Consider the following 112,815-nt stretch of genomic DNA (forward strand, 5'->3'; position numbering starts at 1 on the left):
TCGGGTGCTTCACGGTAGTGTTGCCCTGGTCATCCCTTCCGACCACCACCCGCTCTGTCAGCGGCAGGGTTAGGCTGAGGTCCACTTTGTTCTTGTCGAGTATGTCGGCTTCGAACTGGATGCCGTTCTTGACCTTGTCGAGGTTCTCCAGCAGCTCGGATTGGTTGACGCTGAGCCAGCCTAGGATCGGCAGTATCACGCTGTCAGGATGGCCGGCGAATTCGGTGAGGATGATCTGAAGGTCAAAGCTGTATTCAAACGACAGGGTGTGGGCAGCAGTGCAGCGGACCTTGCCGTTGTCGATGAAAATCAACAGGCGGTCGGGGTTGTGTTTGAACTCGGTGACGGTGGCCAGGAGATGGGCGCGCAGGCTTTCCGGCTTATTCATGGGTTGGCCTGCTGGTGTTTGTAGACCATGTCGACCTGAGCCGCGCAGTCCGCCCAGGCGGCTTCGGTGCGGTCTTCGTTGGTCAGTAGATCACCGTTGTTGAGGGGGCTGGTTGCTGGCAGGTGGCACGGTACCACGCCCGGACAGCCAGTCACGATAAGCGGCGGCGCCGGTGAGGGTGGGGCGCTCGCGCAGCCGGCGAGCAGCGTCAGGCAAAGGCTGGTCAGCCCAGTTGCGTAGTTCGTCGTTCTCACGTTTCAGCTCCTCTATGGTCCGTTCACGTTTCGCCAGGCTTTGGCGCAGCTGATCCTGCTGCGCGCGAAGATGGCTCTGTGCATCGCGTTCATGTTTTAGGGTGTCGGCGAGAGTGCTTGCGGTCGCCAGATTGCGGTCGGCGTCTTCGCGGGCTGTCTTGGCCGCATCATTTGCGCGGTCGGCTTTGCCTACAGCGACATCTATGCGCTGTTGCTGGGCCCAGATCAGCAATGTCAAGGCGCCAAGCAGGGCGAGACCGAACAAGGCCTGGCGCAGTGTGCTCATGCGCGGTACCAACCGAGTTCATTCATGGCTGCCGTGTCGAGTCGCTTGATTGGGCCGCGAACGATCACGGCCCTGGCGCCGTTCATCAACTGGATGGCTTCGGCCAACAGCTTCATATCGTCCTGTTCGGTCGACTCTGGCACCACCAGCAGATCACCATCTCGAACCCGCAATTTCTTCACCGCGTTGAAGTCGATCATGCCGGCACCCCTTGTCCGCACTCGCAACCGGCGTGCCGTTCGTAGGCGCGCTGGAGCTTGGTGTCGTAGAGATTTCGCAGATAGTCCGGCCCGTTGTAGAGCTTGGCGAATTCGGCCCATTTGCGGGCTTTGAGGGCCTTGTGTAGCGCCGGGTCGGTCTCGATGAAGCGAGTGAAGGCGTCGAACTGCTGCGATTCGCCGGCACTCATCGCGGCCACGAATGTCTGCACACTGGCATAGCCGAGGCGCTTCCAGTGGAAGCCCATGATCTGGAAAGCGCCCCAGGAAGCCGACTCCAGCGCGGCGGTGTCGTCGATCAAGCGGGCCATGGCCAGGCGCTGATGTTCGGCGGTACCGCCGATGTATCCGCCGGGCTTTGGGTTGACCAGGGCAGGGTTGGCCGTGGCGAGCTGGTCGGCGTGACGCTTGAGTTCGGCGGTGTCCTCGCCTGCGTTTCGGGCCGTGGCGAGCTGGCGGTACATTATGTGCCGTTCGAACAGGATCACCGGCTTGCCGTTGTCGAGAAAGCCCTTGCCTTTGGATTCCACTTCGTTGACCGCGTAGATGGCCGCAAGCGGTACGCCGAGGCGTTCGGCAGCGGCCACCAGATCGTGGTTGCGCAACAGAGCGGCGCAGTCGCCACCGGCCAGGCTGGTCTGGGTCTTGGTGCCGGCGATGCCATCGGCTACCAGGCCGACTTTGACCTGATAGGCGCGGACAGCGGCTTCGGTGGTGTCGCCGTAATCACCGTCCGGCACGAGGTTGGCGCCGTGCCGGTTGAGGTTCTTTTGCAGGATAAGCACCGCTTGCGAGCGCTCGCCGTGGCGAAGAGTGGTCATAGCTGCTCCACCTTACGGTTGAAAAACCTCTTGGCCGCCGCGCGGGTGCCTTCAACGCCGAGTAGCCCGATGACCCCGCCAAAGAATGGCGCGGTGGACGTCGGAATGCCGAGCAGCGCTAGGCCATGGCTCGCGGCCAAGGCCAGCGTGCCGCACAGCGGGGCCTCGATCAGCATGCGACGGAGGGTACCGCCGCCGTACATGATCCGCAGAGCCGCGATGATCAGGGCGAGGACTCCGGCGTAAAGAGTCGGCCAGTTCTGTTCGAGCCAGGCAGCGAGCCAGGCCCAGGTGTCGGGACGTTCAGGCATGCGCTTCATTCCGTTGTCCAGGGTTGGTGGGTTCAAGGGCTTGGTGCTGCAGTGTCAGTCCCATAGGTTCACCATCTGCCGCTGAGGCGCGCTGGTTTGGGCTTCGGGCATGTTGACGACAAGGCCTTGCGGCAAGATGGGGCCGTGGTCGGCCAGGCCGTGGTTGGCTTCAAGCACGGCCTCGGTGACGCCAGCGGTGCGGCCGTAGTGCCGCCAGCAGAGGGCGTCGACGGTGTCGTTTTGATTGGCGCGGACGGCGACGGGCATCAGATCAGCTCCACGGTGGTGCGGGTGCGGCCGAGGAAGTCGCGCACCGTCCAGCGCAGGTCGCGGCGGTAGTCGTCGATGTTCGGGGTGAGTGCTTCCGCTTTGTCGCTGCCGGTGTTGGTGGCGCTGTAGTCGCGGTAGCGCTCGCAGACTTCGGCACCGGTTCCGGCCTCGATCGCGCGGCGGTAGAGGTGGACCTTTACCGACACGTCCTTGATGCGATCACCCGGCACCTCGGCCAGGGCGGTGTAGCCTTCGGCTTGTTGCGCGGCTCGCCATTCGCTCAGTTCGTTGTTCAGGTTGATTGCGGCGGCGATCACGGCGGTTTCCAGACGGGCCGGGGTGACGCTGGCGTCGATGCGCAGGGTGGCGCGCAAGCCGTCCAGGTCAATCGACGGCCAGAACGGGTCGGTGTTGATATGGCCGCTGTCAACGGTGCCGCTGGCTACAAATGCGCTCATGACTGCACTCGAAAATAGGTCGCCGGTGGTCGGGGCTTCACGTTCAGGAGGAGCGGCCTGGCCGATCCGCCCCGAGCCGGCGGGGTGCGTGGGGACGCTCGGTTAGCTGCTGGGGGCAGCCTGTTTTTTCAGGAGGCGTTCGGCGCCGTCCAAATCCTTCTTGCCGCCGCAGCCGTCGTGCAGCTCGATGGCGCGTCTGAGCAGATCGATACCGGCTTGAATTTGCCCGGGCTGGCCTGGCTCTTCGGCGGTGATGCCATGCAAGGTCGCGCGGCCCGTTGCCAGGAACAGCTTGGCGCGGGCCTGATCGGGCATGTCTTCGGCTTCGGTCAGTTCGACGGTGCGGTGCAAGATGCTCAAGTCGAAACTGCCGTTGGCCTTCTGGGCTTTCAGCGCGGCGGTGGCAATTTCCTCCGCCACCAGGCAACCGGTGGTGCGCTCAAAACGGTCAGGCATGATTAGCTTGTGCTTGAGCACGTAGTCCGCAATATCCAGGGCGCCGCTGTAGTCCTCAACGTCAATGCGCCAGACCATGACGGTGGTCATGACGTCGTCTTGGGCGCCGTTGCCGGCTTCAAGCACACCCTCGACATACGGGATGTACTCGGGCAGCAGTTGCAGCTTGAGCGCGGCCTTGCCTTCGTTGGACTGGATGGCTTTCAAGCGCAACCGGTCCTGCAGCAACTGATTCAACTGATGCTCGTAGGCGGTCGCACCGGCCATAGACTGCTGCGGCGCCGTTTTGGCTGCCTCCATTGCCGCGCGAGCGCGGCGTTGGTGGGCTTGGGCGATGCTGAGTGCCATGGGTTAACCCTCGACCGGAGTGATGTTTTCCAGCAGGCAACCCAGGCCGTATTCCTCAACCACATAGGCCTCATTCGACGATTCGAAGTTGGAGACGCGGTTCCACTCCGGCTCTTCCTTGAGGTAGCGGCGACGGGCGCCGATCTGCCAGTACACCGACAGGTTTGCGAAGGTGGTGATGAGGATCGTGCCTTCGGGGATGTACGGCACCTCGTACAGCGGCAGGCCACCGACGCGGCGTTGCGAGATGATCAGGTCGCTTGCCAGGGTGTTGACGGAGTCCTGGTCCTTGTTGACCAGAGCCAGGAACTTGTCGTGGACCAGCTCGCGGCCGGTCAGTACCACCAGGCCGGGGTTGCGGCGATACCACGGGTCCAGCAACTGGATGGCGTCGTAGACCAGGGCGTCGATGTTTTTGAAGTCGCCGGTTTTACCAATGGTGATCTTGCCGGCGACCGCGCCTTCCTTCAGCACGCGGTCAGGTGCGTGGGTGCGGTACTGCTGGAGCCAGCCGATGTTGACGTCTTCCAGCAGCGGGTGCGCCGTGCGGTCGGTTTGCTCTGCCGCCGAGATACCGTAGAAACCGATCTGGATACGGTCGAGTGCCTGACGTTGCGCAATGGCGCCAGACAGCCGGGTTTGGAAGTCCGGGAACTTGGCCCAGGCGTCGAGTTGTTTGTAGCTGACGAAGGTGTCGAAGTCGGTTTGTTCGGCCTTGTACTTGTCGCTCGACAGGGTGCCGATGCTGCGCGGCTCACGTTTTTTGACGTTGGTGTTGGTGCGGCTGGCAACGGTGCCACCCACGCCCAGGCCGACCTTTTCGCCTTCCTGCTCGTCGACGCCGATGACGTTAATTTTGGTCAGGAACTCGCTCGACTCCTGGATCTTGGTTTCCAGGCGCTGCTGGATGGTTGGGTCAACGCTGAACGTGGCGATGGTCGATTCCACGCCGTTGAGTTGTGCGACCTGGCTGAGGTAGCCGGTATAGAGTTTTCGAGTGTCGTTACGCATGGGTATCTCCGATAGTGGGCTGGGCGGTGAAGGCCGCAGGTCAGAACTCAGCCAGGGCTTGTTTGCCGCCTCCGGTTACCGGTGGGCGCTGGATTTGGGAGTGGTCTTGGGTCTTGCCGAGGGTGGTTTTCAGATCGACCAAGTCTTTGCTGAGCTGCTCAACCTTGGTATTCAGATCGCCGGAGAATTTCTTCTCAGCGGCCAGTTGGTCGGGCAGGTCTTTGACGTGGTCGGCAATCGCCTCCACGGCCTGGCCCATCTGAGCGAATTCGGCATCGTCCTTCGCCTGTTTGCCGCCCAAGAGCGCCTGCACCTTGCTGAAAAGCTGGGCGCCGAGGCTGGGCTTGTCTTCGATTTCTTCAAACTGCAGCTCGGTCTCCACCGCCTCGGTAAACATCGACGTTGCTGAGTAGTGACGGTCTTTGAAAGGGCTGGATTCGGGCTTCTGCGCAGAGAAGGACAGTACGTCGGTGCCCAGGCTGGCCGGGGAGTCGGTCACCGCCAGGCCGACGATGTAGGCCTCGCCGGTGTCCGAGAAGCTGTCGTCGATTTCGATCGAGGTGTAAATCTTCTGCTTGGCCTTGTTCATGGCGATCAGATCGGGCGTCGGTTCGACCTGGGCGAACAGGGCCAGTTTTCTCGCACCGTTGATTTCCACTTCTTCGGTCTTGACCGCGAGCACGTCGCCATAGGCTTTGAATGGGCTGTCGGGCAGTAGGCTGCGGAAATGCTCCAGCCAGATACGGGCGCCGTAGGTGGACGGGTTGAAGTTCTTCGCGGCCTGTTCCAGCCAGCTGCGTTTGATGGTGCGCTTGTCGGAGGTAGCGCCCTCGACGGCGACGCGGAACCAATTGCTGCGAAATTTCTTCATGCCGGGAATCCTCAATGCGTTGGGCGCTAAGTGCGTTGCAATGAGGGGCATGGTCGTGACGCGCGCGAGTTGCGGCAACGGGACGGGATTGTATAGGGAGGGGCTACAAGGGGCAGAGCTACTGACTCGCAGGCCAGAGCGGCAGCATCGCGGCCATGACTACGACCGAACTACTCCCAATCGATCCCCGACGCCAATCCAAGTTTCTGTATTGGATGGGTTGGCGCATCTGTGAGATTGCCGAGGCTACGGGCGAAAAGGAAAAAACGCTACACAGCTGGAAGGCCCGCGACGAGTGGGACCGGGCGGATAACGTCGAGCGAATCGGCGGGGCGCTGGAAGCGCGGCTGGTGCAACTGATCCTCAAGGAAGGCAAGAGCGGCGGTGATTTCAAAGAGATCGACCTGTTGCACCGGCAGTTGGAGCGCCAGGCCAGAATCCAGCGCTTTCAAGGCGGCGGTACCGAAACCGAACTCAACCCCAACCTCGCCAAGCGCAACGAGGGGCCGAAGAAGAAAGCGCTGAAAAACGACATCAGCGAAGACCAGATCGAGCTGCTGCGCGAAGCGTTTATCGACGGGTGCTTCGACTACCAGAAAGACTGGTACCGGGCGGGCAATCAACGCACCCGCGTCATCCTCAAGAGCCGGCAGATCGGCGCCACATACTATTTTGCCCGGGAGGCGTTTATTGATGCGCTGGAGACCGGGCGCAATCAGATCTTCCTGTCGGCGTCGAAGAACCAGGCTTATCTGTTTCGTGGGTACATCCAGGCGTTTGCCCGCGAGGTCATCGGCGTCGAGCTGACCGGTGATCCCATCGTCTTGCCGAACGGCGCCGAGCTGTTTTTCCTTGGGACCAATGCGCGCACCGCCCAGGGCTACCACGGCAATTTCTACTTCGACGAGTTCTTCTGGACGTTCAAGTTTGAGGAGCTGAACAAGGTTGCGTCGGGGATGGCGATGCACAAGAAGTGGCGCAAGACCTACTTCTCGACGCCCTCGACCATGGCTCACGAAGCCTACACATTCTGGACGGGCGAGCGCTTCAACAAGGGCAAACCAGCGGCGCAGCACACCAAGGTCGACGTTTCCCATGGAGCGCTCCAGCAAGGGCGGTTTTGCGAGGACCGGTTGTGGCGCCAGATCGTCACCATCCTCGACGCGGAGCAGGGCGGTTGCGACCTGTTCGACATTGATGAGCTGCGCCGGGAGTACAGCCCTGAGGCATTCGCCAACCTGCTGATGTGCGAGTTCGTCGACGACGGCGCGAGCATCTTCCCGCTGACGGTGTTGCAGCCTTGCATGGTCGACAGCTGGGTTGAGTGGGCCGAGGACTACAAGCCGTTTGCCATGCGTCCTTTTGGCGACCGCCAGGTGTGGGTGGGTTATGACCCTGCGGAAACCGGCGACTGCTCGGGCCTGGTGGTGGTCGCGCCGCCGCTGGTGCCAGGGAGCAAGTTCCGAGTGTTGGAACGTCACCAGTTCCGAGGCATGGACTTCGCGGCGCAGGCCAGCGTGATCAAGGCCGTCTGCGACCGCTACTGGGTGACGTACATCGGGATCGACGTCACCGGCCTGGGCAGCGGCGTGGCGCAGCTGGTGCGCCAATTTTTCCCCAACGTCACCACGTTCAGCTACTCGCCTGAGGTTAAGACCCGCCTGGTACTGAAGGCCTACGACGTGATCCACCGGGGCCGGCTGGAGTTCGACGCCGGCTGGACCGACATGGCGCAGTCGCTGATGGCGATCCGCAAAACCATCACCGCAGGCGGTCGCCAATTCACCTACACCGCCGGCCGCAACGACAACACCGGCCACGCCGACCTGGCATGGGCGCTCTTTCACGCATTGCACAACGAACCGCTGGAGGGGCAGACCTCTGCCAACACCGGGCGGATGGAGATTTTTTGATGTCGAACCGCCGCAAAAGTACCAAGCAGTTGGCCCAGGCGCCCGCCGTGGCAACGCAGGAATTTATCCCGCGCAGTGACACCAAGATGGAGGCGTTCAGTTTTGGCGACCCGTCACCGGTGCTGAGTGGCCGGGAGGTGTTCGATTATCTCGAGTGCTGGTTTAACGGGCGCTGGTACGAACCGCCGCTGTCGTTGGACGGTTTGGCGCGCTCGGTCGGGTCCAGCGTGCATCTGCATTCGGGGCTGATGTTCAAACGCAACCTGTTGAGCAAGACGTTTATCCCGCACCGGCTGTTGTCGCGCGCGGCGTTCGAACAGTTCGCCCTGGACTTCCTGTGCCTGGGCAACGGCTATCTGGAAGGGCGACGCTCGATGCTCGGCCCGGTGCGCGAGCTGGTACCGCCTTTGGCGAAGTACATGCGCTCGGGCAAGGATGGTCGGCAGTTCATGGTGCAGGGCTGGAAGGAAGAGCACGAATTTGAACCAGGCACCGTTTTCCACCTGCGGGAGGCGGATCTGCACCAGGAAGTGTACGGCCTGCCTGAGTGGATCAGCGCCTTGCAGTCGGCATTGCTGAACGAGTCGGCCACGCTCTTTCGGCGCAAGTATTACGAGAACGGCAGTCACGCCGGCTTCATCCTCTACATGACCGACGCCGCGCAGAACGAAGCGGACGTCGACTCCCTGCGAAAAGCGCTCAAGGATTCCAAGGGGCCTGGCAACTTCCGCAACCTATTCGTGTACTCGCCGAACGGCAAAAAGGACGGGTTGCAGATCATCCCGGTCAGCGAAGTGACGGCCAAGGACGAATTCAACTCGATCAAAAACCAGACCCGCGACGACGTGCTGGCCAGCTTGCGCATTCCGCCGCAACTGATGGGCATCGTGCCGCAGAACGCGGGCGGGTTTGGGTCGATCAGGGAGGCGGCGCAGATCTATGCGGCCAATGAGCTGGAGCCGATTCAGGCGCGTATGGCGCAGGTGAATGAGTGGCTCGGGGAGGAGATCGTGCGTTTCAAACCCTATGAAATTCCCGTAGGGGCCTAAAACCCCCTGCGCAGCAAACGAGGCGACGAACCGGTGCGTCAACACCGGTTCGACGCTGAAACACTCGAACCAACCGAGTGCTCCAACCAAGGCCTCGCCCCACTGCGCAGGGGGTGCGAAGCCTAAGCGAATCCAATTGTCGAAACAAGGATCACTTATGAGCACACCGATAATCCCGTGGATGGGTGGCAAGCGTCGCCTGGCAGATCGTCTTATCCCGCTGTTCCCGCCGCATGAATGTTACGTCGAGGTTTTTGCCGGCGGCGCCGCGCTTTACTTCATGCGGCCCCAGGCCGCGCCGGTTGAAGTCCTCAACGATATCAACGGCGACTTGGTGACGTTGTACCGCGTGGTGCAGAACCACCTGGAAGAGTTCGTGCGCCAGTTCAAGTGGGCACTCAGCTCCCGCCAGGTGTTCGAATGGCAGAAGATGACCAGGCCGGAAACACTCACCGACATTCAGCGGGCAGCGCGGTTTTTCTACCTGCAACATCACGCATTCGCGGGGAAGGTCAGCGGACAGACATTTGGTACTGCCACTACTGGACCGGCGATCAACCTGCTACGGATCGAAGAGAACCTATCTGCCGCTTGGCAGCGCCTTTCCGGGACCTATGTTGAGAACCTGGGCTGGCTTGAATGCGCTGAGCGTTACGACCGGCCACACACCTTCCATTACATGGACCCGCCTTACTGGCAGACCGCTGGCTATGGCGTGGACTTCCCCTTTGAAAACTATGAGCGGATGGCCGACTTCATGCGGCGGTGCAAGGGCAAGGTGATGGTGAGCATTAACGACCACCCAGATATTCGGCGTGTGTTTGACGGGTTTCACTTCGAAATGGTGGACATCCGATACAGCACGGCGAATCAGCGGCAGGGGAAAGCTGAGGTCAGCGGAGAGCTGGTGATCATGAATTGGGAACCTGCTGCCTTGGGAGGGCTGTTCTGATCTTACAGAACTAGGTATACGAAAAGCCGCCTGTCAGGCGGCTTTTCTTTGAGCGGTTGCTGCTATTTCACACCCCGGTCAGGAAAACGTCTATGGGCGGTTCTTCGGGGGGGGTATCTGCGTCGAGCACCAGCTTGTTTAGATCCAAAAACATCACAGGCTCTTTACGTGCACGATTTTCTTCAGTGTCCAGAAGCGTCAGGCCTACTCTTTCGTAAAATTTCACTGAGCGCGCCTTTGAGTCTGTAACGAGGAACCTGCATCCCACATGTTGAGCAATAAAGTCCGCCGCCATGGCGATGGCGAACTCCATTAGTACCTCGCCAATCCTATGGCCTGCGTATTCTGAGTGACGTGCGAGTCGAGCAACCTTCAGCGCAGGCATAGTCTTGTAGCGATTTGCGTGCTCGCAGTCTTCCAGTACGTACGCGTCGTGCAGCTCTATCTCGCTACAGGTCAGCGTGATGTAACCAATCACCCGAGGACGCGCTTTAGGCTCGGCGGGAGGGAGAATGGCCACATACGTAACGGCTACGTTGGCCACCTGGTATTGGAGTGCGTTTGCTTGGATGAAGGACTTCAAGGGCCGCAGATCTTCATCTGGGCCCATTGAGAACTTATTCGGTTGGTGAAACGGATCTAGCTTTTCGATGAAGTAATCAACACCTGGCTGCATGTGCGCCCACTTTGGTTAGCGAACGCGTGCAGCTTGGCTGTTGAAAACCTGGCTCAGAAGGTTGCGACCACGCGCATACGAAGCTTTGGCTTTCGCATTGGGTTTGTCTTCACGCATGTGTTGAACAAAGCGCACTGCGTCGCTATCACTCAGCTCAACGCGGCTGAAGGTATCGCTCTTGATTGCCATTGGCATTTCCTTGCAGCGACATCCGCTGCTACAGATCGGCTGTGCCGAACCTTTCGCCGACTCATGTCTAGCGAATAGACCGTTATTAACGGTCGTTGCTCATTTTCGAGTACGCATAGTTGTTATGTCAACTATTCGTTGAATACAGATTTTGGCGTTCGGTCATGAATTCGGCATAAGCTTCGGTGGTCGCTCCTTTGATATTCGCTGATTTAGCACCAGGTGGAGCATCGGATGATGTCCATTCGGTGCAGCATATCTGGTCAGTGCCGGTATTAGGAAAGGTGGTAGGTGAACTGATGGGAACTAGCAGTATTCAGCGCAAAGGTTCAATCAAACTGGCTTCCTTGTTTCTCACATTGCCCACGGCGGTGCTGACCTTGAACCATTCAAAGGTCTCGGCCGGCTCGCCCTGTTGCAACACCATCTGCTCGGCGCGCTCTTTTGGCGTTGCCGGATCCAGCCATTCGCGGGCGAGGTCCGGGGCAAGTGCCACAGGCCTTCTGTCGTGGATGTCCACCATGCCACCAGCGCTATCGGCGGTGATGATCACAAAGCCGTCATGCTCGCCTGGTCCTTCATCGGCGTCTGGTAGTTGGCCGATAGCTGCACATAGGATCGGCGCGCCATCCCGTCTGCGGATCAGATAAGGCTGTTTCTTCGGACCGCCTTCATCCACCCATTCAAACCAGTTGTCTACGGGCGTTATTGCCCGGTGCGGCCAAATCTCTCGGAAGAAGGGGCCGTGGGCGACCTTCTCGACGCGTGCATTGATGGGCGCGGCTCGGTCTTTTGCCCAATACGGACGCCACCCCCACCGCACCGGATCGGCGTGTAGCAGCTCGCCCTGCAGGTGTAGTAATGCCACGTGGGTCGTTGGGGCGACGTTGTATCGCTCGATCGGCTGATCACCCACCGAGTTTGCCAGGGCGTTGGGCATGCTCAGTGCCGCAACAAAGTCGTGGATTCCCCGGTACTGCGACAGTCTTCCGCACATGGCAAACCCTCTTTCCGATTGATCTTAGACAATCGTGGTCGGTCGAGGTCTCATTTCATTGACGATCCGTCGCAAATCGACCGCTTCCCGCCTGCTCACATTGGCCGAGGTGGTGAGGTCGGAGATTTGCTTACGTATTGCTGCTGCTTCGGCGCCGCGCTCGCGGAGATACCCCGCAGACTCAATGTTCTTCGCTTGGGTTTCCAGCAGCATCTGACTGATACCGAAAACGTCTGCCCGCGCTTTGCGTAATTGCAGGTTCAGCTCTTGGATCTCGTTCTCCAGTAGGCGGCAATGCTGTCGGTACATCTGCAATGGGGTGGGGAGGCCAAGCCATCCGAGGGTGTCTTCATCATCGTTCATGGGTGCGAATCCAATACTGTATGTGCATACAGTAGATGGCGTTTGGTCATGACGCGATTTGAGGCGACGAGCTGTAAGGGGGAGGCGGAGATTGGCCCGGAAAAGTCAGCTGGGATAGATGAAAGTTTGCCCTTCAACAGCATGAAAAAACCCATCTCAACATAGCATTTGCAGCCTGTCACGGCAAGCGTAGGGGGCTGCGCGGACCAATAAACACGGGGCTTTCAGCATGTTTCGGCCTGCCGGGCAGTCGCAGAGGACAGGTCCAGGCTCGCCGCTGGCAGGCCGGGGAGTTGGCGTGCCACGTGTGAGCCACTGACGTGCCACACTCGGGGCAGTGGCGTGCTTCAGAACTCGGCGCGCGCCGTCGTCCCCCCACCTCGCCTGCGGGCTAAATGGGTCGTTTTTTCTGCACTTCTGTGCCCCCCTCGCGGCGGCCCAGGCTGGGCACTTGCTTGGCGTTTTGTAGGGGGCAGAAACCTGCGGAACCCTGCGAAGGTGGATGTTTTTCGCAACGCTTATAAGCACGCACGGACAGCTGAAATCAGTAGGTGCCTCGGGAAAAAGGTTAGTTTTTTTTGAGAGGCGGTGTGTGAGTTGGAAGGCCCGTGTTTGTTGGGCTTGAGACCTAACTTTGATGGGTTAGGTTGGGTTAGGTTAAAAGTTAGGAATCCATAACTGCTTGTTTTTAAAAGAATTAATAGATTGAATATTTAACATTAATAAAGGTTAGGAAATAACCAGACCTAACCGAAAAGCTAACCTTGCCAGACCTTCGAAAAGCCATAACAGACAAGGCTTTCAGGGCACCCAACAAAAAACTAACCCACCTAACCTCTTTCCCATGGGGCAACATGAAAACGCTGAGCGTGCCTAGGATGGGGCATCTGCTGAAGCTGCGCGCAGGATTGCGCAGTCCTCACTTCCTTTACGTTCACGCAATTGCGCTCTCCTGCACACAGCCTCAGATTTGGTCTTCGCAAGTGTTGTGGGCTCTTGTGCACATGAAACGAAGCCACTCTGCGAGGCCTCCCGGCAATAGGAAGCCCCGTGTTTTACGTCTTAGATTCTCGACGGAGGTTTTTTTAGAATCGTGGGCATGGCACATTGCCCCAAAGAATGTGCAATGGAGGCAAAAAAGATGAGAGATATCGGTAAGGCGGGTGAAAAATTTTTTGGTGCTTGGTGCGCTGCGGCAGGTATGACCGCGAATAGTTCAGAAACCGATAATAATGGATGGGATGTCTTAGTTGAGATTGATGAAGATTCAACGGATTTTGACCCTTTGTCAATGCATGAGGGGATTATCGAGACCAAGGTTCAAATTAAATCAACAGATGGGACAAAGCGAGCGGTAGACGTAGAGTTGTCCAATCTAAAAAAGATGGCCACTTCAGCTCTTGCATCTTTTTACGTATTGTTAGAATTCGGTGGCGGAGAATCCCCAACAAAAGCGTATTTACGCCACGTCGATGTAAATTTGTCAGAGAAAATACTGAAAAGAATTTCTGAGCTGAAAAATGAGAATAAGAATGTAGAACTCAACAAAAAAAAGATGCGGTTAAATTTTAAAGATGAAATACTTCCTTTGTCTGCTCTAAATCTAAAGGCAATGATGCTAAGTTATATCGGTCCCTCGAAGACTTTATATGCAGAGAGCAAGCTTGAACACTTAAAGTCTGTAGGGTTTGAAGGCGGGAGGTACCGACTTGAGTTTTCTATCAGAGGTGATGAACAGCTTCGAAAGTTAATTGATATTTCACTTGGCAAAAAAGAGAACATTGAAGTCGAAAACGTAAAAAGCTTTACAATTCGATTTGGTGCTATTTCGGAAAGGACTGAGCTGAAAAGCGACACGGCTGTGTTGTCTATGTCCGACATAGCGCCTAGTGATGCAGGTTCGTTAGTTTTTCGAGACAGGTTAACCGGTCGCACGATGACTTTTCCTACGGAGCTCTACCGCAGTCCGCTAAATTCATGGGTTTCGAAGGAGTTTAGGAAGGTCAGAATAGTTGCTAAAAATTTTGAACTCCACATGGGTGTTCTGGATAAAACATTTAGTTTAACTATCAATACCCATCTTCTAGATGGCTTCTCTGTGGAAGACGCTTTGAGAACGTATAAATTGACGCAAATGTTTTCGTCTCCTGAAAATATACGAATAACGTTCAACTTTGATAGTTTTACGTCTGCAGTTAACTTGCAGTCTGGAGAGTCCTTTCCTGATTGTGCGGCGGAAGTTGAACTGCTGGAGAAGGCTGTAAGAATAAAGAATTATTTTGAGTTGGATGCCCCACTAATATTGACTAACTCAGAGTTTGGAAAAATTCCTGTCCAGCTTCAGGCGCTTGATTTTGTAATAAGCAACAAGCTAGATGCGCTCCGAATTTCGTTTTTGTCAAACGATAGTATTGAGCCTGGAACAAGCATGGATTGTTTTTGTGTTTGTCACTTTCAGATGGGTGGGTACGTGTTTGTGGAGCTGATGCTTTTCTCAGGAGATATTTTTATTGTCGAGAGTGGGAAGTTTGCAATCATACCCTATGAAAAAAAATCCATCTACAAAACAGCGGAAGGCGTAGATCAAATTGATTATGTAGTGTTGGGTGATGAGATTGCATCTTCAATAGAGCATCACGAGTCGTCTCGCCCAACAGTGAATCTAGCGTTCGAATTTCTTGAGAAAATTCGTCAAAAACAACAAATAAAACCTATTGTCATTGCGGAAATTTGAGCTGTGCCGACTGAGTTTGAGAACTTCGTCTCGGCGTCGATAGTTTCAGGTTGTCCGCTATTGGCCGAACTCTGTGGCGCGAACTGATAGTTTTTGGCTGATGACTGTCGGTTAAGTGAGGTCAGCCCCTTTCAATCGAGCAAGGCCTTGTTTGATATGGCCCGCGTTTTCACCAATTGTGTGAAGTGCCCCCCGGACATTCTCGCCCACCTCCAAAGCGTTTTGCTGCTCAGCCCACAGAGTCAGCTCCATCAAAGCCGCTTCCAGGGCCATTTGATTTTGATAAAACCGTTCCAGGACGTCCTTCAGTGAGTACTCGCTTGTCATGCTGGTCGACTCGTTTCAAAAGAAATTAAGCATAGCAGTGACGATGGTGGGGATTGCTACAACCAGTAAGAAAGAGTCGGGGCTTCAGTATTTGGGAATGGTGTTGGTACGAAAGTGGTACGAGTGGTTGGGGATGGTGCTGTAGTGCCCGTGCTGTGTGCTCTGTAGATTTAGGCGTTCCAATCCATCATGGGGGCGACGGAGAAGCGGCGGGAGAAGGGGGTGGTTTGTAGGGGCATGGGGGGATCTGAGTTTGCGGGGCGAATGGGGCGTAGTTTATCAGGGATGGATCTTGGGTGTGCTGGAGGTGTGTTCCGCGGCATTCACCACTTCGAACGGGGACGTTGCCGTGTGTGGAATACGCCGAGGATCTGCAGACGATCACCGCGTATGCGATAGGGGATCAGATAAGACCAATTGGGTACTGCCCATTCGCGCGTGTTTGTGACCCGACCTTCACGGCCCATAGAGGGAAACTGCGCCAGTTTGTCGACGCTGGCGAAAATGGCATCGGAGAAGTCGTCAGCTGCTTTTGGGTTTTCGAGAGCTATATAGTTTGCTTCGTCTTCCAGATTTTTGAGTGCTTTTTCAAGCCACTCAACCCGCATTCCGGCTCCAGCGCCTGGCGCGCATGGCTGCTACCTGGTCATCGGTGGCAAATTTGCCCTGGTCGGCTTCTTTCACCGCCAGCTCGATTTGAGCGGTTAGCGTTTTTTCGTGCTCGATGTAGTCGCGGAGGACGTCCATCGCCAGGTAGGTTGCAGTCTGGCCGTTGGTTTTGGCCAGGTCGGCGAGAGAGTTGGACAGGTCTTCCGGCAGGTTTAGGGATATCCCGGTCATGACAGCCTCGAAGGTGGAAGGTTATGGAGCATCTTACACCGTGGAACGCTGGGTTGAATCAGCAGGTCGTCGTGAGGTGTGGCTGGGCTTTTACTCTGCCAGCTCGAAGCCGGGTGCCGGGTATCGTAGTCTGACTTCGATATCAGCAAAATAATTAGCAGGTGATGAGGCGGCTTTTTGCTGTCTGGTGATTAGCTTTTTTTCAGCGATGTTATAAATAAATCTGTCCTCTTTTCGCCAGTGGTTATCAAGAAGGGTGAACGGATTACTGTTTATCTGGGAAAGGAAGGCCCTCGAGTCAACTGAGATACATAAAACCGATCAGACGTGCTGGTAAGCCAGTCCTGCAGAAGGTGATGTTCACGCCTACAAAAAGAGGCCCCCGCACCTAGTCCAGGTGTGGGGGCTTTTTTTACATAAGCAGCGTTATTCGCAGGCGCTAGTGGCATTAATCCTGAGCAGGTAGAAGTGAAAGGAAATCACCGCCACCGGTAATGGCTATATGATATCTTCTGGCTATATTCATACATTCACAGCTGTGTCTTTAACACAGCGTCAGCAGATGAAAGGAGACGTCATTATGGGTTTTTGGAGCGATATGGATGAATTGGTCTTCGGTCCCCCAGGCGTGGCTGGTGGCTTATTCGGGGACGCTATAGACGCAATTTGTGAGAATCCTCTGACCACAATCGGTGTGGTAGCTGCAACAGTTGCAACAGGCGGTATTGCCTTTGTGGCCGCACCTGCCATCGCCACTGCTGTTGGCGGTGCCGGCCTTTTAGGGGCAGCCAGTACTGGCACAGCTATCAGTACCCTCTCCGGGGCGGCACTCACTAACGCATCACTAGCCGCGCTAGGTGGCGGGGCGGTTGCTGCAGGCGGCGGCGGAATAGCTGCTGGTACTGCGGTAGTAGCTGGCACGGGCGCATTGACGGGCGCGGCCGTGTCAGGTGGCGTAGCTGCAGCTACCAGTTGAATACATCAAGGAGCACTTTACGTGCTGGCGTCCCTACCGTTGTCGGTAGCCCGCTCTATTCGACGGACGCTTAAAAAAATCCCGCTAATCAGCGGGATTTTTGTTTATGGAGCCTGAGGATATTCCGTCCTTAACGACACCAGCGCGAAGACAAAGTGCTTGTTAAAGAACTGGAATCCCCAAAAGCTACCGCCATCGTCTTCCAGCAAATATTTGTATACAAAAGTAGTTCCATTGAGCTCCGCGCGCTCAATATCGACATGGTTCGTAAAGCTTGCGTCTCTTGATGGCGCTGGAGGCCAGGTGTTTCGAGGTCTGTAGAATTAGCCGTGCCAATCCATCATCGGCGCGACAGAGAAACGGCGGGAAAGTGGAGCTGTCTGTAGGGACATTGGCAATCTGAGTCAACGAGGCGAATGGCGCAGTTTATCAGGGATGTCTCTTAGGTGTCGGGGAGGTGTATTCCGTGACCTTCACCACTTCGAGCGGGGGCGTTGCCGGGAAATATCCCACACTTTTCTCAGCTTGCCCCTCAGACCTCTCATAACTAACCTCTTCAAGCCGCTGCCAACTCAGCGGCCGGATGTGGAAGTCCGATCAAGCTGAAGGCGCTCAATCGTCCATAAACACCTACCGGCGTTTTTTTACGTCTGTATGATTGCGTTATGGCGGCTGTGCGCGGGGCACTTCGGTGCGCCGGGTCCTTTAGCCCTGGTCTTCCACACCTGCGTACAGCTGCCACCCTCATGTGGAAGTGAGATGGGCAGTTCCTGAAACGCTAAAGGAGCTTCACCATGTACAAGGTCACACCCAATCCGCCAAACGCTTTACCCGCTGACGCCAAGCTTCATGCTGCGGCTCAACGAGCGATTCCTCATTACTTGCCACCCTCTGAAGACGAATCACCGGTCGAACACCCAACCCACAACCTATTCCTCGTCAGCCCCGACATAGACACCGAAACCCTCCTGGCCAACGCTTCCGAAAATCTCGCGTCCGCCAGCGAAATGGCCGCTACCGTGGCTTTCAACCTCGACGAGTCCCAGCGCTCCATTGTCTTGGGCATTCAGCAACTGATCGACCTGAGCGCTCTACTCGTTGACCGGGCCCATGACCAAGTCGCTCGTGTCATCAGCCCGGCTACAGCCTGACAATCGACCTCCGCCGCCTTACCCCAAGGCGGCAACCTGAACCCATTCTGTCTTCTGGCGAAGTTTCATCATTCCCTGTGCCGTTGAGGCCTACGATCATCTCTATGGGAAACCCCCGAACCCACAGGGAACTGAAAAAATGATCTCGAACCTTGTCAAAGTCGTGATGATCGCCGGCGCGTTGCTGTTGAGCGCTTGTTCGTCGGATTCGTCGGGCGTGAGTCGCGACCCTTGTTTTGCAGGGGGATGCCAGGCGTTTGGTGACCACAGCCCGAACAAGGCCGCCAAGATGAATTTTGGCGGCAGTGGGCTGGGTAGTAGTTATGGTGAGTATGGTTCTGGGTTGTTGCAGGATGACTGATGGGGTGGTGGGGCAGTCAGGGATGTGTTGATTGAACCGCCGCTATCGGGAGCATGCCCCCTCCCACATGAGGGGCCCCGGCGCGTGAGGCTGCACGCTATCAAATAGCCATGTCTGTGACGTCACGTCGCGTCTGTCAGGCTTGACACTCACCCCGATCAGCCTTGCCAAAACGCCTATTTTAGAGCTGTCAATTAGCCAAACAGCGCATGATCGCCGGTTGGCGTGATATTCTGCGCGCCATCTCGGTCTAGTCTTTCTCCGGAACGTACACCCGTATACGTCCCGGCGGCTGGCTGTCGCCCAGGTAGCTGAAGCCAATAATGATAAGAAGTCAGCGCAGAAGGGACATAAAAGTGAGGTCGATACGTCGGCCTTGTGTGCCCACCCTGCGGTCCTTGAGTGAATGTGCAAACCCGGCGCTGCGTTGCCTGACGCCGCGTGATCGAGGGTTGCCCGGGCTCAGGGGCGGTGGGGCGGATGGCGTTTTATCATAGGTGCTACTGATGTTTAAGAAAGTAAACACGGCCCTGCTGGGGCTGGCTTTGTCGATGGGGATCACGTCCGTTCATGCGGAAGAGGCAAAGAAAGTCGATGTGCTGCTGATCGGCGGCGGCATCATGAGTGCGACCCTGGGTGTCTGGCTCAACGAGCTGGAGCCGGGCTGGTCGATGGAAATGGTCGAGCGCCTCGACGGCGTCGCCGAAGAAAGCTCCAACGGCTGGAACAACGCCGGTACCGGTCACTCGGCCCTCGCCGAGCTGAACTACACCCCGGAAGACAAGAACGGCAACGTTGAGATCCCGAAAGCGGTCGAAATCAACGAAGCGTTCCAGATCTCCCGCCAGTTCTGGTCCTGGCAGGTCCAGCAGGGCGTGCTGAAGAACCCGCGTTCGTTCATCAACTCCACTCCGCACATGAGCTTTGTGTGGGGCGATGACAACATCAAGTTCCTGAAAAAGCGTTACGAAGCCTTGCAAGCGAGCCCGCTGTTCGCTGGCATGCAGTATTCCGAAGACCCGGCGCAGATCGCCAAGTGGGTTCCGCTGATGATGGAAGGGCGTGACCCGAACCAGAAAATCGCGGCCACCTGGAGCCCGCTGGGTACGGACATGAACTTCGGCGAGATCACCCGCCAGTTCGTCGCTCACCTGCAAACCACGCCTAAGTTCGACCTGAAACTGTCGAGCGAAGTGCAGGACATCACCAAGAACGCCGACGGTTCGTGGCGTGTCAGCTACAAAAACCTGAAAGATGGCAGCAAGACCGAAACCGATGCCAAGTTCGTGTTCATCGGTGCCGGCGGCGGTGCCCTGCACCTGCTGCAAAAGTCGGGCATTCCTGAAGCCAAGGAATACGCGGGCTTCCCGGTGGGTGGTTCGTTCCTGGTGACCGATAACCCAACCATCGCCGAGCAGCACCTGGCCAAGGCCTACGGTAAAGCTTCGGTGGGCGCGCCGCCGATGTCGGTGCCGCACCTGGACACCCGCGTGCTGGATGGCAAGCGCGTGATTCTGTTTGGCCCGTTCGCGACCTTCTCCACCAAGTTCCTGAAAGAAGGCTCGTACCTGGACCTGCTGACCAGCACCACCACCCACAACATCTGGCCGATGACCAAAGTCGGTATTCGCGAATACCCGCTGGTCGAGTACCTCGCCGGGCAACTGATGCTGTCGGATGACGACCGCTTCAAGGCGCTGCAAGAGTACTTCCCGAACGCCAAGCAGTCCGACTGGCGCCTGTGGCAAGCCGGCCAGCGTGTGCAGATCATCAAGCGTGACGAAGAGCAGGGCGGCGTGCTGAAACTCGGCACCGAAGTGGTCAGCTCCGCCGACAACACCATCGCCGGCCTGTTGGGTGCATCGCCAGGCGCGTCGACCGCGGCACCGATCATGCTGACCGTGCTGCAGAAAGTGTTCAAGGACAAGGTGGCGACCCCGGCCTGGCAGGAAAAACTGCATCAGATCGTGCCAAGCTACGGCACCAAGCTGAACGACAGTCCTGAGGCTGTTGCCAAGGAATGGGCCTACACCGCCGGTATCCTGCAACTGACTCCACCACCAGCGATTCCGCAGATGACCGCTCCCAAGGCCACCGAGGCTGCCAAGCCTGCGGTTGAGCCGAGCAAACCGGCGTCTGATCTGGCGCTGTAAGACCAGGCCCTGAGACTGGGGCCGATCGATCAAAAAAAGCCCGCTGAGCCGATAACGCTCAGCGGGCTTTTTGTGGGCGCGTGTTTATGCGCGGGGGTGGGTGCGTTCCACCGCAGGCAGTTCAACCGTTCGTTCGGCTGCCGCCAGCGCCGCCGTCAAGCCGGCTCGGTCCAGCACAACGCAATAGGCCGGTTTGGCCCGCTCGAAGCGCCAGCTTTCATCCAGCCCACCGGCATCCACGGCGTCGAAACCGAGTTCGTCGAGTAACTGGATCACTTGCGCTTTCGCCGCGGCGTCATCCGCCGCCACCGGCAGTGCGCGGCGGTCGGGTGCGCCGTGAGGGCGGGCGTCCCGCGTCAGGTCCGGTGCAAAGATTGCGTTGAATACTTTCACCACATGGGAATGCGGCAAATGCTCGGCGAGCAGCCGGCTGGTGGTAGTTTCAAAACGGTCCAACTCAGGGATATGCCCGTCGCGCTCGGGGTAGTAATTGTTGGCGTCCATCACTGTTTTGCCTTCCAGCCACTGCGCGGGCACGCTGCGGTAATGTTCCAGGGGGATCGCCACGAGGACCACGTCGCCAAATCTGGCTGCGTCTTGCGCGCTGCCCACTTTAACGCCCCAGATGCCGCTGAGTACGCTGCTCATGGACTGCGGGCCGCGGGAGTTGCTCAACATCACTTCGTGACCGGCCGCCAGCGCCAGTTGGGCCACCGCGCGTCCGATGAAACCTGCTCCAATCACGCCAATCTTCATGGCCTTGCTCCTGCAAAGTAGGGGAGCGGTTATGATGATTAACAATCACTGGGTGATAAACGAGCGTATTGGCGTGGGTGTCGTTACTGGGAGTTGAGAATGATGGACCGTCTTTCGAGCATGAATGCCTTTGTGGTCGCCGCCGAGTTGGGCTCGTATGCGCGAGCCGCCGAGCGTTTGAATATGTCGGCGCAGATGGTGGCCAAGCATGTCACGGCGCTGGAGCAGCGCCTGGGCGCGCGCTTGCTCAATCGCACCACGCGCCGACAAAGCCTGACGGAGTTGGGTAGCGCGTACTACGAGCGCTGCAAACACATCCTGACGGAGGCTGAGGCCGCCGATTCCCTGGCGCAGATCATGAATGACACCCCACGCGGCACGCTGAAAATCACCGCCCCGGTGACCTTCGGCTCCTACAGCCTGATGCCCTTGGTGACCGCGTTTTTGCGTGACAACCCCGATGTGAACATCGACCTGCACCTCACCGATCGTTTCGTCGACCTGGTGGAGGAAGGCTACGAAGCCGCCTTCCGCATTGGCCCCCCGGCGATCACTGGGCTGACCGCCAGGCCATTGGCGCCGTACCGTCTGGTGGTCTGTGCGGCGCCGGCCTACCTGGCGGCACGAGGCACACCGCTGTGGCCGGCGGACCTTCAACAGCATGAATGCCTGGGCTACGCCTTCTGGTCACGTCCGGCGGATCGCGAATGGGTGTTCTACCAGGGCTCGGTCCCGCACACCGTGCAGGTTGCCAGCCGTTTGCAGATCAACGAAAGCAGGGCGTTGATGTCGGCCGCGCTGGATGGGTTTGGCATTGTGCTCGGCCCGGAAGATTTTCTGCGCCCGGCCCTGGCCTGGGGCGAGTTGGTGCGAGTGCTGCCGGACTTTGACGCGCCGAGCCGGCCCATGCATTTGGTCTACACCGCCAACCGTCAGCGTACCGCCAAGTTGCGGCGTTTTGTCGAGGCTGTGCTGGAGCGCTTTGGCCCGGTTTGAGCGTTCAAATCGCGACCCGGCCTTCCGTCTGTTCCTCGGGATGCACTGTCGGCAGGTTCAGCAACCCGACAGACACCACCTGTTAAAAAGTACCCAGGCCTTGCAGGAGCGCGGCTGGAACAAGGGGGCATTTTTTACTGAGGCAGGTGTGGGGCGTTAGCGCCCGAGGGGTTTGTATGTTGCTACGTTATGCAGCATTGGCGGCTATGGTCGTCGCGGCGTCCGGGTGTGTGCAAGAGCGTGTCGTGCATGAGCGGCGACCGGTGCAACGTGAGTACGTCGAAGTGGTCGCGCCACAACCGCCGCCGATGCAAGTGATCGAAGTCGAGCCGGCGGTGCGTGAAGGTTATGTATGGTCACGCGGGTACTGGCGTTGGGACGGTGGACGTTATGTGGCGGTACACGGCCATTGGGAGCCGGTGCGCGAGGGCTACCGTTATGTGCATCCGCATTGGGTGCAACGAAATGACGGTTACCACTGGCAGCATGGTGGCTGGGTTCGCTGAACCCCGCTCAGGCCAGTCGCTTCATGCCCGCAGCCTTGGCCGCATCGAGGTCAAAGGTGGCGGTGTACTCGCAGCCGGCTGCGTGGGCGCAGCGCGCTATCAAACAGTCGGCGAAATCGGCTTTGTTCGCCGAAAACCGCCGGAGTGCCTGCCAGATGATCTCGGCATGCTCGACGATCAATTCACGGGTTCGCAGCAGCGTTTCCAGCACCGCCACCACATCGCTCTTGGCTGACTGGTAGCAACTTTGTAGCACCCATACCAACTCCACCACCGACACCAGGCTGACAAAGCCTGGCGACAGGGTGGTGAGGGATTCGATCAGCTCGGATGCCTTGGCGGATTGGACCGGATCATCCTGGGTGACATAGCGTACCAGCACATTGGTATCCAGGCCGATCATCGGGCTTTCGCTCCCTGTGCCGCAATCGCGCGGTTCATGTCCTCGATGGAAATGGCCTGGGCAGGCTTGCGGATCAGCCCCTTGAGGTCGTGAACGGTTTTGCTCGCGGCAATAATGGAAAATTTGCCGTCTTCCATTTCGACGAATTCAACCCGGTCTCCCGTTTCCAGGCCCAGGGCTGTCCTGACCTGGACGGGGATGGTGATTTGTCCTTTTGAAGTCAGCGTGGCGGTCGCCATATTGAAGGTCTCCATCGTGATGCTCCTTACCTTAGGGTAAGGCGTCTGGGAGAACAAGATCCGTTGGTCCATAGGTCGCTCCTCGGTGTGGGTCAGTCGGGCTTCGTAAAAACGATAGCCCGACGTCTCCCGCCGACAAGCCTGAACACAAGGTTAAAGCGCTACAGCATGTGTGCTGACTTATTGCACCACGCGGTAGCACGGCACATATGCCGCGCCACCCGGCAACTTCATGCGGTGCTGGGCGACGAACGCCTGCAGCAGTTCATCCAGCGGCTTCATGATGGCCGGGTCGCCATGGATCTGGTAAGGGCCGTTCTGCTCGATCAGGCGAATGCCCTTGTCCTTGACGTTGCCCGCCACAATCCCCGAGAACGCGCGACGCAGGTTGGCCGCGAGTTCATGGGGTGGCAGCGCGTGGCTCAGTTGCAGGCTGGCCATGTTTTCGTGGGTCGGGTCGAACGGGCGCTGGAAGCCTTCGTCGATCTTCAACAGCCAGTTGAAGTGGAACGCATCGTTACGCTCGCGGCGGAACTGCTTGACGGCCTTGAGCCCGGCGGTCATCTGGCGGGCCACTTCGGCCGGATCGTCGATGATGATCTGGTAGTGCGCCTGCGCGGCCTCGCCGAGGGTGGCGCCGACGAATGCGTGCAACTGTTGCAGGTACGGTGCGGCGTGCTTTGGCCCGGTGAGGATGACCGGGAACGGCAGGCCGCGGTTGTCCGGGTGCATCAGGATGCCCAGCAGGTAGAGGAACTCTTCCGCCGTGCCGGCGCCGCCCGGGAAGATGATGATGCCGTGGCCGACGCGCACGAAGGCTTCCAGGCGCTTCTCGATGTCCGGCAGGATCACCAGCTCATTGACGATCGGGTTCGGTGCTTCCGCAGCGATGATGCCCGGCTCGGTCAGGCCCAGGTAGCGCCCGCCGTTGATGCGTTGCTTGGCGTGGGAAATGGTCGCGCCCTTCATCGGGCCTTTCATCACGCCGGGGCCGCAACCGGTGCAGACGTCGAGGCTGCGCAGGCCCAGTTCGTGGCCGACTTTCTTGGTGTATTTGTATTCTTCGGTGTTGATCGAGTGCCCGCCCCAGCACACCACGATCTTCGGCTCGACACCCGGGCGCAGCGTGCGCGCGTTGCGCAACAGGTGGAACACGTAGTCGGTGATGCCCTGGGAGTTGCTCAGGTCGATGCGCTGGCTGTCCAGTTCGTTCTCGGTGTAGACGATGTCGCGCAGGGCGCTGAACAGCATTTCGCGGGTACTGGCGATCATTTCGCCATCGACGAAGGCGTCGGCCGGGGCGTTCAGCAGTTCCAGGCGCACGCCGCGATCCTGCTGGTGGATACGCACTTCAAAGTCTTTATAGGCGTCGAGGATGGTCTTGGCGTTGTCGATGTGCGCGCCGGTGTTGAGGATGGCCAGGGCGCACTGGCGGAACAGGGTATAGATGCTGCCGGAGCCGGCTTCGCTCAGTTGCTGGACTTCACGCTGGGAGAGTGTTTCGAGGCTGCCCTTGGGGCTGACGGAGGCATTGATGACTTGACGTTGGGGCATTCTGATTCCTTGAAAGCACAGCCACCGCGCCCGTCATGGGGGCGATGGCTTGAGAAGAATGGGCGCCGGATACGGTCGCACGAGACGGCTATTTTCGCTGGCCCGCAGGCGCTACGCAAATACTGTCCAGCCCCATCATGCCGCAGAACCTACTGGATCAGCTTCCAGTTTTTGTAGAAAACCCGACGCAGCGTGAACACCAGGCCGGCAAACCCTGTGATCACGGCATTGAGGACGGCGGGCAACGCGGTCGGCCGCACGATATCAATGAACAGGCAGTAGCGCTTGGCATCGTTCTTGTTGAAGGACGCATGCATCAGCGTGTCATCGAAGATAAACAGTGGGTCATCGTGCCAGTAATGCTTGTGCTTGCCCACCTGGATGTAAACGCCCTCGTGGTGGGGCGCCGGCGCCATGTTATAGAGCACCCGGAACATCATGCGCAGGGGGCCGAAGTGGAAGGAGGTCGAACGGTTTTCGTTGAACACCGACACGCCGATGGTCTTCACGAACGGCAATTTCTTGCGCAGTTCCGGGATGTCCAGGGTGGTTTCGATCGGCCGGCCGTACCATTGGAAAAACAGCATGCCGCGTTTCTTCTCGGCCATGCGTTCGTCCAGGTAGCCGATGATTTCATCCTTGTGGGCCATGGCGTCGTCGATCACCTGTTGCAGGTCTTCACGCCAGGCGGGCGGCAGGTCGCGCATCGTGTAGACGTGGCGGTTGCGGCTGCTCAGCAGGTCGAACAGGGTGTTGAACGGTGCCAGCAGCCAGGTATTGCGGCCGCTGCCGATGAAGTATTTCTTGAAGGTGTCGCGGTCATACAGGCCGTTACGCAGGAAATCATAAATACCGCAGACCAGCACGAGGCCGAGGAACACCACGGTGGTCAGGGGAAAGAGGTAAATAATCAGCAGGATGCCGAATGCCCAGGCGAACGACACGGCTTTTTTGCGTAACGCAGATTGACTCATGAAACTCAGCTCCAGCTGGACGCCATTCGACAGGTCTATATGCGTGGCTGCGAGTGGTGGGGTTGCGAAACATATTGAAACAACCTCGTCATGATAAGGCGTTCTCAGGTCGATGGGCGTTTTAAATATTACGAAATTGTGAAGAGCTGACACAGTTTTTAACCCTCGGCGCGGCTTGCGCGGCGCGTTTTGGATTGGATTTTGTAAACAGAAGATTTGCGACTATCGTGACGCTTCGGTTTTTTGGACGTCATAGACCGGTACGATTACGTTGAATGGCCACCATTGGCCTTCGGCACCTTGGAAGAGGCAGAAATTTTATGATCATCAAACCGCGGGTTCGTGGCTTTATCTGTGTGACCGCTCACCCTGTTGGCTGTGAAGCGAACGTCAAGGAACAGATCGACTACGTCACCCAACACGGCGTCATCGAAGGCGGCCCGAAAAAGGTGCTGGTCCTCGGTGCTTCCACCGGTTACGGCCTGGCCGCGCGCATCAGTGCTGCGTTTGGCTGCGGCGCCGATACCCTAGGCGTGTTTTTTGAGAAAGAAGGCGAAGAAGGCAAGCTGAGCTCCGCTGGCTGGTACAACAGCGCCGCGTTCGAGAAGTTTGCCGTCGAAAAAGGCCTGTACGCCAAGAGCATCAACGGCGACGCGTTCTCTGACGAGATCAAGCGCCTGACCATCGAGACCATCAAGAAAGACCTGGGCAAGATCGACCTGGTGGTCTACAGCCTGGCCGCGCCACGCCGCACCGACCCGCAGGGCGTGGTGCACAACTCCACGCTCAAGCCGATCGGCAAGGCCGTGACCCTGCGCGGGATCAACACCGACAAGGGCGTTGTCGTCGACACCACCCTTGAGCCGGCCACCCAGGAAGAAATCGACGGCACCGTGAAAGTCATGGGCGGCGAAGACTGGCAACTGTGGATCGACGCCCTGCGTGAAGCGGACGTGCTGGCCGAAGGCGCCAAGACCACGGCGTTCACCTACCTCGGCGAGAAGCTGACCCAGGATATCTACTGGAACGGCTCCATCGGCGAAGCCAAGAAGGACCTGGACAAGAAAGTCCTGACCCTGCGCAACAACCTGGCCGCACTGAAGGGCGACGCCCGCGTGTCGGTGCTCAAGGCTGTGGTCACCCAGGCCAGCTCGGCGATCCCGATCATGCCGCTGTACCTGTCGTTGCTGTTCAAAGTGATGAAAGAGCAGGGCACCCACGAAGGTTGCATCGAGCAGGTCTATGGCCTGTTCAAGGACAGCCTGTACGGCCGCGAGCCGAAGCTCGACGCCGACGGCCGCCTGCGTGCCGACCTGGCCGAGCTGCAACCGAAAGTCCAGGACGCCGTGGCTGCGCTGTGGAATCAGGTCACCGACGACAACGTCAACGAGATCAGCGATTTTGCCGGCTACAAGGCTGAGTTCCTGCGCTTGTTCGGCTTTGAGATCGACGGCGTGGACTACGAGGCTGATGTGAATCCGACCGTGAAGATCAACGGTCTGGTCCAAGCCTAAACACGCTCGAAAAACATGTGGGAGCGGGCTTGCCCGCGATTGCAGTGGGTCAGCCGAAACCTCCGGCACTGACAAACCGCCATCGCGAGCAAGCCCGTTCCCACATTCGTTGTGTGTAAAGCCATTGCGATCTGCCAGACTCCATCCGCTATCAACTCACGCTAACGGAGGATCTGATGACGATTCGTGCAGTCGTTTTTGATTTTGGCGGTGTCCTGTTCGATTGGAGCCCGCAGCACCTGTACCGCCAGCTGATCGCCGATGATGAGGAGCGGCAATGGTTCCTCGACAACATCTGCACCCAGGCCTGGAACACCGAGCAAGACGCCGGTCGCACCCTGGCCGAGGCGACGCGCAGCCTGGTCGCGCAATATCCCCAGCACGAACCCTTGATCACGGCCTACTACGACCGCTGGCATGAAATGTTGCACGGGCCGTTGCCCGAGGGCGTGGCCATTCTCAAGGCGCTGCATCAGGCCGACGTGCCGCTGTTCGGGCTCACCAATTGGTCGGCCGAGACGTTCCCCTATGCGCGGGCCAACTACCCGTTCCTGCAGTGTTTTCGCGATATCGTGGTCTCCGGCGAGTTGAAGCTGATCAAGCCCGATGCCGCGATCTATCACGCCAGCCTCGACCAGGTGCGTGCTCATCTGCCGGATATCCAGCCTGCCGAAGTGGTGTTCATCGATGACGTCGCGGGCAATATCGACGCGGCTATCGCCCTGGGCTGGCAAGGCATTCACCACGTTTGCGCCGAGCGCACCGCTGAGCGTCTGCGTGAATTGGGCGTGGGCTTTTAGCGCGCCCATTTCTCCAGGGCAAAATCCACGAACGCCCGCAGTTTAGGCAGGCGGTAACGATCCTGGCCGTACAGCAAATGCATGGGGCGGCGGGGCAGTTGATAGGCGGTCAGCAAGGCCACCAGCTTCCCGCTGTGCAGGTCGGGCTGCACCAGGGCATCGGGCAGCATGACGATGCCCATGCCTTGCACCGCCGCCTGGCGCAGGGCTTGCGAGCTGTTGATGGTCAGCGAGCCGGACACCGGAATCTCCACTTCGCCGTCCGCGTCGCTCATGCGCCACAGTTTGTCGGCGTTACGCCAATCGTCGCCGGATGGGTAGGCGAAGGCCAGGCAGTCGTGTTGTTGCAGATCCTCGGGCGTTTGCGGCGTGCCGCGTCGCGCCAGGTAATCCGGCGCGGCGCACAGGGTGATGGTGTAGTCCTGCAGGGGCCGGGCGATCAGGCTTGAGGGTTCCAACTCGCCCAGGCGGATGGCCACGTCGAAGCCGCCGTCGACCAGGTCCATGCGTTGATTGCTGAGCACCACGTACAGCTTGATCAGCGGGTAACGTTGGGAAAATTCGCTCAAGGCCGGCGCCAGGCGTTCGGTGCCGAAGGCGGGCGGGGCGGTGATGCGCAGGGTGCCCTTGGGCACGTCGCTGTGGGCCTGTTCGGCCAATTGCTCGGAGTCGGCCACCAGCCCCAGCACTTCCAGGCAGCGCTGGTAATACTGCCCGCCGAATTCCGTGAGGCTTTGCTTGCGCGTGGTGCGCTTGAGCAGGCTGACCCCCAGGCGTTGCTCCAGGGCGCGCAAATGGTTGCCGACCATGGTGGTCGACATCCCACTGGCATGGGCCGCGGCGGTCATGCTGCCGGTCTCGACCACTTTCACATACACCGACATCGCCTGGAACAGATCCATTATCAAGCCCTGGTTTAAAGTCATTGCAGGAAAGCACAGTTTATCCAGCTTGGGTGGCTAACGATACTGGACCCATCCCAACCCAGCACTGGAGCTTGCCACCATGACCGCCGCTTGCCTGATGACCACTTACCAACCCTTGGCCTTGAGCTTTGCGCGTGGCCTGGGCACGCGCCTGTGGGACCAGCAGGGGCGCGAATACCTGGACGCCGTGGCAGGCGTGGCCGTGACCAACGTCGGACACTCCCATCCGAAACTGGTGACAGCCATCAGCGAACAAGCCGGGTTGCTGTTGCACACCTCCAACCTCTACAGCATCGATTGGCAACAACGCTTGGCCCAGCGTCTGACCCAACTGTCGGGCCTCGATCGTGCGTTTTTCAACAACTCCGGCGCCGAAGCCAACGAGACCGCGCTAAAACTGGCGCGGCTGCACGGCTGGAAAAAAGGCATCGAGGCGCCGTTGGTGGTGGTGATGGAAAACGCCTTCCACGGCCGCACGCTGGGCACCATGGCGGCCAGCGACGGGCCTTCGGTACGCTTGGGGTTCCAGCGCTTGCCGGGGGATTTTCTCAAGGTCGGCTTCGGCGACCTGGCGGCGCTGGAGGCGATCACGCAAACGTTCGGCACGCGCATCGCAGCGGTCTTGCTGGAACCGATCCAGGGCGAAAGCGGGGTGCAAGTGGCGCCGCCGGGTTACCTGAAAGCCCTGCGCGCTCATTGCACGCGCCACGGCTGGCTGATGATGCTCGATGAAATCCAGACCGGCATCGGCCGCACCGGCGCCTGGTTTGCCTTCCAACACGAGGGCATCGTGCCGGACGTGATGACCCTGGCCAAAGGCCTCGGCAACGGCGTGCCCATCGGTGCCTGCCTGGCCAGGAACGTGGCGGCCGACTTGTTCACTCCGGGCAGCCACGGCAGCACGTTCGGCGGCAACCCATTGGCCTGCCGGGTGGGTTGCACCGTGCTGGAGATCATTGAAGAGCAAGGCCTGCTGCAGAACGCCGCGCAACAGGGCGAGCGCTTGTTGGCCCGCTTACGGGTGGAGTTGGATGAGCACCCGCAGGTCCTGTCGATTCGCGGCAAGGGCTTGATGATCGGCATCGAGCTGGCAGTCCCGTGTCGCGAGCTGGCCCTGCGCGCCGCCGAGGAACATGGGTTGTTGATCAACGTGACGCGAGGCAAGGTGATTCGCCTGCTGCCGCCGCTGACCCTGGAGGCCAAGGAGGTCGAGATGATCGTGCGGGCCATCACCCGCTTGCTGGATTGAAATGAGATCCCCTGTGGGAGGGTGCTTGCCCCCGATGGCGGTGTATTAGTCGAGCAATCTGCAACTGACACACCGCCATCGGGGGCAAGCCCCCTCCTACAGGGGATTCCGGTGATCTTCAGCGGTCACTCCCATTCAACCACTCTTGGTTCATCGTCTCGCTATCCCCCAGGTAGTCCAGCAACCAACTCATCGCCGGGGACAGTTTGTTCTGTGCCCAGGCCACGCATGACGGGCTGGCCGGGAACGGCCGGCGCAGTTGCAGCGCGACCAGCTCACCGCGTTCGATCCACGGCAACACCTGATGCGCCGGCGCCATGCCGACGCACAGGCCGTCGCGCAGGCAGTCAATGGCCGAGGCCCAGTTCGGTACCACCAGCCGGCGCTGGTTATCCAGGGTCCAGGTATCGCGCTTGGGCAGGTTGCGCGAGGTGTCGGTCATGCACAGGGACGCGAACGGGCGCAGTTGATCGTCACTGAGCAAACCATCCAGCGCCGCCAGCGGGTGTTTCGCGCTGACCACGCACAACCAGTTCAACAGGCCCATATCGCGAAACGTGAAGTGACTCGCCACCGGCACCGCGCTGGTGGCGCCGATCACGATGTCGGTGCGCTCATCGGCGAGGGCGTCCCACACGCCGTTGTACACCTCGTACTCCAGCAGCAATTCCACGTCAGGGAACTGCCGATAGAAATCCAGCACCAGTTGCCGGCAGCGCTGGGGTTTGACGATGGAGTCCACCGCGACCTTCAACTGGCCGCTCCAGCCATTGGCCACTTGCTGGCACAGGCGCCGTGTACCGAGCATGGTTTTCATCACGCCGCGGGCTTCGTCTATAAATAGACGGCCGGCCGCGGTGAGCTCGACGTCGCGATGGCGCCGCACGAACAAGGGCACGGCCAGCCACTCTTCCAACTGACGCACCGTGTAGCTGATGGCCGACGGTACACGGTGCAATTCCTGGGCGGCGGCGCTGAAGCTGCCATGGCGTGCGACGGCATCGACCACATCCAGGGAGTATTCGGACCACATGGCGGTTGCCTTCAAATTAATTGATAGAAGTGTCCAATTATTATCGCTTCACAGAGAGGCTGCCAGCTTCATAATGGGCAGCAGTCAGCAAATAGTTTGATGGCAGGTTCAACAAGGCTTCAATGAAAAATTCTTTTGGTTTCACCTGGTACCTGGCGGGGCTGAGCATGCTCGGTTATCTCGCCATGGACATGTACTTGCCGGCGTTCGGCGCCATGGGCGAGCAATTACATATCGGCGCGGGCGCGGTGGGCGCCAGCTTGAGTATTTTCCTCGCGGGCTTTGCCGTGGGGCAGTTGTTGTGGGGGCCGTTGTCTGACCGACTGGGGCGCAAACCGATCCTGCTCACGGGCCTGAGCCTGTTCGTGCTGGGTTGCGTCGGCATGTTCTGGGTCGAGACCGCCACGCAGCTGCTGGCACTGCGTTTTATCCAGGCGATTGGCGTGTGTTCCGCCGCCGTGAGTTGGCAGGCACTGGTGATTGACCGCTACCCGGCCGACAAGGCTCACCGCGTGTTCGCCAGCATCATGCCGCTGATGTCGTTGTCGCCGGCCCTGGCGCCGCTGTTGGGGGCCATGGTGCTGAATCACTTCGGCTGGCAGGCGATTTTCGCGGTGTTGCTGGGCGTGTCGCTGCTGTTGCTGCTGCCGACTCTGTTCCTGCGCACGGCGCCGAAACGGCTGGCGGAGGAAGGCGAACCGACGCGCCTCGGTTATGGACAATTGCTCGGCTCCCGCGTGTTCACCGGCAACGTCATGATCTTTGCTGCCTGCTCCGCCAGTTTCTTCGCCTGGTTGACCGCCTCGCCGTTCATCCTCGGCGATATGGGTTACAGCCCGAATGACATTGGCCTGAGTTATGTGCTGCCGACCCTCGCGTTCCTGATCGGAGGCTACAGCTGCCGCAGCGCGTTGCAGCGTTTCCAGGGCAAGACGCTGTTGCCCTGGCTGCTGGTGGCCTACTGCATCAGTATGCTGGCGTTGTACCTAGTCGCCACCTTGAGCGTGCCGACCCTGACCACCTTGTTGATTCCGTTCTGCCTGATGGCGCTGGTCAACGGCGCCAGTTATCCCATCGTGGTGGCGAATGCGCTGATGCCGTTTGCGGAAAACTCCGGCAAGGCAGCGGCGCTGCAAAACACCCTGCAACTGGGCCTGTGTTTTCTCAGCAGCCTGTTGGTGTCGTCGATGCTAGAGCAACCGCTGCTGATCACCGTGATCGTGATGCTGGCGACCGCGCCGCTGGCGGTGCTGGGTTACTGGTTGGCGCGGCCGAAAACCGATGATTCGCAGTTGGCGAATGCTTGATCTGACGGGTGGGTGCTGGATTGCCTGCGTTGCGCTGCATCAGGTTTACCGAGCCGATGCGATCGCAGGCAAGCCAACCCCCACACTTGATTGCGGCTTTTTCAGTGTCTTGAGCGGTAGATCCTAGAACGTCACTTCCATATTCAGCGTGGGTGTCGACGTGCGACTGCCCCGACCGCCGTCCACACCGAACTTGTTATGCCAGTACTCGTAGCCCACTCCGAGGTACAGGTTCGGCGTTACGCGCTTGCCGGGTCGCACCGCGACCATCAGCGCGCTACGCATCAGCGTTTCCGCTGCGGTATCGCGGCCGTGGAAGTCCTCGCCCTTGTTGCCGACATGGTTGATAAACCCCTGGAACTTGGCCGCGTGGCTGCCGATCTCGAACGGACGCATCCACGTCAGGTTGAGCATATAGGTGTCGTCGAAGGTATGGTCCGACTCTTTCGCGCCGGGAATCCCGCTGTGATTGCGTTCTTTGTAATACATCAGGCTCAGGTCCAGCACGCCGACGGTGTTGAACTTCAAGGTCGGGCCGAGCACCAGCGCGCGTTTTTTCGCCGAGGCAAAGTTGTTGTTGCGGTTGGCATCGAAGCCCAGGGTCAGGGCGTAGTCCTTGATCAGCCCGGTGCCCAACGGCGTATCGAAAACGCGAGAGGCATACAACTGGTGTCGGTATACCGCATACACCTCACTGCCGCCGTGGTCGGTGCCCTTGCGCGGGTCGCGGCTGTCGGACAAAAACACATCGAGGTTCAGAAAGTTGCTGCCGTACTGGTAGCCACTGGCGTGGGTGACGCTGTAGATGCGCTTGCTGAATGCGTCGGGGTTGTTCGGGTTGGTGAATTGCTGGCCGTAGCGAAATCCTACGCTGTTGTTCTTCCATTCCAGCGCGACAGCCTCCCCGCCGCCGAGGAGGGTCAATGCAACGGTTGCGCCCTGTAATGCCTTTTTCATTGTTTTAGGTCCTATGGCGTTCTGGCTCATGACGGCCGGATTGTTTTTGTAACGCCGGTGGAGGGTATCTTGTCCGAATGATTGTATACAACTCTATGGACATCTAGTCTCTGTATTGCATACAGTGGCGCCACAACAAAAACAGAGAACCCCTCACCATGACTATCCCGAAGGCGTCATCGCAACGACCCGAAGATGAGAATCTCGGCGTCGCCGCCAACATGGCTTACGGCCTGCAGCATGTGCTCACCATGTACGGCGGCATCGTTGCCGTACCGTTGATCGTCGGCCAGGCGGCCGGGTTGTCGCCGGCGGATATCGGCCTGTTGATCGCCGCGTCGCTGTTTGCCGGCGGCCTGGCCACGTTGTTGCAAACCCTTGGCCTGCCGTTCTTTGGTTGTCAGTTGCCGCTGGTGCAGGGCGTGTCGTTTGCCGGCGTGGCCACGATGGTGGCGATTGTCGGCAGTGATGGCGCCGGTGGGGTGCCGGCGATTCTCGGGGCGGTGATGGCTGCGTCGTTTATCGGGCTGCTGATCACGCCGGTGTTCTCGCGGATCACCCAGTTTTTCCCGCCGTTGGTGACCGGCATTGTGATCACCACCATCGGCCTGACGCTGATGCCGGTGGCCGCACGCTGGGCCATGGGCGGCAACAGCCGTGCAGCGGATTTCGGCAGCATGGCGAACGTCGGCCTGGCCGCGTTGACCCTGTTGCTGGTGTTGTTGCTGAGCAAGATCGGCAGCGCGACGATCTCGCGGTTATCGATCCTGCTGGCGATGGTGATCGGCACCGTGATTGCGGTGTTCCTGGGCATGGCGGACTTTTCCGGCGTGACCCAGGGGCCGATGTTCGGCTTCCCCACACCGTTCCATTTCGGCATGCCGACCTTCCATGTGGCCGCGATCATTTCCATGTGCATTGTGGTGATGGTGACGCTGGTGGAGACTTCGGCGGACATCCTGGCCGTGGGCGAGATCATCGACACCAAAGTCGACTCCAAACGCCTGGGCAATGGCTTGCGTGCCGACATGCTGTCGAGCCTGTTCGCGCCGATCTTTGGTTCGTTTACCCAGAGCGCGTTCGCCCAGAACGTCGGCCTGGTGGCGGTCACCGGGGTGAAAAGTCGTTTTGTGGTCGCGACGGGCGGGTTGTTCCTGGTCGTCCTCGGCCTGCTGCCGTTCATGGGGCGGGTGATTGCGGCAGTGCCGACCTCGGTGTTGGGTGGTGCCGGGATCGTGTTGTTCGGCACCGTGGCGGCCAGCGGTATTCGCACACTGTCCAAGGTGGATTACCGCAACAACATGAACCTGATCATCGTGGCCACGTCCATCGGTTTCGGCATGATCCCGATTGCCGCGCCGAGCTTCTACGATCATTTTCCCAGCTGGTTCGCGACCATTTTCCATTCGGGCATCAGTTCGTCGGCGATCATGGCGATCTTGCTGAACCTGGCGTTCAACCACTTCACCGCCGGCAATTCGGACCAGCAGTCGGTGTTTGTGGCCGGGACTGAGCGCAGCCTGTGTTTCCAGGATGTGGCCGTCTTGCGCGAAGGCGATTACTTCAGAGGCGGCAAGCTGTTCGATGCCGAAGGCAAGGAGATTCCAGTGGTGGCCGAGGTGCCGAGAAAAGCCGCGAAGGCCGAGACCAGCGAGGTTTAAAACGGTGGCAGCGGGTTTGCTCGCGATGGCGGTCAGGTGCTGACTGAACCACCGCCATCATGAGCAAGCCCGCTGCGACATTGCTCGTCAGCTTGCTTTGAGGGCCTTGTGCGGCACTGAACACGCCTCATCCAAAAACTTCACCACTGTCCCCATGCACGCCTGGCGCTCTTCGACATGGGGCATGTGGCTGGAGTCTTCAAACAGCGCCCAGCGCACATCCGCGATTTCATCCAGGAACGGCTTGACCACCAACGGTGTGGCTTCGTCATGCCGGCCGGAGATCACCAGGGTCGGCACCTTGATTGCCGACAGACGGCCAATCACGTTCCAGTCCTTCAAACTGCCGATCACATGGAACTCGGTCGGGCCGCTCATGGCGTGGTACACGGTCGGGTCTGCATCGACCTGGGCGAACGTGCGCGCAACCTCGTCCGGCCATGGGTTGACCCGGCAGACGTGCTGGTCATAGAAAATCCGCGAGGCGGCGAGGTATTCCGGGTCCTGGTAGGTGCCGGCGGCTTCATGCTTGAGCAAGGTTTCATGCACGCCTTCGGGCAGCAACTGACGCAGGCGGTTGGCTTCGCTGACCCAGGTACGCATGCAGGTGGGCGAGTTGGCCGGGATAAACGCACGCAGGCCCTTGGGTTGCAGAATCGCGTGTTCGCTGCCGAGCATGCCGCCCCAGGATTGCCCGAGAATCGCGTAGTCCTGGCTGATTTGCAGGTGGTCCAGCAGGTTGTTCAGTTCGTCGAGGAACAGGCTGACAGTCCAGAAGGACGGGGCTTTGTCGGGCAAGTGCGTGGAGCGGCCGTTGCCCAGTTGGTCATAGTGGATGACGGCGTGACCACTGGCGGCGACGTCCTTGAAGGCATCGACGTAATCATGGGTGCAGCCGGGACCGCCGTGGATGATCACCAGCGGTGTACGGCCCGAGGCCAGGTCGCCAGTGACGCGATACCAGGTCTGATAGGGGCCGAAGGGCGCAAACCCTTCGCGGACTTTTTCAATGAATTCCATTTCGTATCCTGCTTTGAAAAAAAAGTATCAGGGACACGATAATCGGCACGCGACGTTTAGGTAACTAGCAAAACAGCTAGGTTTTGCCGAAGGGTCAATCTTCCAGCAGGCGGTAATGAGTGGCACGCACCACGGCCTGTACGCGATTTTTCGCCCCCAGTTTGTGCATTGCCGAGGCAAGATGCAGGGTGACGACCGCCAGCGAGCGGCTCAGTTGCGTGGCGATTTCGGCGGCGGTCAGGCCGTCGGCGGCCCATTTCAGGCACTCGCGCTCGCGTTTGGTCAGACGGATATGCGGGTAGGTGCGTAGTTCATTGCTGAACAACGGGTAGGCCGCTTCCTGCAGGGCATGGGAAATCAGGCCGAAATCCGACAAGCTCTGGTGCGCGTCCTCCAGCACCGTATGCGCCTTGCCGGTGCGCAAACCGGTCAACGATGCGAAGCCGCCCCGGGGCAGATGAATCGGCACGCTGACGCCGCAGGTCAGTTGCTGGTCATGCAGGTAAGACGAGACGGGGGCGTGGCACGGGTCGATGATCTTCTGCAGCGCCGTCTGCGCCTTGGCCTCGTAGGACCAGACAAACGGCGACACCGTATTCAAGGCCAGGTGCTGCACCGGATCGATCTGGTAGAACCCTTCGCTGCACCACAAGGCATGCCAATCGGAAGGCGTGTTGCGCAGTTGCAGCACCGAAGGTGTGATCAACGTGCCGTTGAGGTCGATGGGCACTGGCGAGTAGTCATACACCAGCGCATCGAAACCCAACTGTTGGGCTAGGATAAACGCGTTGTCCATCTGCTCGTCCAGGCTCCTGCCCGGCATGAGACGGTGATTGAAGGCAGTTAGCTTGGCCAGCATCCGTTCTGCTCCCGAATTCATATGAATCTCGACTTACTGCAAGTAGAATGCCACGCCCCGGCGAAGGACTGCCAGGCCAAACCTATAAGAAATACTAGGTTATGGATGCACGGCATCCTCGGTAGCTTATGGCCTCATAAACGGCCGCAACCCGCCAGGCCGATACCACACAAGGAACGTATGCATGTGGCGTGAAATAGCCCCCGACCAGCAGTACACCGTGCAAGTCGATGGCCATGACCTCGCGGTCTACAGCTTTGGCGAAGGCGATGAGGTGCTGTTGTGCCTCAACGGCGGGCCTGGGCTACCGTGTGACTATTTGCGCGACGCCCATGGCTGGCTCAAAGAGCATGACCTGCGAGTGGTTGCATTCGACCAGCTTGGCACCGGTGCTTCAGCCAGACCGACCGATGTTTCCCTGTGGGAAATCGGCCGTTATGTCGAAGAAGTCGAAACCGTGCGCCAAACCCTGGGCCTGGGCCGTGTGCATTTGCTCGGGCATTCCTGGGGCGGCTGGCTGGGCATCGAATACGCCATCCATTACCCCGATGCGCTGAAAAGCCTGATCCTGGAAAACACCGTCGGCGACATTCCGCACCTCTCCCAGGAACTCGAACGCCTGCGCGGCGCCCTCGGCAGTGAAACCGTGGCGATGATGCAGCGCCATGAAGCCATGGGGACGCTGGATCATCCGCAGTACCAGGCCGCGATCACCTTGCTCAATTATCGCCATGTGTGCCGCCTGGACGAATGGCCGGCGCCGCTCCGGCGCTCCCTCGACGACTGGAACATGGGCCCCTACGCAACCATGCAGGGTCCCAACGAATTTCTGTATATCGGCAACCTCAAGGACTGGAACCGCATCGCCGAGATGGCCGATTTCAACATGCCGATGCTGATCACCACCGGCCAGCACGACGAGCTCACCCCGGCCTGCGCCCTGCGCATGAAACTGGCCGCCCGGCACGCCGAATTGCATGTGTTCCGCAACAGCAGCCATATGCCATTTTACGAAGAGCCCCAGGCGTACTTCCCGGTACTGCTGGACTTCCTCGCTCGTCACCGAGGCTGACGGATGAACCTGGCGCGCTACCGCTTCGTGCTGACCCGGCCGCTGCAATTGCTGCCGGTGCTGTTCGGCATCAGCCTGATCACCTTCGTGCTGGTGCGCTCGATTCCCGGTGACCCGGCGCGCGCGCTGCTCGGCTCGCGCAGCACGCCGGATGCGTTGCTGAAGATCCGCGCACAGTTCGGGCTCGACCAGCCGCTGTGGCTGCAATATTTTTACTTCTTGAAAAACCTGCTCAAGGGCGACCTCGGCCAATCGCTGTTGTACAAGGTCGATGCGTTGAAGCTGATCGTCACCCGTATCGAGCCGACCCTGGTGCTGGTGCTTGGCAGTGTGCTGCTGGCGCTGCTGATCGCAGTGCCGCTGGCCACCGTCGCGGCGCGGCGCAAAGGCGGTTGTGCGGACAACCTGATCCGCGTGTTCACCACCGTCGGCCTGGGCATGCCGGCATTTTGGCTGGGGTTGATGCTGATCCTGCTGCTTAGCGTGCAATGGGGCCTGTTTCCGGTGTCTGGCTACGGTAGCACCTGGCTGGACAAGACGCACCATATGGTCCTGCCGTGCCTGACCATCGCCCTGGCCCTGTCGGCGGTGCTGGTGCGCAACCTGCGGGCGAGCATGTTGATGGAGTTGCAGGCGGACCATGTTACCGCTGCCCGGGCGCGCGGGTTGTCGGAAGCGGCGGTGTTTCGCCGGCATGTACTGCCCAATTCCCTGGTGCCGACGGTCAACCTGCTGGCGGTGAATATCGGTTGGCTGATCAGCGGCACGGTGGTCATCGAAAGCCTGTTCGCCATTCCCGGCATCGGCCAGTTACTGGTGCGCGGCATCTTTACCCGCGACTACATGGTGGTGCAGGGCGTGGCCATGGTGCTGGCCTGTGCGACGGTGGTGGTCAACTTCGTCGCGGATGTGGTGACCGTCGCCCTCGACCCACGGGTGAAGATGCAATGAGCACTCGTCCACTGATCGCGCCATGGCGCTTGCGCCTGCGCTTTGGCTTGCGCGACGGGCGGCTGACCGCCGCGTGGGGTTTGCTGATTCTGTTGACGTGGCTGGGCCTGGCGTTGTTTGCGCCGTGGCTCGCGCCGTTCGACCCGATCGCGCAGAACACCGATCTCAGCTTGCTCGGGCCGAGCCTGGGCCATCCCTTCGGTACGGATAATTATGGCCGCGATATTCTCTCGCGGGTGATCTGGGGCGCACGCATCGACCTGCAATTGGCGATTGTCGGGGTGATCTTCCCGTTCATGATCGGTACCTTTATCGGCGCGGTCTCTGGCTATATCGGCGGGCGTTTCGACAGCGTCTGCATGCGCGTCATCGACGTGATCCTGGCGTTCCCGTTCCTGGTGTTGATGCTGGCAATCATGGCCATCCTCGGTCCGGGCTTGAAGAGTTTCTATATCGCCATGGCGCTGGTGGGCTGGGTGTCGTATGCGCGGTTGATCCGCTCGCAGATCCTGGTGCTCAAGGAAAGTGACTTCGCCCTGGCGGCCAAAAGCCTCGGCTTTGGCCATGGGCGCATTCTGTTCCGGCACTTGCTGCCGAATGCGATGTTTGGCTCGATTGTGTTTTCCATGTCTGACGCGGTACTGGTGCTGCTCAACGGCGCAGCGGTGAGTTACCTGGGCCTGGGCGTGCAACCGCCGACCGCCGAGTGGGGGACGATGGTCGCCGAAGGGCAGGCCTTCATTACCACCGCCTGGTGGATCTGCACCTTTCCGGGGCTGGCCATCGTGACCCTGGCCATGGGCTTCAGCCTGCTGGCCGATGGCGTGGCGCAAGTGTTGGGAGAGCGCCCATGAGCCTGCTGCAAGTGCGCGACCTGAGCGTGATCGCCAACAATGCCGGGCGCGACGTGACTCTGGTCGACCGCGTCTCCTTCGACCTGGCCGAAGGCGAGATCCTCGGCCTGGTGGGCGAAAGCGGCTCGGGCAAGACCATGGCCTGTCGAGGGCTGATCCGCTTGTTGCCGTCACCCAACCTGCGCGTGCAGGGCGGCGCGGTGCGCCTGGCCGGCCAGGACTTGCTGCCACTGGACGACGCAGGCATGCGCGCAATCCGTGGCGGGCAATTGGGCATGATCTTCCAGAACCCCAGCAGCCACCTCGACCCGCTGATGCGTATCGGCGAACAGATCGCCGAGGGCATCCGCCTGCATCAAGGCGCGTCGAAAAAAGACGCACGCCGGCAAGCCATCGAGGTGTTGCGCCAAGTGGGCATTCCCGATCCCCTGGCGCGGGTCGACAACTACCCTCACGAGTTTTCCGGCGGCATGCGCCAGCGCGCCATGATCGCCGTGGCATTGGGCTGCAACCCGACAGTGCTGATTGCCGACGAACCCACCACGGCCCTCGATGTGACCGTGCAGGCGCAAATCCTGCGGCTGTTGCTGGAGCTGCGCGACCAGCGTGGCTTGTCGATCATCATGATCACCCACGACCTCGGCGTGGTGGCGCAAACCTGCGACACCATCGCGGTGATGTACGCCGGGCGCCTGTGCGAGCACGCCAGCAAATACGAGTTGCTCGCCCATCCCCGACACCCGTACACCGCGGGGCTGATCGATTGCCAGCCGGCCCACAGCAGCGGCCACGCCTTGCTGCGCACCATTGCTGGCCAGCCGCCGTTGCTCGATGCGTTGCCCGTCGGGTGCCGCTTCCACCCGCGTTGCCCGCAAGTCGGCAGCCTGTGTCGCGAACGCTTGCCGGAAGGTGCGCGGGTGGCCTGTCACTATCCGTTGGGAGATCGCCCATGAGCCTGTTGCAGATCAAGGACCTGGAGGTGCGGTTTGCCGCGTCCGGCAGCGGGATGTTCGGCCTGCACAAACAGTGGGTGAGGGCGGTCAACGGTGTGTCGCTGAACCTGGCGGCGGGCGAGACCCTGGGCCTGGTGGGCGAATCCGGCAGCGGCAAAAGTACCCTCGGCCGGGCGATTCTGCACCTCAACCCGATCAGCGCCGGGCAGGTGTTGTTCGACGGCATCGACATGGCCCACGGCAGCGCCGTCGATATCGCCCGCCTGCGCCATGAAACCGCGATGATCTTCCAAGACCCGTATGCCGCGCTGAACCCACGCCACACCATCGGCGAAACCCTTGCCGAAGTGTTGCGGGTGCAGCGCAAAGTCGCGCCGCAGCAGATCGCGCGGCGTGTCGACGAATTGCTCGAGCTGGTCGGCCTGCGCCCTGAATTGGCCGCTCGCAAGCCCGGCTCCCTCAGCGGCGGCCAGTGCCAGCGGGTCGGCATCGCCCGGGCGCTGGCGGTGGAGCCGCGCTTGATCGTTGCCGATGAATGCGTGGCGGCACTGGATGTCTCGATCCAGGGGCAGATCATCAACCTGTTGCTGGAGCTGCAACGGCGCATGAACCTGGCGATCCTGTTCATCGCCCATGACCTGGCCATCGTGCGCCGCCTGTGCGACCGCGTGGCGGTGATGTACCTGGGCCAGATCGTCGAGGAGGGACCGGTGGAAGCGGTCTTCACTTCACCGCGTCACCCGTATACGGCGGCGTTGATCCAGGCGATTCCCGAGATCGATCCGCATCGGCCGTTGCCCACAGAGCCCTTGCCCGGCGAGCCGCCGAGCCCGCTGAATTTGCCTACAGGCTGTGCTTTTCACCCGCGTTGCCGGTATGCCCAGGCCATGTGTTCCGTGGTGTTGCCGCCGACCCATTTCCTGCACGAGCATCGGTACAGTTGCGTGCTTGAAGAACCTTTGCTTTGACCCCTGCCATTCTTGAACAACCGCCGTTATAAACAAGGAGTTATGACATGCAATCGCGCCACTTGAAGTTGCTCGCCGCCGCCACATTGACCGCCTGGTCGCTGACCGCCGGTCTTGCCCAGGCCGCCGGTGTTCTCACCATCGGTTGCCGGGAAGACAGCACCACGTTTGATCCGATCAAAAGCGCGCAAAACCGCGACACCTGGGTCTTTGCCAACGTCTACGACACCCTGGTGCGCGTGGACAACCTGGGCACCAAGATGGAGCCGGGGCTGGCTGAAAGCTGGGAGATTTCCAAGGACGGCCTGACCTACACGTTCAAGCTGCGTGCGGCGAAGTTCTCGGATGGCTCGCCGATCACCGCAGAGGATGCGGCGTTCAGCCTGTTGCGCATCCGCGACAACAAGGCCTCGCTGTGGAGCGACCCGTTCAGCCTGATCGACACGGCCAAGGCCGCCGACCCGCAAACCCTGGTGGTGACGCTGAAGACCCCGGCGGTTGCCTTCCTCTCGCAACTGGCGTCGCCGACGGTGTCGATCCTGTCGGAAAAGGCCATGAGCAAAATGGGCGAAGACGCCTACGCGGAAAACCCGGTGACCTCCGGCGCGTTTACCGTGGGCGAATGGCGCAAGGGCGATCGGGTGATCCTGAAGAAAAACCCGAACTTCTGGCAGGCCGGGAACGTCAGCCTGGATGGCGTGGAGTGGGTCTCGGTGACCGACGACAACACGCGCATGCGTATGGTGCAGAACAACGAGCTGGACACGGCGATCTTCGTACCGTTCTCCCGGGTTGAAGAACTGAAGAAAGACAAAAACGTGGTGATCCATTCCGACCCGTCCACCCGCGAAGATCACCTGCTGATCAACCACGAGCATGGCCTGCTGGCCAAGCCGGAAGTACGTCAGGCGCTGGACATGGCCATCGACAAACAATCGCTGGTGAAGACGGCCACTTACGGTCAAGGCACCGTGGCTTATTCCTACATCCCCAAAGGTTCGCTGTACCACTACGCCAACAACCTGCAGCGCCCGTATGACCCGACCGCGGCGAAGAAACTGCTGGCCGACGCCGGTGCCAAGGACTTGAAGTTGAACTACGTGGTCAACGCCGGCAACGAAGCCGACGAGCAGATCGCGGTGATCATCAAGGACCAGTTGGCCAAGGTCGGCGTGACGGCCAACCTGCAGAAAGTCGACCCGACCCAAAGCTGGCAGATGCTGGTGGACGGTGAGTACGATATTTCGGTGATGTACTGGACCAACGACATCCTCGACCCGGACCAGAAGACCACCTTCGTGCTGGGCCACGACACCAACCAGAACTACATGACCCGTTACAGGAACGACAAGGTCAAGGAACTGGTCGCCGCCGCACGCATCGAGGCCGACCCGGCCAAGCGTGAGCAGATGTATGTCGACCTGCAGAAACTGGCGAAACAGGATGTGAACTGGATTGACCTGTACTACAGCCCGTACATCAACATCTCACGCAAGAATGTGAGCAACTTCCTGCAAAACCCATTGGGTCGCTTCACCCTCGAGGAAGTCGTGAAAAACTAAAGAACACCGCTAAATAAATGTGGGAGGGGGCTTGCCCCCGATAGCAGGGTGTCAGTCACTGCATCTGTGACTGACCCACCGCTATCGGGGGCAAGCCCCCTCCCACATGTGTCGGCCGTTACTGCGCGTCGAACGCTTGCCCGTTGATCCCGCTGCTGTCCGGCCCCATCAGGTACAGGTACACCGGCATGATGTCTTCCGGCGCCGGGTTGTCGGCCGGGTTTTCCCCCGGGTACGCCTGGGCCCGCATGCTGGTGCGCGTGGCGCCGGGGTTGATGCTGTTGGCCCGTACTGGCGCAACGGTGTCGAGCTCGTCGGCGAGGGTTTGCATCAGGCCTTCGGTGGCGAATTTCGATACGCCATAGGCACCCCAATACGCCCGGCCCTTGCGCCCGACGCTGCTGGAGGTGAACACCACCGAGGCGTCCTGGGACAGCTTGAGCAGCGGCAACAGCGTGCTGGTCAGCATGAACATCGCGTTGACGTTGATGTGCATCACCCGCATGAAGTTCTCACCGGACAACTGCTCGATCGGCGTGCGTGGGCCGATGATCGAGGCGTTGTGCAGCAGGCCGTCGAGGTGGCCAAATTCCTTTTCGATCATCGCCGCCAGCTCATCGTATTGATGGGGCAGGGCGGTCTCCAGGTTGAACGGGATCACCACCGGTTGCGGGTGGCCGGCGGCTTCGATCTCGTCGTACACCTGGGCCAGGTTGGCTTCGGTCTTGCCCAGCAACAGCACGGTCGCGCCATGGGCGGCATAGGTTTTCGCCGCCGCCGCGCCAATCCCGCGACCGGCACCGGTCACCAGGATGACGCGGTCTTTGAGCAGTTCGGGACGTGCAGAGTAATCAAACATAAATAGCCTCGACAAAATTCACTAGGTGACCAACACCGAGCTGGAAAACACTGAAGATCCCCTGTGGGAGGGGCTTCATAGGTCAGCAAGACCGGTAGACCATCAGCAACTGCACAGCGCGTTATCCAGCACCTTGCGCAATTCCAACGGGTGATCCACCACCACATCCGCGCCCCAGTGACGCGGGTTGTCGTCCGGGTGGATGTAGCCATAGGTGACCGCCGCCGTGCGGGTGCCGGCTTCGCGGCCGGACTCGATGTCGCGCAGGTCATCGCCGACGAACAGCACGCTGGCCGGGTCCAGGTTGAGCATCTGGCACGCCAGGATCAACGGCTCCGGGTGTGGCTTGCTGTTCGTCACGTGGTCTGGGCAGATCAGCAGCGCCGAGCGCTCGGCCAGGCCCAACTGCTGCATGATCGGCTCGGCAAACCGCAACGGTTTGTTGGTGACCACGCCCCAGATCAGCTTGGACTTTTCGATGTCTGCCAGCAGCTCGGCCATCCCGTCGAACAACGCGCTGTGGATCGCGCAGCCCTTGAGGTAGCGCTCGAGGAACTCCAGGCGCAGTTCTTCAAAGCCCGCGGATTCCGGGTCCATCGAGAAGGTCACGGCGACCATCGCCCGCGCGCCGCCGGAGATTTCATCGCGGATATGCTGGTCGTTGATCGGCGCCAGGTCACGGTCGGCGCGCATCGCCTGGCAGATGGCGATAAAGTCCGGCGCAGTGTCCAGCAGGGTACCGTCCATATCGAAGAGAACCGCTCGCAACTTCACAGGCTTACTCCTCGCGCAGGGTCTGGATCATGTAGTTGACGTCGACGTCGCTGGCCAGCTTGTAGTGCTTGGTCAGCGGGTTGTAGGTCAGGCCGATGATGTCTTTGACGCTCAGCCCGGCCTGACGGCTCCAGGCGCCCAGCTCGGAAGGGCGGATGAATTTCTTGAAGTCGTGGGTGCCGCGCGGCAGCAGCTTCATGATGTATTCGGCGCCGATGATCGCGAACAGGTAGGCCTTGGGGTTGCGGTTGATCGTGGAGAAGAACACCTGGCCGCCGGGCTTGACCATGCGGAAGCAGGCGCGGATCACCGAGGAGGGATCCGGTACGTGTTCGAGCATTTCCAGGCAGGTGATCACGTCGAACTGCTCGGGCATTTCCTCGGCCAGGGCTTCGGCGGTGATCTGGCGGTATTCGACGTTCACCCCGGATTCCAGCTGATGCAACTGGGCCACGGCCAACGGCGCTTCGCCCATGTCGATCCCCAGCACGGTGGCGCCGCGCTGGGCCATGGCTTCGCTGAGGATGCCGCCGCCGCAACCGACGTCCAGCACCTTCTTGCCGGCCAGGTTGATGCGTTCGTCAATCCAGTTGACCCGCAGCGGGTTGATGTCGTGCAGGGGTTTGAACTCGCTTTCGCGGTCCCACCAGCGGTGGGCCAGGGCTTCGAATTTGGCGATTTCGGCGTGGTCGACGTTGCTCATGGTGGTTCCTCTAAATCGGATAAATCGGTTTGTCAGCCCTGAACCCGGGTTCAGGACCGGCGTTATTCGCGGTGCCCGCTGATGCGCTGGCCCCAGGCAATGGCCATGGCGGTCAACTGTGGTTCATCCATGCGGGTCAATTGCCGGTTGTCGAGCAACTGCTTGCCGGCGACCCAAAGGTGTTTCACGCTATCGCGTCCGGTGGCATATATAAGCTGTGAGACCGGATCGTAGATCGGTTGTTGCGCCAGCCCCGAAAGATCAAAGGCGACGATATCCGCCGCCTTGCTGACCTCCAGCGAGCCAATCTCGCCCTCCAGGCCCATGGCGCGGGCGCCGTTGAGGGTCGCCATGCGCAAGGCGCGATGGGCATCCAGGGCGGTCACCGAACCGGAGACGGCCTTGGCCAGCATAGCGGCGGTACGGGTTTCGCCCAGCAGGTCGAGGTCATTGTTGCTGGCGGCGCCGTCGGTACCGATGGCCACATTGACGCCAGCCTGCCACAGACGCTCCACCGGGCAGAAGCCGCTGGCCAGTTTCAGGTTCGATTCCGGGCAATGGATGACGCTGGTGTTGCTTTCTACCAGCAAAGCCAGGTCGTCCTCGCTGATTTGGGTCATGTGAACGGCCTGAAAGCGCGGGCCCAGCAGGCCAAGCCGGCCGAGGCGCGCCAATGGGCGTTCGCCGGTCTGCTCGACAGACTGTTGTACCTCGAACGCGCTCTCGTGCACATGCATATGGATCGCCGCGTCCAGCTCCTCGGCGATCACCCGGATCTTTTCCAGGTTGGCGTCGCTTACGGTGTAGGGCGCGTGGGGGCCGAAGGTGATCTTGATGCGCGGGTGATGCTTGAGGTCGCCGAACAACTCGATGCCCTGGCGAATCGCCTCGTCGGCGCTGCTGGCGCCGGGAATCGGGAAGTCGAGGATCGGAATCGCGATCTGCGCGCGCATCCCGCTGTTGTGGACGCAATCACTGGCGACCTTGGGAAAGAAGTACATGTCCGAGAAGCAAGTAATGCCACCCTTGAGCTGTTCGGCGATGGCCAGGTCGGTGCCGTCGCGCACGAAGGCTTCATCGACCCACTTGGTCTCGGCGGGCCAGATGTGTTTTTCCAGCCAGGTCATCAGCGGCAGATCATCGGCCAGGCCGCGAAACAGGGTCATCGCCGCGTGGCCGTGGGCGTTGATCAGGCCGGGGCTGAGCAGCATGCCCGGCAGCTCGCGCACTTCACTGGCGGAAAGTTTCAGCGCCGCGGCCCGCGGGCCGATAAAGGCAATGCGCCCATCGCGGATGCCCAGGCCATGCTCCTTGAGCACCACGCCGGCGGGTTCGACAGGTACCAGCCACGTCGGCAGTAGCAATAAGTCGAGCGGGGCGGCAGTGGAGGTCATCGCAGGCTTCTTCCCGGGCAGCAATAAAAGAAGGGCGAAGTATACCCGAGCGTCCTGGCTGGCGGATCGCTATAATCGGCGGCTTTTGTTCATGAGTGCGGGGTGAGGGATGCGCGATCGACTGTTGGCTGCGGAGAAAGTGAAGGCCATCGATTGGCGCGATGGCGCACTGCACCTGCTCGACCAGCGTGTTTTGCCGTCCCGGGAAAGCTGGGTGACCTGCTCCACGGTCGATGAAGTGGCCGCGGCCATACGCTCGATGGTCGTGCGCGGCGCGGCAGCCATCGGCATCAGTGCCGCCTACGGCCTGGTACTCGCCGCCCGCGAACGGATCGCCGAGGGCGATGACTGGCAGGCTGGATGGGAAGAAGACTACGCACTTTTGGCCGATACCCGCCCGACCGGCGCAAACCTGCTCTGGGCCCTCAAACGTATGCGCGACCGCCTGGACCGTCTCAAACAGCACGCCGATCCGCTGGCGGTGCTGGAGGCCGAAGCCATCGCGATCCATGAGAGCGACCGCGAAGCCAACGTCGTCATGGCTCAGTTGGGTGTCGAGCGGATTCGCAAGCACCAGGGCAACGCCCAGGCGATCCTGACCCATGGCAACGCAGGCGCCCTGGCCACAGGAGGCGTCGGCACGGCCCTCGGCGTGATTCGCGCGGCCTTTCTGGAGGGTCTGGTCGAGCAGGTCTATGTCAACGAAACCCGGCCATGGTTGCAAGGTTCGCGGCTGACGGCGTGGGAATTGGCTGGCGAGGGGCTGCCCGTCACGGTCAATGCCGACTCGGCGGGCGCGCATATCCTCAAGACCAAAGGCGTGACCTGGGTGATCGTCGGTGCCGACTGCATTGCGGCCAACGGTGATGTGATCGGCAAGATCGGCACTTATCAATTGGCGGTGTGCGCCATGCACCATGGTGTGCGTTTCATGGTGGTGGCGCCGAGTTCGACCCTGGACCTGATGATGGCCTCCGGCGACGACGTGGCCCTGGAAGAGCGCGCTGCGGGCGAGTTGCTGGACGTCGCCGGGCAGCGTTTTGCTGCGGATGTGAATGCCTTCAATCCGGTGTTTGATGTGACCCCGGCCGACTTGATCGACGTGATCGTGACCGAAAAGGGTATTGTCGAACGGCCCGACACGGCCAAGCTCGCCAAGTTGATGTGCCGTAAACGCCTGCATTGAGGGCTTTGGTGGCTGTTAGATTGCCATCGGGAGCAAGCTCCCTCCCACATTTGACTGTGTTCACAATTTGAGTGTGGCAGGGGCTTGCTCCCGATTGGCCTTGAAAGGCCATGGTTTCTTCGGATCTGCCGCGAAAAAACAGCTCCACCCCGGCTCTAAGCCCCTCTCGTCGCCCTCAAGCCTGTCATCCGTCAACTTACTATGCTCCATGCCCGTCAGGGGGATAGGTGCGTGGCGGCGATTGTGATAACATCCGGCGGTTTCCAGGGTCGCCCCGAGGGGCTGCCTTTAACGTGCAGATCCGTGTCATAACTCGTTGATTTGTCGTAAGTCGTTGCCAGGCACCATGCCGGCAGCGGCGAGCTTCGTTCGTCCCATATGGATGTGACGAGGTTTCACCCGAAAAAGGAATCAGGCTTCTCATGGGCGAACTGGCCAAAGAAATCCTCCCGGTCAATATCGAAGACGAGCTGAAACAGTCCTACCTCGACTACGCGATGAGCGTAATTGTCGGTCGGGCACTGCCTGATGCGCGCGATGGCTTGAAGCCCGTGCACCGGCGTGTGCTGTTCGCGATGAGCGAGCTGGGTAACGACTGGAACAAGCCGTACAAGAAATCTGCCCGTGTTGTCGGTGACGTGATCGGTAAGTATCACCCTCACGGCGACACTGCGGTGTACGACACCATCGTTCGGATGGCCCAGCCGTTTTCCCTGCGCTACCTGCTGGTAGATGGCCAGGGCAACTTCGGTTCGGTCGACGGCGATAACGCCGCGGCCATGCGATACACCGAAGTCCGCATGACCAAGCTGGCGCACGAGCTGCTGGCCGACCTGCACAAAGAAACCGTGGACTGGGTGCCGAACTACGACGGCACCGAAATGATCCCGGCGGTCATGCCAACCCGTATTCCCAACCTGCTGGTCAACGGCTCCAGCGGTATCGCCGTGGGCATGGCCACCAACATCCCGCCGCACAACCTCGGTGAAGTCATCGACGGTTGCCTGGCCCTCATCGACAACCCCGAGTTGACCGTCGATGAGCTGATGCAATACATCCCGGGCCCGGACTTCCCGACCGCCGCGATCATCAACGGTCGCGCCGGCATCATCGAAGCCTATCGCACCGGCCGTGGCCGCATTTACATGCGCGCCCGCTCGATCATCGAAGACATCGACAAGGTCGGTGGCCGCCAGCAGATCGTCATCACCGAGCTGCCTTACCAGTTGAACAAGGCGCGTCTGATCGAGAAGATCGCCGAGCTGGTCAAGGAGAAGAAGCTCGAAGGCATCACCGAGCTGCGCGACGAGTCCGACAAGGACGGTATGCGCGTCGTGATCGAGCTGCGTCGTGGCGAAGTGCCTGAGGTGATCCTCAACAACCTCTACGCCCAGACCCAGTTGCAAAGCGTGTTCGGTATCAACGTCGTGGCCCTGATCGACGGTCGCCCGCGCATCCTGAACCTCAAGGATCTGCTGGAAGCCTTCGTCCGTCACCGTCGCGAAGTCGTGACCCGCCGCACCGTGTTCGAACTGCGCAAGGCCCGCGAGCGCGGCCACATCCTGGAAGGCCAGGCGGTTGCGCTGTCGAACATCGACCCGGTCATCGCCCTGATCAAGGCATCGCCGACCCCGTCGGAAGCCAAGGAAGCGCTGATCAAGATGCCGTGGGAATCCAGCGCCGTGGTGGCGATGGTTGAACGCGCCGGCGCCGATTCCTGCCGTCCCGAGACCCTCGACCCGCAATACGGTCTGCGCGACGGCAAGTATTTCCTGTCGCCGGAACAGGCCCAGGCCATCCTCGAACTGCGCCTGCACCGCCTGACCGGTCTGGAGCACGAGAAGCTGCTGGCCGAGTACCAGGAGATCCTCAACCAGATCGGCGAGCTGATCCGCATCCTCAACAGCGCCGTGCGCCTGATGGAAGTGATCCGCGAAGAACTGGAAGTGATCCGCGCCGAATACGGCGACGTGCGCCGCACCGAAATCCTTGATGCGCGTCTCGACCTGACCCTGGGTGACATGATCCCGGAAGAAGAGCGCGTCGTGACCATCTCCCACGGTGGCTATGCCAAGACCCAGCCATTGGCTGCGTACCAGGCCCAGCGTCGTGGTGGTAAAGGCAAATCGGCTACCGGCGTCAAGGATGAGGACTACATCGCTCACCTGCTGGTCGCCAACAGCCACACCACGCTGCTGCTGTTCTCCAGCAAGGGCAAGGTGTACTGGCTGAAAACCTACGAAATCCCGGAAGCCTCCCGTGCCGCCCGTGGGCGTCCGCTGGTCAACCTGCTGCCGCTGGACAGTGATGAGTACATCACCACCATGCTGCCGGTCGATGAATACACCGAAGGTCACTTCATCTTCATGGCCACCGCCAAGGGCACCGTGAAGAAGACCCCGCTGGAATCCTTCAGCCGTCAACGCAGCGTGGGCCTGATCGCCCTGGAGCTGGATGAAGGCGACGTGTTGATCTCCGCAGCCATCACCGATGGCGAGCGTGAAGTCATGCTGTTCTCCGATGGCGGCAAAGTGACGCGCTTCAAAGAGTCCGATGTGCGTGCCATGGGCCGTACCGCCCGCGGTGTGCGTGGGATGCGCCTGCCGGAAGGGCAGAAGCTGATTTCCATGTTGATCCCGGAAGAAGGCAGCCAGATCCTCACCGCTTCGGCGCGTGGTTATGGCAAGCGCACCGCCATCAGCGAGTTCCCGGAGTACAAGCGTGGCGGCCAGGGCGTTATCGCCATGGTCAGCAACGACCGCAACGGCCGTCTGGTCGGCGCGGTACAGGTGCTCGATGGCGAGGAGATCATGCTGATTTCCGACCAGGGCACCCTGGTGCGTACCCGTGTCGCCGAAGTATCGAGCCTGGGCCGTAACACCCAGGGCGTGACGCTGATCAAGCTGGCCAACGACGAAACGCTGGTTGGCTTGGAACGCGTCCAGGAACCGTCGGAAGTCGAAGGCGAAGAGCTGGAAGGTGAGGCATTTGACGGCGAGGTGATCGCAACCGGCGATGACAGCGTCGACGAGCCGACCCTCGACGCTGCCGCAGACGAAGAAGAACCGCAGGAATAAGCGGACAAACAGGGGGGCGGATGAAGATTCGCCCCTTGTTGTTTGTCACCTTTGAAATATCAATGCTCCCCCTGTAGGAGCGGGCTTGCCCGCGAAAAACGCAAGATCACCGCGTTTATCCAGGATGCACGCGTTATCGTTGACGTTTTTCGCGGGCAAGCCCGCTCCTACAGGCAGCGTTAGCAGTTAATATTCGATTTATTGCACCACCCCCACCAGATCAGAGTGAGATTGGATGTGAGCAAGAGAGCCTATAACTTCTGTGCCGGTCCCGCGGCGCTTCCTGAAGCAGTCCTGCAGCGCGCGCAGGGTGAACTCCTCGATTGGCATGGAAAAGGCCTCTCTGTGATGGAAATGAGCCATCGCAGTGATGAGTTCGTGTCCATCGCCACCAAGGCCGAGCAGGACCTGCGCGACTTGCTGGACATTCCCTCCGACTACAAAGTGCTGTTCCTGCAGGGCGGCGCGAGCCAGCAGTTCGCCCAGGTGCCGCTGAACCTGCTGCCCGAAGACGGCACGGCCGATTACATCGACACCGGTATCTGGTCGCAGAAAGCCATCGAAGAAGCTGCGCGCTACGGCAACGTCAACGTCGCCGGTACCGCCAAGCCTTACGATTACTTCGCGATTCCAGGTCAGAACGAGTGGAAGCTGTCGAAGGACGCGGCCTACGTACACTACGTGGCCAACGAAACCATCGGCGGCCTGGAATTCGACTGGGTGCCGCAAGTGGGTGACGTGCCGCTGGTGTGCGACATGTCTTCGGACATTCTCTCGCGGCCGATCGATGTGTCCAAGTACGGCATGATCTACGCCGGCGCGCAGAAGAACATCGGCCCGAGCGGCATCCTGGTCAACATCGTCCGTGAAGACCTGCTCGGTCGCGCCCGCTCGCTGTGCCCGACCATGCTCAACTACAAGGTCGCGGCCGACAACGGCTCGATGTACAACACGCCGCCGGCGTTTGCCTGGTACCTCTCGGGCCTGGTGTTCGAGTGGCTCAAAGAGCAGGGCGGCGTTGCCGCCATGGGCAAGCTCAACGAAGTGAAGAAGCGCACCCTGTACGACTTCATCGACGCCAGCGGTTTGTACAGCAACCCGATCAACCTGACCGACCGCTCGTGGATGAACGTTCCGTTCCGCCTGGCCGACGACCGTCTGGACAAGCCGTTCCTGGCCGGTGCCGAGGCGCGCGGCCTGCTGAACCTCAAGGGTCACCGTTCGGTGGGCGGCATGCGCGCCTCCATCTATAACGCTGTCGATATCAATGCCATCAACGCGTTGGTGGCCTACATGGCAGAGTTCGAAAAGGAACACGGCTAATGTCTGAGCAAGAACTCAAGGCCCTGCGTGTACGCATTGACAGCCTGGACGAGAAAGTCCTGGAGCTGATCAGCGAGCGCGCGCGCTGTGCCCAGGAAGTGGCGCGGGTGAAGATGGCGTCCCTGGCGGAAGGCGAAGTGCCGGTGTTCTACCGTCCGGAGCGTGAAGCCCAGGTGCTCAAGCGCGTGATGGAGCGCAACAAGGGGCCGTTGGGTAACGAAGAGATGGCGCGGTTGTTCCGTGAAATCATGTCTTCCTGCCTGGCGCTCGAGCAGCCGCTGAAAGTGGCTTACCTCGGTCCGGAAGGCACCTTCACCCAGGCGGCGGCGATGAAGCACTTCGGCCACGCGGTGATCAGCAAGCCGATGGCAGCGATCGACGAAGTGTTCCGTGAAGTGGCGGCCGGCGCGGTGAATTTTGGCGTGGTGCCGGTGGAAAACTCCACCGAAGGCGCGGTCAACCACACCCTGGACAGCTTCCTTGAGCACGACATGGTGATCTGCGGCGAAGTCGAGCTGCGCATCCACCACCATTTGCTGGTGGGTGAAAACACCAAGACCGACAGCATCAGCCGCATCTACTCCCACGCCCAGTCCCTGGCCCAGTGCCGCAAGTGGCTGGATGCCCATTACCCGAATGTCGAGCGCGTGGCGGTGTCCAGCAACGCCGAAGCGGCCAAGCGGGTCAAGGGCGAGTGGAACTCGGCGGCGATTGCCGGCGATATGGCGGCGGGCCTGTACGGCCTGACGCGCCTGGCCGAAAAAATCGAAGACCGCCCGGACAACTCCACGCGCTTTTTGATGATCGGCAGCCAGGAAGTGCCGCCGACTGGCGACGACAAGACCTCGATCATCGTCTCCATGAGCAACAAGCCCGGCGCGCTGCATGAACTGCTGGTGCCGTTCCACGACAACGGGATTGACCTGACGCGCATCGAGACTCGTCCTTCGCGCAGCGGTAAATGGACCTACGTGTTTTTTATCGACTTCATCGGCCATCACCGCGATCCGCTGGTCAAAAGCGTGCTCGAGAAAATCAGTCAGGAAGCCGTGGCACTCAAGGTGCTGGGCTCTTACCCGAAAGCGGTTTTGTGAGGCGTTAACATGAGTGGCAACTTCCTCGCCCTGGCGCAGCCGGGCGTGCAACAACTGTCGCCTTACGTTCCAGGCAAGCCTGTGGACGAGCTGGCGCGTGAGTTGAACCTGGACCCGGCGAAGATCGTCAAGCTGGCCAGTAACGAGAACCCTCTGGGCCCAAGCCCCAAGGTGCTGGCGGCGATTCGTGAAGAGCTGGCCGAGCTGACCCGTTATCCGGATGGCAACGGTTTTGCCCTCAAGTCCCTGCTGGCGCAGAAGTGCGGGGTCGAGCTGAATCAGGTGACCCTGGGCAACGGCTCCAACGACATTCTTGAACTGGTCGGTCGCGCCTATCTGGCGCCCGGCCTGAACGCCGTGTTCAGCGAGCACGCGTTTGCGGTCTACCCGATCGTCACCCAGGCCGTCGGTGCCGATGCGCGGGTGATTCCTGCCAAGGACTGGGGTCACGACCTGCCGGCCATGCTGGCGGCGATCGATGCACAGACCCGCGTCGTGTTTATCGCCAACCCGAACAACCCGACCGGCACCTGGTTCGATGCGCAGGCACTGAACGACTTCCTACAGGATGTGCCGGAACATGTGCTGGTGGTGCTGGACGAGGCCTACATCGAGTACGCCGAAGGCAGCGACCTGCCCGACGGCCTGGATTTCCTCGCGGCCTACCCGAACCTGCTGGTCTCGCGCACATTCTCCAAGGCTTATGGCCTGGCGTCGCTGCGCGTCGGCTACGGCCTGTCGACGGCGGTGGTGGCCGATGTGCTCAACCGTGTGCGCCAGCCGTTCAACGTCAACAGCCTTGCCCTGGCGGCGGCCTGCGCAGCGTTGCAGGATGCCGAGTACCTGGAAGAAGGGCGTCGCATCAACGAAAGCGGCATGCTGCAGTTGCAGGCAGGCTTTCGTGAGCTGGGCCTGGGCTGGATTCCGTCCAAGGGCAACTTCATCTGCGTCGATCTCGGCCAAGTGGCGGCCCCGGTGTTCCAGGGCTTGCTGCGCGAAGGCGTGATCGTGCGTCCGGTGGCCAACTACGGCATGCCGAACCACCTGCGCATCACCGTCGGTCTGCCGGCTGAGAACAGCCGCTTCCTGGAGGCGCTGGCCAAGGTTCTGGCCCGTGGTTGATGTCACTGCATTGCAACCTGCTGTGCCTATGATCGGTCGCCTGGTGGTGGTCGGTCTGGGGTTGATCGGTGGTTCCTTCGCCAAGGGCCTGCGCGAGAGCGGGTTGTGTGGCGAAGTGGTCGGCGTGGACCTGGACCCGCAATCGTGCAAGTTGGCGGTTGAGCTGGGTGTCGTCGATCGCTGTGAAACCGACCTGGCGCTCGCATGCCAGGGCGCCGATGTGATCCAGCTCGCCGTGCCGATCCTGGCCATGGAGAAGTTGCTGGCGGTGCTGGCCGGCATGGACCTCGGCCAGGCGATCCTCACCGACGTCGGCAGCGCCAAGGGCAATGTGGTGCGGGCGGCGCAGCAGGCGTTTGGCGAGATGCCCGCGCGTTTTGTGCCGGGCCATCCGATTGCCGGTTCCGAGCAGAGCGGGGTGGAAGCGTCCAATGCGCAGTTGTTCCGTCGGCATAAAGTGATTTTGACACCGTTGGCGCAAACCGATCCGGTAGCCTTGGCCGTGGTCGATCGTCTATGGCGCGAGCTGGGCGCGGATGTCGAGCATATGCAGGTCGAGCGCCACGACGAAGTGCTGGCGGCGACCAGTCATTTGCCTCATCTGTTGGCGTTTGGGTTGGTGGATTCGTTGGCCAAACGCAACGAAAACCTCGAGATTTTCCGCTATGCCGCCGGTGGCTTTCGCGATTTCACGCGGATCGCCGGCAGCGACCCGGTGATGTGGCACGACATCTTCCTCGCCAACCGCGAGGCCGTGTTGCGCACCCTGGACACTTTCCGCAGCGACCTTGACGCCTTGCGCGACGCGGTCGATGCCGGGGATGGCCACCAATTATTGGGTGTGTTTACCCGTGCGCGGGTGGCGCGTGAACATTTCAGCAAGATCCTGGCACGCCGGGCCTACATGGAAACCGCAGTGAACGCCGACGACCTGACTTTCCTCGCCAACCCGGGCGGCCGCCTGAGCGGGCGTATTCGGGTGCCGGGCGACAAGTCGATCTCCCATCGGTCGATCATGCTCGGTTCGTTGGCCGAGGGCGTGACCGAAGTCGAAGGTTTCCTTGAGGGTGAAGATGCCCTGGCGACCTTGCAGGCGTTTCGCGACATGGGCGTGGTGATCGAGGGGCCGCACCACGGGCGCGTGACCATTCATGGTGTCGGGCTTCATGGTTTGAAGCCGGCCCCGGGGCCGATTTATCTCGGTAACTCCGGCACCTCCATGCGCCTGCTGTCCGGCTTACTCGCCGCACAGGCCTTCGACAGCGTGCTGACCGGCGATGCTTCGTTGTCCAAGCGCCCAATGAACCGCGTGGCCGAGCCGCTGCGGAAGATGGGCGCGGTGATCGAAACCGGGCCGGAAGGGCGCCCACCGCTGACCATCCGTGGCGGCCAGAAGTTGAAAGGCCTGACGTATGTGCTGCCGATGGCCAGTGCGCAGGTCAAATCCTGCCTGCTGCTGGCGGGCCTGTATGCCGAGGGCAAGACGTCCGTCACCGAGCCGGCACCGACCCGTGACCATACCGAGCGCATGCTGCGCGGTTTTGGTTATCCGGTAGCGGTCGTGGGCGCAACGGCAACGGTCGAGTCGGGCCATGCGCTGGTCGCCACCCATATTGAAGTACCGGGGGATATTTCCTCGTCGGCGTTTTTCCTGGTGGCGGCGTCAATCGCCGAAGGCTCCGAACTGTTGCTGGAGCATGTCGGCATCAATCCGACGCGCACCGGGGTGATCGATATCCTGCGGCTGATGGGCGCGGATATCCGCCTGGAAAACCCGCGCGAAGTGGGCGGCGAACCGGTGGCCGACCTGCGGGTGCGGGCGGCTGCGTTGAAAGGGATCGAGATCCCCGAAGCGCTGGTGCCGTTGGCAATCGATGAATTTCCTGTGCTGTTTGTGGCTGCTGCCTGCGCTGAAGGGCGAACCGTCCTGCGCGGTGCACAAGAATTGCGGGTCAAGGAGTCCGACCGTATCCAGGTCATGGCCGACGGTCTGCTCGCCCTTGGCGTGAAGTGTGAACCCACCCCTGATGGGATTATCATTGACGGTGGCCTGATGGGCGGTGGCGAAGTGCATACCCATGGCGATCACCGGATCGCCATGGCGTTCAGCGTGGCTTCGCTGCGGGCAACGGCGCCGATTCGTATCCGTGACTGCGCCAATGTTGCTACGTCTTTTCCGAACTTTCTTACACTGTGTGCCCAAGTCGGCATCCGTGTTGCCCAAGAGGCTCAATTGTGAATATCAAAGCACCGGTGATTACCATCGACGGGCCAAGCGGCTCGGGCAAAGGCACGATCGCCGGCATCCTGGCCAAGCGCCTGGGCTGGTGCCTGCTGGATTCCGGCGCGCTGTACCGCCTGCTGGCATTTGCCGCCCGCAACCACGGCGTCGACCTCACCAACGAAGAATCCCTGAAGCTGCTGGCGGCGCACCTTGATGTGCAGTTCGTCGCTGCGACGGAAGGTCATCCCCAGCGCATCATCCTGGAAGGGGACGATGTGACCGATGACCTGCGTAACGAACAAGTCGGTTCCTGGGCCTCCCAGGTTGCCGCGCTGCCGGCCGTGCGTGATGCGCTGTTGCAGCGCCAGCGCGCGTTTCAGGAACCGCCGGGCCTGGTAGCCGATGGCCGCGACATGGGCACGGTGGTATTTCCCGAGGCGCCGCTGAAGATTTTCCTGACCGCCAGTGCCGAGGAGCGGGCGCGTCGCCGCTACTTGCAGTTGAAGGGCAAAGTGGATGGTGTTAGTCTGTCGAGTCTGCTAGATGAGATCCGTGCACGCGACGAGCGTGATACCCAGCGCGCAGTAGCCCCGCTCAAGCCGGCGGCTGATGCCATACAGCTGGATTCAACGGAGTTGTCCATCGAGCAGGTGCTGGAACGCATCTTGAGTGAAATCGCTATTCGCGATATCGCCGGGTGACCAAGAAGTCTGCAGGGGACCAGTCATAGTCCTGCGGTGCTTCTTTTAATTGAAACTAACCCACACCGTCTGGGGCGTGGAGATGGGCGTATTCTTCGCCCTTATCAACAGGAATTAAAATGAGCGAAAGCTTTGCGGAACTCTTTGAAGAAAGCCTAAAAACCCTGAACCTTCAGGCAGGCTCCATCATCACCGGTGTTATCGTTGATATCGATTACCAAGCTCGCTGGGTAACCGTTCACGCTGGTCTGAAGTCTGAAGCACTCATCCCGCTTGAGCAGTTCTACAACGACGCTGGCGATCTGACTATCAATGTCGGTGACGAAGTTCACGTTGCTCTGGACTCGGTTGAAGACGGTTTCGGTGAAACCAAGCTGTCCCGTGAAAAAGCCAAGCGCGCTGAATGCTGGATTGTTCTCGAAGCAGCCTTCGCAGCTGAAGAAGTGGTCAAGGGCGTTATCAACGGTAAGGTTAAAGGCGGCTTCACTGTCGACGTTAACGGCATCCGTGCGTTCCTGCCAGGTTCTTTGGTCGACGTCCGTCCAGTGCGCGACACCACGCACCTGGAAGGCAAGGAACTCGAATTCAAGGTCATCAAGCTCGATCAGAAACGCAACAACGTTGTCGTTTCCCGTCGCAGCGTCCTGGAAGCAGAGAACTCCGCCGAGCGTGAAGCTCTGCTGGAATCCCTGCAGGAAGGCCAACAAGTCAAAGGTATCGTCAAGAACCTCACCGATTACGGCGCATTCGTCGATCTGGGTGGCGTCGATGGCCTGCTGCACATTACCGACATGGCTTGGAAGCGTATCAAGCATCCTTCCGAAATCGTCAACGTTGGCGACGAGATCGATGTCAAGGTTCTGAAATACGATCGCGAACGCAACCGTGTTTCCCTGGGCCTGAAGCAACTGGGTGAAGATCCATGGGTCGCTATCAAAGCCCGTTACCCAGAAAGCACCCGCGTGACCGCGCGTGTTACCAACCTGACTGACTACGGCTGCTTCGCTGAGCTGGAAGAAGGCGTTGAAGGCCTGGTACACGTTTCCGAAATGGACTGGACCAACAAAAACATCCACCCTTCGAAAGTCGTACAAGTCGGCGACGAAGTGGAAGTTATGGTTCTGGACATCGACGAAGAGCGTCGTCGTATCTCCCTGGGCATCAAGCAGTGCAAATCTAACCCATGGGAAGATTTCTCTGGCCAGTTCAACAAGGGCGATAAAATCTCCGGCACCATCAAGTCGATCACCGATTTCGGTATCTTCATTGGTCTGGACGGCGGCATCGACGGCCTGGTTCACCTGTCCGACATCTCCTGGAACGAAGTGGGCGAAGAAGCTGTTCGTCGCTTCAAGAAGGGCGACGAGCTGGACACCGTTATCCTGTCGGTTGACCCAGAGCGCGAGCGCATCTCCCTGGGCATCAAGCAACTGGAAAGCGATCCGTTCTCCGAGTACGTTCAAGAGAACGACAAAGGCGCAATCGTTAAAGGCATCGTGAAAGAAGTTGACGCTAAAGGCGCCATCATCACCCTGGCCGACGATATCGAAGCGACTCTGAAAGCCTCCGAAATCAGCCGTGACCGCGTTGAAGACGCGCGCAACGTTCTGAAAGAAGGCGAAGAAGTAGAAGCCAAGATCATCAGCGTTGACCGCAAGAGCCGCGTAATCCAGCTCTCCATCAAGTCGAAAGACGATGCTGAAGAGAAAGAAGCCATCCAGAGCCTGCGCGACAAGCCAGCTACCTCTGAGCCTTCTGCTGGTCCTACCACTCTGGGCGACCTGCTGCGTGCACAAATGGAAAAACAGAACTGAGTTCTGTCAGACCATAGAAAAAGGGCGACTTCGGTCGCCCTTTTTTGTGCCTGAAATTTGTTGAATCAACAACTTAGAATCACGTAGAGCTGATCGGTGTCAGAACTGATTATAGTCTTTGGATAAGCTATTCCCGTGCTGCTGATTCAGTAAGGATTTTCAATGAACAGGCTCATCTTAGTGTTCGCAATGGCCATGCTTGCAGGTTGCGCCGCCACCAATGCCAAGACTCACGCACGGCATGGCGTCAGTGGCATCGAGATCGACTGCTCAGGCTTGGGCTCCAACTGGGAGAAGTGTGAGAAGCGCGCGGCTCGAGAGTGCAAGATGCAGGGGTACAAGGTCATCACAAGGTCCAGTGACGCCAAGGACGAGGAAGGGGATTACTTGTTCGGCTGGAACCCGGCAGGCGCCGTTACCCGCACGATGCTGGTGATCTGCAATTGAGCGCGTAAGCGCTTGATAGTGAAGTCGATCTGGCGTGTAGATAAGTTATTGGATGGGCTGTTCAAATTCATCAAGTCATGCTAAAACCTTTGAAGCGCTTTTCCTAGCTGCTTGAAAAAGAAGGGAAAAATATGACGAAGTCGGAGTTGATCGAACGAATTGTCACCCATCAAGGGCTGCTCTCATCCAAGGATGTGGAGCTGGCCATCAAGACCATGCTTGAACAAATGTCCCAATGCCTGGCTACGGGCGATCGTATTGAGATCCGAGGGTTTGGCAGCTTCTCGCTACACTACCGCGCCCCGCGCGTAGGCCGTAACCCTAAAACCGGGCAATCCGTCAGCCTGGACGGCAAGTTCGTGCCTCACTTCAAGCCGGGCAAGGAATTACGTGATCGAGTGAACGAAGACGAAGAAGAAAACGTCTGAGTGTCTTTAGGGTAGGAGAAGATTATGCGTGGGATTAAGCGCGCCGTGGTGTTGCTGACAGTGCTGGTGGTCGCACTGGTGGTTATAGCGTTTGTGCTCGAAAACCAGCAGGGCGTGTCTCTCTCGTTCCTTGGCCTGGCGACCGGGCAGATGCCGGTGTCGGTGCTTGTGATCGTGGCGTTGATTGTCGGCATGCTGATAGGGCCATTGTTAGGCGTATTGGTGCGCAGTCGCCGTCATAAGTCGACCCCTGCAGGGCGTGCCTAGGGAGCTCTCTCCCGTTCCACAAAAATCGCATGCATGCTGAGACAACCACTCGTCAGAAAACTGCCCTAAAATAGCCCGTCAATTTCAGCGCCGCCTTGTAATGATGCGGCCGCCCTCAAGTAAAAAATCCGCGGATTCATTGGGTTTCAGCTCGTAGATTCGGAAAATCCTTTCTGTTTTCACTCTCCTTGGACGTGCTGCATCAGGGCTACCCCTATACCTGTAGGAAAAGCCTACCGCTCATGTCAAGACTTGTAATATGTCAGAGAGATGGCAAAATGAAATCTGTTCTCGATAACAGGCATTTTGTGCGCTCGAAATTTGGCAGAGACGCTGGGTTTTGACGGTCATCTAATTAGAATAAAAAAGACACAATTTTGTCTGCATAACGAGCCCGCAGTTTCTTTTTGAAGGCAGGTTTTTGTTGTGAGTAGTAGTTTTCGTGCGCCCGCTGTAACAACCTCCGCCGAAATCGATCTTTTAGAGATCTCCAAGTTTGTCTGGCAGCAAAAAAAACTTTTGCTGCTGGTTGCTCTTGGGGGGGGACTGATCGCGGCCTCATACGCTTTTCTTGCTACTCCCGAATATAAGATCAGTACGGTGTTGCGCCCTGCAGCGGTCAATGAGTTGGATGCGCTGAATCGCTCAGAGATATATCAGCTTCCTCCATCTGAGGCGCTTATAGAAGTGGGTTCGGCCCTAGACTCTTACGATGTTCGCCTGGCATTTTTCAGGGATAATCAAAGGTTATTCGAAAAATTCGTTGAGCCGGGGCGGACGTTGGAACAATCTTTTGAAGAGTTCAATCGAAACTCGATCCGTTTGATTCTTCCGGAAGCAGAAAAAAAGAATACGCTTAGGGCCTATGTAAAACTTGAAATGACATATCCCAAAGATATTGATGGCGTCGCTATCCTTAACGGTTTCGTTGACTATGCCATCAATGTGAAACGTATGCAGATATCGTTGGACTTGAATACCATTATCAAAAATAGAATAAGCGAGCTGAAAGGAAAGTTTGAATCGGCGCGGTCGAACTACAGTGTCGAGAAAGAGGCTAGAATAGCGTCGTTGCGCGAAGCAGATTCAGTGAGACACGCTCAACTGCAGGACGAATTGAAGGCGCTTCGCTCGCAATTGAGGAATTTGCGCAACGATCGTATCGCTCAACTGAGCGAATCTATCAGCATTGCTAAATCCTTGGGCATCCACAAGCCGACTACGCCATCCTCACTCGGCGAGCAGATGAATACGAATGCTGCCAGTGTTATGCGAACGGAGATAAGCAATCAGCAAGTCCCGCTGTATTTTATGGGGACGGAGGCGCTTAAAGCTGAGCTTGCAGCGCTGCATCTGCGTAGAACGGATGACTTCACCGATTCTCGTATTGCACAGATTGCCAAGGAGCTTCAGATGCTGGCGTTCAATCGAGAGGTTGAAGTGCTGAGTGCGCGTAAAAATGAAGATGTTTTTCTTGCCGATGTTCAGCCTTTGCGGGCAGAGATTGCGCGCTTGAGCAACTTGAGTATTGATGTGGCCAGTTTGAAGTTAGCGAGTATCGACCAGCAGGCCCTAGAGCCCTTGAAGCCTTCTAGCCCGAATCGCTTGTTTGTGGTGATGTTTGGTGTTCTTGCTGGGCTGATCCTTGCGGTCGGTATCGTTCTCGTCAAGTATGCTTTTCTTGTGAGCGCTATTGGCGTAAAGGCTGATGTCGTCAAACCGCCGTCCCAAGGGCGTACTCCAGGGGATGCTCTGATGGGGCTGCAACAAAGTTCAAACAAGATGCTCCAATAGTCAGCGTGCTGGAATTTTCACGGCTCACATCTATTGATGTTGGTATGAGTTGAGTGCTTTCGTGTGCGGATATTCAAGCAGGCAGTCGTTTGGCCCGCGTGATGCTTGAACAATCTGTCTTGGTTTGACGTCTGAAGAGATCCTTGCTAGTGAATGGAGCGGAGGCTCACCTCGAATAACCACGCTAGCCCATTCAAAAAACGTGAATTTTCGGCCTGTTCCTTGGCATTTCGTACTACTATTGTTTCCCGCTTTCCGTAAGGAGTAATCCAGACATTTCGGATGCTTTAGAGGTATGGAGGTCATTCAGTCAGGGCGTCATCCTTGCTGGCGGGGGGGGGCGCCTGCATTTCTCCACGTTTTTTTGGGGGGGCTTGCAGGCGGATTTTGGTACGCCGAGGGCTTTATCCTTCGTGTGGTTTGCTGTTGGCCGGCGTTCTGCACATAGCAACTGAGGATGCTATGGCTCCTTTTTCAGGTGTTTATTGGTGGTGGTCATGTTGAATGGGTGGGCACGAACAGCAAGGTTGCTCCGCTACCTGGAGACTGTTAATCGATATAGTAAAACATCGAGGTGGGTATTGGTTTACATCTACTGTAAGGGTACCTTTAGTGGGCGCTTTGATGTGTCCGCTTATTAAGCGGTTCGTGAATGTGTCGTTATATATGAAACAGTAGTTGCTGGTGCTTTAGCTGTTCGGGATGAAAAGAATGAAGCTGGAACTAAATGTTAGAAATGACACAATATACAATTTGCTCGGGAACATTGTTCCGATTCTGGCGGCGCTGCTTTTTATACCGTATCTGACGCGAGAATTAGGCGCTGAGCGTTTCGGTTTTATGACTATCATGTGGGCGCTGATTGGTTATTTTGGGATTTTTGATTTAGGCGTTTCCAGAGCGCTTACTTATTTTGCGACACGCTCCAATGATCCAGTTAGTCCCGATCCCTTGGCCCCGGCAGTCAAAGCGGGTATGCAAGTTGTTGGCATTGCCGGTTTGATCGGAATGCTGTTGGTTATGGCTGTTTCAGATGTAACAGTAAGGAAGTTGCTCGGTAGCAACTTGGACATGTATTACGAAGCGCTTTGGGCACTGTGGATTACAGCGCTGATCATCCCACTTACGGCCATGGGGAACGGACTGAGGGGCGTGCTTGAGGGGTTGGGCAGCTTTAGAGACGTTGCAGTCATAAAAAGCGTGACGGGGTCTGTATTTTTTATCGCCCCAGCCTGTCTTGCTTTTTACAACATTCATTCCTTATATGCGATAGCTGTGTCATTTTTTATCGTCCGACTAGTGACCTCATTTTGGTGTTGGTACGCCGTTCAGCAAAGCCGGCAATACAAATCATCCCGAGCGGAGGCAGTTTTTCCTGCGCATAGGAAAGCGCTACTTTCATATGGCGCCTGGGCGCTGCTGTCCTCAATTATCAGTCCGTTGATGATGTATGGTGATAGATTCATTATTTCCACTGTGTTGGGCGCTCAAATGGTTGGGATGTACGCTGTCCTCCAAGAGATGATGGGGCGCACTGTTCTATTTTCGGCTTCGTTTGCATCGGCACTACTGCCACGGTTTGCCAAAGAAAATGGCGAAACGCTAAAAAGTAATTATCGTCGTTATAATACACTGTTAATTGTCGCGATGGCGGTATTTTATATTGTGTTCTGGGTCTGCTCTAAGTTTATGGCTGAGCTTTGGCTTGGGCGCAGTCTAGAGGAATATAAAAATATTTTCGCGCTGTTTTCGTTTGCGTTGTTTATGAACTCTATTGCGCAGTTGCCTTTTTTCTTCTTGCATTCCAAAGGTATGCCGGAAGTGCCCGCTAAGTTTCACCTTCTAGAGTTTACGTTGTACGTGCCCGCTTGTATTTGGGCAACCCTGAGTTATGGGGTTGAGGGGGCCGCAGTAGTATGGGTCTTTAGGGTCTTAATTGATTGGGTGCTGTTGCAATGGGCCGTAAGAAAAATACTTGGCTAGTCACGTTTTCACCATTGAGTGTGTTACTGCTAGTGTGGGGCTTTCAGTGGGTTTACTACGAAGTTATAGGTACTTCAGTGTTTAACCCAATTCTATCGGCCACCTGGTGGGCGGTCTCTTTGGCTTTGGCTGGCTATGCGCTCGGCTCAGTGATGGTCGTAGTGTTTACGCGCAACGCGTTGCGGCGGCCGGATTTTAGGTTAGAAAGAAGTTTTTTTTATTTTAAATCATTGTGTTTTATTTTGGCGATGTGGGTTGTACTCGATAATTTGGTAATCCCCGTGGCGGCCGGACATAGTGTTTCTGAACTACGAAATCAAGCTATAGACGAATGGACGGAGGGGGGGGTTGCACCAAGAGTCTTGGCTGTCCTGATGAATGGCTTGGCCTGCTCGGTGCTTTTCGTAATCTCTATAAATTACGAAGTGAAGAATAAGTTCAGTTTTTTTTGGGCGTTGGTTTACTTTTTACTTTGCATAGCTTGTTTTTCTCGTACTTTATTGCTTATCGGTATGGCGATCATCTTGCTCAGGGTTCTTTTGCAGGGTAAGAATCCGCTTCGTGTTATATTTATTTCGTTGATTGGTTTTATAGTTTTGTTTCTGGCCCTTGCGTGGTTGATGAAAGATCACCTGCCTGGGGAAGACTCAGTGGTTGATGTGCTTGTTCGGCATGTTGAAGTGTACTTTTTTGGTGGAGTGTCAGGGCTTAATTATTACGTGAAATATGATAGTCCGCACTACGATACGTTGTTGACGATGCCGCGATTTATTCAGGGGCTTTTTTCAATGCATATGGAGATGCCGCCGTCTTATTTTGATTTTGTAGAGACCCCCGGAACACTCAATGTGTTTACATCTATATTTCCGCCTTATCATGATTTTGGAGGGATAGGTGTTTTTATTTTTTTTGGAATTTACGGCCTTCTATCCACCGCTGCTTGCGTGCTCTTTGTCCGAACAGGAAAATTTCTATGGCAAGTGATTGCAGGGTTCACTGTTTATGCAACGGCCATGTCGATTTTTGATGATCAGTTTTTGAGAGGGTTACCGGTCTTTTTGATTTTGGCATTTTTTGCCTGGTTGCTGGATTTGATTCGTGGGCGAATGGGGCGCGTTGTTCAAGTGGAATATCAACAATGAGTGTTTCTGCAGAATCAGAAGTTAAGCGGCAAGACAGCGTGTTCGGAGCCTTGAGTGTCTCTGTTTGTATGGCGACCTATAATGGGGAGTTGTACTTACGCGAACAACTGGATTCGATATTGTTAGAGTTGCGTGAAGGCGATGAGCTTGTAGTGGTTGATGATTGCTCTAAGGACACAACGTGCGAAATACTACTTTCCTATATGGGTAGAGATAAGCGCGTAAAGGTGTTTTTTAATCAGCGCAACCTGGGTGTCATTAAATCCTTTGAGTCCGCGCTTTCCAAAGCGGGCAATGAAATTATCTTTCTTTCGGATCAAGACGACGTATGGTTGTCAGGTCGTGTGTCTTCTTCCCTTGCGATATTCGCGAGCTACGAGCAGGTATCCACAGTCGTAGTAAATGCGGAGGTTCTTGCATTTACGGATCGAACCGGTACTAGCTTTTATCCGCAGGGCTACACGCCGAGCTTTAGCTTGTTTTCCCAGCTTTATAAGAACGAATTTATTGGTTGTTGTATGGGGGTTCGCCGAAGAGTGCTGAGGTTGGCGCTACCGTTCGCCCACCGAATTTCGATGCATGACTGGTGGCTGGGTTGCTGTGCCCTGATGAATGGGGAGGTCCACTTTTTGAACGAAAACAAAATCTATTACCGTCGGCATTCTTCTAATGCATCTCCCTCTAAGCGTCGCAAGTTAGCAGCTGTTCTCCGCTCGCGAATTTTAGATATGTTTTGTTTTTTATCATTGTTGCTGCGCTGGGTGAAAAGGAGGGGGGGTAAATGAGTGCCAAAGTAATTATCTTGATGGCGACTTACAATGGTGAGGCGTTTTTGGCGCAGCAGCTTCAATCTATTCTGTTCCAGACTCATGGAAATTGGCATCTGTTTGTGCGAGATGACGGTTCGACTGATGCGACGGAGTCGATAATTCGGTCGTTTCAGGAGCAACATTCGAACATATCCATTTTGGATAACCAGGGAGTAGGTACAGGCTCTGCGGCGGGTAATTTTTTTGAGCTAATTCAGCAGTGCCCACTCTCGGAGTTCGATTATGTAGCTTTAGCTGATCAGGATGACGTGTGGTCTCCTGACAAGCTTGAGGCTGCGATCAGGCTTATCGAGAAGGAGGGGGCAGGCGCCTATTCCTCCAATCTGGTCTCATACGATAACCGCCGGAAGCGCTCCCGGTTCATGAATAAGGGGCAATCGCAAAAAAAGTTTGATTATTTGTTTCAAGGTGCATCGGCAGGATGCACATATGTCTTGACTCGTGCCGCGTTTGAGCGGGTCAAGCAGGTGACATCTGGGATTCAGTCCTATAAAGGCCGGTCTCATGATTGGCTAATTTATGCTATCTGCCGGGTTAGTCATATTCGATGGGCGTTTGATCAAAATGCCTATATTTTCTATCGGCAGCATGCCTCCAATGTTTATGGTGCTATGAGTGCTTTTGCCGGCCTAAAAAGTAAGCTCGGATTGATCCGCAATGGCTGGTATCGTGACAATATCCTTTGGATAGCTGAAAAATCCGGCGCGGAAGCATCGGCAAAAGACGTTGTGAGTCTGATCAAAAGCGGTTCGATCATGAGCCGAGTGCGTCTGGCGCTTAAGGCGGGTGAGCTCCGTCGGGAGAAAAATGCCTGTCGCTTGATGGTAGTCCTGTTGCTTACGTTCGTATTTTGATAGCGCAGAGACAGAAGCGCGTATCAGCGGTGAGCTGTAGAAATTGGTTGTGCAGGGCTCAGGGTGTAGCCTTGCTGACCTTTTCTTGAATTGTGTAATGATGAAATTGTCCGGGTGTTGTTATGAAGCGTTTGTTTGACATTTTTGCCTCTGCCATTGGCTTGATCCTGTTGTCGCCCGTTATCTTGATCGTTGCTTTTCTGATCCGCAGAAAACTTGGTTCGCCGGTGCTCTTCCGTCAGGTGCGGCCGGGCATCCATGGTAAGCCGTTTGATATGATAAAATTTCGGACCATGCGTGATGCCATCGATGATCAGGGAAATCCACTGCCAGACGCGGAACGAATGACCCCGTTTGGGAGTTTCCTGCGGTCCAGCAGTCTTGATGAACTCCCCGAGTTGTGGAACGTCTTTAAGGGGGATATGAGCCTGGTGGGGCCTCGTCCGCTCCTCATGCAATATTTACCGCTGTACAGTGCAGAACAATATCGTCGTCATGAGGTCAAACCCGGTGTTACAGGTTGGGCTCAAGTCAATGGGCGGAACAGCCTTGAGTGGGATGAGAAGTTTAAGCTGGATATTTGGTATGTTGATAACCGTTCGTTTATCTTGGATTTAAGAATTCTGTTGGCGACGGTGAAGAAAGTTCTGATCCGCGACGGCATCTCACAGGAAAATAACGCGACGATGGAAGCTTTTAAAGGGTCGCAAGACAAGTAATTTACCCACACCGGAGATTAGATAATGGCTGATAAAATTTTGCGTTTGATTGAAGAGGCGATGGAGGTGGAAGAGGGTTCCATTGCTCTTGGCCAGACGCTCGACTGGGATTCTATTGCAGTCGTAACATTCATGGCGCTGGTTGATGAGCACCTTGATAAGAGAGTGTCGGCGGACCTGTTGAATAAGTGTGTGACAGTCGACGATGTCGTCAAGTTAGTCGCTTGATGTCGATTCTTTCAGAGCAGCATATATAGAATCACACTATTGCCCTGTTAGATCATCTATCGGGGCAATTTTATTTTATAGTCAGTAAGTTTTTTATTATGTGGCATACTCAATAGTCAAGTGATTTTTTGGCGTTCTGAGCTGTTCGATAGTTGCGTTGCGCCGCCGCTTTCAGGGTCGGGGCGCACCGGATAGTCTTCCCGCAGGCACGGCATGCGCAAGGAACTGTTGAAATTTTGTATAATGCTTTTTTCGGGCGCAGTGGAGATTCAATAAATGCTTAAAGCCGATAGCAACGTTCGCCTAGTGAGGGACGTGAGTGTGAAAGGAGTCGCCTGCGCTGTGCCACCAACGGTTAGCGAGGTGTCTGATCTTTGCGAAAAGTTCGGACAGGAGAGTGTCAACAAGATAATGACCAGCACAGGCGTAGAGCGTCGTCATGTGGTGACTGATGAGTGCTCCTCTGATCTGTGTGTTGCGGCTGCTGAGCGACTGATCAGCGATATGCAGGTGGACAGAGCTTCAATTGATACGCTGATATTTGTTTCCCAGACTCATGACTACACGCTGCCCGCCACAGCCTGTGTTCTGCAGCAACGTCTGGGGTTGCCGTTAACGACGGCGGCGTTCGATATTGCCATGGGCTGCTCGGGTTATGTCTATGGCCTCTGGATGGCAGCCTCATTGCTTTCGGGAGGTGGCAGCAAGCGGGCATTGCTATTGGTGGGCGATACCATAAGTAAAATTACTTCTGAAGATGATCGCTCTGTAGCCGCATTGTTCGGAGATGCAGGCTCGGCCACATTGTTGGATTATGAGCCTGGCGCGCCAGCCATTCCTTTTGTGCTGGGCACTGACGGACGTGGCGCACCAAACCTGATTGTCCCTGGCGGTGCGTTCCGTGATCGCTCAGGTACTACCAGTGATGTCCAAGACCCCGAAGTGCGTTCCGCTTTCGATCTGTATATGAACGGGGCGGAAATTTTTGCATTCACGCTGGCCCGGGTTCCCGCGCTTGTAGCCGTTCTGCATGAAAACGTTGAGCGTGGTGCTGATGGGGTGGATAAGTACGTATTCCATCAAGCGAATAAATTTATGCTTGAGCATCTGGTCAAGCGCATGAAGCTGGATAAAGCTAAAGTCGTGCTCGATGTCAAGAACGTCGGTAACACCAGTTGCACGTCTATTCCTCTCGCGCTGGTAATTGATCAACGCGATCACTCGCTGCCTGTCAGCGGGCAGTACATGCTGGCGGGCTTTGGGGTTGGATATTCCTGGGCAGGGTGTATTGCGAATTTTGATGGCGTCCATATTAGTCCGTTGGTAGTGATGCAAGACGTAAAAATGGGAGCCGTGCAGTGAGTTCGTTTAATCCATTCTCTCTAGACGCTAAACATATTTTAGTCACGGGTGCCTCCTCTGGGATTGGCCGAGAGGTTGCTATCTGGTTAAGTCGACAAGGCGCTGTATTGACACTCGTAGCTCGCGATGAGGAACGGCTTGCTGCAACCGCTCAGGCATTGGAAGGCAAGGGCCATCAAACGGCGGTCATAGATTTCTTGGGCGACGAGGATGTTTCGCGCTGGATGAAAGAGCTGGTCCGCAGTTCCTGCCCCTTTGATGGGTTGGTGCATGCCGCCGGTGTCCAGATGCCGATGCCAATCCGGGCAACGAGCCTTAATCATTGGGAAAAAATTATGTCGACGAACGTGTCGTCAGGTTTCTCTTTGATCAAGGCGTTTCGGCAGAAAGGCGTTTGCCAGCCGGATTCAAGTATCGTGTTGATTTCTTCAGTAATGGCCAGGGCAGGAGAGCCAGCACTTTTGGGATATTGCGCAAGCAAAGGCGCCGTCGAATCAATGGCCCGTGCTGCGGCGCTCGAACTTGCCAGAGAGGGCATACGCGTCAACTGTGTGGCGCCAGGCGTCGTTCAGACAGAAATGGTGGAGAGTTTGCAGAACCTTGTCGGGGAGGACTCGATGCAAGCGATTAGGGAAAAACACCCGCTTGGTATTGGTAATCCTTCCGATGTTGCTTATGCCGTAAATTATTTACTGTCGCCCGCAGCCCGATGGGTGACAGGCACTTCGCTGGTCGTAGATGGCGGGTACCTGGCATGATTGTGCAGAAGAATATCGTTATCTTGGGCGCGGGTGGATTTGGCAGAGAGGTGCATGCCTGGTTGCTGGATTGGATCGCGCGGGGGGACGGCCAGCAAACCCAAACTCATTGCTGGAAAGTTGCAGGGTTTATCGACGACAACGCTTCGGCGATGGATGCGTTTGCCAATATGCCACCGGTGATTTCATCGATTGAAGATTTCGTCTCAGTACCGAACACGTTCGTTGTCTGTGCGATTGCGAATCCGAAAATTAAGAAAAAGGTGGTTGGGCGGATGCTCGATAAGGGCGCTCAATTTCTGAGTATGGTTCACCCGACCGTAGTGATGGGCACCAATGTGCGTCTGGGGCTAGGCACTGTCGTGTGTCCGTTGTCAATGCTATCGACGGATATCAGCGTTGGGGAATTTGTGACGATCAACGCGACCTGTACGGTTGGTCACGATGCAAAAATCTCCCGTTTTTGCACTTTGAGCGGGCATTGCGATGTGACGGGTGGCGTCGTGCTGGAGGAAGGTGTCTTCATGGGTTCTCATGCGGCGGTCGTCCCCAATGTCACCGTCGGAGAGTATGCAGTGATAGGCGCCAGCAGCCTTGTTGTACGTAAAGTTCAGCCGGGTACCACAGTCTTTGGCGTCCCTGCAAAACGCATTTCTAGGTAGTCCATATGACCAAGTACGCGAGAGTTACAGCGATTGAGTATGTTTTGCCCTCTCAAACGCTGTCGAATGAAGACCTTTCACGGGATTATCCTGAGTGGGACGTTGCAAAGATTTTCGGCAAGACAGGGATCAATGAGCGTCATATCGTTGCGGCTGAAGAAACAGCTTCTGATTTGGCGTTTAGTGCCTGTGAGAAACTGCTATCCAGCGTAGACGTCCCGCGTTCATCTATCGACTTTATTATCTTATGCACCCAAAGCCCGGATTATTTCCTTCCTGCGACCGCGTGTATCCTGCAGGATCGCTTGGGGTTGACTACCCAGTGTGGTGCTTTCGATTACAACCAAGGCTGCTCTGGTTTCATTTACGGCCTTGGGTTGGCAAAAGGGCTGATCGAGTCAGGCCAGGCGAGTAACGTGTTGCTGGTGACTGCTGAGACCTACAGCCGTTACATCAATCCTGGTGATAAAAGCGTTCGGACGTTGTTTGGCGATGCAGCCGCCGCCACCCTTATACAGGCCAGTGATTCCGCCAATGGTCCATTTCTGGATCGGTTTCGCTACGGCACGGATGGAGCCGGGGCAAAAAACCTGATTGTGCCGATCGGTGGAGCTCGCTGCCCTGCTGAGCTCAATCCAGCCCCGGTGTTTCGTACGGATGAAAGTGGTAACGTACGTACCGACGCTAATTTATATATGAACGGCCCGGCGATATTCGAGTTTTCGATGACCCGGGTGCCGGAGTTGTTTGCCACGATCTTCGATGAAGAATTGAAAGTTGAAAACGTAGATTTTTTCGCTTTTCACCAAGCTAACAAGTTTATGCTTGATGCACTTCGCCGGCGTCTGAAGTTGCCCCAAGAAAAATTTATTGCCGAGTTTGAACATTGCGGTAACACCGTTTCGTCGACTATTCCAATTGCGTTGAAGGAATGCTTGAGTAAAGGCACGCTTGCTGAGGGGCGTACAATTGCCGCTGTAGGATTCGGGGTCGGTTACTCATGGGCAGGCTGCATTATAAAATGGTAATTTTTCCATCGGCGCTCATCGCCGCTCAAGTCAATCTCTGAGGGTCTTTGCTTTGCTGAACACTCCTTTCGCGCCTTGGCCCTGCTTTTCCGACGAGGAAGCTAACGCAGTTCGAGACGTAATTCTCTCCAATAAAGTCAACTATTGGACCGGTAAAGAGTGCCGTGAATTTGAAAAAGAATTTGCTGTGTTTGCCGGCACCGAGTTTGCCATTGCATTAGCGAATGGGACGGTGGCTCTCGACCTTGCGTTACAGGCACTGGGAATAGGTGAGGGCGACGAGGTTATTGTCACATCTCGCACTTTTCTTGCTTCCGTCTCATCTATTGTCAATGCTGGCGCGGTGCCGATTTTTGCAGATGTAGACCGTGATTCGCAGAACATCACGGCACGCACCATTGCTGCCGTTATTACGCCAAAAACCCGCGCAATACTGTGTGTGCATCTGGCTGGGTGGCCGTGTGATATGGACCCGATCATGGCTCTGGCTGGCGAACATGATTTGAGGGTCATTGAAGACTGCGCACAAGCCCACGGTGCACACTACAAGGGGCGCCCGTTAGGTTCCATCGGGGACATCGGAGCATGGTCCTTTTGTCAGGACAAGATTATGACGACCGGCGGGGAGGGGGGGATGGTTACCACCAACAGTCGCGATTTATGGGCTGATATGTGGGCCTACAAAGACCACGGCAAGAGTTGGGAAGCTGTGTATGAGCGCCAGCATCCACCAGGTTTCCGTTGGCTGCATGAAAGCTTCGGGACTAACTGGCGCATGCTTGAAGTTCAAGGCGTGATTGGTCGTATCCAATTGCGACGCATGGCGGCTTGGCATGCTGCGCGCTTGATCAATGCGCAGCGCATCTGGGAAGTGGCGTCAGAGCTCCCGGGTTTGCGGGTGCCTAAAATCCCCGAAGGTTCGGTGCATGCGGCTTACAAATGCTACGTCTTTGTGGAGGCCCGGCAACTGAAAACCGAGTGGCATAGAGACAGAATCATGGCGCGGATCAATGAATTGGGTGTGCCTTGCTTTTCTGGGTCTTGCTCGGAGGTTTATCTTGAAAAAGCTTTCGATAACACAAATCTGCGGCCTGCTCATCCTCTACCGACAGCAAAAGAGCTGGGCGAAAGCAGTTTGATGTTCATGGTTCATCCGACGCTCTCTGCAGCCGAAATCGAAAAGACTTGTCAGATTCTTTCTGAAGTGATGGCTGAAGCTTCACGTTGAATCTAAATGTAACGCTCCTTCAGGGGCGTTGCATACGAACCTCCATCGCTGTATGGAGCTTGTTCGACATTGGTTGCCTGGGGGGCCGTGGGGTGAGGTTTCAGGCGAATTTCGCGGTTGAAAGCTGCCCTATTGTTAGGACATACCCTGCCCATCGTGTTAGTTTTCGCGCACACGGAAACCAGACGGTTTCTATTTCATATAGCTGCTGTGCAGTAATTTGCTGCCGTGGGCTCACTTTTTAGAGTCGACATGTTTTGGCTAGTACTCAGGAAAGAGTTATCGTGATCGCACCCATTCCCCCCCTTGTCGTTGATCTCGACGGAACCTTACTGCGTTCGGATATGTTGATGGAAACCGGCATGGCGTTTATGCGCAGTCAACCGGCCAATTTCATCCGTCCCTTGAAGTGGTTGCTTCAGGGAAAAACGTCGCTCAAGCAAGGTCTGGCGCAGAACTCCGAAATAGATGTCAGCCTCTTGCCTTACGACCCTGCCGTTATAGAATTAATTGAAGTCGAGCGCCAGACTGGACGAACGATCATCCTGGCGACTGCAACACATCATTCGTTGGCCGATCAAATAGCCGGGCACCTGAAGCTGTTTGACCGGGTACTGGCGACGGACGCCAACCGTAATCTGTCAGCCGAACGCAAGCGTGACCTGCTCGTTGAGCTTTACGGCGAGGGCGGATTCGATTACGTCGGCAACTCACTGGATGATCTTTCGGTGTGGGCGGCTTCACGTAAAGCCTATGTGGTAAATCCTGAAGCTGGGGTAGAACTGCGCGCCAAGGCCTTCGGAAACGTCGAGCAGGTTATTGTTTCAAACTCTTCCAATTACAAAGACTGGCTCAAGGCTTTGCGCCTTCATCAATGGATGAAAAACGCACTTATCTTCGTACCGTTGCTGGCGGCACACCAATTCACCAACCTGACACTCGTATGGCAAGGTATTTTAGCATTTCTATTTTTTGGGCTCTGCGCTTCCAGTGTCTATCTGCTGAATGACTTACTCGATTTAGCAGATGATCGCCACCATCATTCCAAGCGACGTAGGCCGTTTGCTTCAGGTAAGTTATCCATAAAGTCCGGATTGCTTTTATTTCCTCTATTGTTGGTGATCGCATTTGGCGGATCCGTTTTGTTACTGCCCTGGGAGTTTGGTGCTACGCTCGTGGGTTATTATGTGCTCACCTTACTGTATTCCTTATTGCTGAAACGGTGCATGGCAGTGGATGTCATTGCCTTGGCTGCGCTTTATACAATAAGAATTATCGCAGGCGCGGCAGCCTTCGAGCTAGCGTTGACATTTTGGGTATTGGCTTTTTCGATGTTCATGTTTTTAAGCCTTGCACTAGTCAAACGTTACGCTGAACTCCACGATGCGCGAATTAAAGGGATAACGGAAAAAACCCGTGGGCGTGGTTATTACCCGGCTGACCTTGAGATGATCTCTTCGCTGGGGGCTTCTTCTGGCTATTTGGCCGTGATGGTATTGGCACTCTATATCCATGATCAGGAAACGGCAGCACTTTATGCCCACCCGCAGGTGATCTGGTTGGCATGTCCATTACTGCTTTTCTGGGTGACCCGTGTGTGGATGCTGACTCACCGAGGGCAGATGCACGATGATCCTGTGGTATTTGCCATTCGTGATCGCGTGAGCTTAGTTGTGGGGGCGTTGTTTGGGCTGGTATTTTGGGTGGCCGCGTGAGCGAATCATTATACTCGTGGGGCCGTTACCCGGATAAACCGCAGCGAGGGCATGCCGCAAGTTGGCGTGACGGTTTACCGGAGTTACTCGCGCAAGTGAGTAAATCGCATACGAGCACTCTGCCTTATGGCAATGGGCGTAGTTACGGAGATAGCTGCCTTTCAACTAGCAACCACGTCTTGCAAATGCGTTCACTGGATCGGTTTATCAAGGTCGATTGGCAATTAGGCACTGTCTGCGCCGAAGCCGGGGTAACGTTGGCGGAAATCCTTGCGTTGGCAATTCCGCAAGGTTGGTTCCTGTCTGTTACACCTGGAACGCAATTCGCGACCCTTGGCGGTGCTATTGCTAATGACGTTCATGGGAAGAACCATCATCTGCGCGGCACCTTTGGCCGACATGTTCTTGGTTTCGGGCTTTTACGCGACCGTGAAGTATGGGCATGCAGTGCCACCGAGAATGCTCACCTATACGGTGCGACCATCGGAGGGCTGGGACTTACAGGTGTGATTACATGGGCCTGCATACAACTTATCCCCATCTGCGCTAGCCAGATCAACAGCACGATGGTGAGATTTGACAATTTGGCGGAGTTCTTTTCGCTATCGGCGGAGTTGGACCACCGGCATGAATACAGTGTTGCCTGGATCGATTGCCTTGCCAAAGGCGAGAGTATCGGGCGCGGTGTGTTTATTGTGGGAGACCATGCCGGGTATGGCGCATTGGACGTTGATAAGCGCAATAAGCTAAATGTGCCCCTGATCCCCCCGTTGTCTTTAATTAATAACCTTTCGTTGCGTGCATTCAATCACACCTACTGGCACGCCCATCCAAGTCAACGCAAACAGGTGCGCAGCGGCTACGAGCCATTCTTTTACCCTTTGGATCGCATCCTGCATTGGAATCGAGTGTACGGTCCTCGCGGCTTTCAACAATATCAGTGCGTGATTCCAGATAGTGCTGCCGAAGTGGCGATGCGTGAGATCCTGGGGGTTATCGCCGACGCTGGGCAAGGATCGTTTCTGGCTGTTCTCAAACGTTGCGGTGACATTGAGTCACCCGGTTTATTGTCGTTCCCGTTGCCGGGAGCCTCGCTGGCGCTGGACTTTCCTCAAAAGCAGGGTTTGGTCCCGTTATTTCTGCGTTTGGATCGTATTGTCCACGAGGCGGGAGGACGATTATATCCGGCCAAGGATGCACATATGAGCGGCGCGGACTTTCGTCGTGCCTACCCCGCTTGGGAACAGTTGGAAGCGTTGCGAGATCCATCATTGAATTCCCATTTTTGGAAACGGGTTACCGAATGAAACGAGTATTGATTATCGGCGCGACCTCGGCGATTGCCTCCGCCTGCGCACGCATATGGGTAGAAGAAGGTAGTCAGTTTTTCTTGGTAGGGCGCAACGCCGAAAAGTTAGAGCAATGCGCCGCAGACCTCACAGTGAGAGGTGCCACTGCCGTTAATGTGCATTGCATGGACGCGACTGACTTCGCTGCACACGGTGTAATGCTTGAAAGCTGCACCGCAATGATGCGACAAATTGATATTGCGCTGATCGCCCACGGAACGCTGCCAGATCAAAACGCGTGTGAGCAGGACGTCGGCACCGCGCTGGCAGAGCTGGCTAACAACGGCACTTCAGTGATCGCTTTACTCACCCTCCTTGCCAATCAATTTGAAACCCAGCGGTGCGGCACGTTGGCCGTCATTTCGTCTGTTGCTGGGGATCGTGGCAGGCCGTCCAACTATCTTTACGGTACGGCTAAGGCTGCTGTTTCCACATTCTGCGAAGGGTTGCGCGCGCGGATGTTCAAAGTGGGCGTGCATGTTATTACTATAAAGCCTGGGTTTGTTGATACGCCGATGACTCAGGGGTTGGCACTGCCAACGGCATTAGTTGCTAAACCAGAGCAGGTAGCGAAGCTAATCGTAGAAGGTATAAATAAGAAGAAAAATACGATATACGTCCCGGGTTTTTGGCGCTTTATCATGATGATTATAAGATCAATTCCTGTAGTTATATTCAAAAGAATAAATATTTAATTGTAATGAGGTGGAAAGTGCGTACGAGTAAGGAAACGCGTCTCCCGATAGTTTTTTTCGATGGAGGAAAATGGTTGGGAATAACATGTGTGTTTTTATTGTTGTTGGTTTTGTTGTGCGTATTTGTACCTTTTAGTCCAGTCATGCCGTCTGTTGGCCTTGACCCATCATGGGTGCTTGGCATGAATCAGGCTGTTTCGCAGGGCCTACGTATTGGCACTGACGTGATTTTTACCTTCGGACCTTATGCGTCTATTTACACCAGAGCCTATCATCCAGCAACAGATGTTATGATGCTGGCCGGTAGTGTGCTCCTGTCTATCTCTTGTTGGTTAAGTATAATTTTTTTAGTTAAGGGCCGGCCTGGCTTGCTGCTGTCGCTGTGCGTGGCTCTACTCTTCGCAGCTTACTCACGTGATGCGTTGCTTTTGTTTGTACCGTTCCTGGCTGCGCTAGTGTCTTATAAGATTATAAATAATCGAGCGGTGGGCTTCCCGTTATTACCAAGAACGTTATTTGTTTTTGTAGTAGCGTTTGCGGCGTTGGGGTTGATTCCTGTTATTAAGGGGAGTGTGTTAATACTTAGCGTGGCAATGGTTCTCGCCTGTTTAGGGATGTTTATTTTTTGTCGGGAAGGTAGGTTGGCGCTGTTGTCTGTAGTGACTCCAGTTGTGTCAATTATCGTTTTCTGGGTCGCATCAGGACAAACTATCAGTGATCTTCCTAGTTATTTTATTAATATGGTTCCTATTGCTTCAGGTTATACGGAGGCTATGGCTATTCCTGGGGAAAGCTATGAGGTGATTGTATATGTAGTTGCAGCTTTATTGGTGGTTTTTGCAAGTTTTTTCGATCGTAAAAAAGTATCGTTTTCGATAATAGATTTGTTTTTACCTGGCGTTTTCTCTCTATTTTTATTTGTTTCTTTCAAAGCTGGATTTGTACGGCACGATGCACATGCTGTAGCGGCAGCTATAGCCATACTTTTGGGAGGGATTTCTCTGTTAGCTTTTTACAAAGGAAAGCTTACAGCGGTCGCGTTAATCTTCTCTCTATTCACCGCAGGGTTAGTGTTTAATCGTCATGTTGGACTGAGTCTGCCTACAGTAAGTAATTTGGTGAATGTGACGCTGGTATCTGCGGCAGTTGGAATTGAGAGGCGCATCTCGGATAAAACCTGGCCTAAAGCGGATTTCGAGAATCATATCGCGTATTATAAAAGTGTGACTGATTTACCCCTCTTGAAGGGGCGCAGTGATATCTATTCGTTCAATCAGGCACCTTTGATATTCTCTGGAAATACTTGGGCACCACGTCCTATTTTTCAGGGGTACTCAGCTTATACCCGGAGCCTTGCGGAAAAAAATATTCAACATTTACTTGGGGAGGATGCTCCAGATAATATCTTTTTCAGGGTAGAGCCTATCGATGGACGACTGCCGTCGATGGATGATGGCGCAAGCTGGCCTACACTTTTGACTGGGTATCATCCTGTTAGACGCCTTCCGGGATACCTACAGTTGGAAAAGAATGGTGCAGATAAGTATGCTGTTATCAGTGCTCGTGGAGAGCCTGCTGCGCACCAACTAGATGAAGTTGTTGTTATTCCATTAACTAATAAGATCTTGGTGGCAAAAATTGATGTAAAGCCTACCGTGCTTGGTCGCCTGGCTAATATTTTATTCAAGCCGGCAGAGTTGCGTATTGCTATAGTCTTGAACTCTGGAGAAGAGCGGACTTATAGGGTTGTATCCGGGATGCTGAAATCAGGAGTAGTGATTTCTCCATTGGTTGAAGATACTTTTGATTTTAGTCTGCTGTACGGAGATGCTGATTTTTCGACGGGTAAAAGAGTTAAGTCAATTAAAGTTTATCAGGCGCACTCTTCGGATTTTTCTTGGCAATCTAAGTATTCTCTTCAATTTGATGAGTTGGAGGTGGCAAGGAAAATAGATCCTGTTAAATTTTTTGGATTTGATCCGGTTGATAATGATGCTGGCAAGTTGTCGCTTGTTAACGCTCAGAAGTGTGATGGCTCAATTGATATGATTAATGGGGTAAATCCTCTACCTGAAATACAATTGCATCGCCTAATGAGTGTTTCCGGCTGGCTTGCATCCTCTGTAAGCGAAGGGGTCCCGTCTGAGGCTGTTTATATTATGTTGAGCGATAAAACGGGGAAGAATACGTTTGTGAAAGCTAAGGTTAAATCTCGTATTGATGTGGCAAATGCATTTAAACAGCCGAATCTAGAATACGCAGGTTATTCTGTTGAATTCGATACGGAAGCTTTGCAAGGTGTATATAGTTTGCGGCTGGCGATGAAGCGAAATGGGCGTGTTGAAGTTTGCCCAGAGTATCTGATTTCCGCAACGATCAACGACCAGGTGAACTAATGAAAAAGATAATTCTTCCCGGTGGCGCCGGCTTAGTTGGACAGAATCTTGTCGCGAGGCTGAAAGCCAAGGGCTATAGCAACATCATAGTCCTAGACAAGCACAGGCAAAATATCGAAATACTCAAGCAGGTTCAACCTGACGTCGTTGTGGAATTTGCCGATCTGGCAGAGCCTGGTGACTGGCAGAGGCATTTCGTGGGGGCTGATGTGGTGGTCATGTTGCAGGCGCAAATCGGCGGGTTGGATTATCAAGAGTTTGTACGCAATAATGTTGATGCCACCGCACTGATTCTAGATGTGATTAAACGCAATGACATTCCGAACCTGATACATATTAGCTCCTCGGTTGTTGAGTCGGTAGCGGACGACTTTTACACGCGAACCAAAAAAGATCAGGAAAAAATGGTTCTCGATAGTGGTGTTCCTTGCCCCATTCTGCGACCTACTTTGATGTTTGGCTGGTTTGATCGTAAACACCTCGGCTGGTTGTCGCGGTTTATGAAAAAAGTGCCTGTTTTTCCAATACCTGGGCATGGGCGTTATATGAGGCAGCCTTTGTATGTCGGCGATTTTAGTAAAGTCATTATCAGTTGCATCGAGAAGAATATCCGAGAAGGTATTTACAATATCTCAGGGCACGAGAAAATCGATTATATCGATATGATTCGTGTCATTAAAAAGGCGACGAACTCGAGCACCCCGATTGTGCGTATTCCATACACATTATTCTATGGGCTCATTTGGACGTGGTCTCTGTTTGACAAGAACCCACCGTTCACGACCCAACAATTAGCCGCTTTGAGCGCCAAGGATGAGTTTGAGGTGATTGACTGGCCGGGGATTTTCGACGTGCCCTACACCCCGTTTGCTGAAGCGGTGGATGAGACATTTAACGATCCAACGTACGGCAAAGTGGTTTTGGAGTTTTAAGCATGGGACAACGAATTGCAGTATTGGGCGCAGGGCCAATGGGGCTTGCCGTCGCCTACCAGTTGGCGCGTGACGGGCATACCCCGGTCATCTTCGAGGCCGATGATCGTGTGGGTGGTATGACTGCGGCTTTCGATTTCTCAGGTTTGAGTATTGAGCGTTACTACCATTTCCATTGTATTTCGGATCATGCGTTTCTCACCATGCTGGATGAGTTGAGCTTATCGGATCAAATGCGCTGGGTTGAAACCAAGATGGGCTATTGGTTCCAGAATCGCCTTCAACCTTGGGGTAATCCTATTGCGTTGTTGAAGTTCAAGGGGTTGAGTCTGATCGCTAAGTTTCGTTATGGTTTGCACGCTTTTCTTTGCACAAAACGAAACGATTGGAAACCGCTGGACGGTGTTGAAGCAACGGGCTGGATTCGACGTTGGGTTGGAGCAGAGGCCTGGGAGGTATTGTGGCGCCGCTTGTTCGATTACAAATTTTACGACTACACCGATAATCTTTCTGCCGCCTGGATCTGGAGCCGAATTCGTCGTATCGGACGTTCGCGCTACAGCCTATTTCGTGAAAAACTAGGTTATCTGGAGGGGGGGTCGGAAACTTTACTGCAGGCAATTAAGCGGGATATTGAGGCCAATGGTGGTGAAGTGCGGCTAAAGTCGCCAGTTACTAAAGTTCTGATAGACGAAGGCAGGGTCCAAGGCATTGAGTTGAATGGGCAAGTCGAGTACTTCGACAAGGTGATCAGTACCATTCCTTTACCCTATGTGCCACAGGTTATACCTGATTTGCCCGCTGATATTCTTCAGCGCTTTAATAGTTTAAAAAATGTGGCCGTAGTGTGTGTGATTGTAAAATTACGCAAGCCACTTAGTGAGAATTTTTGGTTGAATACCAATGATCCTGACATGGATATTCCTGGGTTGGTGGAATATAGCAACTTGCGTCCGTTGGATCAGCATATAGTTTATGTGCCGTTTTATGTACCGTCTGAGCACCCGAAATTTGCAGAGCCGGACCAAGTGTTTATTGAAAAAGTTAAGCGTTATCTAGAGAGGATCAACCCACTGCTGACTGATGACGACTTTCTGGAGTTGCGTGCTAGTCGTTATCGTTATGCTCAGCCAATTTGTGATCCGGGCTACCTGGATCGTCTTCCTCCGGTATCTCTTCCCGTTGAGGGGCTATGGGTTGCGGACACGTCCTATTATTACCCGGAAGACCGTGGCATATCGGAAAGTATTGATTTTGGTCGGAAAATGGCGCGGGATGCAGTTCAGTGATTCATCAGTTCATGTCTCGTCAGTTTTTGGTCTTCCTGCTCACCGGCGGAACAGCAGCAGCGGTCAATTTTGGGTCGAGGATTGTCTATAATCACTGGATAGGGTTTTCCAGTGCCGTTATCCTAGCGTACCTCACCGGTATGATCACCGCGTTTGTACTTGCCAAACTGCTTGTTTTCAAAGATGGCAAGCAATCGCTGCATCGTTCGGTAATTTTTTTCGTGTTGGTAAATGTTGTTGCCGTCTTCCAGACTTGGATGATTAGCATGGTGTTGGCTTTCTATATACTCCCTGGCCTAGGTATTCACCGTTTCGTGGCAGAGATTGCTCATGGCGTAGGTGTAATTGTTCCGGTGTTTACCAGTTATCTAGGCCACAAACGCTGGTCGTTTCGCTGAAAGCAGGTGTACTTGGGAGCTCAGTCACGGTACTGGGGCTGTCGCCCTCGCCTCCGTTGCCGATGGTAAGGGTCAAGGCCTTTATTGAAGCTTCGAGGGCGCTCCCGCTGTATGATTCATCGACTGACGAAATCAGCTTGTGGTTTTACGCTGAGGATTTAGGTGTCTGTCATCAAAAATTGAGCTGGAAGGAAAGTTGGGAACTATGGGTACATTACGGACAAATCTGCTTCGCCTCCCTCGCCGGCAGAAGCGCATTCTACAGGTCACCGCTGACACGCTGCTGGTGTGGCTTGCATTGTGGATGGCATTTGTGGTCAGGCTCGGTATCGACGAGTTGATCAATCCCGTAGTACAGCACTCATGGTTGTTTTTAAGTGCCCCGATAGTCTCGATTCCCCTCTTTATTCGATTTGGTATGTATCGTGCGGTGATGCGCTACTTTGGCAACGACGCCTTGATTGCGATTATCAAGGCCGTGAGCCTGTCTGCGTTGATCCTCGGCGTCGTGGTTTATTGGTACAGCAACCATGAAAGCGTCGTACCCCGTTCCATCATATTCAACTATTGGTGGTTGAGTTTGATCATGATCGGTGGATTACGCCTTGCAATGCGTCAGTACTTTCTGGGTGACTGGTTCACTGCCGTTCAGCATGTTCCCTTTACGAGTAGAGATGATGGATTATTGAAAGTTGCCATCTATGGTGCGGGGGCAGCAGGTAATCAATTGGTTGCAGCATTGCGGATGGGCAGAGTGATGCGCCCAGTAGCTTTTATTGATGACGACAGTGATATTGCAGGCAGGGTGATCTCTGGGTTGCAAGTATACAAGCCCAAGCACCTACAACAGATGCTTGAATCGACAGGTGCGCAAGAAATTCTCCTCGCCATTCCGTCTTCCAACCGTGCTCGTCGTCGCGAAATTCTCGGTCTTCTTGAAGACTTTCCACTCCATGTGCGAAGTGTTCCTGGCTTTATGGACCTTGCCAGTGGCCGAGTAAAGGTCGATGATATCCAAGAAGTCGATATAGCAGACTTACTTGGTCGCGACCCAGTTCCTGCCAATGGCGAGCTGCTTGAACATTGCATCAAGAGTCAAACTGTTCTGGTTACCGGTGCAGGAGGGTCTATTGGCTCTGAGTTGTGCCGACAGATTCTGGACCTGCGCCCCACCACACTTTTACTCTTTGAACACAGTGAGTTCAATCTATACAGTATTTTGTCTGAGTTAGAGCAACGGATTGTGCGGGAGTCATTGCCTGTTCGCATTTTACCAATACTAGGGTCTGTGCGTAATCAGCCCAAACTTTTGGATGTTATGAAAACTTGGCATGTAGACACCGTATATCATGCGGCGGCCTATAAACATGTGCCGATGGTCGAACACAATATTGCCGAAGGCGTGCTGAATAACGTGATTGGCACCCTCAACACCGCTCAGGCCGCGCTTCAAGCGGGTGTTAGCAACTTCGTACTTATTTCAACTGACAAAGCTGTACGCCCTACCAATGTCATGGGTAGTACTAAGCGTCTTGCTGAACTGACATTACAAGCGCTCAGCCGGGAGTTGGCCCCTGTGCTGTTTGGCGACAAGTCGAATATTTCTCACGTTAACAAAACGCGATTCACGATGGTTCGTTTCGGGAATGTGCTAGGCTCCTCGGGCTCTGTTATTCCGCTATTCTATAAGCAGATCAAGTATGGTGGACCACTTACGGTCACTCATCCGAAGATTACGCGCTACTTCATGACCATTCCCGAAGCTGCCCAGTTGGTTATCCAGGCTGGATCTATGGGGCTTGGTGGTGACGTGTTCGTTCTGGATATGGGCGAGCCTGTAAGGATCGTTGAATTAGCCGAGAAGATGATTCATCTGTCAGGCCTGAGCGTTCGCTCTGACAAAAATCCCCATGGTGATATTGCTATCGAGTTTTCGGGGTTGCGCCCAGGGGAAAAACTTTATGAAGAGCTGCTGATCGGGGATAACGTGGTTGCAACTCAGCATCCGATGATTATGAGTGCTAATGAGGACCATCTTTCGTGGGACGTACTCAAGGATAAGCTGACAGAGCTTCTTGCGGCCGTGGAGCAGGACGACTACACCCGCGTCCGCCAACTCTTGCGCGAAACTGTAAGTGGCTACTCCCCAGAAGGTGAAATCGTCGACTGGATCTACCAGCAACGTCGCCTGGAACCATGAGTTAACACTCTGTAACCCACCCACTTTTGACACCCTCCACCCATCGCCTAACGTAGAAAAGCAGCTTCGGAAAAGCTGCTTTTTCTACCTCACCGATGTCATGGAGCCCCACCAATGCAAAACACCTACCTCACCTCCCTAATCTTCGCCTTCCTCACCACTCTCTCCGCCGCCACTACCGCCGCCCCATCGATCAAACCCGAGCCCCCAACCCCGATCGCCGTCCAGATAATGCAGGCTGAACAATCCTCCAAGGTCAACCTCAACGCCGCCGACGCCGAAACCCTGCGTCGTGACCTTTTCGGCATCGGTGCCGCCAAGGCCAATGCAATCATCGCCTATCGCGAGAGCAACGGTCCGTTCATGGCGGTGGATGAGTTGTTGGAAGTAAAGGGTATCGGCAAGGCGTTGCTGGAGAAGAATCGTGGCAGGTTAGAGATCAAGTAAGCATCGAGGGGCCGGTCAGTGACCGGCCTTTTTTCATCCGGGATCTGCGTTTACAAACCGTCGCGCACGATTTCGACGATGCGTGTTTACCACGCTGAATCTTTTTACATCGCGCAGGCGTTGGCATGAAAAGTGATTACTGACACAGGGAGGATTGTTCAACAATCGTGAGGTAACGATGACACTCAGCTTGTCCTTAGCCGACCAGATCGCCCTGGAACTGCGTGCCGACATCATTGGTGGCCGACTGTTGCCGGGAATGGCATTGGTCGAAGCCGAGCTGGTCAAGGCCTATAACGCGTCGCGCAATACGATTCGTGAGGCGTTGCACCGTTTGGAGCGGAAAGGGTTGACGCGCTACGTGCGCAACAAGGGCGTGGTGGTTCGTCGGTTGGAGCGCGAAGAGGTGCGTGATTTATTTGTCGTCCGCCGCACGCTCGAATTGCAGGCCATTGCCCAGAGCGGTGCGTTCACCCAGGATCAATCCGAGCGTATGCAAAACGCCATCGAGGCCACCGCGCTGGCCCGGGAGCGTGAGGACTGGCGTGCGGTTGCGACCCACAGCCTGTTGGTGCACCAGCAGATTGTCGGGTTGATGCGCAGCCCGTTGTTCGACGAGTTTTTCGCCCAGGTGATTGCGCAGTTGCGTCTGGTGTTCTGCGCCGCGCCCGATGAGCAGCGTTTCCAGTCGCCCTGGCTGGAACGGGACCTTGAGATCCACGCGTTATTAGCCAATAACAACAAGCTGGCGGCCGGGGAGGCGATGAGTGTGTACCTGGATGATTCGGAACGGCAGTCGTTGGCCCTGTTTACTTTCCCTTGATCGAGGAATCGCACCATGTACAAAGACTATCCAGCCGCTTACCAGGTCAGCAAAGGTTCGGCGTTGCAGGTCGACACCGCGTTTTATGAGCGTATCCGTGAGCGCAAGGATCAACGCACCTTGGTCGAGCAGTTCGAGGTGCCGATTCGCACGGGCAGGGCGTGGAAGGTGCCGGCCGGGCATGTGTTCCGTGTGACTACGCCGGTGGGGCCACAGGTGGGCGACTTCAATGTGTGGAACGCCAACGACCCGCGCGAACGCCTGTGGGCCGCGCGCACGCGCCAGTTACAGGGCGCGCATGTCAGCACCCATGATCGGTTGTGGTCGAACCTGCCGTTCCTGCGGCCGCTGGTGACCATCACCGATGACAGCCTGGCCAGCTACGGCATTGATGAGCACGGCGGGCGTCTGCACGATTTGCTCGGTACGCGCTGCGACCCGTATGTGAACCGCATGCTCACTGGTGAAGATTTCCATCATCACTGTCACTCGAACCTGACCCGTGCGGTGTTGCCTCACGGTCTGACGGAATTCGACGTGCATGACGTGCTGAACATCTTCCAATGCACCGGCCTCAATCACGACGACATGTATTTCATGAAAGCCTGTCCGGCGCAGAAGGGCGATTACCTGGAGTTTTTTGCCGAGATTGATTTGTTGTGTGCGCTGTCGACCTGCCCGGGCGGGGATCTGTCGCTGCCGATGTGGGGCCCGGATGCACAGGACCCGCTGACGGTGTGTCGTCCGCTGGGGGTTGAGATTTATCGATTGGAAGCCGAGTTGCTGAACGGCTGGAGTCAGCCGGAGCGTGCTGCTTATAAAGGGCAGCACGGTTTGCAGATTGCCAAGGCGGAATGGGAGTAACCGGGGGAGGGGGCTGCTTCGCAACCCGACGGGAGCAAGCTCCCTCGCCACAAGGGCAAACCAGGTCAGCGGTCCTGCCCATCCTTGGCATCCGCCTGCGCATTGCGCTCGGCCACGCGTTTGCGTTGTTCGTCGGTGAGTTCCACTTTGTTGGCGCTGTCACGCAGCATCAGCAGCCCGCCGACGATCGACCCGATCGCAACCACCATAATCAACCATGCATACCACGGCATAACGCTCTCCTTGAGGCAGATTGCCGTGGGAGGTTTTTCCCACGGTAATAACTGCTTTGAGTTACAGGCTTTCTGAGTAGTTCAGTGTAGGCCTGTTCTGCCTCAAAACCTTAGAGCCCGGTCAACATTGCATCTGCCGGTGCCGCGGCGCGGTCGTGCGCGGTCATCTGGAAGTAGATGAAGCCGACCACCATGAAGCCGAGGAAGATCATGCCGATCAGCGCGTTGAACCAGGCCATGGCCACCAGGCACACCACCGCCAGCACCAGCGCGATGCCCGGTACGATCGGGTAGCCCGGTGCGCGGAAGGTGCGTTCCAGCAGCGGTTCGGTCTTACGCAGTTTGAACAGGCTGAGCATGCTCATGATGTACATCACGATGGCGCCGAATACGGCCATGGTGATCATTGCTGCAGTCAGGGTCATGCCGCCCAGGTTGATCAAACCGTCGCTGTAGATGGCGGCAATACCGACCACGCCGCCAGCGATGATTGCCCGGTGCGGTGTATGAAAACGCGACAGCTTGGCCAGGAACGACGGCAGGTAGCCGGCCCGAGCCAGGGCGAAGAATTGGCGCGAGTAGCCAAGGATGATGCCGTGGAAGCTCGCCACCAAACCGAACAGGCCGATCCACACCAGCATGTGCAGCCAGCCGGAGCTTTCGCCTACTACGGTTTTCATCGCCTGGGGCAGCGGGTCGTTGATGTTCGACAGGGTGCGCCAGTCGCCCACGCCGCCGGCGAAGAACATCACGCCCATGGCCAGGATCACCAGGGTCAGGATGCCGCTGATGTAGGCTTTGGGAATGGTGCGCTTGGGATCTTTCGCTTCCTCGGCCGCCATGGCCGCGCCTTCGATGGCGAGGAAGAACCAGATCGCGAAGGGGATCGCCGCGAACATCCCGGCAATCGCCGGAGCACCGAAGGTGTCGGAGCCGGCCCAGCCATTAAGGGCGAAGTTGCTGAAGCTGAACGCGGGGGCGACCACGCCCATGAACACCAGCAGTTCGGCGACGGCGAGTACGCACACCACCAGTTCGAAGGTGGCGGCGAGTTTCACGCCGAGGATGTTCAGGCCCATGAACACGATGTAGGCGCCGACGGCGGCGTGTTTCGGATCGAGTGCGGGAAACTGCACATTCAGATACGCACCGATGGCCAAGGCGATAGCGGGTGGGGCGAACACGAATTCGATCAGGGTCGCCAGGCCGGCGATCAGGCCGCCTTTCTCACCAAACGCGCGGCGGCTGTAGGCAAAGGGCCCACCTGCGTGGGGAATGGCGGTGGTCAGTTCGGTGAAACTGAAGATAAAGCAGGTGTACATCGCGGCGACCATCAACGAGGTCACCAGGAAGCCCAAGGTCCCGGCCACGCCCCAGCCATAGCTCCAGCCGAAGTATTCCCCGGAAATCACCAGCCCGACCGCGATGCCCCACAAATGCAGGGTGCCCAAGGTGGGTTTGAGTTGTGTGTTCATCGTATTGCGCTCCCTGAACCGGTTGGAATGATTCAAGGTGTTGCAGCGGCCATGCCAGCCTGAGAATCATTGTCGTAAAGCTGCGCTACTGTCGTTTGGGGGATGGTTTGGCGTTTGAATTTTCCGGTTGCTGCACCAGATAAGTGCGGCGGTGACTGTGCCGGTGCTATCGGGAGCAAGCTCCCTCCCACACTTGACCGAGTTGTCACGCCGAGCGCCGATCAACCTGTGGGAGGGGGCTTGCCCCCGATAGCGCCCGCCCAGGCGCCGAAACCCCCGGTGTAAACCCCGCATAAACCCACTCTTTACGCCATCTTTACGCCCCACCCAGCCCCTCGCTCTCGTTCCTTTACACCACTCCTGCCGACAATTGCCCCACACGCGGCACTCGCCGCTAAACGGAGAGACTTCCATGAGCGTTCTGGACGGGGTGTCACTGCTATTGGCCGTGGCGCTGTTCATTTATCTGCTGGTTGCGCTGTTACGCGCGGATCGGAACTAGGAGCAGGCTATGCACAGTTATGACTATTGGCTGATCATCGCCTTCTTCGCCGTGGTACTGGTGCCGGCCCCGTTCCTGGGGCGGTTCTATTACAACGTGATGGAAGGCCGGCGCACTTGGCTCACGCCGCTGCTCGGGCCCGTGGAGCGCGCGTGCTATCGCCTCTCGGGCGTGGACGCGCAGCAGGAACAGAGCTGGCAGAAATACATGCTGGCGTTGCTGGCGTTCAACCTCGCCGGGTTTGTGTTGCTGTTCTCGATCCTGTTGTTCCAGGGCTACTTCCCACTGAACCCGCAGAAGTTGCCGGGCCTGGAGTGGACCCAGGCCTTCAACACCGCAGTCAGTTTCATCACCAACACCAACTGGCAGTCTTACAGCGGTGAAGCGTCCCTGAGCTACCTCAGCCAGATGGCCGGCCTCACCGTGCAGAACTTTGTCAGTGCGGCCACCGGCCTGGCAGTCCTGGTCGCGCTGTGCCGTGGGATCGGTCGCAAATCCACCCAGACCCTGGGCAACTTCTGGGTCGACATGACCCGCGCCACGCTCTACGGCCTGTTGCCGTTGTGCCTGGTGATGGCGTTGTTCCTGGTGTGGCAGGGCGTGCCGCAAACCTTCGCGCATTACGTTGATGCCGTGACCCTGCAGGGCGTCGACCAGGTGATCCCTTTGGGCCCGGCAGCCAGCCAGATTGCCATCAAGCAACTGGGCACCAACGGCGGTGGTTTCTTTGGCGTGAACTCGGCGCATCCGTTTGAAAACCCGACGGCCTGGGCCAACCTGTTCGAGGTGTCGGCAATCATCCTGATCCCGGTGGCGCTGGTGTTTACCTTCGGCCATTACGTGAAGGATCTGCGTCAGAGCCGGGCGATCCTCGCTTGCATGCTGGCCCTGTTCCTGATCGGCGGCGCGACCTCGCTGTGGGCCGAATACCAGCCCAACCCGACCCTGAACAACCCGGCGGTTGAGCAGACCGCACCGCTGGAAGGTAAAGAAGCGCGCTTCGGCACCACTGGCACCGTGTTGTGGTCGGTGACCACCACCGCGGCGTCCAACGGTTCGGTCAACGGCATGCACGACAGCCTCAGCCCCCTCAGCGGGATGGTGGCACTGGTCAACATGATGGTCGGCGAAGTGATCTTCGGCGGCGTCGGCGCCGGTATGTACGGCATGTTGCTCAACGTGTTGATCGCGGTGTTCCTCGCCGGCCTGATGATCGGCCGCACTCCGGAATACCTGGGCAAGAAGCTGCAGGCCAAGGAAGTGCAATTGCTGGTCGTGACCCTGATGGTGATGCCGATCGGCGTGCTGGTGCTCGGTGCCATAGCCTCCAGCCTGCCCGGCCCGGCCGGTGCGATCAGCAACCCTGGCCCCCACGGGTTCAGCCAGTTGCTCTATGCCTACACCTCGGCCAGTGCCAACAACGGTTCGGCGTTCGGCGGCTTCAGTGCCAACACGCCGTTCCACAACCTGATGCTGGGCCTGGGCATGTTGATCGGTCGCTTCGGCTACATCCTCCCGGTACTGGCCCTGGCCGGCAGCCTGGCGATGAAGAAGACCGCCCCGATTGGCCAGAACAGCTTCCCCACCCATGGTCCGCTGTTCGTGACCCTGTTGACCGTGACCATTTTGCTGGTGGGCGGCCTGACCTTCCTGCCGACACTGGCACTGGGCCCTATTGCTGAACACCTGAGCATGGCTGCTTTTAAATGAAGAGCCGAGGGATATGAAAATGAATATGCCTGCAAAAAACGCGAGCCCGGTCAAACCCCACGAACCCGCCAAAACCGCGATCTCTGCGCTGTGGCGCCCGGCGCTGGTCCAGGCGTTCGTCAAGCTCGACCCACGGCAACTGCAACGCTCGCCGGTGATGCTGGTGGTCGAACTGACCGCCATCCTCACCACCGTGCTGTGCCTGGTGCCCGACACCGCCGTGCCGACCTTCGTCGCCGCGCAAATCGCCGTGTGGCTGTGGTTTACCGTGCTGTTCGCCAACTTCGCCGAAGCCTTGGCCGAAGGGCGTGGCAAGGCCCGCGCCGACAGCCTCAAGGCCGGTAGCGAAGGCCTCAGCGCTCGGCGCAAGGAGGCCGATGGCAGCTTCAAGGTCGTGCCCGCCACCAGCCTGCGCAAAGGTGATGTGGTGCGCGTCGCCGCCGGGGAAATGATCCCCGGCGACGGCGAGGTCATCGAAGGCATCGCCGCGGTCAACGAAGCGGCGATCACCGGTGAATCCGCGCCGGTGATCCGCGAATCCGGCGGCGATCGCTCGGCCGTCACCGGCAACACGCGCCTGGTCTCGGACTGGCTGCTGATCCGCATCACCGCCAACCCCGGCGAGTCCACGCTGGACCGCATGATCGCGCTGGTGGAAGGCGCCAAACGCCAGAAAACCCCCAACGAAGTGGCGCTGGATATCCTGCTGATCGGCCTGACCCTGATCTTCCTGCTGGTGGTCGTGACCCTGCAGCCGTTCGCCCACTTCGCCAATGGCAGCTTGCCCCTGGTGTTCCTGGTCGCCCTGCTGGTGACGCTGATTCCGACCACCATCGGCGGCTTGCTCTCGGCCATCGGTATCGCCGGCATGGACCGCCTGGTGCGCCTCAACGTGATCGCCAAGTCCGGTCGCGCCGTGGAAGCGGCGGGGGACGTGCATGTGTTGTTGCTGGACAAGACCGGCACCATCACCTTTGGCAACCGTCGCTGCGCGGCAGTGGTGGCGGCGCCGGGCGTGAGCGGCCGGGAACTGGCCGAGGGCGCGCTGCTGGCGTCCCTGGCGGATGACACGGCAGAAGGTAAATCCATCGTTGAATACCTGCGTGCCCTGCACCCGCAAGCCGAGCCGTCCCTGGCGGAACTGACCGCCGTGCCGTTCACCGCCGAAACCCGTTTGTCCGGCGTCGACTATCAGGGCCGCGTATTCCGCAAAGGCGCCGTGGACTCGCTGCTGGCGTTTATCGGTCAGCCTCGCGGCGACCTGCAACCGGCTCTGTCGCGGGAAGTCGACAAGATCGCCCAGAGCGGCGGCACGCCGTTGCTGGTGTGCGCCGATGGCAAGTTGCTCGGTGCGATCCATCTGAAGGACGTGGTCAAGCCCGGCATCCGCGAACGGTTTGCCGAGCTGCGCAAGCTGGGGATCCGCACCGTGATGGTCACCGGCGACAACCCGCTGACAGCGGCCGCGATTGCCGCGGAAGCCGGCGTGGACGATGTGTTGGCCGAAGCCACCCCGGAGAAAAAACTCGCGCGGATTCGCCACGAACAGAACGACGGTCGACTGGTGGCGATGTGCGGCGACGGCGCCAACGACGCCCCGGCGCTGGCCCAGGCGGACGTCGGCATGGCGATGAACGACGGGACCCAGGCTGCCCGCGAAGCGGCCAACATGGTCGACCTCGACAGCGACCCGACCAAGCTGCTGGACGTGGTGCAGATCGGCAAGGAATTGCTGGTGACCCGCGGCGCGCTGACCACCTTTTCCATCGCCAACGACGTGGCCAAGTACTTCGCGATCCTGCCGGCGCTGTTCGCCTCGATCTACCCGCAACTGGGCGTGCTCAACGTGATGCACCTGCAGAGCCCGCAGAGCGCGATCCTCTCGGCCATCGTGTTCAACGCGCTGATCATCGTCGTGCTGATTCCCCTGGCGCTGCGCGGTGTGCGGGTGCAGGCGGCGAGTGCGGCGGCGTTGCTGCGGCGCAACCTGTTGATCTACGGCCTGGGCGGGATTGTGGTGCCGTTCGTGGGCATCAAGGCGATCGACATGTTGCTGACCGCGCTGCACCTGGTTTGACCCGATGCCTGTGGGCACCGGCAAAGCGGTGGCCACAGGTTGCACTGACCGAATCGAGGAATTTGAAATGTCCAATATCATCCGCCCGGCCTTGAGCCTGCTGGTCCTCATGACCCTGATCACCGGCGTCGCCTACCCGTTGGTGGTGACCGGCGTCGCCCAGGTTGCCTTCCCGGACCAGGCCAACGGCAGCCTGGTGCGCGACGCCAGCGGCAAGGTGCGCGGCTCCAGCCTGATCGCTCAGGACTTTACCGGCGACAGCTGGTTCCACCCGCGTCCTTCGGCGGGCGCGTTCGCGACCGTGTCCAGCAGCGCGAGCAACCTGGGGCCAAGCAACCCGGCATTGGCCACGCGCGTGTTCGATGACGCGAATAAACAGTTCGTGCCCGCGCAAGGGCCGGTGCCGTTAGCCTCGCTGACTACCTCCGGCAGCGGTCTTGATCCACACTTGCCTCCGCAGGCGATTGCCTATCAACTGGCGCGGGTAGCCGCCGCGCGGAATGTGCCGGTGGCCACCCTGCAACGCTTGCTGGATGAACACATTGAAAGCCCACTGGTGGGCCCGCCGGTGGTGAATGTGCTGGCGCTGAACATGGCCCTGGAAAAATTGTAAACAGGAGCGCCGCTATCGCGGGCAATGCATTCCAAATGTGGGAGCGGGCTTGCCCGCGATAGCGCCCTGAAAGACACCCTATAAACCCCTGAAGGAACCCCCGCGCATGAGCGACTCCGGCCGCGCCGATGCCCTGTTAGCCGATCTGCCCCGGGACGGCCGTGGCCGGCTCAAAGTCTTCCTTGGCGCCGCGCCGGGTGTGGGCAAGACCTATGCCATGCTCCAGGCCGCCCACACGCAGTTGCGCCAGGGCGTCAGGTTGCTCGCTGGCGTGGTCGAAACCCACGGCCGCGCCGAGACCGAAGCGTTGCTCAGTGGCCTGCCGCAGCAACCGTTGCTGCGCAGTGAATACCGGGGCGTGATGCTCGAGGAAATGGACCTGGACGGCCTGCTCGCTGCCAAGCCGCAACTGGTGCTGGTGGACGAACTGGCCCACAGCAACGCGCCCGGCAGCCGCCATGAAAAGCGCTGGCAGGATATTCAGGAACTGCTCGCCGCCGGCATCAACGTGTTCACCACGGTCAACGTCCAGCACCTGGAAAGCCTCAACGATCAGGTGCGTGGCATCACCGGCGTGCAGGTGCGCGAAACCCTGCCCGATTGGGTCCTGCAGGAGGCCGATGAACTGCTGCTGATCGACCTGCCGTCGCGCGAGTTGCTGGAGCGCCTGCGCGACGGCAAGGTGTATGTGCCAGAACAGGCCCGTGCGGCCATCGACGCGTTTTTCACCCAGACCAACCTGATGGCCCTGCGCGAGCTGGCGATGCAAACCGCCGCCGCTCACGTCGACGACGACCTGGCCCAGGGTTACCGCCAACTCGGCCAGGCCGCGCCGGCCGTGCGTGGGCGCTTGCTGGTCGGCGTCGACGGCGATGCACAAGCCGAACGCCTGGTGCGCCATGCCAGCCGCGTGGCGCAGCGTCGCCATCTGCCCTGGACCCTGGTGCATATCGATAACGGCCGCGCACGCGATGAACAAGCACGCCTGCGTCTGCAAAATGCCCAGCAACTGGCCGAACGCCTCGGCGGTGACGTGGTGCTGCTGCGTGCGGGTGAGGTGACCAAGACGCTGATCCAGCATGCCGCCGAGCGCCGCGCCAGCCTGGTGCTGGTCGGGCAGTCGCGGATGAACTGGCGACGTCGGCTGTTCGGCGGTGGCGTGGCCGAGCGCCTGATGCGCAATGCGCGCGGTCTGGAAATCAACATCCTCGACAGCGACGACGTACCTGCACCGCCGCGCCTGCCGGATGTGCGCGGGCTGGTGTGGTTCGACTATGCGCTGGCGGTGGTCGCGACGGTGATCGCGGCGGCCCTGGCCTGGGCGGTCGCCAGTGTGTTGCCGTTGCCGAATATCTCGCTGGTGTTTCTCGCGGCGGTATTGCTGGTGGCGGTGCGCAGCAGCCTGGGGCCGTCCCTGATGTGCGCGGCGCTGTCGTTCCTGACGTATGACTTCCTGTTTATTCCGCCAAAATTCTCCTTCGCCATCCAGCGTGAAGAAGACGTACTGACTCTGTTGTTCTTCCTGCTGATGGCGGCGTTGACCGGCAACCTCGCGGCGCGCCAGCGTCGGCAGTTGCAGGCGTTGCGCGATACCCAGGAAGAAACCAGCGAGCTGCTCGACCTGTCGCGCAAACTCACCGCCGCCACCGATCGCCAGGCGGTGATCAGCGCGGCGGCGCATCACCTGGAAGGCTGGAGCGACCTGGATCTGTGCCTGGTCAACCGCGACGGCCAGGGTGTCTGGAAAGTCGAGACCGGCGGGCCGCTGACCTTCACCGAAGCCGAACGTGCCGCCGCCGACTGGGCCTGGCAGCATGACCAGCCGGCAGGTAAGGGCACCGGCACGCTGCCGTTCGGGCGCTGGTGGTGGTGGCCGTTGTCGGGTGAAGAGGGCCCGTTGGGGTTGCTCGGCGTCAGCGCAAAACCCGGTATGGAACTGAGCGGCCAGCGCCGTCGCTTGCTGACTGCCTTGAGCCAGCCGCTGGCCCAGGCGTTGGCCCGCGCGCAATTGGCGCAGGAGCTGGAGTCCGCGCGCCTGCACGGCGAGACCGAGCAACTGCGCAGTGCCTTGCTCGCCTCGGTGTCCCACGATTTGCGCACGCCGTTGACGTCCATGCGCGGCAGTATCGACAGCCTGCTGGCACTCGGCGAAGCCATCCCGCTGGAGGATCGCCGCGAGTTGCTCGAAGGCACCCGCGATGAAGCCGAGCGCCTCGACCGCTATATCCAGAACCTGTTGGACATGACCCGCCTGGGTCACGGCGCGTTGAAGCTGGCGCGCGATTGGGTCTCGCCCGGCGATATCGTCGGCAGCGCCCTCGGCCGTTTGCGCGCGGTGCTGGCGCCGTTGCAGGTGAGGATCGATGTGCCGTCTGAACTGCCGTTGCTGTATGTGCATGCCGCGTTGATCGAGCAGGCGCTGGTCAACGTGCTGGAAAACGCCGCCCGGTTCTCGCCGGCCCAGGGCCATTTGCACGTCAGCGCCGGGGTGTCGGATAACCAGCTATTCTTCGCCGTGGCGGACGAGGGCCCCGGGATTCCCGAAGACGAGCGCGCGAAGATTTTCGATATGTTCTACACCGCTGCCCGTGGTGATCGCGGCGGGCAGGGCACGGGGCTGGGCCTGGCGATCTGCCAGGGCATGGTCGGTGCCCATGGCGGGCATATCAGCGTCGCCGATGGGATTGGCGGGCGGGGCACTTGCATCACGCTGTTCCTGCCTTTACCCGCACAGCCTGGCCTGGAACGCGAGGCGTGAGCTACTCTCTTTTTTCAATGGATTTTGATTGGACACCATGAGCCAGACCGCGACGATTTTGGTCATTGACGACGAACCGCAGATCCGCAAATTCCTGCGCATCAGCCTGGCCTCCCAGGGCTACAAAGTGATCGAGGCCGGCACTGGCAACGAAGGCCTGGCCCAGGCCGCCTTGAGCAAGCCGGATTTGCTGGTACTCGACCTCGGCTTGCCGGACATGGACGGCCAGCAGGTGCTGCGCGAGTTTCGTGAGTGGTCGACGGTGCCGGTGCTGGTGTTGTCGGTGCGCGCCAGCGAAGTGCAAAAGGTCGAGGCGCTGGATGGGGGCGCGAACGATTACGTCACCAAACCCTTTGGCATCCAGGAGTTTCTGGCCCGCGTGCGCGCCTTGTTGCGCCAGGCCCCAGCGGGTGAAGCCCAGGAAGCGGCGTTGTGTTTTGGCCCGCTGACGGTGGACCTGGCCTTCCGCCGCGTATTGCTGGACGGCGCCGAAGTGGCGCTGACCCGCAAGGAATACGCGGTGCTGGCGCAATTGGCGCGACATCCGGGGCGGGTGATTACCCAGCAACAACTGCTCAAGGACATCTGGGGGCCGACCCATACCGAGGACAGCCACTACCTGCGCATCGTGGTGGGCCACCTGCGCCAGAAGCTGGCGGATGATCCGACTCAGCCGCGGTTTATCGTGACCGAGGCGGGGGTGGGGTATCGGTTGCTGGGGGCTTAGGTCTGATGGGTTTTCGTTGGCTGTCAGGGCCCTATCGGGGGCAAGCCCCCTCCCACAGGTTGAAGGCGTTCACAAATCAAAATGTGGGAGGGGCGGTGCGACGATTCGACTTGCCCCCGATAGGGCCCCCAGCCACACCGCCAATCTCAGTGCTGCTCACTCTCATACCGATCCAACGTATCACTGGCGATCTCGCGCCCCAGGGCGATCAGTTCCGGCGCCTTGTAGAACTCGAAAAACCGGCACACCCGCTTCGGCACGTTGATCAGCACATCCGGCGGGTAGCCGGCGATCTTGTATTGCGCCAGCGATGTCTGCATCACCTCGAAGCTCTGGTTGATCAGGTCCAGCAATGATGCCGGGCCGACGTTGTCGATGATGAACGATCCGGTCGCCGACTTCGGCGCCCCGGCTTTTTCCGGGGCGGCGGCGGGCTGCTGGGATTCCGGTTCGGCCGACTCCAGCCACGGGTTGATCTCGGCCGCTTGGGCCTGCAAGGCTTCCTGTTCGAGCTTCATCAACTGCTCGGCCTGCTTGCGGCGAAACGGCAAGTGCGAACCCAGCGACTTCGCCAGGCTGTTGAAGCGGCTCTTGAATGCCGGCGGCCGCTGGATCACCGGCAAGTGGTAGTGTTTCTGGTTGGTCGCGTTGAGGTTGACCGCAATGATCAAGTCGCAATGGCTCGACACCACCGGCACGATCGGCAGCGGGTTGAGCAGGCCGCCGTCCACCAGCATGCGGTTGCCCTGCATCACCGGGGTGAACAGGCTCGGAATCGCCGCCGATGCGCGCATGGCCTGGTGCAGGCAGCCTTCCTGGAACCAGATTTCCTGCTGGTTGGTGAGGTCGGTGGCCACGGCGGTGTAGGGGATGCGCAGCTCTTCGATATTGATCTCGCCGACGATCTTGCGGATCTGCCCGAAGACCTTCTCGCCGCGAATCGCTCCCAGACGAAAGCTCACATCGACCAGGCGCAGTACGTCGAGGTAATCCAGGCTTTCGATCCAGTTGCGATACTCATCGAGTTTGCCGGCAGCATAGATTCCGCCCACCACCGCGCCCATGGAGCAACCGGCGATACAGGCGATGTCGTAGCCGCGCCGTTCGATTTCCTCGATCACACCGATATGGGCATAGCCCCTGGCCCCACCGGAGCCCAGCACCAAGGCAACACGCTTCTTCATGGTCGATGTCCTTCGTTAAGCAGGCGCCCACAATGCACCCAATACGGGGGCGGCTTCAATCTTCGCGCCACCGCGCAATATTTTTCCAGAATAGCGGCTAGGCTCGGGTATGCTCTGGCAATAGGCGCTTTTGATTTCGGGTGGCGGACAAGGCACTTTTCTTTGTAGGCAACGTCTACACGGTACGACCGTTTTTCTTTATTTTGAGGTGTCATCGATGAAAGCCTGGATGTGTGTGCCTGTGATCATGTTGGCCCTGGCCGGTTGCGCCGGGAAAACTGCCTATCGCGACAGCTGTGGCAGCCAATTGGACGCCGCGTGGAAAGAGCTGGACCTGGCCAAGGCCGAAGGCTTTGCCGGTACCGTGAGTTACTCCAAGGCCTTGTCCCTGCTGACCGGCGCCAAGACCCAGCAGCAATTCGAAGCGTTCGAAGGCTGCGCCAATAAGGCCGAGAAGGCGCGTTTCTATATTCGTGAGTCGCGCGCCGGCCGCTGATTCGTCGCAGCTGTCGAGTGCAACCAGGCTGCGTCAGCGGTTTGAGTGATGCAGGGATTATTCGTCGTCAGTGGAGGAAAACATGTTAGCCTTGGTAGATCAGTTAGTCGCTCAGGTCATCGGCCTGGAAGTAGGGTTACTGAGCTGCCAGGCTCGGCTCGCCGCCGTCACCGACGATGAAGCCCTGCATGATTTGCGCACCACCGTGCGGCGCCTGCGTAGCCTGTTGCGACCCTTGCGCGGCTTGCCGGGGGTCGAACAACTCGAACTGGCCGCCAGTACCGTCGGCCAATTGACCACCCCGTTGCGCGATCGTGAAGTGCTGGCCGCGCATCTGCACCAGCACGGTCACCATGCCGCTGCCGACCGTCGTCTGCGCCTGCAACCCGAGGCCTATCGCCACGTCGCCGAGGGCCCGGAGCTGGCGCACCTGTTGCAGATCCTCGATGCATTCCCGCGGTTTATCCGTGCCTCGCAACACCAGAAACTGCTCAGGGGCCTGCGCACGCGTATCGAGAAACGCCTGACCAAGCAATGGCACAACCTCGATGACGCCCTGCAGGACCCCAGCCACGATCGCCACCGTCTGCGCTTGTTGATCAAGCGCGTGCGCTACGCCGCCGAAGCCTACCCCGAGCTGGACAAGCTGCCGGTCAAGGCAATGTCGCGCCTCAAGCAAGCCCAAGGCGCCCTGGGCGATTGGCATGATTGCTGGCAGTGGCTGCTCCAGGCTGAGCATCAAGCCGATCTGCAGCCCTGTGTGACGATTTGGCGTCGCACCATGGCCCAGGCCGAAGGCGAGGCGGATCGGGTGCTGGACAAACTCTGCGCGGATTGTTTCTGAGCCGGTCCGGTTTTTGGCCGGAATAGGCGCTGTACCTGGTGGGTGCGCTGGTTAAGATCGCTGCTCCGGTCTTTTTGATGTGAGGTCGCCATGCGCTTCAGTGATTTGCTCGACGCCGCCCGTAACCACCCGCTGGAGGTCACCATCCCCGCCGAATGGGCGCAGGGTCGCGCGACCTTTGGTGGCCTGGTGGCCGCTTTGCAATATGAAGCGCTACGCGCCCAGGTCCCTGCCGACCGGCCGTTACGCTCGTTGGCAATCACCTTTGTCGGCCCGGTCGCTGCGGATGTGCCCGCCAGTTATCACGTCGAAGTGCTGCGCGAAGGCAAGGCGGTCAGCCAATTGCTTGGCCGGGTGATGCAGAACGGTGAAGTGGCGACGCTGGTCCAGGCCAGTTTCGGCGCGTCCCGTGAGTCGCAAGTCGTGGTGGCGAGTGAGCCGCCGCCGACCTTCAAGCATTGGGATGAATGCCAGGAGCTGCCGTATATTCAGGGCGTCACCCCGGAATTCATGCGGCACCTGGCGATGCGCTGGAGTGTCGGCGGCCTGCCGTTTACCGGCAATACCTCCCGCGACATGGGCGGTTGGGTGCGCTTGCGCGGCGATGTGAAAGAAGAGCCGCTGACCGAGTCGCACATCCTCGCTCTGGTGGATGCCTGGCCGCCGGCGTTGCTGCCGCACCTGCGCAAGCCCGCGCCGGGCAGCACCCTGACCTGGACCATCGAATTTATCCAGCCGCTGCAAGACCTCACCACGCTTGACTGGTGCCAGTACTACGTCAACATCGAACACGCCCGTGACGGCTACGGCCATGCCGCTGCGGCGCTGTGGAGCCCGAGCGGCGAGTTGATCGCCATCAGCCGCCAGACCGTGGTGGTCTTCGCCTGACCTTCAGTGCCGGTGGCGCTGACGCCAGGCGCGCCACCAGCCACCGCTGAGCACAAAGCGCGGGAAGCTCACGAACTGCTCGACCAACAGGCGTTGGACCGCGTCTTTGCGGTCGCTGAACGGTTCACCGGCCTGGGCTTCCAGGCTGTGGCCATGCCGCTGCAAGGCAAGGCCGGCGAGGATGCCGACAACGCCCACAGCCAAACTGGCCAGGCTCAGGCTGAACACCCCGGAAACGACCAACAGAAACCCGATGATAAACAGCGGCACCGCGATCATGTGCAACGCCAGGTTGGTCGGGTGCTGGTGGTTCTGCGGGTACTGACGCCATTGCCAGGCGGGGAGATTGGGATGACGTTTGCCCATGATGATGAATCCTCTGTCCGTTGAAACAACTTGAACAGAGTTTAGGTCGGGTCGGCTGGCGCGGCGAATCAAGGCTGGCTATGGGGGCCATAGCCTCGCCTTGTATTGCTTATAGCTTCAACTGGCCAATCGCCTTGCTCAACTCCCCGGCCAATGTGGCGAGCTGATTGCTGGTGGTGGCCGAATCCACGGTCTGCTGCACGGTGTTCTCGGTCACATCACGAATACTCACCACGGCGCGGTTCATCTCTTCGGCGACATGGCTCTGCTGTTCGGCGGCGACGGCGATCTGGGTGTTGCTTTCGCGCATCTGCGCCACGGCGCCGGTGATTTCGGCCAGTGCCGCGCCGGCTTCCTGGGCCTGTTGCACGCAGTCATCGGCCTTGAACGAGCTTTCTTGCATGAAGTCCACCGCATCGCGGGTGCCGGCTTGCAGCGCCGAGACCATGAGCGTGATTTCGTCGGTGGAGGTTTGCACGCGTTTGGCCAGGTTGCGCACTTCGTCGGCGACCACGGCGAAACCGCGGCCCATCTCCCCGGCGCGGGCGGCTTCGATGGCGGCGTTGAGCGCGAGCAGGTTGGTCTGTTCGGCGATGCTGTGGATCACGCTGACCACGCCGTTGATTTTCTGGCTGTCTTCGGCGAGTTTCTGGATCATCTCGGCGGTCTGTTGCACGCCGCTGGACAGCCCGGCGATTGAGCGTTGTACCCGATCCACCACTTCGCGGCCGCTGCCGGCGAGGGTGTCGGCGGTCTGGGACAAATCGCGGGTGGCGCCGGCGTGCTGGGCGATGTGGTGGACGGTGGCCGTCATCTCGTTGATGGCGGTGGCGGCCTGGTCGGTTTCGCTTTGCTGGCCGAGCATGCCGTGCTGCACCTCGTTCATGCTGCTGGCCAGGCGCGCCGCGCCCTCATCCAGTTGCTTGGCGGTGCTGGCCACGGTGTTGACCACTCGCTGGTAGCCGGCTTGCATGGCATTGAACGCGCTGGCCATCTGCCCGACTTCATCTTTGCAGGCCAGCGGGACACGCGCCGATAAGTCGCCGGTTTTCTCGACGTGCAGCATCACGTCCTTGAGGGTGTTGAGCTGGCTGAGCAGGAAGCGGATCAGCAACTGCGAGGCGCAGAGCATCGCCAGCATCAGGATCAGCACCGCTACCGCGTAGTTGGCGAAGCGCTCACTGAACACCTGGCTCAGGCTCGGCGCATAAGCGAGCACGGCGACCTGTTGCCCGTCGGCGCGGGCGACCACTTCAGCGCCCATCAACGGGTTTTCGCCGAACAAGGGCAGGTGATTGAGTTCGACCCAGCCGCTGGCACTGCTCAGGTCTGACAGATCTTGATCAGCCAACTGTGGGACTTGGCCACGGGCAAACGTCAGCCACGCCTCGCCCTTGGGCAGCGCCTTGTCGGCCGGCCAGGCGCTGAGCACGCGCGCCTGGGCTTGTGCCGAGGCCTGGGACGCCTGGCTGCGCGACTGCTGTTCGAGATGCACAGCGTATAGCACCAACAGCAGCGTGGTGATAAAGGCGACCGCGTTGACGGCCCAGAATTTGTATTTCAGCGAGATATTGCTAAGCCAGGCACCCATAGAAGGTTTTTCTCTGATAGCGGAAACAGCATTGGCAAGGTGCCATTATTGTGCCGCTACTGAAAAAATACCACTTTGATATGGGTCAATACGCCACATCAAACCACCGCGGGTAGGCCAAAAAAAATGCGCGCGCAGGCGGTGCTGTGCTGGGCCAGGTCTTCCAGGCTTTCGTTGCGGTGCAGGGCGACTTCGCGCAGCACCTCCGGCAGGTAGGCCGGTTCGTTACGGCCGTTTTTCGGTTTGGGCCGCAGGGTGCGCGGCAGCAGGTAAGGCGCATCGCTTTCCAGCATCAGGCGGCCCCGAGGAATTTCTCTGACCAGCGGATGCAGGTGCGTCCCACGGCGCTCGTCGCAGATCCAGCCGGTGATGCCGATGTGCAAGTCGAGGTCGAGGTAGCTGAACAGCGCCTGCTGCTCGCCTGTGAAACAATGCACCACGGCGGCGGACAAGTGATCGCGGTAATCCTTGAGGATCTCCAGCAGGCGCTGGTTGGCGTCGCGTTCGTGGAGAAACACCGGCAGTTTCAGCTCGACGGCCAGGGCCAGGTGTTCTTCGAGGACTTTTTCCTGCTGCGGGCGCGGTGAGAAGTCGCGGTTGAAATCCAGCCCGCATTCGCCCACCGCGCGCACGCGGCTGTCGTTGAGCAAACCACGTAGGCGTTGGGCGCTGTCGCCGTTCCAGTCGCTGGCGGAGTGGGGGTGGATGCCAGCGGTGCAGAACAGTCGCTGGCCGCTTTCATCCAGCTTTTCGCACAATTGCAGGGCCTGTTCGCTGCCGTCGACACTGGTGCCGGTGAGCACCAATTGTTGCACGCCGGCGGCATACGCACGCTCGAGAACGGCCTGGTGCTTCTCGTCGAAACTTGGGTTTGTCAGGTTGACGCCGATATCAATGAGTTGCATGGTGCTATCTCCGCCTGCGGCCGGAAAGCATATCAGAGCTGTAGATTTATAAGAAAAACCTAGAACTACAACGAGTTATAGCTGTCTTTGAACGTCGCAAGTGACATTGTGGTGGGTCTATCGCCTATCCTGGTGCCGCCGTTGCGTGCCTTGTCAGCGCATAAAGCGCTCTGTTTCTGACCTCCAGCCCCTCGTTTTTCGCGAAGGTGCTGGCCAGTATTCTTTCCGGAGAGCGGATGATCCGACCCTCGGCGTTGCTTATGTTGTGCCTGACGTTATCGCTGCCCATGGCGGCGGTCGCGCGGCTGGACGGGCCGCTGGAAGTGACCAAACCGAGCAAGGTGCGCGACCTGGCCGAGATTCGCTCCAGTCGTACCCTGCGCGTACTGGTCAACCAGAGCCGCAACAGTTCCGGCGAAATCCAGGGCCAGGCCATTGGTGTCGAATACCATCGCCTGCGTGCGTTCGAGCAGTACCTCAACGACCAAGCCCGCGATGGCCAGGAAATCAATCTGAAGGTCATCCCCAAGGCCAAGGACCAACTGCTTGGCGCGCTGGCGCGGGGTGAAGGCGATCTGGTAGCCCCCGGGGAATTGCTGGAAGTGAAGGCTACGCACAAGATCAGTGCGAGCGACCCGATTGCCAGCGGTGTGCCGTTATGGCTGGTGGGGGTCAAGGGCGAGCGCCGGTTCACCCGGCTGGAGCAGTTGTCCGGGCGCACATTGGCGCTGACCACCGGCAGCGCGGCGGCGGATGCGATCAACCAGGTCAACCAGAAACTGGCCCTGCACAAGCAGCCGCCGATCAAGGTGGAGTGGGTCGACCCGAGCCTGGCGGTGGAGGACGTGCTGGAGATGGTCCAGGCCGGCATCTTTCACCTGACCATCGTCGAGAAGCCCATCGCCGAACGCTGGTCGAAGATCCTGCCCAAGCTGCGCTTCGACAAGCAGGTGGTGATCAATGAGCCGGGCGAAGAGTATTGGTTCGTGCGGCAGGACGCCGCGATGCTGCGGGCGAGTATTGATCGCTTCCTCAAGACCTACCGCACGCCGTCCGACCAGGACGTGGCGTTTCAGCGCATTTATCGACGCCTTTACCAAGTGCGCAACCCGCTGGCCCGCATCGACCGCCAGCGCCTGGAGAAACTGCGCCCGATCCTGCAAAAACATGCGCGCGAGCAAGGCATGGATTGGTTGAACCTCGCCGCGCTGGCCTTCAAGGAGTCCGCCCTCGACCCAAGCGCACGCAGCAGCGGTGGCCCCACCGGCCTGATGCAGATCACGCCTTCGGCGGCGCAGCGGGTGGGCGTGAACAATATCGAGAATCTCGACAGCAATGTGCAGGCGGGCGCACGTTACCTGTCGATGATCCGCCGCAAGTTTTTCGCCAGCCCCAAGCTCAACGAGCGTGAGCGCATGGCGTTCGTGCTGGCGGCCTACAACATGGGGCCGGAACGCGTGCAAGGCATGCGTACCGAAGCCAAGCGGCGTGGGTTGAACCCCAATCAGTGGTTCTTCCAGGTGGAGCGCATTGCCATGGAGCAGGTGGGGATGAGCGGCGTGAGCTATGTGAATAGCGTCAACAAGTACTACCTGGCGTTTGATCGGGAGCGGGACTCCCTGGAGCCGTCGGCGTTGGAACCGAAAATCGCTTCGCGCAAGTGATCGATTTTATAGATATTAATCAGGCATTTTTTCGGATTTTATCATTGCCTAAACTGATTAATATAGCGGCCAACCAACCTCTACTCTGAAAAGGATTATCCCCATGAGCCCACTGATCAAAAGCATCCTGTCTACCCGCGCCGGCTATGGCTTGACCATTCTGCGCATTGTCGTCGGCATCATCTTCGCCGCCCACGGTTCGCAAAAACTCTTTGGCTGGTTTGGCGGCTACGGCCTGGCGGGCACCGCGCAGTGGATGGAAAGCATCGGCCTGGCGCCGGGCACCCTGATGGCCTTGTTGTCGGGCGGTACCGAGTTCTTCGCCGGCCTGGCCTTGATCATCGGCCTGCTGGCACGCCCTGCGGCCTTGGGCCTGACGATCCTGTCGCTGGTGGCGATCTTCTCGGTGCATATCCATAACGGTCTGTTCATGGCGAACAATGGTTATGAGTTCGCCCTGGCCTTGCTCGGCGGCTCCCTGGCCGTCCTGTTCGAAGGTGCCGGCAAACTGTCCGCCGACCGCGCCATCACCCACTGATCGGTCTGTAACCGCTGGAGAAGGCCCGCCATGTGCGGGCCTTTCCGTTGCGCGGGATTCTTGACACCGCCCCATCGGCTTCTCTAGGATGTTGGTTATGCGCCGATTTAAACAGCTAATTGCGGGGCGCCACTGGGACTCGATGCAGCCCGACAGAAGCCAGTTCTCATTGCAGACGCCGGCTTCGAAATACCGCTAAAGCGCTGGTTCGGTGTTGCCTCTCACCTGCCCGCAGACTTTTGAGGCAGAGACACGACACGATGAATGCACCACGCCCCCTCATACGCCTGGCTCCGATCACTGCGGAGCTGACTCAACGCAATCCGAGAATTCTCCTGGGCGGCAAGCACCAGCCGACGCTGTTGCGTTACCTGGACGGCTGGCCGCGTCGGGGCGGGCGGCCCTCGGCGTTCCTGATCCAATTTGTCGAAGATGGCGATTCCCTGGCACGCTTTGCCAGCAACAGCTTTGACCTTGCGGTGATCCAGGCGCCCAGCGCCAGTGACGCGGCTGAGGTGATCCGCCAACTGACGCGCATTGCCCGGCAAGGTTTGATCGCGCGGCGCTGAGCCCTCAATAAAACGCCGACGGCGGCACCGGCCAGCGACGACGCCGCCGCCGAAACAGCCCCCAGGCAATCAGGCACAGCAGTGCCGGCAACGGCACAGTCACCAGCAGTTTTACGTTGCGTTCCAGGCGCTGCACTGGCGCGTAAAGCGTGTTTTTCAGCGTATGCAGTTCCATCGGTAGACGCAGGCGTTCCTTGTTGAGCGCTTGCAACTGGGTACTGGTATCGACCGACTCCGTGCCCAGGGCCGTGACGTCGGGGTTAAGGCGCTGCCATTCCTTTTCCGTTCGTGCCAGGCGCCGTTCCAGCTCGGCAGCCTGATCCCGATAGGCGCGTTCGGCAGCCTCGCGCCGCTTCGCCAACAGCTTCAATGAATGGCCGGCCACCGCGCGCGGGCGAATATCCGCCAGGGCCTGCGGCGCGGCGAGGTTATCCAGTGCGTTCATGACAAATAGTTTGTTGGCATTTCGCGCGGATTCGCCGGGAGGCTCGCGCAACATATCCGTATCTGCAACCACGACCACATGGATCTGCGCCGCCTTCTGCAACCCCGGCGGCCGCCCGCCAAATCCGTCGGCAAACGCCGAATAGGCTGGCCCTTCGAGGCGGGCAGCGATCACGTGAGGCTCGCCACGCGTGGGTAACGCACTGCCCACGGCGTCTGAATCGATCAGTAACGACTGTCTGGAACTGTGCAACAGCGGCGTGAAGATGGCGCGGCTTTTATCCAGGGAGAACAGGGCGCCGCTGTTCGACACGGTCACTGTGCCCAGCTTCCAGGTGCTGACATCGCGGGTATTCATTGCTTGGCGTGGCAGGGTGAATGTGGCCGGTTGATGTTCCGACGGGGCATAGGTGGGGTCGACCAGCACTTTGTTGCTCGGCATGCTGACCCCCCAGCCGGCGAGCAACGCGTCTAGCCGGGTGGCGGAGGACGTTGTCTTTGAGCCGCCTTTGTCGAGGGGGTCGATAAACATCAGCAGTTTGCCGCCGCCCAGGACGAACTGGTCGATCGCATACAGTGTTTTTTCCGGCAGCCCGCGTGGATGTACCAGCATCAGGGTTTTAATCCGCGAGGGCACATGATCGGCGGTCGGCTCCAGCTCCAGGAGGTCGAAATGTCGGTGCAATTCCAGTACCAACGGCTCGATGGATGCGCCGGCCGGTAACCCTGATAACAGCCCGACGATCGCGGGCTCGGGGTGCAGCAACTGGGTGATCAAGTGGCTGATTTCATACTCCAGCAGCGGCTCGTTCTCCGGGTTGAACGACTCGATGCGTTGGGCGGTTTGCCCCTCCCGAGCGCCGATAAGACCGAAGAACCCCGGTTGATCGCGCAGGCCATACAGTCCTGCTTTGTAGGCATCCTCTGAAAAGGGAGTGGGATCGATAATGTGCAGATTGATCCTGCCGTTTGCTGCGTGTTCGAACGCCCTGAGTTTTTCTTCGACGCGTTTGGCATAGTGTTTCAGGATGCTTTTTTTTGCCGGTATGCTTGAATTGAAATAATAGAAGTCCAGTGGACTTTCCAGTGTGGTGAGTAAGTGCAATGCCGCGGGTGACAATGTATTGGTCTGTTGTTGGGAAAAGTCCTGGCGTAAATCAGGAAGTTTGACTACCCATACCAGGTTGAATGCGAGGAACAGCAGCAGTATGACGCTAAGTGTCATGCCGGTGCGCAATGGATATCGCATCGAGAGTGTTCCTTCTCAGCTGTTCTTGTAGTTGAGGATAACGGTCGTCGCAGCAAGAAAAGCAATGATCATGCTGATGAAATACGCGCCGTCCTGAAAGGTAAGTGTCCCGTGATCAATCAGGCCAAAACGCAGGAATGGGCTGAGAGATGTCAAACTGTCGATGATCCATATGGGGGCTTGACGCTCCAGTGCATCCAATATCGAAGACACGCCGCTGGCCAATAACAGCAGGCTCAGCGTCAATATGAAAATGGCCAGGCGCTGGCGGGTCAGTGCGCAAATAAAAACACCCACTGAGAGATAGCTTCCGCTCAATAACCAACTGGCCAGGAATTGGGATGCGATGACCCGGTTGTCCGCACTGCCCAACAAGTTGACCACCGTCACGATGGGGAATGTCAGTAATAATGCCAGGCCCGCCACGACCCAGGCGGCGAGGAACTTCCCAATAACCAGTTCGGCGGGCCGCACAGGCAGTGTTTTCATGAAATCGCCAAAGCCTGTCTCGTTCTCGTCCGCCCAAAGTTGAGTCGACAGTGCAGGGACCAGTAACAGGTACAACCACGGGTGCCATTGAAAAAAGCCCTGCAAATCGCTGCTGCTGCGCTCCAGCAGTTGGCTGGTGTGCAACCCCAGCAAGGTCGACAGCAACAGGAACAGCGCAACGCTCAGGTAGGTGGCAGGTGCCGATAGATAGCTGGCAAGCTGGCGTTTGAAAACAGATGGCAGCAGGTTCAATGGGATGCCTCCTGGCTCAGGTGGTGAACGACATCGTTCAGGCGGCCTGGCTCCAGATTCAGTGAGTGTATTTCCCAGCGTCGGTTGGCAATCAATGCGCAGATGGCGGGGTAGATGGAGTGTCCCGGCATGGCGAGAACGGTTACCGTGCCCGGGCCGTGCCGGTCTTCTTCGATACCTGCCACGCCGGGCAGTACGGCAAGCGCCAGTAAATCCAGGGCTGACTCCGCCGCCAGGGTGACCGCGCGAAAGTGCCGGGAACTGCGCTGCAGCTCGGGCATCGGGGTGTCCGCCAACAGGCGCCCGCCGCCAATGACCAGGGCGCGGGTGCAGACGCCGGCCAGTGCTTCGCAATCGCGTGAGGCAACGATGATCGTCATCTCGTCGGCCAACGACTGGATAAGCCTGCTGATCTTGCCTTGCTGATGGGGCGCCAACCCTTCGCTGGGTTCGTCCAGCAACAGCACGTCGGGGTCGTGCAGCAGGGCCTGGGCAAACGCGACTTTGCGTTTCAGACCAGGGGGAAGGGTGTTGATCGGGTAATCGAGGACTGGCCAGAGTTCGAGTCGGCTGGCCGCGTGATCCACCCGCCTGCGTCGCTCCGCGCCTTGGAATCCCCGAACGGTGGCGATGAACCTGAGCAGGTTCTTGACCGACAGAGTCGGGTGACTGACACCGAATTCTGGTTGATAGCCTATTGCCTTGCGTGCGTGATAGCCGTGTGTGTGTGTATCCAGCCCCAGAATCCGCACTTGCCCCGAGGAGGGTTGGATGGCGCCGGCGATCATTTTTAAAAGTGTCGTTTTACCTGCCCCCTCCAATCCAAATAAACCAAGGCACTCTTGGCGTTTGGCAGAAAATGAGACATCGCTGATTACACTCTTTTTGTTCAAGTATTTTGTGAGGTTGCTTATCTCGATCATTATGCTTTTCTGTTCGGTTGATGAGGCAAGAAGAATGAAGAGGCAAGCGCCTTTGTTGAGTGATATAGGGCTCGGGTTTAAAAATGGTACGTTCAATGTACAGTGCTTGGAAACGCTGAAGTATCTTAATAAGAGAAGTCCTACGTTCAGTCTGTTACCTCGCTGAAACAATCGTTGAGTGATAAATGCATGTTGATGGTCGGATGTTTATCTGATGTTTATATACGCTTTGCTTGTTGTCATGAGGCCTGATTACTATGATGCTTCTACGTACCCTAGTTCTTGAACACTCTGGTGAGGATGCGCCGGTCAACGGTGCTCTGCTCTGTGGTTTTGCTGTTCCCCAGATCGCGTCGAACTTTCTTGTGTACAGCCTGGATGAAGAAATAGAGCCGGGTAGTTCCCGGGTATATGTCGCAGCATTGCGTAGGAAAGTTGAACGCTACTTCTTGGGTGGGGTGGATACCCAAGAGGATCTGCAAGTTGCGATGCGGGTGTTTAAACAAATACTGACCCTGGCCGCTTCCGGTACCAAGTCGGGTAGCGTCGGCGACGGCCAGATTCCCTATCACTTTGTCGACTTGAAAGGCTGCAAGTTGCCGCCCGCCAGGCCCGAAGATCATCATTCAATGAACATCAAGAAAGCCTTGGTGATGAAGGTGATTACCTTGGGCACATCGGCCCCTGCGTCAGAGGCGATTGAAAGTCCTACGCTGATTGTCCCGTCCATTCGTTTTTCTTCCAAATTGGTCTCGGCTCCCAAAGTCACCAAGGAGCCTGAAAAGGTCTTGCCGGTGGTGATCGAGGGGCTGGCTGAACCTCAGCGGCAGGTGCCCGCGGTCGTGGCGCCAACTGCTGCGCCGGTCGTCGCGGTTGCACCCAGTGCGCCGCCGGCATCCAACGAACAGGCAGAACACAATTCACTGTTCGAAGTGGACAGCACCTTGACCAACCTCGCGCGTGTCGCCCAGGAACTGACCCAGCAAAAACTTGCAATGCAAAAGCGCGAAGAAGCGCTCGAACAGCGCCAGGTTGAACTGCAGCGAGGGCTGGCGGAGCTTGAGCAAAAACGCCAGGAACTGACCCGTCGCATGGTGCAGGAGGAGGGCGTCGTGCAGTTGCAGGCGCAGGCGTTGGAGGGGCGTGAAGCGCAGTTGGCAAATGCCGTGGCCATGCAGCAGCAAGGGCAGCGTCAAATGGATGAGCGCACCCGCGTCCTGGAAGAGCGGGCCATTCAAGTCGAGGCGCAAGAGCTGCGGGCGCGTCAGAAAGGCGAGACGTTGGCGGCGCTGCTCGTGCAGTTACCAGGGTTGCGCCAGAATGTGCATGCCATTCTCTTTGAACTCGACCAGGCGTTGGACGGCCTGGCCAGGAATGAGCTGGTTCAAGCGAGCAGCGAGCCGGGCGCAATCCAGCTGTGATGCGAGGCGTCAGAGGGTCTGGCTACTTTCCCCGGTTCATTTATCATCACCCTCTGTTCGTCGACGCCGGGGCCTGCATGCCGCGGCGTATTGGAATCAATGGACATTGCCTGGGGATGCACACGTTTGAGTACCAAGCTGATTACCAAAGAAGGTCATGAGGCGCTGAAGAAGGAGTTGGATTACCTGTGGCGCGAAAAGCGTCCGGACACCACGCGCAAAGTGACTTGGGCCGCTTCCCTGGGGGATCGCAGCGAGAACGCGGACTACCAGTACAACAAGAAGCTGCTGCGTGAGATTGACCGACGGGTGCGCTACCTGCGCAAGCGTCTGGAAGACATGCGCGTGGTGGAGTACATGCCCGAACAGGAAGGGCGGGTATTTTTCGGTGCCTGGGTCGATATCGAAAACGAGCAGGGCGAAACCAAGCGTTTTCGCATCGTCGGCTATGACGAGATCTACGAGCGCATGGACTACATATCCATCGACTCGCCGATGGCGCGGGCGCTGCTGCGCAAGCAAGTCGACGATGAGGCCATCGTGCAGACGCCGAACGGCGAGGTGTGCTGGTGGATCACCGCTATCGAGTATGTGAAATAGACAATGGTGGCCCGCGGTCTGTGACGCGCGGGCCATTGTCGTCTCAGCCTTCGCGCAATACCGCCAATGGCGTGGCATTCAGCGCGCGGCGCGTCCCGAACACCCCGGCAGCGCCGATCAGCACGCCACCGATCACCGGCAGCAACAACAACCACGGGTGTGGGTGCCAGGCCAGGTCGAAGGCATAGCGGTACAGCACCCAGGTCACCAGCTCGGTGCCCAGCGCCGCGAGCAAACCGCTGACGGCGCCGAGCAGGCCGAACTCGATGCGTCGGGCCTTCACCAGCAGCTTGCGCTCGGCGCCCAGCGCACGCAGCAGCGCACCTTGGCGAATGCGCTCGTCCAGGGTGGCCTGCAGGCCGGAGAACAGCACCGCCATCCCTGCCGCCAGCACGAACAGCAGCACATACTCCACGGCCAGCGTTACTTGGGCGAGGATGCTGCGCAGCTGTTCCAGCAGGGCCTCGACCTGCAGGATCGTGACCGCCGGGAAGGCCCGGGACAGGTCGACGATCTGCCGGTCATGGCCGGGGGCCAGATAGAAGCTGGTCAGGTAGGTGGCCGGCAGGTCTTTCAAGGTGCCAGGCTGGAAAATCATGAAGAAGTTGGGCTGGAAGTTATCCCAATTGATGGTGCGCAGGCTGGTGACCCGCGCTTCACGGGTTTCGCCCGCCACGGTGAACACCAGGTGGTCGTCGAGCTTGAGTTTCAGGCTTTCGGCAACCTTGGCTTCCACCGACACGCCCGGTATTTCATCGCCCGGTTGCTGTGACCACCAGGTACCCGCGGTCAGGGCATTGCCCGGCGGCAGGTCGGCGGCCCAGGTCAGGCTCAGGTCGCGCTGGATTGCGCGGTCGCCGCTGGAGTCCTTGCTGACGATCGCCTGCACGGGCTCGCCGTTGACGCTGATCAGCCGGCCGGGCACCACCGGATACAGCGGCGCCGATTGTGCCTGCAGTTCGAGCAGGCGAGCGCCAAAGGCGTCTTTGTCGGCGGGCAGGATGTTCAGCGCGAAGTAGTTGGGGGCGTCCTTGGGCAGCTGGTTTTGCCAGGTGTCGAGCAATTCGCCGCGCAGCAGGGCGATCAAGCCCATGGACAGCAGGATCAAGCCGAACGCCAGCGACTGGCCTGCCGCCGCCAACGGATAACGCAGCAACTGGCCCAGGCCCAGGCGCCACGGCAGGGACGCCCGGGCCAGCAGGCGGCGCAGGCTCTGCAACAGCAGCAGGAGCAGGCCACCGAGGATCAACGCCGCAACCACGCCCCCGCCGAGCAGGGCGAAGGTCAGCACCAGGTCGAGGCTCAGGCGCCACATGATCAGGCCCAGGGCAAGCAGCGCCGCGCCGTAGACCATCCAGGTGCTGGACGGGATGGGCAGCAGGTCGCGCCGCAACACGCGCAGCGGTGGGACGCGGCCCAGTGCCGCCAACGGTGGCAGGGCGAAACCGGCGAGGGCCACCAGCCCGGTGCCGATCCCGGCAATGGCCGGCAGCAGCCCGCCGGGCGGTACGTCCGCCGGCAGCAGGTCGTGGAGGAAATAGAACAGGCCAAATTGCGCCAGCCAGCCCAGCAGGGCGCCGGCCAGGCTCGCCAACAGGCCGAGTACGCTCAGTTGCAGGCTGAACAACAGCATGGTTTCACGCCGCGATAAACCCAGGCAGCGCAACAACGCGCTGGCATCAAAACGTCGGCTGGCGAAAC

109 protein-coding genes and 1 pseudogene (2 of these 110 running past the window's edge) are annotated in these 112,815 nt (G+C 58.1%); 68 read left to right on the top strand and 42 right to left on the bottom strand.

Annotation, left to right across the window (positions count from 1 at the left end; all coding sequences use genetic code 11):
• From RGV59_RS13965 to RGV59_RS14015, 11 genes and pseudogenes are all read right to left on the bottom strand, one after another.
• Positions 1 to 388 carry the 5' portion of a phage tail protein gene (locus tag RGV59_RS13965; protein ID WP_213553657.1) on the bottom strand. It extends 95 nt beyond the left edge of the window, so only the first 388 of its 483 coding nucleotides appear in the window; its start codon is at positions 386 to 388; the stop codon falls past the left edge of the window.
• On the bottom strand, positions 385 to 642 hold the full coding sequence (lysC, locus tag RGV59_RS13970) for an Rz1-like lysis system protein LysC (RefSeq protein WP_213553658.1): 258 nt from the start codon (positions 640 to 642) through the stop codon (positions 385 to 387). The genes RGV59_RS13965 and lysC overlap by 4 nt, the downstream gene beginning before the upstream one ends.
• A pseudogene (locus RGV59_RS13975) lies at positions 566 to 928 on the bottom strand (LysB family phage lysis regulatory protein); the annotation flags it as partial. The pseudogene RGV59_RS13975 and the gene lysC, both read right to left, overlap by 77 nt.
• Positions 925 to 1,128 carry a hypothetical protein gene (locus tag RGV59_RS13980; RefSeq protein ID WP_213553659.1) on the bottom strand — a complete coding sequence of 68 codons (204 nt, stop codon included), beginning with the start codon at positions 1,126 to 1,128 and terminating at the stop codon, positions 925 to 927. The pseudogene RGV59_RS13975 and the gene RGV59_RS13980, both read right to left, overlap by 4 nt.
• Positions 1,125 to 1,967, bottom strand: a complete 843-nt coding sequence (locus RGV59_RS13985; RefSeq protein WP_213553660.1) for an N-acetylmuramidase domain-containing protein — start codon at positions 1,965 to 1,967, stop codon at positions 1,125 to 1,127. The genes RGV59_RS13980 and RGV59_RS13985 overlap by 4 nt, the downstream gene beginning before the upstream one ends.
• Positions 1,964 to 2,287 carry a phage holin, lambda family gene (locus tag RGV59_RS13990; RefSeq protein WP_174630454.1) on the bottom strand — a complete coding sequence of 108 codons (324 nt, stop codon included), beginning with the start codon at positions 2,285 to 2,287 and terminating at the stop codon, positions 1,964 to 1,966. The genes RGV59_RS13985 and RGV59_RS13990 overlap by 4 nt, the downstream gene beginning before the upstream one ends.
• 45 nt (positions 2,288 to 2,332) lie before the next feature.
• The gene (locus tag RGV59_RS13995; protein WP_213553661.1) at positions 2,333 to 2,545 is read right to left on the bottom strand and encodes a tail protein X; all 213 of its coding nucleotides are present in this window, start codon (positions 2,543 to 2,545) and stop codon (positions 2,333 to 2,335) included.
• Positions 2,545 to 3,006, bottom strand: a complete 462-nt coding sequence (locus RGV59_RS14000; protein ID WP_322246973.1) for a head completion/stabilization protein — start codon at positions 3,004 to 3,006, stop codon at positions 2,545 to 2,547. The genes RGV59_RS13995 and RGV59_RS14000 overlap by 1 nt, the downstream gene beginning before the upstream one ends.
• Positions 3,007 to 3,108: 102 nt before the next feature.
• Positions 3,109 to 3,810, bottom strand: coding sequence for a terminase endonuclease subunit (locus tag RGV59_RS14005; protein ID WP_213553663.1), 702 nt, complete (start codon positions 3,808 to 3,810; stop codon positions 3,109 to 3,111).
• A 3-nt stretch (positions 3,811 to 3,813) separates the two neighbouring features.
• Positions 3,814 to 4,821: a phage major capsid protein, P2 family gene (locus tag RGV59_RS14010; RefSeq protein WP_213553664.1), complete on the bottom strand. Its 1,008-nt coding sequence runs from the start codon at positions 4,819 to 4,821 to the stop codon at positions 3,814 to 3,816.
• A 40-nt stretch (positions 4,822 to 4,861) separates the two neighbouring features.
• A complete protein-coding gene (locus tag RGV59_RS14015) occupies positions 4,862 to 5,692 on the bottom strand; it encodes a GPO family capsid scaffolding protein (protein ID WP_213553665.1) in 831 nt (276 codons plus the stop codon).
• A gap of 155 nt (positions 5,693 to 5,847) precedes the next feature.
• On the opposite strand from RGV59_RS14015, the gene RGV59_RS14020 reads away from it, so the two are divergent.
• The 3 genes from RGV59_RS14020 to RGV59_RS14030 all read left to right on the top strand — a co-directional run bounded on the left by RGV59_RS14020 (position 5,848) and on the right by RGV59_RS14030 (position 9,606).
• Complete coding sequence (locus RGV59_RS14020) at positions 5,848 to 7,605, top strand: terminase ATPase subunit family protein (protein ID WP_322246974.1); 1,758 nt, start codon at positions 5,848 to 5,850, stop codon at positions 7,603 to 7,605.
• The gene (locus RGV59_RS14025) at positions 7,605 to 8,654 is read left to right on the top strand and encodes a phage portal protein (RefSeq protein ID WP_213553667.1); all 1,050 of its coding nucleotides are present in this window, start codon (positions 7,605 to 7,607) and stop codon (positions 8,652 to 8,654) included. Before RGV59_RS14020 ends, RGV59_RS14025 begins: the two co-directional genes overlap by 1 nt.
• 157 nt (positions 8,655 to 8,811) lie before the next feature.
• Complete coding sequence (locus tag RGV59_RS14030) at positions 8,812 to 9,606, top strand: DNA adenine methylase (protein ID WP_213553669.1); 795 nt, start codon at positions 8,812 to 8,814, stop codon at positions 9,604 to 9,606.
• A gap of 67 nt (positions 9,607 to 9,673) precedes the next feature.
• Here the strand turns inward: RGV59_RS14030 and RGV59_RS14035 are convergent, their stop codons facing one another.
• The 4 genes from RGV59_RS14035 to RGV59_RS14050 form a co-directional block, all read right to left on the bottom strand.
• Positions 9,674 to 10,282: a hypothetical protein gene (locus tag RGV59_RS14035; protein ID WP_213553671.1), complete on the bottom strand. Its 609-nt coding sequence runs from the start codon at positions 10,280 to 10,282 to the stop codon at positions 9,674 to 9,676.
• 15 nt (positions 10,283 to 10,297) lie between these two features.
• Entirely contained in the window at positions 10,298 to 10,471 is a 174-nt protein-coding gene (locus RGV59_RS14040; protein WP_322246975.1) for a hypothetical protein, read from the bottom strand.
• Between the two features lie 316 nt (positions 10,472 to 10,787).
• Positions 10,788 to 11,468, bottom strand: a complete 681-nt coding sequence (locus tag RGV59_RS14045; protein WP_213553674.1) for an SOS response-associated peptidase family protein — start codon at positions 11,466 to 11,468, stop codon at positions 10,788 to 10,790.
• Positions 11,469 to 11,492: 24 nt separating this feature from the next.
• Positions 11,493 to 11,831, bottom strand: coding sequence for a hypothetical protein (locus RGV59_RS14050; protein WP_213553675.1), 339 nt, complete (start codon positions 11,829 to 11,831; stop codon positions 11,493 to 11,495).
• Positions 11,832 to 12,972: 1,141 nt separating this feature from the next.
• On the opposite strand from RGV59_RS14050, the gene RGV59_RS14055 reads away from it, so the two are divergent.
• On the top strand, positions 12,973 to 14,565 hold the full coding sequence (locus RGV59_RS14055) for a hypothetical protein (RefSeq protein ID WP_322246976.1): 1,593 nt from the start codon (positions 12,973 to 12,975) through the stop codon (positions 14,563 to 14,565).
• 111 nt (positions 14,566 to 14,676) lie between these two features.
• Here the strand turns inward: RGV59_RS14055 and RGV59_RS14060 are convergent, their stop codons facing one another.
• From RGV59_RS14060 to RGV59_RS14070, 3 genes are all read right to left on the bottom strand, one after another.
• On the bottom strand, positions 14,677 to 14,892 hold the full coding sequence (locus tag RGV59_RS14060) for a hypothetical protein (protein WP_322246977.1): 216 nt from the start codon (positions 14,890 to 14,892) through the stop codon (positions 14,677 to 14,679).
• A gap of 323 nt (positions 14,893 to 15,215) precedes the next feature.
• The gene (locus RGV59_RS14065; RefSeq protein WP_017848888.1) at positions 15,216 to 15,500 is read right to left on the bottom strand and encodes a type II toxin-antitoxin system RelE/ParE family toxin; all 285 of its coding nucleotides are present in this window, start codon (positions 15,498 to 15,500) and stop codon (positions 15,216 to 15,218) included.
• Positions 15,490 to 15,732 (bottom strand): CopG family ribbon-helix-helix protein, encoded by a 243-nt coding sequence (locus tag RGV59_RS14070; RefSeq protein ID WP_017848887.1) that lies wholly within the window; start codon positions 15,730 to 15,732, stop codon positions 15,490 to 15,492. Before RGV59_RS14070 ends, RGV59_RS14065 begins: the two co-directional genes overlap by 11 nt.
• 1,770 nt (positions 15,733 to 17,502) lie before the next feature.
• On the opposite strand from RGV59_RS14070, the gene RGV59_RS14075 reads away from it, so the two are divergent.
• From RGV59_RS14075 to mqo, 3 genes are all read left to right on the top strand, one after another.
• Positions 17,503 to 17,859 (top strand): DUF6124 family protein, encoded by a 357-nt coding sequence (locus RGV59_RS14075; protein WP_126585873.1) that lies wholly within the window; start codon positions 17,503 to 17,505, stop codon positions 17,857 to 17,859.
• A 139-nt stretch (positions 17,860 to 17,998) separates the two neighbouring features.
• Positions 17,999 to 18,220: a lipoprotein gene (locus tag RGV59_RS14080; protein ID WP_046384304.1), complete on the top strand. Its 222-nt coding sequence runs from the start codon at positions 17,999 to 18,001 to the stop codon at positions 18,218 to 18,220.
• Positions 18,221 to 18,726: 506 nt separating this feature from the next.
• Positions 18,727 to 20,373 (top strand): malate dehydrogenase (quinone), encoded by a 1,647-nt coding sequence (mqo, locus tag RGV59_RS14085; protein ID WP_126585874.1) that lies wholly within the window; start codon positions 18,727 to 18,729, stop codon positions 20,371 to 20,373.
• Between the two features lie 84 nt (positions 20,374 to 20,457).
• On the opposite strand, the gene RGV59_RS14090 is transcribed toward mqo, so the two are convergent.
• Entirely contained in the window at positions 20,458 to 21,129 is a 672-nt protein-coding gene (locus tag RGV59_RS14090; RefSeq protein ID WP_017848881.1) for an NADPH-dependent F420 reductase, read from the bottom strand.
• A gap of 99 nt (positions 21,130 to 21,228) precedes the next feature.
• Between RGV59_RS14090 and RGV59_RS14095 the strand changes: the two genes are divergently transcribed.
• Entirely contained in the window at positions 21,229 to 22,125 is an 897-nt protein-coding gene (locus RGV59_RS14095; protein ID WP_126585875.1) for a LysR family transcriptional regulator, read from the top strand.
• Positions 22,126 to 22,301: 176 nt separating this feature from the next.
• The gene (locus tag RGV59_RS14100; RefSeq protein WP_032804869.1) at positions 22,302 to 22,631 is read left to right on the top strand and encodes a YXWGXW repeat-containing protein; all 330 of its coding nucleotides are present in this window, start codon (positions 22,302 to 22,304) and stop codon (positions 22,629 to 22,631) included.
• A 7-nt stretch (positions 22,632 to 22,638) separates the two neighbouring features.
• Here the strand turns inward: RGV59_RS14100 and RGV59_RS14105 are convergent, their stop codons facing one another.
• From RGV59_RS14105 to RGV59_RS14120, 4 genes are all read right to left on the bottom strand, one after another.
• Complete coding sequence (locus RGV59_RS14105; protein WP_057003768.1) at positions 22,639 to 23,034, bottom strand: PIN domain-containing protein; 396 nt, start codon at positions 23,032 to 23,034, stop codon at positions 22,639 to 22,641.
• Complete coding sequence (locus RGV59_RS14110) at positions 23,031 to 23,288, bottom strand: AbrB/MazE/SpoVT family DNA-binding domain-containing protein (RefSeq protein ID WP_026140263.1); 258 nt, start codon at positions 23,286 to 23,288, stop codon at positions 23,031 to 23,033. The genes RGV59_RS14105 and RGV59_RS14110 overlap by 4 nt, the downstream gene beginning before the upstream one ends.
• A gap of 165 nt (positions 23,289 to 23,453) precedes the next feature.
• Positions 23,454 to 24,827 (bottom strand): nucleotide 5'-monophosphate nucleosidase PpnN, encoded by a 1,374-nt coding sequence (ppnN, locus tag RGV59_RS14115; protein ID WP_046490470.1) that lies wholly within the window; start codon positions 24,825 to 24,827, stop codon positions 23,454 to 23,456.
• Positions 24,828 to 24,976: 149 nt separating this feature from the next.
• Positions 24,977 to 25,801 (bottom strand): aspartyl/asparaginyl beta-hydroxylase domain-containing protein, encoded by an 825-nt coding sequence (locus tag RGV59_RS14120; protein ID WP_046490472.1) that lies wholly within the window; start codon positions 25,799 to 25,801, stop codon positions 24,977 to 24,979.
• A 320-nt stretch (positions 25,802 to 26,121) separates the two neighbouring features.
• Here RGV59_RS14120 and fabV point away from each other — a divergent pair, with 320 nt between their 5' ends.
• Positions 26,122 to 27,315: an enoyl-ACP reductase FabV gene (fabV, locus tag RGV59_RS14125; protein WP_017848874.1), complete on the top strand. Its 1,194-nt coding sequence runs from the start codon at positions 26,122 to 26,124 to the stop codon at positions 27,313 to 27,315.
• A gap of 176 nt (positions 27,316 to 27,491) precedes the next feature.
• Positions 27,492 to 28,115, top strand: a complete 624-nt coding sequence (locus tag RGV59_RS14130) for an HAD family hydrolase (protein WP_126585876.1) — start codon at positions 27,492 to 27,494, stop codon at positions 28,113 to 28,115.
• Here RGV59_RS14130 and RGV59_RS14135 read toward each other — a convergent pair.
• Positions 28,112 to 29,017, bottom strand: a complete 906-nt coding sequence (locus RGV59_RS14135; RefSeq protein WP_126585877.1) for a LysR family transcriptional regulator — start codon at positions 29,015 to 29,017, stop codon at positions 28,112 to 28,114. The two genes, RGV59_RS14130 and RGV59_RS14135, sit on opposite strands and share 4 nt — an antisense overlap.
• Before the next feature lie 103 nt (positions 29,018 to 29,120).
• Here RGV59_RS14135 and RGV59_RS14140 point away from each other — a divergent pair, with 103 nt between their 5' ends.
• On the top strand, positions 29,121 to 30,290 hold the full coding sequence (locus tag RGV59_RS14140; protein ID WP_017848871.1) for an aspartate aminotransferase family protein: 1,170 nt from the start codon (positions 29,121 to 29,123) through the stop codon (positions 30,288 to 30,290).
• Positions 30,291 to 30,408: 118 nt separating this feature from the next.
• On the opposite strand, the gene punR is transcribed toward RGV59_RS14140, so the two are convergent.
• Positions 30,409 to 31,323: a DNA-binding transcriptional activator PunR gene (gene punR / locus RGV59_RS14145; RefSeq protein ID WP_126585878.1), complete on the bottom strand. Its 915-nt coding sequence runs from the start codon at positions 31,321 to 31,323 to the stop codon at positions 30,409 to 30,411.
• A 122-nt stretch (positions 31,324 to 31,445) separates the two neighbouring features.
• Between punR and punC the strand changes: the two genes are divergently transcribed.
• On the top strand, positions 31,446 to 32,630 hold the full coding sequence (gene punC / locus RGV59_RS14150) for a purine nucleoside transporter PunC (protein ID WP_017848869.1): 1,185 nt from the start codon (positions 31,446 to 31,448) through the stop codon (positions 32,628 to 32,630).
• Between the two features lie 123 nt (positions 32,631 to 32,753).
• On the opposite strand, the gene RGV59_RS14155 is transcribed toward punC, so the two are convergent.
• A complete protein-coding gene (locus RGV59_RS14155; RefSeq protein WP_046490483.1) occupies positions 32,754 to 33,587 on the bottom strand; it encodes a hypothetical protein in 834 nt (277 codons plus the stop codon).
• Positions 33,588 to 33,745: 158 nt separating this feature from the next.
• Between RGV59_RS14155 and RGV59_RS14160 the strand changes: the two genes are divergently transcribed.
• Positions 33,746 to 35,248 carry a nucleobase:cation symporter-2 family protein gene (locus RGV59_RS14160; RefSeq protein ID WP_017848867.1) on the top strand — a complete coding sequence of 501 codons (1,503 nt, stop codon included), beginning with the start codon at positions 33,746 to 33,748 and terminating at the stop codon, positions 35,246 to 35,248.
• An 87-nt stretch (positions 35,249 to 35,335) separates the two neighbouring features.
• Here RGV59_RS14160 and RGV59_RS14165 read toward each other — a convergent pair whose 3' ends face one another.
• Positions 35,336 to 36,268, bottom strand: a complete 933-nt coding sequence (locus RGV59_RS14165; protein WP_017848866.1) for a proline iminopeptidase-family hydrolase — start codon at positions 36,266 to 36,268, stop codon at positions 35,336 to 35,338.
• 94 nt (positions 36,269 to 36,362) lie between these two features.
• Complete coding sequence (locus RGV59_RS14170; RefSeq protein WP_102618384.1) at positions 36,363 to 37,127, bottom strand: LuxR family transcriptional regulator; 765 nt, start codon at positions 37,125 to 37,127, stop codon at positions 36,363 to 36,365.
• Between the two features lie 184 nt (positions 37,128 to 37,311).
• On the opposite strand from RGV59_RS14170, the gene RGV59_RS14175 reads away from it, so the two are divergent.
• Genes RGV59_RS14175 through RGV59_RS14200 form a run of 6 tightly spaced genes read left to right on the top strand, consistent with a single transcriptional unit; the run spans position 37,312 to position 43,487 of the window.
• Positions 37,312 to 38,199 carry a proline iminopeptidase-family hydrolase gene (locus tag RGV59_RS14175; protein ID WP_017848864.1) on the top strand — a complete coding sequence of 296 codons (888 nt, stop codon included), beginning with the start codon at positions 37,312 to 37,314 and terminating at the stop codon, positions 38,197 to 38,199.
• A 3-nt stretch (positions 38,200 to 38,202) separates the two neighbouring features.
• On the top strand, positions 38,203 to 39,150 hold the full coding sequence (locus RGV59_RS14180; RefSeq protein ID WP_322246978.1) for an ABC transporter permease: 948 nt from the start codon (positions 38,203 to 38,205) through the stop codon (positions 39,148 to 39,150).
• On the top strand, positions 39,147 to 40,004 hold the full coding sequence (locus RGV59_RS14185) for an ABC transporter permease (RefSeq protein ID WP_017848862.1): 858 nt from the start codon (positions 39,147 to 39,149) through the stop codon (positions 40,002 to 40,004). Before RGV59_RS14180 ends, RGV59_RS14185 begins: the two co-directional genes overlap by 4 nt.
• Positions 40,001 to 40,957, top strand: a complete 957-nt coding sequence (locus tag RGV59_RS14190; RefSeq protein WP_126585880.1) for an ABC transporter ATP-binding protein — start codon at positions 40,001 to 40,003, stop codon at positions 40,955 to 40,957. The genes RGV59_RS14185 and RGV59_RS14190 overlap by 4 nt, the downstream gene beginning before the upstream one ends.
• Positions 40,954 to 41,925: an ABC transporter ATP-binding protein gene (locus RGV59_RS14195; protein ID WP_046490491.1), complete on the top strand. Its 972-nt coding sequence runs from the start codon at positions 40,954 to 40,956 to the stop codon at positions 41,923 to 41,925. Before RGV59_RS14190 ends, RGV59_RS14195 begins: the two co-directional genes overlap by 4 nt.
• A gap of 47 nt (positions 41,926 to 41,972) precedes the next feature.
• Positions 41,973 to 43,487, top strand: a complete 1,515-nt coding sequence (locus tag RGV59_RS14200) for an ABC transporter substrate-binding protein (RefSeq protein WP_102618382.1) — start codon at positions 41,973 to 41,975, stop codon at positions 43,485 to 43,487.
• A gap of 118 nt (positions 43,488 to 43,605) precedes the next feature.
• Here RGV59_RS14200 and RGV59_RS14205 read toward each other — a convergent pair whose 3' ends face one another.
• The 4 genes from RGV59_RS14205 to RGV59_RS14220 all read right to left on the bottom strand — a co-directional run bounded on the left by RGV59_RS14205 (position 43,606) and on the right by RGV59_RS14220 (position 47,217).
• Positions 43,606 to 44,346, bottom strand: a complete 741-nt coding sequence (locus tag RGV59_RS14205; RefSeq protein WP_126585881.1) for a YciK family oxidoreductase — start codon at positions 44,344 to 44,346, stop codon at positions 43,606 to 43,608.
• Positions 44,347 to 44,448: 102 nt separating this feature from the next.
• Positions 44,449 to 45,120, bottom strand: a complete 672-nt coding sequence (gene mupP / locus RGV59_RS14210; protein WP_126585882.1) for an N-acetylmuramic acid 6-phosphate phosphatase MupP — start codon at positions 45,118 to 45,120, stop codon at positions 44,449 to 44,451.
• A 4-nt stretch (positions 45,121 to 45,124) separates the two neighbouring features.
• Complete coding sequence (ubiG, locus tag RGV59_RS14215) at positions 45,125 to 45,823, bottom strand: bifunctional 2-polyprenyl-6-hydroxyphenol methylase/3-demethylubiquinol 3-O-methyltransferase UbiG (RefSeq protein WP_017848856.1); 699 nt, start codon at positions 45,821 to 45,823, stop codon at positions 45,125 to 45,127.
• A 62-nt stretch (positions 45,824 to 45,885) separates the two neighbouring features.
• Complete coding sequence (locus tag RGV59_RS14220) at positions 45,886 to 47,217, bottom strand: TRZ/ATZ family hydrolase (RefSeq protein WP_126585883.1); 1,332 nt, start codon at positions 47,215 to 47,217, stop codon at positions 45,886 to 45,888.
• Positions 47,218 to 47,326: 109 nt separating this feature from the next.
• On the opposite strand from RGV59_RS14220, the gene mtnA reads away from it, so the two are divergent.
• The 34 genes from mtnA to RGV59_RS14390 all read left to right on the top strand — a co-directional run bounded on the left by mtnA (position 47,327) and on the right by RGV59_RS14390 (position 86,596).
• A complete protein-coding gene (gene mtnA, locus RGV59_RS14225) occupies positions 47,327 to 48,403 on the top strand; it encodes an S-methyl-5-thioribose-1-phosphate isomerase (RefSeq protein ID WP_104903669.1) in 1,077 nt (358 codons plus the stop codon).
• Positions 48,404 to 48,825: 422 nt separating this feature from the next.
• A complete protein-coding gene (gyrA, locus tag RGV59_RS14230; protein ID WP_017848853.1) occupies positions 48,826 to 51,480 on the top strand; it encodes a DNA gyrase subunit A in 2,655 nt (884 codons plus the stop codon).
• A 237-nt stretch (positions 51,481 to 51,717) separates the two neighbouring features.
• Positions 51,718 to 52,803, top strand: coding sequence for a 3-phosphoserine/phosphohydroxythreonine transaminase (gene serC, locus RGV59_RS14235; RefSeq protein WP_026140261.1), 1,086 nt, complete (start codon positions 51,718 to 51,720; stop codon positions 52,801 to 52,803).
• Positions 52,803 to 53,897: a prephenate dehydratase gene (gene pheA, locus RGV59_RS14240; protein ID WP_017848851.1), complete on the top strand. Its 1,095-nt coding sequence runs from the start codon at positions 52,803 to 52,805 to the stop codon at positions 53,895 to 53,897. The genes serC and pheA overlap by 1 nt, the downstream gene beginning before the upstream one ends.
• 9 nt (positions 53,898 to 53,906) lie before the next feature.
• Positions 53,907 to 55,019: a histidinol-phosphate transaminase gene (gene hisC / locus RGV59_RS14245; protein WP_017848850.1), complete on the top strand. Its 1,113-nt coding sequence runs from the start codon at positions 53,907 to 53,909 to the stop codon at positions 55,017 to 55,019.
• Positions 55,020 to 55,047: 28 nt separating this feature from the next.
• On the top strand, positions 55,048 to 57,258 hold the full coding sequence (locus RGV59_RS14250) for a bifunctional prephenate dehydrogenase/3-phosphoshikimate 1-carboxyvinyltransferase (RefSeq protein ID WP_260473879.1): 2,211 nt from the start codon (positions 55,048 to 55,050) through the stop codon (positions 57,256 to 57,258).
• Complete coding sequence (gene cmk, locus RGV59_RS14255) at positions 57,255 to 57,944, top strand: (d)CMP kinase (protein WP_017848848.1); 690 nt, start codon at positions 57,255 to 57,257, stop codon at positions 57,942 to 57,944. Before RGV59_RS14250 ends, cmk begins: the two co-directional genes overlap by 4 nt.
• Positions 57,945 to 58,063: 119 nt before the next feature.
• A complete protein-coding gene (rpsA, locus tag RGV59_RS14260; protein WP_003218806.1) occupies positions 58,064 to 59,758 on the top strand; it encodes a 30S ribosomal protein S1 in 1,695 nt (564 codons plus the stop codon).
• Positions 59,759 to 59,920: 162 nt separating this feature from the next.
• On the top strand, positions 59,921 to 60,205 hold the full coding sequence (locus RGV59_RS14265) for a hypothetical protein (protein ID WP_017848847.1): 285 nt from the start codon (positions 59,921 to 59,923) through the stop codon (positions 60,203 to 60,205).
• 131 nt (positions 60,206 to 60,336) lie between these two features.
• Positions 60,337 to 60,633, top strand: coding sequence for an integration host factor subunit beta (ihfB, locus tag RGV59_RS14270; RefSeq protein ID WP_017848846.1), 297 nt, complete (start codon positions 60,337 to 60,339; stop codon positions 60,631 to 60,633).
• Between the two features lie 24 nt (positions 60,634 to 60,657).
• Entirely contained in the window at positions 60,658 to 60,900 is a 243-nt protein-coding gene (locus tag RGV59_RS14275) for a LapA family protein (RefSeq protein WP_126585885.1), read from the top strand.
• 426 nt (positions 60,901 to 61,326) lie between these two features.
• A complete protein-coding gene (locus tag RGV59_RS14280; RefSeq protein WP_126585886.1) occupies positions 61,327 to 62,694 on the top strand; it encodes a Wzz/FepE/Etk N-terminal domain-containing protein in 1,368 nt (455 codons plus the stop codon).
• A gap of 711 nt (positions 62,695 to 63,405) precedes the next feature.
• Positions 63,406 to 64,677, top strand: a complete 1,272-nt coding sequence (locus RGV59_RS14285; protein ID WP_046384277.1) for a flippase — start codon at positions 63,406 to 63,408, stop codon at positions 64,675 to 64,677.
• Positions 64,650 to 65,819: an O-antigen polymerase gene (locus RGV59_RS14290; protein WP_126585887.1), complete on the top strand. Its 1,170-nt coding sequence runs from the start codon at positions 64,650 to 64,652 to the stop codon at positions 65,817 to 65,819. Before RGV59_RS14285 ends, RGV59_RS14290 begins: the two co-directional genes overlap by 28 nt.
• Positions 65,816 to 66,604, top strand: a complete 789-nt coding sequence (locus RGV59_RS14295) for a glycosyltransferase (RefSeq protein ID WP_079443139.1) — start codon at positions 65,816 to 65,818, stop codon at positions 66,602 to 66,604. Before RGV59_RS14290 ends, RGV59_RS14295 begins: the two co-directional genes overlap by 4 nt.
• Positions 66,601 to 67,503: a glycosyltransferase gene (locus tag RGV59_RS14300; protein WP_079443140.1), complete on the top strand. Its 903-nt coding sequence runs from the start codon at positions 66,601 to 66,603 to the stop codon at positions 67,501 to 67,503. The genes RGV59_RS14295 and RGV59_RS14300 overlap by 4 nt, the downstream gene beginning before the upstream one ends.
• A gap of 122 nt (positions 67,504 to 67,625) precedes the next feature.
• The gene (locus tag RGV59_RS14305; protein WP_079443141.1) at positions 67,626 to 68,222 is read left to right on the top strand and encodes a sugar transferase; all 597 of its coding nucleotides are present in this window, start codon (positions 67,626 to 67,628) and stop codon (positions 68,220 to 68,222) included.
• A 24-nt stretch (positions 68,223 to 68,246) separates the two neighbouring features.
• Positions 68,247 to 68,450, top strand: a complete 204-nt coding sequence (locus tag RGV59_RS14310) for an acyl carrier protein (RefSeq protein WP_046384273.1) — start codon at positions 68,247 to 68,249, stop codon at positions 68,448 to 68,450.
• A gap of 276 nt (positions 68,451 to 68,726) precedes the next feature.
• Positions 68,727 to 69,812 carry a ketoacyl-ACP synthase III gene (locus RGV59_RS14315; protein WP_079443142.1) on the top strand — a complete coding sequence of 362 codons (1,086 nt, stop codon included), beginning with the start codon at positions 68,727 to 68,729 and terminating at the stop codon, positions 69,810 to 69,812.
• Positions 69,809 to 70,570, top strand: coding sequence for an SDR family NAD(P)-dependent oxidoreductase (locus RGV59_RS14320; RefSeq protein WP_079443143.1), 762 nt, complete (start codon positions 69,809 to 69,811; stop codon positions 70,568 to 70,570). Before RGV59_RS14315 ends, RGV59_RS14320 begins: the two co-directional genes overlap by 4 nt.
• Positions 70,567 to 71,232, top strand: a complete 666-nt coding sequence (locus RGV59_RS14325; protein ID WP_046384270.1) for an acetyltransferase — start codon at positions 70,567 to 70,569, stop codon at positions 71,230 to 71,232. The genes RGV59_RS14320 and RGV59_RS14325 overlap by 4 nt, the downstream gene beginning before the upstream one ends.
• A 5-nt stretch (positions 71,233 to 71,237) precedes the next feature.
• Positions 71,238 to 72,260 (top strand): ketoacyl-ACP synthase III, encoded by a 1,023-nt coding sequence (locus RGV59_RS14330; protein WP_046384269.1) that lies wholly within the window; start codon positions 71,238 to 71,240, stop codon positions 72,258 to 72,260.
• Between the two features lie 52 nt (positions 72,261 to 72,312).
• The gene (locus tag RGV59_RS14335; protein WP_046384268.1) at positions 72,313 to 73,488 is read left to right on the top strand and encodes a DegT/DnrJ/EryC1/StrS family aminotransferase; all 1,176 of its coding nucleotides are present in this window, start codon (positions 72,313 to 72,315) and stop codon (positions 73,486 to 73,488) included.
• Positions 73,489 to 73,832: 344 nt separating this feature from the next.
• The gene (locus RGV59_RS14340) at positions 73,833 to 75,203 is read left to right on the top strand and encodes a UbiA family prenyltransferase (RefSeq protein WP_231590045.1); all 1,371 of its coding nucleotides are present in this window, start codon (positions 73,833 to 73,835) and stop codon (positions 75,201 to 75,203) included.
• Positions 75,200 to 76,510 carry an FAD-binding oxidoreductase gene (locus RGV59_RS14345; RefSeq protein ID WP_046385337.1) on the top strand — a complete coding sequence of 437 codons (1,311 nt, stop codon included), beginning with the start codon at positions 75,200 to 75,202 and terminating at the stop codon, positions 76,508 to 76,510. Before RGV59_RS14340 ends, RGV59_RS14345 begins: the two co-directional genes overlap by 4 nt.
• Entirely contained in the window at positions 76,507 to 77,247 is a 741-nt protein-coding gene (locus tag RGV59_RS14350) for an SDR family oxidoreductase (protein WP_126585888.1), read from the top strand. Before RGV59_RS14345 ends, RGV59_RS14350 begins: the two co-directional genes overlap by 4 nt.
• Before the next feature lie 17 nt (positions 77,248 to 77,264).
• Positions 77,265 to 79,643 carry a hypothetical protein gene (locus tag RGV59_RS14355; protein WP_148106870.1) on the top strand — a complete coding sequence of 793 codons (2,379 nt, stop codon included), beginning with the start codon at positions 77,265 to 77,267 and terminating at the stop codon, positions 79,641 to 79,643.
• Positions 79,643 to 80,575, top strand: a complete 933-nt coding sequence (locus tag RGV59_RS14360; RefSeq protein WP_046384264.1) for an NAD-dependent epimerase/dehydratase family protein — start codon at positions 79,643 to 79,645, stop codon at positions 80,573 to 80,575. The genes RGV59_RS14355 and RGV59_RS14360 overlap by 1 nt, the downstream gene beginning before the upstream one ends.
• 2 nt (positions 80,576 to 80,577) lie before the next feature.
• Complete coding sequence (locus tag RGV59_RS14365; RefSeq protein ID WP_126585890.1) at positions 80,578 to 81,864, top strand: NAD(P)/FAD-dependent oxidoreductase; 1,287 nt, start codon at positions 80,578 to 80,580, stop codon at positions 81,862 to 81,864.
• An 11-nt stretch (positions 81,865 to 81,875) separates the two neighbouring features.
• Entirely contained in the window at positions 81,876 to 82,262 is a 387-nt protein-coding gene (locus RGV59_RS14370) for a GtrA family protein (RefSeq protein WP_174630458.1), read from the top strand.
• A gap of 205 nt (positions 82,263 to 82,467) precedes the next feature.
• The gene (locus tag RGV59_RS14375) at positions 82,468 to 84,462 is read left to right on the top strand and encodes a polysaccharide biosynthesis protein (RefSeq protein ID WP_046384261.1); all 1,995 of its coding nucleotides are present in this window, start codon (positions 82,468 to 82,470) and stop codon (positions 84,460 to 84,462) included.
• 114 nt (positions 84,463 to 84,576) lie between these two features.
• Positions 84,577 to 84,909: a ComEA family DNA-binding protein gene (locus RGV59_RS14380; protein ID WP_126585891.1), complete on the top strand. Its 333-nt coding sequence runs from the start codon at positions 84,577 to 84,579 to the stop codon at positions 84,907 to 84,909.
• Positions 84,910 to 85,087: 178 nt separating this feature from the next.
• Positions 85,088 to 85,732, top strand: coding sequence for a GntR family transcriptional regulator (locus RGV59_RS14385; RefSeq protein ID WP_126585892.1), 645 nt, complete (start codon positions 85,088 to 85,090; stop codon positions 85,730 to 85,732).
• A 15-nt stretch (positions 85,733 to 85,747) separates the two neighbouring features.
• Entirely contained in the window at positions 85,748 to 86,596 is an 849-nt protein-coding gene (locus tag RGV59_RS14390; RefSeq protein WP_046384258.1) for an urea carboxylase-associated family protein, read from the top strand.
• A 65-nt stretch (positions 86,597 to 86,661) separates the two neighbouring features.
• Here the strand turns inward: RGV59_RS14390 and RGV59_RS14395 are convergent, their stop codons facing one another.
• Together RGV59_RS14395 and eat are read right to left on the bottom strand one after the other, a co-directional pair.
• The gene (locus RGV59_RS14395; RefSeq protein WP_079443146.1) at positions 86,662 to 86,829 is read right to left on the bottom strand and encodes a DUF2897 family protein; all 168 of its coding nucleotides are present in this window, start codon (positions 86,827 to 86,829) and stop codon (positions 86,662 to 86,664) included.
• Between the two features lie 110 nt (positions 86,830 to 86,939).
• Positions 86,940 to 88,304: an ethanolamine permease gene (gene eat, locus RGV59_RS14400; protein WP_017848825.1), complete on the bottom strand. Its 1,365-nt coding sequence runs from the start codon at positions 88,302 to 88,304 to the stop codon at positions 86,940 to 86,942.
• 412 nt (positions 88,305 to 88,716) lie between these two features.
• On the opposite strand from eat, the gene kdpF reads away from it, so the two are divergent.
• The 6 genes from kdpF to RGV59_RS14430 all read left to right on the top strand — a co-directional run bounded on the left by kdpF (position 88,717) and on the right by RGV59_RS14430 (position 96,691).
• Positions 88,717 to 88,806 carry a K(+)-transporting ATPase subunit F gene (kdpF, locus tag RGV59_RS14405; RefSeq protein WP_003218754.1) on the top strand — a complete coding sequence of 30 codons (90 nt, stop codon included), beginning with the start codon at positions 88,717 to 88,719 and terminating at the stop codon, positions 88,804 to 88,806.
• A 9-nt stretch (positions 88,807 to 88,815) separates the two neighbouring features.
• Positions 88,816 to 90,516, top strand: coding sequence for a potassium-transporting ATPase subunit KdpA (gene kdpA / locus RGV59_RS14410; protein WP_017848824.1), 1,701 nt, complete (start codon positions 88,816 to 88,818; stop codon positions 90,514 to 90,516).
• A 19-nt stretch (positions 90,517 to 90,535) separates the two neighbouring features.
• Positions 90,536 to 92,593 carry a potassium-transporting ATPase subunit KdpB gene (gene kdpB, locus RGV59_RS14415; protein ID WP_185833591.1) on the top strand — a complete coding sequence of 686 codons (2,058 nt, stop codon included), beginning with the start codon at positions 90,536 to 90,538 and terminating at the stop codon, positions 92,591 to 92,593.
• Between the two features lie 67 nt (positions 92,594 to 92,660).
• A complete protein-coding gene (gene kdpC / locus RGV59_RS14420; protein WP_026140252.1) occupies positions 92,661 to 93,206 on the top strand; it encodes a potassium-transporting ATPase subunit KdpC in 546 nt (181 codons plus the stop codon).
• A 106-nt stretch (positions 93,207 to 93,312) separates the two neighbouring features.
• Positions 93,313 to 95,964, top strand: a complete 2,652-nt coding sequence (locus RGV59_RS14425; RefSeq protein WP_126585894.1) for a sensor histidine kinase — start codon at positions 93,313 to 93,315, stop codon at positions 95,962 to 95,964.
• 37 nt (positions 95,965 to 96,001) lie between these two features.
• Positions 96,002 to 96,691: a response regulator gene (locus tag RGV59_RS14430; RefSeq protein WP_026140251.1), complete on the top strand. Its 690-nt coding sequence runs from the start codon at positions 96,002 to 96,004 to the stop codon at positions 96,689 to 96,691.
• Positions 96,692 to 96,837: 146 nt separating this feature from the next.
• Here RGV59_RS14430 and RGV59_RS14435 read toward each other — a convergent pair whose 3' ends face one another.
• Positions 96,838 to 97,875: a patatin-like phospholipase family protein gene (locus RGV59_RS14435; protein ID WP_017848819.1), complete on the bottom strand. Its 1,038-nt coding sequence runs from the start codon at positions 97,873 to 97,875 to the stop codon at positions 96,838 to 96,840.
• A 217-nt stretch (positions 97,876 to 98,092) separates the two neighbouring features.
• Between RGV59_RS14435 and RGV59_RS14440 the strand changes: the two genes are divergently transcribed.
• The 3 genes from RGV59_RS14440 to RGV59_RS14450 all read left to right on the top strand — a co-directional run bounded on the left by RGV59_RS14440 (position 98,093) and on the right by RGV59_RS14450 (position 100,103).
• Positions 98,093 to 98,371, top strand: coding sequence for a hypothetical protein (locus tag RGV59_RS14440; RefSeq protein ID WP_017848818.1), 279 nt, complete (start codon positions 98,093 to 98,095; stop codon positions 98,369 to 98,371).
• Between the two features lie 82 nt (positions 98,372 to 98,453).
• Complete coding sequence (locus tag RGV59_RS14445) at positions 98,454 to 99,215, top strand: CHAD domain-containing protein (protein WP_126585895.1); 762 nt, start codon at positions 98,454 to 98,456, stop codon at positions 99,213 to 99,215.
• Between the two features lie 90 nt (positions 99,216 to 99,305).
• Positions 99,306 to 100,103: an acyl-CoA thioesterase gene (locus RGV59_RS14450; RefSeq protein ID WP_108524395.1), complete on the top strand. Its 798-nt coding sequence runs from the start codon at positions 99,306 to 99,308 to the stop codon at positions 100,101 to 100,103.
• A gap of 3 nt (positions 100,104 to 100,106) precedes the next feature.
• Here the strand turns inward: RGV59_RS14450 and RGV59_RS14455 are convergent, their stop codons facing one another.
• From RGV59_RS14455 to RGV59_RS14465, 3 genes are all read right to left on the bottom strand, one after another.
• Positions 100,107 to 100,469: an Mpo1-like protein gene (locus RGV59_RS14455; RefSeq protein ID WP_017848815.1), complete on the bottom strand. Its 363-nt coding sequence runs from the start codon at positions 100,467 to 100,469 to the stop codon at positions 100,107 to 100,109.
• 109 nt (positions 100,470 to 100,578) lie between these two features.
• Complete coding sequence (locus RGV59_RS14460) at positions 100,579 to 102,060, bottom strand: methyl-accepting chemotaxis protein (protein WP_046483459.1); 1,482 nt, start codon at positions 102,058 to 102,060, stop codon at positions 100,579 to 100,581.
• 98 nt (positions 102,061 to 102,158) lie between these two features.
• Positions 102,159 to 102,965, bottom strand: coding sequence for a TatD family hydrolase (locus RGV59_RS14465; RefSeq protein WP_046483457.1), 807 nt, complete (start codon positions 102,963 to 102,965; stop codon positions 102,159 to 102,161).
• Between the two features lie 236 nt (positions 102,966 to 103,201).
• On the opposite strand from RGV59_RS14465, the gene RGV59_RS14470 reads away from it, so the two are divergent.
• The 3 genes from RGV59_RS14470 (at position 103,202) to RGV59_RS14480 (ending at position 105,736) form a co-directional block, all read left to right on the top strand.
• Positions 103,202 to 104,629 (top strand): transglycosylase SLT domain-containing protein, encoded by a 1,428-nt coding sequence (locus RGV59_RS14470; protein ID WP_026140250.1) that lies wholly within the window; start codon positions 103,202 to 103,204, stop codon positions 104,627 to 104,629.
• Between the two features lie 103 nt (positions 104,630 to 104,732).
• On the top strand, positions 104,733 to 105,167 hold the full coding sequence (locus RGV59_RS14475; RefSeq protein ID WP_017848811.1) for a DoxX family protein: 435 nt from the start codon (positions 104,733 to 104,735) through the stop codon (positions 105,165 to 105,167).
• Positions 105,168 to 105,427: 260 nt separating this feature from the next.
• The gene (locus tag RGV59_RS14480) at positions 105,428 to 105,736 is read left to right on the top strand and encodes a hypothetical protein (protein WP_017848810.1); all 309 of its coding nucleotides are present in this window, start codon (positions 105,428 to 105,430) and stop codon (positions 105,734 to 105,736) included.
• 4 nt (positions 105,737 to 105,740) lie between these two features.
• Here the strand turns inward: RGV59_RS14480 and RGV59_RS14485 are convergent, their stop codons facing one another.
• Genes RGV59_RS14485 through RGV59_RS14495 form a run of 3 tightly spaced genes read right to left on the bottom strand, consistent with a single transcriptional unit; the run spans position 105,741 to position 109,093 of the window.
• Positions 105,741 to 107,429, bottom strand: coding sequence for a Gldg family protein (locus RGV59_RS14485; RefSeq protein ID WP_126585896.1), 1,689 nt, complete (start codon positions 107,427 to 107,429; stop codon positions 105,741 to 105,743).
• A 15-nt stretch (positions 107,430 to 107,444) separates the two neighbouring features.
• Positions 107,445 to 108,170 carry an ABC transporter permease gene (locus RGV59_RS14490; protein ID WP_126585897.1) on the bottom strand — a complete coding sequence of 242 codons (726 nt, stop codon included), beginning with the start codon at positions 108,168 to 108,170 and terminating at the stop codon, positions 107,445 to 107,447.
• Positions 108,167 to 109,093 (bottom strand): ABC transporter ATP-binding protein, encoded by a 927-nt coding sequence (locus tag RGV59_RS14495; RefSeq protein WP_126585898.1) that lies wholly within the window; start codon positions 109,091 to 109,093, stop codon positions 108,167 to 108,169. Before RGV59_RS14495 ends, RGV59_RS14490 begins: the two co-directional genes overlap by 4 nt.
• Before the next feature lie 257 nt (positions 109,094 to 109,350).
• On the opposite strand from RGV59_RS14495, the gene RGV59_RS14500 reads away from it, so the two are divergent.
• Positions 109,351 to 110,514 carry a hypothetical protein gene (locus RGV59_RS14500; RefSeq protein ID WP_126585899.1) on the top strand — a complete coding sequence of 388 codons (1,164 nt, stop codon included), beginning with the start codon at positions 109,351 to 109,353 and terminating at the stop codon, positions 110,512 to 110,514.
• Positions 110,515 to 110,640: 126 nt separating this feature from the next.
• Positions 110,641 to 111,114: a transcription elongation factor GreB gene (greB, locus tag RGV59_RS14505; protein WP_026140354.1), complete on the top strand. Its 474-nt coding sequence runs from the start codon at positions 110,641 to 110,643 to the stop codon at positions 111,112 to 111,114.
• Positions 111,115 to 111,157: 43 nt separating this feature from the next.
• On the opposite strand, the gene RGV59_RS14510 is transcribed toward greB, so the two are convergent.
• Positions 111,158 to 112,815 carry the 3' portion of an ABC transporter permease gene (locus RGV59_RS14510; RefSeq protein ID WP_046384245.1) on the bottom strand. The gene runs 853 nt beyond the window's last position, so only the last 1,658 of its 2,511 coding nucleotides appear in the window; the start codon falls outside the window, past its right edge — the gene reads right to left on this strand; its stop codon occupies positions 111,158 to 111,160.

It is taken from the genome of Pseudomonas sp. FG1, from assembly GCF_034313875.1.
Lineage (GTDB): Bacteria > Pseudomonadota > Gammaproteobacteria > Pseudomonadales > Pseudomonadaceae > Aquipseudomonas > Aquipseudomonas veronii.

Bases quoted from the DNA above. Each gene is read 5' to 3' on its own strand.
- RGV59_RS14110 (WP_026140263.1), bottom strand. From the start codon at position 23,288: ATGGAGACCTTCAATATGGCGACCGCCACGCTGACTTCAAAAGGACAA.
- RGV59_RS14190 (WP_126585880.1), top strand. From the start codon at position 40,001: ATGAGCCTGCTGCAAGTGCGCGACCTGAGCGTGATCGCCAACAATGCC.
- RGV59_RS14330 (WP_046384269.1), top strand. From the start codon at position 71,238: ATGACCAAGTACGCGAGAGTTACAGCGATTGAGTATGTTTTGCCCTCT.
- kdpA (WP_017848824.1), top strand. From the start codon at position 88,816: ATGCACAGTTATGACTATTGGCTGATCATCGCCTTCTTCGCCGTGGTA.
- RGV59_RS14030 (WP_213553669.1), top strand. From the start codon at position 8,812: ATGAGCACACCGATAATCCCGTGGATGGGTGGCAAGCGTCGCCTGGCA.
- RGV59_RS13995 (WP_213553661.1), bottom strand. From the start codon at position 2,545: ATGCCCGTCGCCGTCCGCGCCAATCAAAACGACACCGTCGACGCCCTC.
- RGV59_RS14175 (WP_017848864.1), top strand. From the start codon at position 37,312: ATGTGGCGTGAAATAGCCCCCGACCAGCAGTACACCGTGCAAGTCGAT.
- RGV59_RS13990 (WP_174630454.1), bottom strand. From the start codon at position 2,287: ATGAAGCGCATGCCTGAACGTCCCGACACCTGGGCCTGGCTCGCTGCC.
- RGV59_RS14310 (WP_046384273.1), top strand. From the start codon at position 68,247: ATGGCTGATAAAATTTTGCGTTTGATTGAAGAGGCGATGGAGGTGGAA.
- RGV59_RS14300 (WP_079443140.1), top strand. From the start codon at position 66,601: ATGAGTGCCAAAGTAATTATCTTGATGGCGACTTACAATGGTGAGGCG.
- RGV59_RS14350 (WP_126585888.1), top strand. From the start codon at position 76,507: ATGAAACGAGTATTGATTATCGGCGCGACCTCGGCGATTGCCTCCGCC.
- RGV59_RS14485 (WP_126585896.1), bottom strand. From the start codon at position 107,429: ATGCGATATCCATTGCGCACCGGCATGACACTTAGCGTCATACTGCTG.
- RGV59_RS14325 (WP_046384270.1), top strand. From the start codon at position 70,567: ATGATTGTGCAGAAGAATATCGTTATCTTGGGCGCGGGTGGATTTGGC.
- RGV59_RS14305 (WP_079443141.1), top strand. From the start codon at position 67,626: ATGAAGCGTTTGTTTGACATTTTTGCCTCTGCCATTGGCTTGATCCTG.
- RGV59_RS14130 (WP_126585876.1), top strand. From the start codon at position 27,492: ATGACGATTCGTGCAGTCGTTTTTGATTTTGGCGGTGTCCTGTTCGAT.
- RGV59_RS14050 (WP_213553675.1), bottom strand. From the start codon at position 11,831: ATGAACGATGATGAAGACACCCTCGGATGGCTTGGCCTCCCCACCCCA.
- RGV59_RS14220 (WP_126585883.1), bottom strand. From the start codon at position 47,217: ATGACCTCCACTGCCGCCCCGCTCGACTTATTGCTACTGCCGACGTGG.
- RGV59_RS14095 (WP_126585875.1), top strand. From the start codon at position 21,229: ATGATGGACCGTCTTTCGAGCATGAATGCCTTTGTGGTCGCCGCCGAG.
- RGV59_RS14425 (WP_126585894.1), top strand. From the start codon at position 93,313: ATGAGCGACTCCGGCCGCGCCGATGCCCTGTTAGCCGATCTGCCCCGG.
- RGV59_RS14035 (WP_213553671.1), bottom strand. From the start codon at position 10,282: ATGCAGCCAGGTGTTGATTACTTCATCGAAAAGCTAGATCCGTTTCAC.
- RGV59_RS14080 (WP_046384304.1), top strand. From the start codon at position 17,999: ATGATCTCGAACCTTGTCAAAGTCGTGATGATCGCCGGCGCGTTGCTG.
- RGV59_RS14385 (WP_126585892.1), top strand. From the start codon at position 85,088: ATGACACTCAGCTTGTCCTTAGCCGACCAGATCGCCCTGGAACTGCGT.
- kdpF (WP_003218754.1), top strand. From the start codon at position 88,717: ATGAGCGTTCTGGACGGGGTGTCACTGCTATTGGCCGTGGCGCTGTTC.
- RGV59_RS14365 (WP_126585890.1), top strand. From the start codon at position 80,578: ATGGGACAACGAATTGCAGTATTGGGCGCAGGGCCAATGGGGCTTGCC.
- RGV59_RS14465 (WP_046483457.1), bottom strand. From the start codon at position 102,965: ATGCAACTCATTGATATCGGCGTCAACCTGACAAACCCAAGTTTCGAC.
- RGV59_RS14090 (WP_017848881.1), bottom strand. From the start codon at position 21,129: ATGAAGATTGGCGTGATTGGAGCAGGTTTCATCGGACGCGCGGTGGCC.
- RGV59_RS14120 (WP_046490472.1), bottom strand. From the start codon at position 25,801: ATGAGTCAATCTGCGTTACGCAAAAAAGCCGTGTCGTTCGCCTGGGCA.
- RGV59_RS14005 (WP_213553663.1), bottom strand. From the start codon at position 3,810: ATGGCACTCAGCATCGCCCAAGCCCACCAACGCCGCGCTCGCGCGGCA.
- RGV59_RS14275 (WP_126585885.1), top strand. From the start codon at position 60,658: ATGCGTGGGATTAAGCGCGCCGTGGTGTTGCTGACAGTGCTGGTGGTC.
- RGV59_RS14200 (WP_102618382.1), top strand. From the start codon at position 41,973: ATGCAATCGCGCCACTTGAAGTTGCTCGCCGCCGCCACATTGACCGCC.
- RGV59_RS14060 (WP_322246977.1), bottom strand. From the start codon at position 14,892: ATGACAAGCGAGTACTCACTGAAGGACGTCCTGGAACGGTTTTATCAA.
- RGV59_RS14025 (WP_213553667.1), top strand. From the start codon at position 7,605: ATGTCGAACCGCCGCAAAAGTACCAAGCAGTTGGCCCAGGCGCCCGCC.
- rpsA (WP_003218806.1), top strand. From the start codon at position 58,064: ATGAGCGAAAGCTTTGCGGAACTCTTTGAAGAAAGCCTAAAAACCCTG.
- RGV59_RS14285 (WP_046384277.1), top strand. From the start codon at position 63,406: ATGAAGCTGGAACTAAATGTTAGAAATGACACAATATACAATTTGCTC.
- RGV59_RS14340 (WP_231590045.1), top strand. From the start codon at position 73,833: ATGTTGATGGAAACCGGCATGGCGTTTATGCGCAGTCAACCGGCCAAT.
- RGV59_RS14065 (WP_017848888.1), bottom strand. From the start codon at position 15,500: ATGCGGGTTGAGTGGCTTGAAAAAGCACTCAAAAATCTGGAAGACGAA.
- mtnA (WP_104903669.1), top strand. From the start codon at position 47,327: ATGCGCGATCGACTGTTGGCTGCGGAGAAAGTGAAGGCCATCGATTGG.
- RGV59_RS14140 (WP_017848871.1), top strand. From the start codon at position 29,121: ATGACCGCCGCTTGCCTGATGACCACTTACCAACCCTTGGCCTTGAGC.
- RGV59_RS14195 (WP_046490491.1), top strand. From the start codon at position 40,954: ATGAGCCTGTTGCAGATCAAGGACCTGGAGGTGCGGTTTGCCGCGTCC.
- RGV59_RS14395 (WP_079443146.1), bottom strand. From the start codon at position 86,829: ATGCCGTGGTATGCATGGTTGATTATGGTGGTTGCGATCGGGTCGATC.
- RGV59_RS14055 (WP_322246976.1), top strand. From the start codon at position 12,973: ATGAGAGATATCGGTAAGGCGGGTGAAAAATTTTTTGGTGCTTGGTGC.
- RGV59_RS13985 (WP_213553660.1), bottom strand. From the start codon at position 1,967: ATGACCACTCTTCGCCACGGCGAGCGCTCGCAAGCGGTGCTTATCCTG.
- kdpC (WP_026140252.1), top strand. From the start codon at position 92,661: ATGTCCAATATCATCCGCCCGGCCTTGAGCCTGCTGGTCCTCATGACC.
- punR (WP_126585878.1), bottom strand. From the start codon at position 31,323: ATGTGGTCCGAATACTCCCTGGATGTGGTCGATGCCGTCGCACGCCAT.
- ihfB (WP_017848846.1), top strand. From the start codon at position 60,337: ATGACGAAGTCGGAGTTGATCGAACGAATTGTCACCCATCAAGGGCTG.
- eat (WP_017848825.1), bottom strand. From the start codon at position 88,304: ATGAACACACAACTCAAACCCACCTTGGGCACCCTGCATTTGTGGGGC.
- RGV59_RS14390 (WP_046384258.1), top strand. From the start codon at position 85,748: ATGTACAAAGACTATCCAGCCGCTTACCAGGTCAGCAAAGGTTCGGCG.
- RGV59_RS14435 (WP_017848819.1), bottom strand. From the start codon at position 97,875: ATGAAGAAGCGTGTTGCCTTGGTGCTGGGCTCCGGTGGGGCCAGGGGC.
- gyrA (WP_017848853.1), top strand. From the start codon at position 48,826: ATGGGCGAACTGGCCAAAGAAATCCTCCCGGTCAATATCGAAGACGAG.
- hisC (WP_017848850.1), top strand. From the start codon at position 53,907: ATGAGTGGCAACTTCCTCGCCCTGGCGCAGCCGGGCGTGCAACAACTG.
- RGV59_RS14295 (WP_079443139.1), top strand. From the start codon at position 65,816: ATGAGTGTTTCTGCAGAATCAGAAGTTAAGCGGCAAGACAGCGTGTTC.
- RGV59_RS14155 (WP_046490483.1), bottom strand. From the start codon at position 33,587: ATGAAAAAGGCATTACAGGGCGCAACCGTTGCATTGACCCTCCTCGGC.
- RGV59_RS14170 (WP_102618384.1), bottom strand. From the start codon at position 37,127: ATGCTGGCCAAGCTAACTGCCTTCAATCACCGTCTCATGCCGGGCAGG.
- RGV59_RS14015 (WP_213553665.1), bottom strand. From the start codon at position 5,692: ATGAAGAAATTTCGCAGCAATTGGTTCCGCGTCGCCGTCGAGGGCGCT.
- RGV59_RS13980 (WP_213553659.1), bottom strand. From the start codon at position 1,128: ATGATCGACTTCAACGCGGTGAAGAAATTGCGGGTTCGAGATGGTGAT.
- ppnN (WP_046490470.1), bottom strand. From the start codon at position 24,827: ATGCCCCAACGTCAAGTCATCAATGCCTCCGTCAGCCCCAAGGGCAGC.
- RGV59_RS14250 (WP_260473879.1), top strand. From the start codon at position 55,048: ATGATCGGTCGCCTGGTGGTGGTCGGTCTGGGGTTGATCGGTGGTTCC.
- RGV59_RS14100 (WP_032804869.1), top strand. From the start codon at position 22,302: ATGTTGCTACGTTATGCAGCATTGGCGGCTATGGTCGTCGCGGCGTCC.
- RGV59_RS14375 (WP_046384261.1), top strand. From the start codon at position 82,468: ATGGGTACATTACGGACAAATCTGCTTCGCCTCCCTCGCCGGCAGAAG.
- RGV59_RS14430 (WP_026140251.1), top strand. From the start codon at position 96,002: ATGAGCCAGACCGCGACGATTTTGGTCATTGACGACGAACCGCAGATC.
- RGV59_RS14360 (WP_046384264.1), top strand. From the start codon at position 79,643: ATGAAAAAGATAATTCTTCCCGGTGGCGCCGGCTTAGTTGGACAGAAT.
- RGV59_RS14020 (WP_322246974.1), top strand. From the start codon at position 5,848: ATGACTACGACCGAACTACTCCCAATCGATCCCCGACGCCAATCCAAG.
- RGV59_RS14460 (WP_046483459.1), bottom strand. From the start codon at position 102,060: ATGGGTGCCTGGCTTAGCAATATCTCGCTGAAATACAAATTCTGGGCC.
- RGV59_RS14290 (WP_126585887.1), top strand. From the start codon at position 64,650: ATGGGCCGTAAGAAAAATACTTGGCTAGTCACGTTTTCACCATTGAGT.
- RGV59_RS14180 (WP_322246978.1), top strand. From the start codon at position 38,203: ATGAACCTGGCGCGCTACCGCTTCGTGCTGACCCGGCCGCTGCAATTG.
- RGV59_RS14010 (WP_213553664.1), bottom strand. From the start codon at position 4,821: ATGCGTAACGACACTCGAAAACTCTATACCGGCTACCTCAGCCAGGTC.
- RGV59_RS14495 (WP_126585898.1), bottom strand. From the start codon at position 109,093: ATGATCGAGATAAGCAACCTCACAAAATACTTGAACAAAAAGAGTGTA.
- fabV (WP_017848874.1), top strand. From the start codon at position 26,122: ATGATCATCAAACCGCGGGTTCGTGGCTTTATCTGTGTGACCGCTCAC.
- RGV59_RS14500 (WP_126585899.1), top strand. From the start codon at position 109,351: ATGATGCTTCTACGTACCCTAGTTCTTGAACACTCTGGTGAGGATGCG.
- RGV59_RS14040 (WP_322246975.1), bottom strand. From the start codon at position 10,471: ATGGCAATCAAGAGCGATACCTTCAGCCGCGTTGAGCTGAGTGATAGC.
- RGV59_RS14135 (WP_126585877.1), bottom strand. From the start codon at position 29,017: ATGGATCTGTTCCAGGCGATGTCGGTGTATGTGAAAGTGGTCGAGACC.
- RGV59_RS14370 (WP_174630458.1), top strand. From the start codon at position 81,876: ATGTCTCGTCAGTTTTTGGTCTTCCTGCTCACCGGCGGAACAGCAGCA.
- ubiG (WP_017848856.1), bottom strand. From the start codon at position 45,823: ATGAGCAACGTCGACCACGCCGAAATCGCCAAATTCGAAGCCCTGGCC.
- RGV59_RS14070 (WP_017848887.1), bottom strand. From the start codon at position 15,732: ATGACCGGGATATCCCTAAACCTGCCGGAAGACCTGTCCAACTCTCTC.
- RGV59_RS14315 (WP_079443142.1), top strand. From the start codon at position 68,727: ATGCTTAAAGCCGATAGCAACGTTCGCCTAGTGAGGGACGTGAGTGTG.
- RGV59_RS14205 (WP_126585881.1), bottom strand. From the start codon at position 44,346: ATGTTTGATTACTCTGCACGTCCCGAACTGCTCAAAGACCGCGTCATC.
- RGV59_RS14165 (WP_017848866.1), bottom strand. From the start codon at position 36,268: ATGGAATTCATTGAAAAAGTCCGCGAAGGGTTTGCGCCCTTCGGCCCC.
- RGV59_RS14105 (WP_057003768.1), bottom strand. From the start codon at position 23,034: ATGATCGGCCTGGATACCAATGTGCTGGTACGCTATGTCACCCAGGAT.
- kdpB (WP_185833591.1), top strand. From the start codon at position 90,536: ATGAATATGCCTGCAAAAAACGCGAGCCCGGTCAAACCCCACGAACCC.
- pheA (WP_017848851.1), top strand. From the start codon at position 52,803: ATGTCTGAGCAAGAACTCAAGGCCCTGCGTGTACGCATTGACAGCCTG.
- mqo (WP_126585874.1), top strand. From the start codon at position 18,727: ATGTTTAAGAAAGTAAACACGGCCCTGCTGGGGCTGGCTTTGTCGATG.
- RGV59_RS14000 (WP_322246973.1), bottom strand. From the start codon at position 3,006: ATGAGCGCATTTGTAGCCAGCGGCACCGTTGACAGCGGCCATATCAAC.
- RGV59_RS14380 (WP_126585891.1), top strand. From the start codon at position 84,577: ATGCAAAACACCTACCTCACCTCCCTAATCTTCGCCTTCCTCACCACT.
- RGV59_RS14450 (WP_108524395.1), top strand. From the start codon at position 99,306: ATGCGCTTCAGTGATTTGCTCGACGCCGCCCGTAACCACCCGCTGGAG.
- RGV59_RS14440 (WP_017848818.1), top strand. From the start codon at position 98,093: ATGAAAGCCTGGATGTGTGTGCCTGTGATCATGTTGGCCCTGGCCGGT.
- RGV59_RS14480 (WP_017848810.1), top strand. From the start codon at position 105,428: ATGAATGCACCACGCCCCCTCATACGCCTGGCTCCGATCACTGCGGAG.
- RGV59_RS14160 (WP_017848867.1), top strand. From the start codon at position 33,746: ATGACTATCCCGAAGGCGTCATCGCAACGACCCGAAGATGAGAATCTC.
- RGV59_RS14185 (WP_017848862.1), top strand. From the start codon at position 39,147: ATGAGCACTCGTCCACTGATCGCGCCATGGCGCTTGCGCCTGCGCTTT.
- RGV59_RS14445 (WP_126585895.1), top strand. From the start codon at position 98,454: ATGTTAGCCTTGGTAGATCAGTTAGTCGCTCAGGTCATCGGCCTGGAA.
- RGV59_RS14045 (WP_213553674.1), bottom strand. From the start codon at position 11,468: ATGTGCGGAAGACTGTCGCAGTACCGGGGAATCCACGACTTTGTTGCG.
- RGV59_RS14475 (WP_017848811.1), top strand. From the start codon at position 104,733: ATGAGCCCACTGATCAAAAGCATCCTGTCTACCCGCGCCGGCTATGGC.
- punC (WP_017848869.1), top strand. From the start codon at position 31,446: ATGAAAAATTCTTTTGGTTTCACCTGGTACCTGGCGGGGCTGAGCATG.
- RGV59_RS14470 (WP_026140250.1), top strand. From the start codon at position 103,202: ATGATCCGACCCTCGGCGTTGCTTATGTTGTGCCTGACGTTATCGCTG.
- RGV59_RS14075 (WP_126585873.1), top strand. From the start codon at position 17,503: ATGTACAAGGTCACACCCAATCCGCCAAACGCTTTACCCGCTGACGCC.
- RGV59_RS14455 (WP_017848815.1), bottom strand. From the start codon at position 100,469: ATGGGCAAACGTCATCCCAATCTCCCCGCCTGGCAATGGCGTCAGTAC.
- RGV59_RS14265 (WP_017848847.1), top strand. From the start codon at position 59,921: ATGAACAGGCTCATCTTAGTGTTCGCAATGGCCATGCTTGCAGGTTGC.